This is a genomic window from Weissella muntiaci, assembly GCF_008107635.1.
In the GTDB taxonomy this organism is placed as follows: Bacteria; Bacillota; Bacilli; order Lactobacillales; family Lactobacillaceae; genus Weissella; species Weissella muntiaci.
In genome coordinates this window covers 112,166-199,240 of the sequence record NZ_SDGZ01000014.1, presented here as the reverse complement: position 1 = coordinate 199,240, position 87,075 = coordinate 112,166, and the positions used below count along the sequence as shown (strand labels likewise).

Genomic DNA, 87,075 nt, shown 5'->3' with positions numbered 1-87,075 from the left:
AGGATAGGACGTCGCGATGCATTATTCCGAATTAGCTCAGTTGGTAGAGCACCTGACTGTTAATCAGGTTGTCGCCGGTTCGAGCCCGGCATTCGGAGTTCTAAAAATGAACCACATACGCTTGTATGTGGTTTTATTTTTTGCCGACTTAGCTCAGTTGGTAGAGCATCGGTATCGTAAACCGAGGGTCGTAGGTTCGAATCCTATAGTCGGCATAGTAAAAACGTGGTAGTGACTTTAGAAGTCGCTACCACGTTTTTTAATATAGACCACTTAGATTAATTAATTGTTCCTTACCAGTTATTAAATCACCGTTTTGACGGTCTTCGATGATAATCGCATCATCAATCATATCAATGATGCTTGCTAGGGCATGATGGGCAATGATGATTTTGGTGGTAGCGCTTCTTTTGACTAAAATGTTTTTTAAATGATTAATATTAGCGACCGAGAGTCCATCAAAGGGTTCATCGAGAATTAGCAGGCTGGGCTTGTTGATAACGATACAAGCGATGCTAACAAGCTTCTTTTGGCCACCGGATAGGCTAGCAGGGGTTTGAGTTAATAGATCGGCAATCTTAAACTCAGTGGCAATTTCATTGACCAGTTGAATCACTTTTTCAGAAGGCATGATTTGATTTGGACCATATGCTAGTTCGTCATAAACGGTCGTGTTGAAGAGCATTGTGGCAGGATCTTGTAGAACTACACCAACCTCTTGATAGAAATCCTCTGGGAGCGCATCCGATGTGACTGTACGATTGTTAAATGAGATTGTACCGTGATCAGCGTTGTTGAGTAGCGCCATTAGGCGAATCAACGTTGATTTGCCGGCACCGTTTGCACCGAGCAAAGCGGTGATACCAGTATCTGGGACCTTGATATTAAAGTTAAAGGATTGCTTCGTATTGGGATAAGTATATTGAACGTGATCAAGGATTAACATGTAAAACTCCTATATAAATAAGACGATGAAACAAGCCAAGCATATGGGGAAAAGATAACGAACCTTGAAATGGCGTTTGGTGATCAGCATGTGGCGCAAACGAAGCCCGTTAGCATGAGCCTGGCTGGTTGCTTGAATTCGGCCCAAAAGAGGTCCTAGAATTAAGACGGTATCTTTAAAGGTACCTGAACTTCGTTGGATTGTTCGAATTTTTCGAACCTCAAGTAACTTTAATAGTTCAGTTGCACTCGAAGTGATCGTAATCAGTGCAATGTTAATTGTGATTACGAGTTCATCACTTAGCCCTAGCTCATGAACAATTTGTAGAACCTCAGTCAGCGGGGTGGTCAATTGGAAGAGCACCAGTAGGGCTAGATTAACCGCCAAGCGCAATAGAAAACGTTCGGCGAAAGTGATATTGAGCATAAAAAAGGCTGGAATAATAAAGATACTTCCAAGAACGAACAAGGGTAGAAAGCGTCGGATAAACATATTGATGAAACTAATGCTATGTAGGGCAATAGTGATCACAACTACTAGCGTCATGATGATCAGGAGATCAATTTGTCTTACTCCAGCAGATAGAATTATGAATGAAACGAATGCAATAAACCGCCAGGTAGCAGTTTCTACATGGCGGTTCACTTGTGTTTGTACAGCATTATTTTGGAGATCCGCTAATAATCGCGTTAGGTGGTTAGAATTCTTTTGCAGAATTGTTTGATGCCTGTTTTTTCCCAACATAATGAATGCCTCGAACGATAATAATTGCTAACAAAATGATTAACAAAGAAATGATTAGTGCGGATGAAAAGCTTTTGAGAGATCCTAGTCTATATCCGGAAAAAAGTGCATGGTATTGCAATGCGTGTTTAATACCGAGCGGGGCACCATTCTTAAAACTATCAGCAGCCCACTCGCCCCAAGCGGGTTGTGTAACAAGGGTCCCTAGTGGAGTAAGAATGGCTAAAGTGACCATTCCCAGCGCTAACGGTCTTAATGGTCGTCCTTGATCTTCAGTGATGATTAAACTCGAATAATGCATCTGAATATATTTATAGATCACAAGTGCAAAGAATGCTTCAACCCAGCCGACAACCAGGAGATGACTGCCACACATTGCCATGATACAGACAGCAAGTGAATAAGGATTATACAGAGGTTGTCCACTAGCAGTATGGAATAATATCGGTTGTAGTCCTAATTCAAGGGCAACGAAGAGGGCCGCAAGATTAATACCGATGTAAGATCCGAAAAACACACCAAGCAAGGGGTGTTTAAACCGCTGGGCAAGACGATAAATGGCATAACCGAAGAGGGGCATGATGATCGCCATGTTAATAACATTTGCACCATAAGTTAGGATCCCGCCATCACCAAAGACCAGTGCCTGAATGGCAATTGTGATTGATAAAGAGATGACGGCCTCCCACGGGCCGATTAGGATTGCTAAAATTGTTCCGCCAACGGCGTGCGCAGAAGTGCCACCGGGGATTGGGACATTGAACATCATGATTAAGAAGGCACTTGCAGCGCCAACACCAATTAAGGATAAGCGCTCAGGGTCTTTTTTAACATGGGTAATAACTTGTTTGGCTGCATAGGCCCAAACTGGTACGGCGACGGCGTACATTAATAAACATGTCTCAGGGCTGATATAGCCGTCAGGAATATGCATAACTACCTCCTACGTTTATATTGCAACGTTATCTAATAAATAGTCCATATCCTTAATGACGAAGTGATGATTCTCGATGTCAATAACACCTTGTTCCCGCAAAGATGAAAGAATTCGAGTAACGGATGAACGTGAATTTATGCCACAGAAGCCAGCGATATCTTCGTTCGTAACGGTGAAATCAATGTAAGTGCCTTTGTAATTCGGCAATCTTTTTCCGAATAGCCCAGTGAGCTCATATAGAAATGCACATACGGCACCTGATTTACCATTCATCACCATACGTTGTAAACGTACAATGTTTTCTGACAGCTTGGTACGATAGTATTCTTTGACATATGCCTGCAATTCTTCATCAGTATTGACGATTCGCCAAAAGTCGACACGGTCGATTTTATAGAATTCAGCATAATCAGACTCGATCCGGACATTGAAAGGCTCTTCAGTATACTTTGAGACCTCATCCCGTAACAAGCTGATAACATCGGGCTTCGTTATGTATGAAATGTTGAACTCACGGCCATCTTGGAGAATAATCGAATTTTTAACAATTCCGCTTTTCAAGATATAAGTGCTACTTTCCTCAAAACCGTGGTAGGTCAAATAGGTGTGGCGCTTCTTGCGCACGACGGGGGTCCCTTCATGCTCAAGGTAATTTAGTAGATATTCGATGTGATTCATAACCATCTTAGTAAAGCTCCTTTGGAATAAGTACGGCTAAATGATTACAACAATTAATGGTACTTTTTTAAAAAGCTTACCACATTCTTCTATGTTAGTAACAATTCATACTATAAAATTAACCTATTAAATCATGGCATAGTAAAAGGTATTAATTACTGGGCTCCAGAACTAGGATAAACATGAGTTTATTGCGAGGAAGGAAGCATACAATGATTGATATTGACTTACCATATGATAAAAAGACGATTACCGCTCACATTCCGGAGAAGAATTATGCCGGAAAGTTGGTATCAAAAGCGGCAACATATCAGGCTGACTTTGGTGAAAAGGAGTTAGTTGAGCATTCATTAGATCAGCCGATTGGGAGTGCCAAATTGGAAGAATTGGCTCGAGGCAAGCAGAATATTGTGATCATTTCTTCTGATCATACACGGCCAGTGCCATCACATATTATTACTCCAATTCTATTGAGGCGGTTGCGATCAGCAGCCCCTGATGCTCGAATTAGAATCTTGGTAGCGACAGGCTTTCATCGCCCTTCAACCCAAGAAGAGTTAATTAATAAATATGGACCAGAGATCGTGCAACATGAAGAAATTGTGATGCACATGTCGGAGGTTGATGCAGATATGATAGAGATCGGTACATTGCCATCAGGTGGCGCCTTGATCATCAATAAAGTTGCCGCTGAAGCAGACTTGTTAATTTCAGAGGGCTTCATTGAATCGCATTTCTTTGCTGGTTTCTCAGGTGGACGTAAGGCCGTATTACCTGGTGTTGCTTCATATCGAACAATCATGGCAAATCATTCGGGTGAGTTTATTAATGATAAACACTCACGAACGGGTAATTTACAGCACAATATGATCCACGAGGACATGGTTTACGCAGCACGTAAGGCTAAAATGGCCTTTATTTTAAATGTAGTTCTTGATGAGAATAAGCATATCATCGCCTCCTTTGCTGGTGATGTAGAAGCAGCACATAAGGAAGGCACTGATTTTGTGGCATCATTGTCTCAAGTTGCGGCAATCAAGTCTGATATCACAATTTCAACTAACGGTGGTTATCCGCTAGATCAGAACATTTACCAGGCGGTAAAGGGAATGACAGCGGCAGAGGCCTCCAACAAAGCTCAAGGTACGATTATTATGGTTGCCGGGATGCGTGATGGTCATGGTGGTGAAGGCTTCTATCACAATATTGCCGATGTAAAGAATCCGCAGGATTTCTTGGATCAAGCAATTAACACGCCACGGTTAAAAACAATTCCGGATCAATGGACTTCACAAATTCTAGCTCGAATTCTGGTTAATCATCACGTCATTATGGTTTCAGATCTTGTTGATCGACAGTTAATTACAGACATGCATATGGATTTGGCGCAGACATTAGATGAAGCGCTGGAAATGGCGTACGCCCGTGAGGGAACTGATGCCAAGGTGACGGTAATCCCTGATGGTTTAGGGGTTATCGTAGCTGAGGACTAAAGATGATGGATAAAGTAGTTGTAAGGGAAGTTTTACAGGCACTTGCGGACCAGAAACTGACGGTTAATGAAGCTGATAGTCAATTAAAGGATGCGGGGTTTGTTGATTTAGAGTTTGCAAAGGTTGATACCGACCGGGCTAAACGGACTGGTTACCCAGAGATTATCTATGGTGCAGGGAAAACTGCCAGTGAAATCATTGGAATTGTTGAATTGATGCTTGAACAAGCAACGCCGGTCTTGATAACCCGGATCGATGGGGATAAGGCCGAATTAGTTCAACACGCTTTTCCGAAATTAGTCTATCATCAACGAGCACAGATACTATCGACTGATGCGCCCACAAATTTAGTCGGAAAGATTGCAATTGTGACCGCTGGGACCTCGGACATAGCAGTAGCAGAGGAAGCCGCCGTGACCGCCCAGAATTTCGGTAATCAAGTAATTCGAATCTATGATGTGGGTGTAGCTGGAATTCATCGACTTTTGGCACGGGTTGATGAAATTCGTACAGCACAAGTGGTGATCGTTATTGCCGGCATGGAAGGCGCTTTGGCAAGTGTTGTTGGCGGGTTAGTTGATAAGCCGGTCATCGCTGTACCAACAAGTATTGGATACGGTGCGAATTTTGGAGGGGTGTCAGCGTTGTTAACGATGCTTAACTCCTGTGCATCAGGAATTACAGTCGTTAACATCGATAATGGCTTTGGTGCAGCTTACTCAGCAAGTATGATCAATCAAATGGGGGCGGTAAAGTGAAAACATTATATTTGGAACCTTTTTCAGGTATCTCAGGGGATATGTTACTAGCGGCACTATTTGATTTAGGGTTGGATCAGACTGCGTTCAAAACGGAGTTAAACAAACTTGGTCTCGACGGATATGAAATCCAAATCAATCAAGACAATAAGTCAGCGATTAACGGGCACACATTTCAGGTTAAGCTCATAGCAAAGGATCATACGATTGATAGTGGATTAACGTTTGCCGAGCATAGCACAGAACAACAACATCATCACCATCACACGCATCATCATGGCAGAAATTTCCATGAGATTGAGGCGATTATTTTGGCAAGCACTTTGTCGGACGAAGTAAAGCATGGTGCAATAGCAGCTTTTCGCGAAATTGCAAACGCCGAGTCCGCTGTGCACGGATTATCAATTGAAGAGATCCATTTTCATGAAGTCGGTGCGCTTGATTCAATAGTTGATATAGTGGGTGTCTTTATTGCACTCGAATTGATGGGAATTGAACGAGTCCTTTCAGGTGAATTAGCTGATGGAACCGGAACGATTAATGTTGCACATGGAACAATGCCAGTTCCCGTTCCTGCGGTGATGATGATGCGACAAGGTACCGATATTCCCATTAACCAACGGATGGATGTTCACACAGAGCTAATTACCCCAACTGGTTTAGCATTGGTAAAAATTCTAGTGGAACAGTTTGGTCCACAACCTAGTCAAGCGGTCTTAACGCGGGTAGGCTATGGATTTGGTAGTCGAGAAACCGGATCGTTAAATGCGCTCAGAGTCAGCCTCTTTGATTCGAAGAAGAGTGAGCGGGTTGTCCAAAAGAGTCATGATGAGATTTTAGAGCTTCACACTAACATTGATGATAGTACCGGCGAAAAGTTGGCATTTGTGATGGATAAGCTAATTGATGCAGGTGTATATGATGCCTTCTTTACGCCAATTTTTATGAAGAAACAACGTCCCGCATATGAGCTAACATTAATCTTACCGGAACAGCTAAAGGAAGTTGCAACTGAGATCTTGTTTAAGTATACGACGACGATCGGATTACGTTGGACAACAATGCACCGAACGACGATGGAACGAGCTTTTAAGGTTGTCGAAACTGAGTATGGAAAAGTACACGTAAAATTACTAACGCATGGTGCAATTAAGAAAAGTAGTTTTGAGATGAATGATTTAATCAAATTAGCATTAGCACATGATGTAACCATTGATGAAATTGAACAAGCGGCACGCTTGGAATTATTAAAATAAGGTAGGTAAGAAAAATGACTTTAGCAGAAAAGAAAGCTGTCGCAATTGACAGTATCAAGCAATATCAGCGCGTATTAGTTGCTTTTTCAGGTGGAATTGATTCAACCTTAGTTTTGAAATTAGCAATTGAAGCACTCGGGACGACAAATGTTGTGGCAGTTGTAGCAAATTCAGAATTATTTACAAATTCGGAATTTGAGAAAGCTGTTAGCTTAGGTAAGCAGTTAGATGTTGAAGTGGTAACGACTCAAATTGATTATCTTACAAATGACGAGATCAGGCATAACATGCCAGCCTCATGGTACTGGATGAAGAAGATGTTCTATCAACGGATGAATGATTTGGCTGGTGAATATCATGCAGATGCAATTTTAGATGGAATGATTATGGACGACAACAGTGACTTTCGGCCAGGCTTGAAGGCACGTGATGAAGAAGGTGCTATTTCAACGTTGCAAGTTGCTGATATGTATAAGCAGGACGTGCGCGATTTGGCTGCCCAAATGGGCTTAAGCAATTGGAATAAGGTGGCCTCTTGTTCAGTATCATCACGCTTCCCCTATAATACTGTGTTAACATTAGAAGCAATTGAGCGTGTGAAGCAGGCAGAAGCATATTTGCGCCAACAAGGATTTGCGACTGTTCGTGTGCGTGTACAAGAGATGACTGCGCGGATTGAAGTGCCAAGTGAACAATTGGCAGCATTGCTGGCAGAAGCAGCTGATATTGATCGTTACTTCCGTGAACTTGGATATCAATATGTTACATTGGATTTGATGGGCTTCAAGTCTGGTCGCATGAATGACACTTTAACGAAAGAAACTAAGTTAGCGCTCACAAAGTAAGCTACTGCGACAAAATATTATATAAATAATAAATGTGACTGTTTTCCCAACGGAAAACTAGTCGCATTTTTTTTAAGCGTTAAAATAATATAGTAGATAATCGCGTGTGATTTATCACAAAATCTACTAATTTACCAGTTATAATGAGGAATATTTGTTTTGACGGGGGATTTTTATGCAACATTTTCAATCTTTAAATTATATTTATGCAGAAAATGCTTTATTTTATGAATAAATTGTGTAAAATGGTAAGTATACTTTTTTGAAGGAATGAGAAGGCAAGCTATGGATGAATACGGGAAAAAAGGGATTGCACTACCAGCGTTAATTGCGTTGGTTGTCTCTTCAGCTATTGGTGCAGGTATTTATGACCTGCCTGCAACATTGGCAAACAATGCAACACCAGGGGTTTCATTAATTGCCTGGCTAATTACAGGGATAGGAATCTTGTTGTTAGCTTGGAATTTAAATTATTTAGTGCTGAATAAACCAGAACTAAATGGAATTGCCGATTATGCTCGCGATGGTTTTGGTGATTTTGCCGGCTTTGTTTCGGGATGGGGTTATTGGCTGTCTGGATGGCTAGGTAATATTGCTTTTGCCACGATGATGATGTCGGCAGTGGGGTATTTCATACCTTCATTTAAGTCGGGTAATAGTGTTGAAGCAATTATCTTCGCCTCCATGATTTCCTGGCTGTTGACCTGGATTGTTTCGCGCGGAATTGAAAGTGCGGCACTATTGAATTTAGTTGTTACAATTACAAAACTGATTCCAATTTTTGCATTTATTATTATGATTATTCTCGCATTTAAGGCAGATATTTTTACCGCCCATTTCTGGGGCAATGTGGTTGTAAATACGGATAGTGGTAAGATCTTCTTCAAACCAGCTACGACAGGTGGTGTTCTTAAACAAATCCAAGGGTCAATTATGGCAATGATGTGGGTCTTTGTCGGGATCGAAGGCGCTACAATGTTGGCAGATCGTGCAAAGCGTAAATCCGATGCTGGAAAGGCTACAATCATTGGTGTCCTGACTTTGTTGGTCATTTACATCATCATTTCGATTTTGCCATACGGTTACTTGAGTCAACAAGAGTTAGTACAAATGCCACATCCAGTCGTTGTCTATATTTTCAAGCAAATGCTTGGACCAATTGGCGGTGCGTTTATCTCACTTGGGTTGATGGTTTCAATCTTTGGGGCTTGGTTGTCATGGACTATGCTACCAGTTGAATCAACCTCATTGATGGCTAAGCAGAATTTGCTACCAAAGTGGTTTGGGGTGTTAAATAAATATAAGGCACCGGCGCACGCATTGTTTATTACTCAAATTTTGATGCAATTATTCCTGATTACGCTAGTGTTCACTGATCAGGCCTATAATTTTGCCTTCTCGATGAGTACGTCAGCAATTATCATTACATATACCTTCGTGGGAAGTTATATGATTAAGCTAGGGTGGCAGCAAAAGCGTCTTGCAGTATTTCTCCCAGGGCTGTTGTCGGCAGGCTTTGAGATATCAGTGCTAGTATTCGTCGGATTACGTTTCTTATGGCTGGCAACCATCATTTATGTATTAGGGTTTATTTTCTACATGGTTGCGCGGAAACATGCTGGTAAACAGGTTCGAGTGGTTGAGTGGGTCTTGATGGCTGTAATTACAGTGATTGCGGTACTTGCCTTGGTTGCTGTTACGCAAGGAAACTTGACAATCTAATAAAAATTTATGGTTCGTTTATTGTTGGTCTAATGTGGGTTTAAGCTTGCGGGCTTATATTAACTATATCGAAAAGGTAACCCAGCCTTTTCGATGAAACCCACTTACAAAAACATATACTCTAAACACAAAGGCTTTTGACTTTGTGCATAACCTACTCCTAAAATATATGACTCAGCACTATTAGTGCTAAGTAACAAAAGCGACCAGTACCCAGCTGGTCGCTTTTGTTTATGTTACAATCAAATTAAGATCACTAGGGGTGGCTAATGATAGCCTGAGACAAGCAATTGGACCCTTTGAACCTGAATAAGTTAGGACTTACGGAGGAAAGTGGTAATTTAAATTAGTATTAATTACCTAAAAAATATAATGGATTTTCATGAATACTTATTGACGCAAAGTCAGACAGAGTTAGCCTCAATTTTGCAGTTACCGTTTATTGATGGTTTGAGAAGCGGGGAATTGTCACAAATTTCTCGGGACTATTATGTAGCGCAAGACGAATATTATGTTGCTCGTTTTATGGATTTAAGTCTACAGGTTGAGCAACTGCTACCTCCTAATTTGAGGAGTTCGATTGTTGCAGATACGGATGAGAGTGATGCACATCTTGGTTTAGCTCCGAGTAATAGATTTAAGCAGATTGAGATTGCCGATCATAATCTAGCTTACTTGGCACACATTGAAGATACCGTATCGAGTAGAGATCCATTGCAAGGTTTGTTAGCGTTATTGCCATGTACAGAGTCTTATCATTTGATTGGGAAAGCGTTGCTAAATGATCATAGCTCGGAACGTTATTCAGCGTGGATGAAGTATTATGTGGCAGATGCATATCAAGCAGGTGTGCAGTGGATATGGCAGACGATCGATCAATTAGTGCCAAGTTTTAAGCAGGTTGACTCAGATGTACTAGCAAGTTACGAGGCGATTTATCAAAAATCATATGCTTTTGAATATGACTTCTGGGCACATGCCTTTCTAAAGGAATAGGAAAAGCCCAAGCCATCACTGGCTTGGGCTTTTCTTAGTGTTCTTTTTGCAATAAGTCGCGAATTTCGCGTAATGTTTCAAGTTCTTCGTTCAAGATTGGTGTCTCATCCTTAGGACTCTTTGGGAAGAGTCGGTTGATGGTTTTAACCAACAAAAATACCACAAAGGCGGTAATCAAGAAATTGATTACATCATTTAAAAATGCTCCATAGGTAAACTTGGCTCCCAATAAACTGAAATCCAGTTTGTTCAAGGCACTATTACGAACAAAAATACCAATCAAAGGATTAATCAAATTATCAACCAATGATTTAACAATTGCGGTAAAAGCGGCCCCGATAATGACACCAACAGCCAAGTCTAAGACATTGCCTCGTAAAATAAAAGCTTTAAATTCCTTAAGCATAAAACCCCCCTAAAATAATAAATACCCAGCTAAATTATAGCATAGGGGGCTAGTAAACTTTATTGATTGTAGCTGATGATTGTTAAATCTCCGTCAGCAAGTTCCATCTTGGTAACACTACCGTTATCTGGACGGACTCGAGTATCAAACTTGCCATCACCATACCGTTCGAGTAGGCTGAGAATTGTGTTACCATGGCTGATCAATAAAACATTATCGTTGTCGTGGAGCTCGGGATTATTTGCAATTAATGTGAAACCTTGCTCGACGCGTTGCCAGTATTCTGTATTATTCTCCGCATCGTGACGTGGATCAGCAGCTTTCATCAGTTCGCGAATCTTAGCTAATGAGAAATTTTCAACCAATTCTTTAAACGTGTGCATGTTATAAGGAGCGCCAACTTTCTCCCAGACTACATCCATATCATCGCCTTCGAATGATCCGTAAAATTGTTCACGAATGAAGGGGCTGGTAATTAGAGTAACTCCCTCAGCGGAATTGTTTTCTTTAAGAATGATGTTGGCAGTATCTTGTGCGCGAGTGGTGTCAGAGCTGTAGGCTGCCGAGAAATGAATGTTGGCGAGCTTTTGTCCAGTTGTAACAGCGCCTTGAATGCCTTTCTCGGTTAAAGGAGCGTTACTCCAACCCTGCAATTTATTGTAAATATTAAAATATGTCTGTCCGTGCCTTACGACGTATAAGTTAAGTTTAGTCATAATAATACTCCAATTAATGTATTTGCCTTCATTATGCACCTTCAAATAGTGATAGGCAAAAGGAACTTAGTGAAGATATTTTCAAATGTTTTTGGAAAGAATGTCACTTTTTACGGTAACAAATCATACATAGGGTGATTTGAGCAGTTAATTGCGTCTTTGCGAGTCCTTTATATCAAGATAGTATGTGTTCTTGCGGATATATGTAGTATTACAATCGACTTGCCTTAATAATGAATTAGGAAGTCAATCAGTTAAGAAAAACTTAGCCATTTCTTTTGATGAGTCAATTTTGGAGAGAAATCCAGTCGGTAGCGCTGTTTGTTAAAGGTTTGAAAAATGGAAAACGCTTACATTGTCATGAGTAACAAATGCTACGCTTAAAAGTTACGACTGATGGACTGATATACCTGTATTATTTTTAGAGTTTGGTTGCCTTTGGGCAAATTTATCATTTATATATTTAAAGGAAGCTAGGAGTTATTAATAATGCATCAGTTATTGGCAGAATTCTTGAGTACTGCGCTTATGATTATTTTCGGTGTGGGGGTTCACGCTGACACAATTTTGAATAATACTAAATATCATGGTTCAGGGCATTTGTTTGCGATTACGACATGGGGATTTGGTATTTCAATTGCTCTATTTATTTTTGGTGGCGTATCAATGAATCCTGCAATGGTTGTTGCACAAGCCATTTTAGGAAATATTGCATGGGTGAATGTTATTCCTTATTCAATTGCTGAGGTTTTGGGTGGAATGGTTGGATCAATCATTATCTACTTTATGTATGCTGATCAATTTAAGGCATCAGAAGGTGATATCGACCCAATCGTAATCCGAAACATCTTTTCAACATCGCCAGCAATCCGCAACTTGCCTCGTAATTTCTTTGTCGAGGGATTTGCGACATTCGTCTTTTTGACGGGGATCATGGCAATTGCTCGTTTTGACGCTACTCCAGGAGTTGTTCCAATTGGGGTTGGTTTGTTAGTATGGGCAATTGGTATGGGACTTGGTGGACCAACCGGTTTCGCAATGAACCTTGCACGAGACATGGGACCACGTTTGGCACACCGCGTTTTGCCAATTGCTGATAAGGCACCTTCAGATTGGAAATACGCAATCTTGGTTCCTGGAATTGCACCATTTGTGGGAGCAATTGCGGCGGCATTCTTTGCAAAATATTTCTTGGGCATTTAATAGATAAAATAGCTATCCAGTTGTATTTATACAACTGGATATTTTTATTGCCTAAAAAAACTAATGATGTTGTATACTTTGCCTAGAGGGTAAAGTTATGACAGATAAGGTGGTCTTTATTGATGAGTCGGGGAACTTAGGGCGGCAAGGACGATATTTTGTCTTAGCGGCAGTTGTCTTGAACGTTGAGGGACAAGAATCAATTCGGAGACGATTGCATCAATTATTCACGGAATTAAAATATCGACATTTGGGTCGGATGAATGATCATGGTGAGATTAAGGCCTCCAATGTTAGCATTGGCGAGCGGGCGACTTTCTTAGCTAAGGTGATTGATGAATTGGATTTTCAAATCTTTTATGTGGTAGCTGATTTAAAAGAGATTATACCCAATTTTAAAGAGCAGGCCAGTGAGCTTTATGATTTGTTGGCATTAGAATTGATGAAAATGATTGTTGATGCAGATGCAGAATTGGAAGAAATTACAATTACTTTTGATGAACGTGATAAGTCCGAAAAAATCTCGCGCCGTTTTCATGAACTGCTGGATATCCATGTCTGGGAGGAGTGGCAAAGGGAGATGGTTAAGCCAACGGTTGATTTTCAAGCTTCACATCATTCGATTTTCTTACAGTTGGCTGACTTTGTGGCGAATGCAATTTATGAGAATTATGAATTACGAGAGAAACGGGCTTTGCAATCTTTAGAAGCGCGAATTATAAATAAAACTCATTATCCTAAAAACAAAATGGAACTTTAAGGTTTATTAATTGTTCATTGAATGTGGCTTTAAGCTATCGGCGTTATATTTAACACATCGAAAGGGATAACCTTTTGATAACCCACAAGAAAGCATATATTTTCTTCTTCCTAAGTGAAATTATTACCCAGTAATTTCATGCATAACCTACTCCTAAATGAAAATATACTTCAATATTTTTCCCAAGAGATATTGAAATCGGAAAGACCAAGTTACCCAGCTTGGTCTTTTTGTTTAGTATTGGAAACAAGTGCTTGACGAATTTGAAGCAATCATAGATAATATTCAGGTAGCATTATTCCGAATTAGCTCAGTTGGTAGAGCACCTGACTGTTAATCAGGTTGTCGCCGGTTCGAGCCCGGCATTCGGAGTATTTGCCGACTTAGCTCAGTTGGTAGAGCATCGGTATCGTAAACCGAGGGTCGTAGGTTCGAATCCTATAGTCGGCATAGGGAAAAAGTCTCTGAACATTCTTTGTTCAGAGGCTTTTTATTTTTTTAGGAATGTGTGTTTTCTGAATTCTTTGTGTAATGTATATATATATTGCATACACTACAACCGCCCAAGTACGACGATTGATTATCTGTTTAACAAGATTATTCGTCGTTTTGTCCCTTGGATCTAATATATATAAAGTAATGATATTGCATTGTTTATTTCCGGCGTTAAGGGTATAATTCATCTGATTAGCAGGTCTATTTCAAGATAATTTATATTCTGAGGATGTGGAAAATAATATGGATACTGGGAAAACACATTATAAAATGTATAAAGACGGCAAGGCATGGGTATATGCAGGTTTAGCAACAACTGCAATGCTTGCCGGTCTAATGTTGGGCAATATACAACAAAGTGCTTCAGCTGACGTTGTTACAGTACCGGCAGTAGCTAGTGTATCGAGCAGTGCGACTGCTGAGCCTGTGGTAGCAAGCAGTAGTGCGGTAACAAGTAGTGTAGCGGCAACGTCAAGTTTGGCAGTAAGTAGTAGCTCGGCTAGTAGCGCAAGTGTTGCGACATCAAGTATTACGCCAAGTAGTAGCGTAGTTAGCTCGGCGGTATCTACAAGCAGCCCGGCAGTTGCAACGCCGGTGGCCGAACGAATGGCGCGAATGGCAGTTGCAACGCCAGCCGTCACATCTACAACAACGACGACGGTTGCGGATGGTGATTATGTTACCAATGCGGCTAATTATGAGGCAACTGCGAAGGCGTCATCAACGAAACAAACTAATCCAGCAGTGCCATATACGAATACCTTTACTTCGCCAGATGTAACGACTGGGCTGGCTACAACTGATGCTGTTGTAACAAACGGGTATGCGCAAGTATATACATGGGCTGGCTTAGAGGATGTATATGCTGATAACTCAATCTCATATATTGATCTGATGGGTGACTTGTCTGCACCTAGCACGGCGATGAGTAACGATTTGGGCTACCGTGGATCAAGTTTGATTGTCAATGCAAATGGTCACACCGTGAACATGGGATATTCAGCCTTTAACACGGGGGCGACTGGAACAACAATCCAAGCCGGTTCAACGAATGTGCCAGGTGTTGGTACAACAATGACAGCGACTGCATCAAATCAATATTTTGCATTGATTAACGGAACTTTCCAGCAATGGTCAACTTCGTTCCCTGATAATAATTCGGATAACAACGCCGCCAATACTTGGAGTCATGGTTTGGTTGAAGGAACGATGCGAAACTCTGGAGCCAATTGGAATTACTACATCAATAACGTAACTTTGACTGGTAATCCGGCGGTTGTGAATTCAACAAATGCAACCGATTATGCTAATCGTTTAGTAAATGCTGAAGGTTCAGCAATTGTTCTTTCCGGAACGATTAATGCGACTGATGTCCGTGAGCCTGTCGTTGGTGGAGCAATCTACATTGCCAATGGTGCAAAACTAACGTTAACTCGACCAAGTGGAATTGCGGACTATGCTGATTCGTTCTTTTATTTCGATAACTGGGATGTGAATAACGGGGCCAACGCGACGGCGGCAAATACTACGACTGGTACATATGCCAATGAAGCAGCTATTACTGGTGTTGAGCCTGTAACGGTTGGTGGTCAAACGTTAACGGCGACTCAGGCAGCTCAAAGCTTCATTGTTGGTGATGGTGCAACGGTCAATATTCAAAACGATGCAAGTAGCAATGCTTATCCAAGTGTTTATTCAGATGTTAATAATTATTACCTCGGTGATAATGTTACTTGGACGCAGACGAATACACAAAAGATCTTGGACACATCAGTTAGTATCACGAACATGGATGTGCCAGTCGGAGCAACCCGTGTTATTCAAATCGGTAAGAATCTAACATTGAGTGCTACGGGATTACAATACGCGGCATTTACTTTGGGTGGATCGAGTAATATTACCGGATCAATTGCTAACGGAGCTACGATGAATTTAACCTCGAATAATTCCCTGATTAATGTCATGGCGGGGTCCGCACTAACAATTGATGCGCCACGGGATACTGAATTTGCGCTGGTTGATACAACGAACAATCCAATCGCTGGAAATGTTGTTACTGGTAGTGGGCAACTTGTGATTACCAATGCAACGACGGCAAGCTGGAATGGTACGACCTCTAAAGCAGCTGGTGATACACCGCTAGATGTTCAACAATACAAGAATCTGACTTATAATGCTGGTGTTGTAACAATGGACGGGGTAAGTAGCGATTTGTTGGCAAATGGTGTCCGCCAGGTTGCGTTGGGATATCCTGCACCAACAATTACCGCACAACCAGTAACAATCATGGTAGGTGGTACTGTCCCAGCAGCGACGGTTTCTGATCAAAGTGCCTCGATTGATGGTGGTAGTACGACTGTCACCGGAGCGGCAGACACAGCTACTCCAGGCGTCTACGATGTAACATATACTTATAATTACACCGATATGACGACCGGAAAGCCAGCCTCGGTTGCAACCACCCAGACTGTAACAGTACTTGCTATCCCTACGATTGCGGCGCCGGCAGACGCTGCGGTAGTGGTAAATGGTGCCTACTCAGCTGGGACAGCCACAGTTGCAAATCAGATTGCTGGTGGTACAACTGCCGTTGATAGTAGTGCGGTGGACACTGCTGTTCTTGGAACCTATCCAGTGGTATACACCTATGCATATACTGATCCGGTGAGTGGACAAGTGATGACGATCAAGGCGACCCAGACAGTAACGATTTTTGCTGAACCGACCATTACGGCGCCAGCTGATGTATCGATTCCATCAAATGGCACTTATAATGCTGGTGTTGCAACGGTGGCGAATGAAGTTTCCGGTGGTACAGGCACGGTTGATAGTAGCGCAGTGAACACGGCGGTAGCCGGAACCTATCCAGTAGTCTACACCTATGCATACACCGATCCGACCAGTGGTCAGATGACAACGATTAAAGCGACCCAAACAGTAACGGTGTTTGTTGCGCCGACGATTGTTGCACCAGCAAATGTAGCAGTAGTATTGAACAGTGTCTATAATGCGGGTAGCGCCACGATCGCAAATACGATTACAGGCGGTACGACAGCCGTTGATAGTAGTGCTGTGAATATGGCCGTGGCAGGTGCATATCCAGTGGTCTATACTTACACATACGTCAATCCTGCCGATGGACAAACTAAGACAATCACAGCGACTCAAACAGTGACTGTGTTTGCCGAGCCAACAATTACGGCACCGGCAAGTATCGCAGTTGATTTAAACGGTAGTTATACAGCTGGTGTTGCGACAATCGCTAATGAGGTTGCGGGTGGTACATCAACTGTCGATAGCAGTGTCGTGAATACGGCAGTGGCGGGGACTTATCCGGTGGTTTATACCTACGCGTATATCGATCCAGCTAGCGGTCAAGCTGAAACAATTAAGGCAACTCAGCTGGTCGTTGTTGCTACACTGCCAAAGATCACAGCGCCTGCAAATATCTCGGTTACCTTGAATGGCAACTATACAACGGGTAATGCAGTCGTTACGAATGAGTCAAAGGACGGGTCGATTAAAATTGACACGAGTGCGCTAAATACGACTTTGGCAGGAACGTATCCAGTGGTTTATTCCTACACATATACTGATCCAGCCAGCGGGCAGGCAACCACGATTACAGCAACTCAATTAGTAACAGTCTTTGCGGCCCCAACGATTACGGCACCAGCGAATGTTGCTATATCATTGAATGCAAAGTACACAGCGGGTGTGGCAACGGTTGTTGATGCGGTTGCGGGTGGTACAAGTACAGTTGATAGTAGTGCAGTGAATGTCGCTGTGGCAGGTATCTATCCAGTAATTTACACATATACTTATGCCGATCCAGTAAGTGGACAAATGGCAAGTGTTACGGCGACTCAAATGGTGACGATCTTTGCAACGCCAACGATCACGGCACCAGCAAATATTACAATATCAGTTGGCGGTACGTTTAGTGACGGAACAGCTGTGATTACTAACGAAGTTGCAGGCGGAAAGTTGTCTGTTGATCGGAGTGCATTGAACACATCCTTAGCAGGGACCTATCCGGTGATTTACGCGTATACCTATACAGATCCAACTGATGGTAAGGTAATTACAATCAGTTCTGTTCAAAAGGTGACGGTTGTGGCAGCACCCGCGGAAGCTCCAAAAGTAGTTGCACCAATAATCAAGCAGAGCGTCCAAAAGGAAGCAAACATCTTGCCGGTAACTGGTTTAACTGGTAATGCCACATGGGAAGCGTTGATCGGCATCTCAGCTTCGACGGCAGCTGTTTTACTTTTCGCCGGACGTCGGAAACGTGATGAAAATAATTAAAGATCTTATAGTTTAACTATTTTAAAAGGCCCAAAGCTAAGCTTTGGGCTTTTTAGGTGCAATTATATCAATGCGCGTGTTAAAGGTGCTAAAATTAACGGATAATAACTTGCAAATATAGGTGGTATTGATGTGGTTAAACAAGGTAGTTTTGCTAGCAGTAGCCGAATAAAAAAAGTTCGAAATTTACGGCAGCATAATAGGAAATTGCCAACTAAGGTAATTTCAGGTCAACAGATGACCGAGTTTATGCAAGTTCGTTATTATCTAATGCAGGGAAATCAGCAAGTGGATGTAACGCAACAGACAATGCAACGATGGTTGTCGATTTGGTTAGAGCAGGGAGAAATCTCGACGAGTTGGAACTTTAATCAATTTAATCAAGCTACGTTGGGTGCAATTGCCAATCAAGTTCCTTGGCAGTTTTATTATTTAGTTGATCAAAATTTTGCAAGTTTCCGGAGTTTTATCAAAAAAGAGTTGCCGGCTGTTCCTTTACAAAAAAGAATTCAAGTTGTTTTTGAAGATGATGTTTGGGTTGATCAACTAGCTCAGCAACTGAGTTTGAATTGGTTTTTAAGCTCCTTTGCGGATGATCCAGAACGATTGGCTAAGATTACTGAAGAACAGATCATGGAGTTAGCGCGTGGTCTAAAAAAAGATGAGACAATTAATTGGCACAATGTACGAGTAGTTTATTCAACAATTGTATTTAAGGATACGCAGAATTTAGATGCGGAAACTGAACAATGGTTAGCTGCTTTACAGATGATTGTTATTGCATAACAAAAAAGCTCAGGATAGGGGTTAATTCGAGTGTTATCTAAAAGTTGTAGCAACTTTTAGATACATTCGAGACCGATCCTGGGCTTCTTTTTATTATATTTTTAAACCCGTGGCAGACGAGTCATGCCGTAAAGAGACTGGAACACCTTGGCTTTGTAGGGTAGCAACATGCATTTCGCCCCAACGACAGATTTCGTCTAGTAAGATACTCAGAGTTTGGCCATATTGGTCTAGCGAATATTCGACCCGCGGTGGAACTTCGTTATACGATGTGCGATTAACGATATGATCAGCCTCTAATTCACGTAATTGCTGTGTCAGCATTTTTTGACTGATTCCTGGGATTTGGCGTTTCAAATCACTTGGCCGCATGGCATGGTCGCGTAGATTACAAAGGATGATGGGCTTCCACTTGCCACCGATAACTTCCATGGTTGCTTCAACGCCAATATTATAAGCAACTTTATCACTCATACTCATTCCCCCTAATACACAAAAATTACTTTTAAGCCCCTATGATACTTTTTGGTTGGTACTGTTATAAAACATTTATTAAGCATACAGTATTACTTATAATAAGTAAAATTAAGGATGGAGGCTTCAAAATATGGAGATGGATTTGATTGACAAGACTGTTTTGGTGACGGGATCAACTAAAGGAATTGGCAAGGCGATTGCGCGTGAAATGGTCCAAGAAGGGGCGAATGTAATTATTAATGGTCGCCGTCAAATTGACGTTGATCAGACGGTTGCAGAGTTACAATCCACGGTTACTGGTGCTAAGGTGCAAGGGATTGCTGCAGATTTAGCGTCCGAAAAGGATCGTGAAAAAATCTATGCTACGATTCCGCGACTGGATATTCTGGTTAATAATATGGGGATCTTTCAGCCAATGGACTATTTTGAAATTGAAGATCAGGTTTGGAAACATTTCTTTGAGGTCAACGTTTTGGCTGGGAATAGTCTAGCAAAACATTATTTGCCTGCAATGCTCGAAAACGATTTTGGTCGAATTATTTTCATTGCGAGCGAGGAAGCATTGATGCCATCCGGTGAAATGCCACAGTACAGTATGACTAAGACGATGAATCTATCATTAGCTCAGAGCTTGTCAAAGCTAACGATTGGAACGCATGTGACGGTTAACACGGTGATGCCAGGACCGACGTTGACCGAGGGCGTTGCCGATATGTTAGTAGCGATGTATGCCGATCAAAATATGACTCAGGCTGAGCAAGAACAAGCATTTATGAAGGATCATCGGCCACTTTCGCAAATTCAACGATTTATTCGACCACTTGAAATTGGTAGGTTTGTCACATTTGTGGCAAGTCCATTGGCATCAGCGTTCTCAGGCGAGGCATTACGAATGGACGGCGGAATGATTCCGACAATCTTTTAAGATTGGTCTAGTTCGTCACTAATAAAATCATTCGTGAAAGCGTATAATTGAACTATTAAAAGATGGAGGAAAATATTATGACAGAGGCTTCGGCAGATTTTGGTGTTGTTGGTTTAGCAGTTATGGGTCGTAATTTAGCATTAAATGTTGAATCACGCGGTTACAAGGTTGCGGTTTATAATCGTTCGGCAAGTCGGACGAAAGATCTTGTTGAGACACATGCAGATAAGCAATTCGTACCGGGTTATACGGTTGAAGATTTTGTGACTAGTATTAAGAAACCTCGTCGAATCATGTTGATGGTTAAAGCAGGTGCAGGAACAGATGCCGTCATCGAAGAGTTGTTGCCATTTTTGGAAAAGGGTGACATTTTAATTGATGGTGGTAACACGTTCTATGAAGATACTGTTCGCCGTTCAAAGTATTTGGCTGATTCAGGAATCAACTTTATCGGTATGGGTGTTTCAGGTGGTGAATTAGGTGCTCTTCAAGGGCCTTCTCTGATGCCTGGTGGACAAAAGGAAGCCTACGACCTAGTAGCGCCAATCTTGACAGAGATTGCTGCAAAGGCACCAGAAGACGGTAAGCCAACAGTTACCTATGTTGGGCCAGATGGTGCTGGTCACTATGTTAAGATGGTTCACAATGGGATTGAATATGGTGATATGCAGTTGATTGCTGAATCATATGATGTTTTGAAGCGTGTCCTTGGTCTGGATTCAGATCAGTTGGCAAAGACCTTTACCGAATGGAATCAAGGTGAATTAGATTCATATTTGATCGAGATTACGTCTGACATTTTGACTCGTAAGGATGATCGTGGTTCAGATAAGCCAATTGTTGATATGATTTTGGACCGTGCTGGAAACAAAGGAACTGGTAAGTGGTCTTCACAATCAGCCTTGAATGTTGGCGCACCACAATCACTAATCACTGAGTCCGTTTATGCTCGCTACATTTCGGCAATGAAGGATGATCGGCTTGCTGCGGCTGAAGTATTGGCAGGACCAGAATATGAGTTTACTGGTGATGTTACTGCGACGGTGGAGAACATTCGTCAAGCTTTGTACTTCGGTAAGATCATGTCTTATGCTCAAGGCTTTGATCAGTTAAGAATGGCTTCTGATGAGTACGAATGGGATTTGCCATTTGGTGAGCTAGCACAGTTGTGGCGTGCGGGTGCAATTATCCGAGCACGTTTCTTGCAGCGGATTACAGATGCCTACAATGAAAAGGCCGATTTGCATAATTTGCTTTTGAATGGTTACTTTAGTGAAATCGCAATGAAGTATCAAGCAGCAGCACGTCGCGTTGTTGCTTTGGCTGTAACAGCAGGTGTTCCAATGCCATCGCTATCAGCGGCTGTTGCCTATTACGATTCATATCGTGCAGAAGTTTTGCCAGCTAACTTGGTTCAAGCTCAGCGCGATTACTTTGGTGCACATACTTATGAAAGAGTTGATGAGCCACGTGGAGAAGCCTTCCACTATTCTTGGTATGAAGAAGCATAATAGATAATAAAAAGACGTTGCTAAAATTATTTAGCAACGTCTTTTTATTATTCACGGGTTCGTTCGATTGCAACACGCATATCATCAACAACTGTTTGTGTCATCTCGCCCATTTGAACGCCGACTAATGTAAATAGACTATCCATAATCGTCATTTGTGCAATCAATGAAGACATAGACTCACTACGAATATTAACTTCCTCAGCAGCCGATGAAAGTACAACGTCGGCTGTTTTAGCTAGCTCTGAGTGAAGGTAGGCTGTGATGGCGATTATCTTCACCCCATTGTTCTTTAGCTGACGGGCAATCGTTAATGTATCATGATTTCGACCTGAATGTGAGATCACGATTGCAACATCAGCACTAGTCATGCGAACGGCTTGCATTAGTTGAACATCATAGTCCGGGTGCTGCTCGACGGAGAGGGGAGTCCTAAGCAACTTATGGTAACCGTTGTAGGCGACAAGTGCCGAGCCACCGATACCGAATAATGCAACTTTACGAGAATTGATTAACCATTTGGTTGCTAATTCAAAGTCGCTTGCCTTTAAAAGTGCTTCGGTCGCTGTTAGGGCATTTTGAGCACCGCTAAAGACCTTTTTAATAATGGCTGTTGTGTCATCGTCTTTATTAATTTCACCGAAGAAAGTGACTTCGCTGGTGTTAGAAACAACAAGACTTAACGAGAATTCACGAAAAGAAGCATAGCCGATTCGCTTTACAAAACGCGACACTGTAGCAGTCGAAAGGCCGATTGCATCTGCCATTTCTTGAATGGTATGACCGCGCGCCTCAGTTGGATGATCCAATATGTAAGCGGCAATTTTGTCATCTGACCCACTTAGTTGTTCTCGCATAGAACGGATTCGATTAAATCCAGATTGAGACATCTTCACATACTCCTTATAATTAACGTACTTACTTCTAACTATAATTATCACTGATTATCAAAATTATTGGTAGTAATTTCACGATGTAAATATTTTACAATATTAAGACTTGCAAATGAAAAAGATTTGCATTATACTTATGCATGTCTTAAAAAATGAAAAATTAAAGAAGAGGTATAACTCATGAAGTTTGCAATGATCGGCCTTGGTAAGATGGGTCTAAACTTAGTAAAGAATGCTGCTGACAACGGACACGAAGTTGTTGCTTTCGATTTGAACAAAGATTTTGTTAAGGAAGCTGGCGAGTATTCAGATAAGGTTTCAACTGCATCAGATATTGATGACATGTTGTCACAATTACCATCACCAAAGGTTGTTTGGGTTATGGTTCCAGCCGGTGCACCAACTAACTCAACAATCGATACTTTGATTTCAAAGATGGATCAAGGCGACATGATCATTGATGGTGGAAACTCAAACTTCAAGGACAACCTTGAGCAAAACAAGCGCACTACTGCCGCTGGCATCAAGTTCTTTGATGCTGGTACTTCAGGTGGATGGTCTGGTGCCCGTAACGGTGGAAACTTCATGATCGGTGGAGATGACGCTGAAGCTTGGAAGGTAATCGAGCCATTGTTTGCTTCAATCGCCCAAGAAGGTGGATACCTATACACTGGTCGTTTGGGATCAGGTCACTACTTGAAGATGGTTCACAATGGTATCGAATACGGTATGATGCAAGCTATCGGTGAAGGTTTCGAAATCTTGGAAGCTTCTGAATTTGATTACGACTTCGAAAAGGTCGCTCACCTATGGAACAACGGTTCAGTTGTTCGCTCATGGTTGATGGAATTGGCCGAAGACCAATTCTCAAAGGACCCTAAGTTGGATGACATCACTGGTCGCGTAGTTGCAACTGGTGAAGGTAAGTGGACTGTTGAGCAAGCCTTGGACTTGCAAGTACCAGCTCCTGTTATCGCTATGTCATTGATGATGCGTAACCGTTCATTGCAAGCTGATACTTTCACTGGTAAGGTTGTTTCAGCATTGCGTAATGGCTTCGGTGGTCACGCAATGGACAAGAAGTAATCAAGATATTAGAGTGTAACTTACATTGTGAAAGAGTGTTGTTACAGTTTTAATTGAATTTTGAAACCTCGTAAGGCTTTAATCAGCTTTACGAGGTTTTTTGTTACTTGAGCATTATATTTATACTTAGTTAAGGCGACCAGTCTATTTAATTGAGCTAGTTAAAAGAAATATGTTAAAGTTGCCTTGTAATTTACCGAAGTAGCGTTATACTTATTACTTATAAAAAGTTAGTCAAAAGAAAACGAGAAGGTATTTGATGATGGTTATGATGAAGGCGATTGCGCAAGATAGTTTTGGTGATGTTGATGTCTATTATGAAACGGAAGTGACCAAGCCGGTTCCAGCAGCTGACGAAGTGCTAATCAAGCAAGCAGCGGTTGCAATGGATCCTTATGATACTAAGTTCCGTGCGGGGGCCTTTGGTGTTCCAGCTAAGAAGGCAATGATCGGTGGATCAACTGTTACTGGTGTGGTTGAGGCACTTGGTGAGCAAGTAACAGATTTTGAAATTGGTGAGCGAGTAGTTGCCGTTCCGCATGCTGGGGCTTATGCAGAATATGCTGTTGTACCAGCCAAGATGGTGGGACATTTACCAGCCAAGGTAACTTTTGAAGCTGCGGCAGCGCTAGCTTTGGGTGGTCAAACTGGTTATCAGGCGGTCGTTGATGCACTTAATTTGCAAGCGGGTGAGTCGATTCTAATCCATGGTGGAGCAGGTGCTGTTGGTTATGCTGCCTTACAGACTGCGTTGTACCGTGGAGCAAGCAAAATCTATACAACGGCATTGCCAACGGATATTGACTATATTCATGAACTAAATGCAGACATTGTTGCGATTGATTTTACAAAAAGTAATTTTGCGGATGTTATTGAAGAAAGTTCTGTTGATACAGTCGTTGAGATCATCGGGGGTAAAAACGCGCTCGGCTCAATTAAGGTACTTAAAGACGGTGGTCGGATTGTCTCAACAGTGCCACTTAGTGATGAGGTTAAAGCAGCTCGTGATGCAAAGCATATTAGTGGCGACTATTATGTAATGCAATCGACAACGACAGTTTTGACCCAATTGATGGAACGCCTAGCAAGTGATGATTACAAAGTTGCGATTGCTGAGGTACTACCATTTAATTTAACGAACTTACAAAAGGGGCATACGATTGTTGAACAACAGTCGGTACGTGGTAAAGTCGTTTTAAAGTTTTAATTGAAATATAACGAGTATCATTTTATAGTGCTGGTGATTTAAGCGATTTGTCGCTTAGTAATTGGTGTTTGACTTGAATGCTCGTTTTTTATTGGGTTAACAAAGCTGATTATAGAAATCATTAATAATCCTGTTTTGTGACATTAATTCAACAAGCCCTGTGCTAAAATAGAACACAGAATAATGAGTGAGGAGTAAGTCATGGATTATCGACTTCAATTTGATGTTACAGAGACTGCTTATACGGCAAGATTAACAACCGAACAAGAGGTCGTTAAGACTTGGGACGTAAATTTAGTAACCAATAATATCACTGAAATCTTTGCTCGCTTGATTGAGGAGCTTGTGATGGTGAACAATACATTGATCACCAAACAGGACCATTTAACGTTAGCAGAGTTTAAGCTGTTCAAACGATGGCTGGCAATCGAACAACCGGGATTACCGATTGCGGGGGTACTGAATGGTGATGGTTCAGCAATGAAATATCTGGAAGCACTACGAATGAACGGAATTGGTGGTCAGTTGGAGCGCAAGGACGGGATTGACTTTGATGCTCAGACACCGCTGGTGCTGACATTGCAGTATAAGAATGATCAAGAGCGTGCTTATGCGCGGACTGTGAAATATGAAGATTTAAGTACATATTTTGCTGAGCAGTTATTGGCAAAATCAGTCATTGAACGATCATTAGCAACATGGACTGGGTTTTACAATCAGGCAACTGGACGATGGGATCGGCAAGCATTAGCGGTCACGGGTGTAGCACCCGAACAGTTGCCAGAAATCGTGGATACGCCTTTGCTAGGGCGGATAGAAGCTAATTTTGCTGGTGAGTATAACCTTGATTCGGCAATGCAGGTTAAGGTTATGACTAAGTGATTTGTGGTACAATACTCTAGATTGCTGGGGATGCAGTTAGTCAGGGAGTGGTGTCTCAGGACTGCCAATTTGGAGGGTGCGATGCCCTGCTGTCCAGCGATCGCAAATTAACTTTGTTTAATTTGCTTGGAGGAAAATGTTAGGGAGGTAGAAGCCCCTAACATGTCACATCAAGGATTGGATGGCCTTGATGTGCGGGAGATATTAGTTGGGGTGGTGCCTAACTAATGTTTATGGTGAAATGTTGATTGTGCACTTGGTGGAGTACATCAACGCTAGAGACCTACACTCATTTAGTGAGATGGGTCTTTTTTTATGTTTATGGATTATTTTCAGCAAAAATTCATGCAAAGGGCCTAGTAGACCTTTAGAATTAAAACAAATTAGAATGGAAAAACGGGGCTTGAGAATGAACAAGAAGTTGTCTTATACAGTTGGCGTTATCTCTTTGATCTTATTTTTGATCGTAGCGCTAATTGTTAAAATGAAATATATGCACGGACCAATACCAGTATTAGATTTAGCGGTTCAGAAATTCGCAGGAGATTTGCAGGGAGTAAGTTGGCTGGTTGCACTTGCATCCTTGATTGCAACTTTGTTGGGGGATGCTGGTGGGGCTGTAGTCGGTCTGATCATAATCGTTGCTTTATATTTTGTTTTCAAACAGCGAGTGGCTGCAATCTGGCTGGCATTTAACATTGTTATAGCAGTTGGTGGGAACACAGTTTTGAAGGTTTTGATTGGTCGTGTAAGACCGGAGACTTATCGATTACCTGCCTTTGCGCATGAATCGGGAATGAGTTTTGCCAGTGGACATTCAGTGTTTGCAACAATTCTATTTGGGACGTTATTCCTGATTATCGTTCAAACGGTTCGTTCTCAGTCAGCGAAAGTGATTTCTGGTATTTTGGCAGTTGGATTAATCGGATTAACAATGTTTTCAAGAGTATTAATTGGGGTCCATTATCCTAGTGACACGATTGGTGGATTACTGATTGGTATAACTGTGTTGGCATTAACCTATCCAACGTATGTAAACTATCTTCGTAGAAATTAGGCTTATAAATTGATATACGCAACCGCTTTTCAAGAGGTTGCGTTTTTTATATGTTCAACTATTTGGTTAACGTTTTTATGATGATTGTTGATTAGTTGTGGCAGAAGGAAGCGGTTTTTGGTAAACTTACTAATCGAGTGAAATAGAGCGAGGACGGATAGATGACGGAACGATTAGTTTTGAATGGTTTACAAATAATCTTGGTGATTGCGATTATTAGCATGGCAGCTTTATACTTCCATGAATTGCGCAAAGCAAAAGTGAATGCAACAAATCGTTTCGTCCCGGGATTCTTAATTGGTCTAGTAACGGATTTTGGTGATACATTGGGAATTGGGTCTTTTGCTACCACGACTGCTTTATTTAAGGTGACACATTTTTTAGATGATGATCGTAAATTACCTGGAACGATGAATGCGGCACATGCGATTCCAGTATTCGTTGAGGCGTTGTTATTCTTGACAGCAGTTAAAATTGAATTAACAACGTTAATACCGATGACATTAGCGGCGATGACTGGTGCAGCCTTAGGGACGCGGATCACGGCGAATTGGCCAGTTCGTAAGATGCAACGATGGTTAGCGATTGCGTTGGCATTGGCGGCCGTCTTTATGCTGATCAAGTTGGTCACTAACCCTGGTCAGGGTGAGTCATTAGCTGTCCATGGGCTTCATGGGTGGTGGTTGCTGCTAGGCATTTTTGTGAATTTTGGCCTAGGTATCTTGATGACAATTGGGTTGGGGAATTACACACCGGAACTGATCTTCTTCTCATTGATGGGTGTTAATCCACTGGTCGCCTTTCCCGTTATGATGATGGATGCGGCCATGATTATGATGACTTCGGCAGTGAACTTTGTTAGAACTGGTCGAGTCGAATGGCGTGGATTGCCTGCGATGATTATCGGTGGGACTGTTGGGGTAATCATTGCTGCTAAATTAGTGACCTTTGTGAATATGACTATCTTGTCATATTTCATCGTAGGGATTGCTTTGTTGACAGCGTATAACCTATTTCGTGATTCGCGTAAGGAAGAGCCAAAGTCTTTGGTGAAAAAGCTCAGTGACGGCAAATAATGCTTCTTTCAAAAAAGGCTTTCAAACTTGTAAAGCTATGGTAAACTAAAAAGTAATAAACATAGTTGTGGTTTAGTAGGTTTTTGATTGGTCAATAGAGAGTTAGCGGTTGCTGAAAGCTAGCCAAGGTCAAAAGCTGAATTACAGCCATAATGAACACTATGCGTGAATTTCGCGATAAGAAATCAATGAGTGGCAACGATTCGTTGCAATTTAGGTGGTACCGCGTTTAACAGACGCCCTAATCAGGAATGATTGGGGTGTCTTTTTATTTTATGGAGGATTAGAGCTATGACTGAAGATATTCTAAAAGAATTAACTTGGCGTGATGCGATCAACCAAGTAACAGATGCAGATGGTTTGCGTGAGCAAATGACTAAAGAACAAATTGGTGTTTATGTTGGGATTGATCCAACTGGCGATTCAATGCATATCGGACATTTGATTCCCTTTATGATCTTGAAGCGTTTCCAATTAGCAGGACAAAAGCCAGTGATTGTCGTTGGTGGTGGAACAGGTTCAATTGGTGATCCATCTGGTAAGAAATCTGAGCGAAAGTTGCTTTCGCAGACCGAAGTAGCTGCAAACGTTGAAAAGATCCGAGCACAAATGGTAAAACTATTTGGCGAAGATGGTTTCTCAATTGTTAATAATTTTGATTGGCTGGGGTCAATGGGCTTGTTGGAAGTTCTACGGGACTACGGAAAGCTATTTTCAATTAATACGATGTTAGCTAAGGATGTGGTTGCCTCACGTTTGGAAGCTGGAATCTCTTTCACGGAATTTACATACCAAATCTTACAAGCAATTGATTTCCATGAGTTGTGGAAGCGTGAGAGTGTTCGTCTGCAAGTGGGTGGTTCTGACCAGTGGGGAAACATTACTGGTGGAATTGATTTGATCCATAAATTAGAGGGATCAGAGGCACCAGCCTTTGGTTTGACGGTACCATTGTTGTTGAAGGCTGACGGAACTAAGTTTGGTAAAACTGAGGGCGGAGCTGTTTGGCTGGACCCAGCTAAAACGACCCCGTTTGAATTCTATCAATTCTGGTTGAATACGGCTGATAGTGATGTTGAAAAGATGTTGAAGTACTTCACGTTCCTTTCGCAAACAGAGATCAATGATTTGGTTGTTGATCTTGCTGAGAATGCAGCTGAGCGTAATGCACAACGTCGTTTGGCAGAAGAAGTGACGACATTTGTGCATGGCGCAGCTGCGTTGAAGACGGCAGAGATGATGACGAAAGTATTATTCGGTAATGCTGATGTATCAACTTTGACTAAGGATGAAGTAGCAATCCTGGCTGGGAACGTGCCAACATTTGGTTTGGATGGAGCTGAGCTAGGTTTGTTGGACTTAGTAGTTGCGGCTGGATTGGAAACATCTAAGACACGGGCACGTGAAGCAGTTACTAGCGGAGCAATCCGGGTTAATGGTGAGCAAATCACAGATGTAGAAGCAATGGTAAACCCGGCAGCAAAGTACGAGGGTGCTTACGTTATTGTTAAACGTGGGAAGAAGAAGTGGGCTGTTGGTGTTGTAAGATAAATAATGTTAGATCAAGGAGACCTCTTAATGAGGTGCTCCTTTTTTTTTGTACCATTAATGCTGATTTAACCGTTCCGGGGAGAGTGTAACTTGTTTCACAAAATGAAACATCGTTCAATTGTTTTGACGAGTCGACAAGGGGTCTGAAAACGCTTTCTAGTAATGGTGGATTGATATATTCTGAAAAAGTAATAATTCTTTAGGAGGAATTTATCATGACCAAGCGTGATTACGTTGATACGAATACTTATACTCAGGACGAAATTCAATATCTAATTGACTTAGCAATTAAGTTAAAGGATTCAATAAAGCACGGTTATTACCCACAGCTTTTGAAGAACAAGACTTTAGGGATGGTCTTTGAGCAGTCGTCAACCAGAACCCGTACATCGGCTGAGGCCGCAATGACCGAATTGGGAGGCCATGCGCAATATCTTGCACCAGGACAGATTCAATTAGGTGGTCATGAGACGATTGAAGATACTTCACAGGTGTTAGGTCGGATCTTGGATATTGTCGGTGCCCGTGTTGAACGGCATAAGACAGTTGCCGATGTAGCAAAGTATGCCAAGGTCCCCGTGGTTAATTTCATGAGTGATTATAATCACCCCACGCAAGAATTGGGTGACATTATCACGATGACGGAGCACTTGCCAGCTGGTAAGAAATTAAGTGATGCAAAAGTAGTCTTTGTAGGCGATGCAACTCAAGTGTGTGTCTCATTAATGTTCATAGCAACAAAGATGGGGATGGACTTTGTCCAATTTGGACCAAAAGGTTTCCAAATTCCTGAGGCAGCGCTTGAGATTGGTCGTAAAAATGCTGAACTTTCTGGTGGAAGTGTTTTGATCACCGAAGATGCTGATGAGGCAATGAAGGATGCAGACTTTGTTTATACCGACGTTTGGTATGGTCTATACGAGGCGGAACTTTCAGAAGAGGAACGGATGCATGTATTCTATCCAAAGTATCAAGTGAATGCCGAATTAATGGCTAAGGCTGCTAAGAATGCCAAATTCATGCATTGTTTGCCTGCAACTCGTAATGAAGAAGTAACGGATGAGGTAATTGACTCAGATTATTCAATTGTTTGGGATGAAGCTGAGAATCGTAAAACAGCAATGCGCGCAATTTTCGTATACCTGCTAAACCCATTAATGACTGTACCAACTGAAGCTGAAGCAACTAAATATCAGAATGATATTGAGAATATGCTTGAGAACTATGTTGATGAACGGTAAATAATCCATTGGAGGATTGAGGGACATAATCATGAAAGAGAAGAAGAAGTTTCGGCTTTTCGATGCAGTCTTGATGGCAGTTGTTGTTGTCATGGTTGTCGAATCTGTCGCGCCTGCAGCTGCAATTGGAAATTCACAGTTTTTCTGGTGGATTTTCCTCCTTATTTTATTCTTTATTCCGTATGGTTTGATATCATCAGAGTTGGGAACAACTTATGCTGGTGAAGGCGGGTTGTATGATTGGGTGAAGCAAGCATTTGGCTCTCGTTGGGGCGGTCGCCTCGCGTGGGCATACTGGGTAAATTATCCAATTTGGATGGCAAGTTTGGCAGTTTTGTTTGTTCAAGTTGGTGAGCAAATCTTAGGAATTCACCTGAGTACGCCGGTTAATGTTGGAATCCAATTACTGTTTGTCTGGGGAACTGTATTTGCGGGAAATAAGCCAGTTTCTGAGAGTAAATGGATTATGAACATTGCGGCGATTGGGAAAATTTTTATCATTTTATCGTTGGCGATTTTAGGGATTCATGTGGCAATGACGCACGGTGTTGCCAATAGTTTTGCACCAAAGAATCTGTTGCCAGCGTTTAATCTAAGTAGCCTGAGCAACCTGTCGGTAATCATCTTTAATTTCTTAGGATTTGAAGTGGTGGCGACGATGGCTGACGATATGACAGACCCAAAACGACAAATCCCTAAAGCAATCATTTATGGTGGGGGGCTGATCGTACTCTTCTATCTCCTAGCGTCATTTGGAATGAGTGTGGCAATTCCTACGAGTCAACTTTCCGCTTCAGGTGGTTTATTGGATAGCTTTATTCAGTTAGTTGGTCATATGAACTGGTTCGTTGTTTTGATCGGCGTGTTGTTCATGTATAACCTCCTTTCAGAAATGATCTCATGGGCCTTGGGAGTCAATTACGTTGCGGACTATGCGGCAAAAGATCATGCTTTGCCAAGTTTATTCGGTAAAGAAGATAAAAATGGTATGCCAATTGGTGCAGGATATTTGAATGGAATTGTTGCGACAGTTTTGGTAATTGCGGCACCATTTATTCCCAATCCAGATATTTTTTGGGCCTTCTTCTCACTGAATGTGATTGCCTTGCTAGTTTCATACACAATGATGTTTCCGGCATTTTGGAAGTTACGACGGGATGATGCGACACGTGAGCGACCATTCAAGGTGCCGGGTGGTAAGCTTATGATCAATTTAATGACATGGATTCCAGAAGTACTGTTAATCATCACGATTATTTTGACAGCTGTACCATTGAATGGTTCTAGCGACGAATTATCTAGTAAACGACCAATTTTGATAGGAACGATAATTGTCTTTGTAGTGGGTGAGTTAGTCGTAAGGATAGCTGAGCAACACAAGGGAAAGGAAATTTAATAATGAGAACTTTATATTCAACACCTAAAAAAGATGGTTATCGGATGCCCGGTGAGTTTGAGGCACACAAAGAAGTTTATATTTTGTGGCCAGAGCGAACAGATAACTGGCGAAATGGAGCTAAGCCAGCCCAAAGGGTGTTTGTCGATGTAGCAACAGTGATTAGCGAATTTGAGCATGTGATTGTGGGTGTTAGTGATGAGCAATATCAAAATGCACGTCATATGTTGCCTGACCAAGTTGAAGTAGTTGAAATTTCAAACAACGATTCATGGGTACGTGACTCTGGAGCGACTTTTGTTAAGAATGATGCTGGCGACCTTCGTGCAATTGATTGGACCTTCAACGCATGGGGTGGTCTAGTTGATGGTCTTTACTTCCCTTGGGATAAAGATGATCGAGTTGCCCAAAAGATGAGTGAACTTGAGCAAGTTGACCGTTATCGCTTAGACGATTTTATTCTTGAAGGTGGTTCAATTCATGTAGATGGCGAAGGGACTTTAATAACTACTGAAGAATGTCTTTTGTCGGCAGGACGCAACGCCCAACTGTCAAAGGAACAGATTGAGGAAGTTTTGAAGGAACATTTGAACCTTGAAAAGATTATTTGGCTAAAAAATGGAATCTATCTTGACGAGACAAATGGGCATGTCGACAATATTGCTAATTTCGTTAAGCCGGGGGTTGTTGCGCTTGCATGGACTGATGATGAGTCGGATCCGCAGTATGCAATTTCAAAAGAGAATCTAACAATTTTGGAAAACACTCGTGATGCTAAAGGACGTCAAATTCAGGTCGAAAAGATTTATCTACCTAAGCCGGTTTTGATTAGCAAGGCTGAGAGTGAGGGTGTCGATGTAATTGAAGGTACCCAACCAAGGACCGAGGGTGAGAGACTAGCGGCATCGTATGTAAACTATTACACGGCAAATGGTGGAATTGTTTATCCGACCTTTGATGATCCAATGGATACGCGTGCTGCTGAGACCTTGCAACGGCTGTATCCTGATCGAAAGATTGTTGGTGTACCGGCACGTGAAATCTTGTTAGGTGGCGGAAATATTCACTGCATTACACAACAAGTACCACGAGTTTAAGCATTTAGATTTAGGGAGCGAGACTAGTTTTAGTCGCCTCCCTTTTCGTGTTTAAATATTTGAAGCGAAGATGGGGTATTATTTATGCAACTTACAGAGATATCAGCGAATGAGCGCTTTCGACTAATTGCTGAATTTGAGCCGACCAGTGAAAGCTTTCTTGCGTGGCCGGAGCGTCGCGATAATTGGCGGGATGGCGGTAAGCCAGCGCAGGTGATGTTTCGCAAATTAGCAGAATTAATTGCACAGTATCAACCAGTGACCGTGTTAGTGTCGCGTGAACAATATCAAAATGCTTATTACCAAATTGGACAAAAAACCAAGGTAGTTGAGATGAGTTTTGATGATGTTTGGCTAAAAGATACTGGACCTTTTTACATCACTAATGGTCGGGAAATCAAGGCAGTTGACTTTAAATTTAATGCTTGGGGTGGATTGTTGGATGGATTGTATTTCCCGTGGGACCAAGATGACTTGGTTGCGCAAAAAGTTCTTGATTTGCAGGCAATCGATTATTATAAAGCTGAGTTGATCTTAGAGGGCTGTGCTATTTTAGTTGATGGTGAAGGTACAATGATTGCAACCGAAGAAGTTGTCTTATCTGAAGGGCGGAATATAAATTTAGACAAGAATAAAATTGAGAAAATCTTTGGGCACTATTTTGGAATTGAAAAGGTGATTTGGTTGCAGGATGGTTATTTCATGGATGAAACTGGGGGAGACATTGATAACATGGTGAATTTTATCGCACCAGGTGAAATCGTATTGACATGGACTGATGATCGAACTGATCCGCAATTTGAAATTAGTCAAAGAGCATATGATATTCTAAGCTCGACAACTGATGCGAAAGGACGTTCTTTCAAAATTCATAAGATGCAAATGCCAACGCCATTGTATCTGACAGATGAGGAAGCACACGGGGTCGACCCGATTAATGGACGCTTGCCAAGGAACGCAGGACGACGTTTGACGGCTACTTATGTCAACTATATAACTTTGACAGATGTGATTATCATGCCATGGTTTAATGATCCGCAGGACGCTGTTGCACAGGAAAAATTACAAAGACTTTACCCTAGTCGGCAAATTTTGACAATGCCGGTACGCGAATTTTTGAACGGAGGTGGCGGCTTACATACCCTCGTTATTAATACCCCAGATCTGCCAAAGGATAGGTAAATAACATGGATTTTTTTGAAGTTGTAAGGGATCATTTGAATTCTTTAAGCAATAATGAGCAAGATTTGCTTGATTATGTTGTAAAACACATGAATGAAATTCAAGGTATGACAATCCGTGAAGCCGCGACAGCGACCTTCACATCAACAGCGACTTTTTTGCGTTTTGTAAAGAAAATTGGCTTTTCAGGTTACAGCGAATTTGTGACTGTTATTAAATATACGGCATTGAATCAAGTGCAGGAACGTAAACCAAATTTCTCAGAGGAGCAAATTGACTATCGTGAGGCATATCTAGCCAATATTTATGAAAGTGTTCGGGTAATTCCAATTGAAAAGTTAAATCGAATCACGACAAAGCTAGCTGAACATCCAGATATTTACTTATTTGCTAAAGGAATTAGCAAACATGCCGCGGAGTATGTGAACTATATTTATAGTATGGCGGGCTTTAATGTGAATTTCCCAAGTGATTTTGATTATCGTGGATTAGCTGTTAAACAAGTTCGATCAGAATCGTTGGTCTTCATTTTGACCTATGATGGGAATGATCCAGAGTGGCTCCAGATGTTGAATGACTTTGAGTGCCAAAAGGTACAACCAATGATTGTATCAATCACAGAGTCGAATAATAATACCTTACAAAGTTTGAGTGCATTGAATTTCTATATTTTTACGGATGCGTTGAATCTAAATGCACATAATGTTTCTTCTCGAATCTCGAGTGTAGCAATTATGGAACTGTTGTTATATCAATATATTGAGAATTTTGGTAATCGTGATTTTCATTTTAAAGAACAAGTTTAGAGAAAAGTTTGACAGAATTACTAACAGGAAGTAAGATTATCAACAATCAATCGTTGAAGAGAAGAGTAATCGAATTTTGATAGTTCAGAGAGTGGCAGTAGGTGAGAGGCCATCTATCAGAATCCGATGAAGATGAGCTTGGAGATTTAACTAGGGTGAGAGCTCGAGTTACGATTAGGGACCGTTATCTTCCTCTGACTTTGTATGAAGTCAATGAGTTCTAGTCAGTGATGGCTAGATGATTTTTGGGTGGTACCGCGAATTAATCGTCCCTAGTCGAATGTATATTTGACTAGGGATTTTTTTATATCAAAGGAAAAGGTGGAGCACAAATATGACAGAACAAGTAATTAACGAAGTTACGGGACAACCACTATTGAGTCAACTATTGTTAGAATGGATACAAGGCGAACAGAGCCAAGGTTTAGCACAGGCCAATTATGCTAATGCAGCGGCAATTCTAGCTGAAAACTTGAAGGCTGTTAATTGGGCTGGCTTTTATTTTTATGATGAGAAGTTAGATGAGCTGATCTTGGGGCCATTTATCGGGAAGGCTGCGGTTGTTCGGATTAAGAATGGAACGGGAGTTGTTGGAAAAGCCTTTGAGGAGAATCAAACTGTTCGAGTAGCTGATGTGCATACTTTCTCTGGTCATATTGCCTGTGATTCTGCTTCAAACGCAGAAATTGTGGTGCCTTTGGTCGATGAAGATGGAAAGCGCTTAGGTGTCCTAGATATCGATTCAACAGCATTTAATCGTTTTAGTGAACAAGATGAAAACGATTTGAAGCATTTTGTGAAGGCATTGTTACAGTACGTATAAGAAGAGGAGCAGTCAGAATGGAAGCAACATTAAATTATGATGCAGCGGTTATTGGTGCTGGTCCAACTGGATTGGCTGCCGCAGAAGATTTAAAGGCGGCTGGTAAAAGTGTAGTTGTCATTGAAAAATATTTGTGGGGCGGAACTTGTCCAAATTATGGTTGCGATCCAAAGAAGCTGTTGCTGGCTGGTGTGGAGGCTCGTGAGAATGCCTTGGCTTTCCAAAATGATGGTTTAATAGCGGATGTTACACTCGATTGGCCAAAACTAATGGCTCGCAAGGCAAAATTTACGGATACGATGCCAGGCAGAACACTTGGGTCATTGGATACAGCACAAATTGATCACCTCTACGGACAAGCTGAGTTTTTAGATGAAGAAACGCTGTTAGTCCATGAAGAAGCAGGAAATGTAGTTGTTCGAGCAAATGATTATGTCATTGCGGTTGGTCAACGACCTGCAGACCTCCCAATTGAAGGTGGCGAGTTGACAACTGATTCGGAGCAATTCTTATCTTTGCCAGAAATGCCTAAGGATGTTGTGATTATTGGTGGTGGCTACATTGCTGTTGAATTTGCTTCGATTGCTGTTGCAACAGGCGCAAACGTTCATTTGGTAGTCCGTGGCGACGAAATTCTAAAGGATTTTGAGTCAGATTTTGCTGATGAATTAATGGAACAACTTAGTGACCGTGGCGTGCACGTTTACTTTAATACAACTGTGACAGCAGTCCGCAAAACAGATGCCGGATTGTCAGCGGAATTGAGTTTTGGTAGCACGATTCCAGCTGGACTTGTTGTACGAGCAGTTGGACGAACTCCTAATAGCGATTTGCTAGCTTTGGATAAGGCTGGGGTCGAAAGCAATCAGCATGGGATTATTGTGGATGAGCATCTTCGAACAAGTAATCCACACATTTATGCTGGTGGGGATGTTGCGAACACGCCAGTACCAAGGTTGACGACGACGGGATATTTTGAAGGACGCTATATTGCGAAGGTCCTAAACGGACACGAAGAATCAATTAAGTATCCATTGATTCCAATTACTGTTTTTGGTACACCAAAGATTGCTGAGGTTGGGGTAGCTCCAAGCGCGGCTGAAATGTTAGATTACGAAGTGCGTACATTCGATATGACAGAGTGGTTTAGCTACTATCGGGCAGCCGAAAGTAAAGTTGCTTCTAAGATTGTCTTTAATCAAGCAGGAGAGATTGTCGGAGCAGCAATGATTGGAAATCATGCCGAAGAATTGATTAATTACTTTGTTGACGCAATTGAGCGTAAAGATACCTATGAGGCAGTTCGTGAACGGTTATATTCATATCCATCCTTAGCCTCAGATTTGGAATATTTCTTCTAAGGTGATTGACATAATTTTCTAATTAAAGTATCATTTTAAAAACAATAGATCAGCTGGTTGGATGTAAGAGAAGCTATGGTTGCTGTGAATAGCGCAGGCCAGCAAGATCGAAGTACTGATAAAATTAGTCTAAATAATTAATTGAGAGGTCCGTGGGTTACCAGGGATAATCTTGGGTGGTACCGCGGATTTTTGATTCGTCCCAGCAGTGTTTATTAACGTTGCTGGGACTTTTTTATTTAATTTCGGAAAATCTCAATTAGGATTGGAGCATGGCAATGGGGTATCTAAAATAAGAATTAAAACTTCATTTGGTGGGATCAGCCGATATCGATGATCAAAATTGTGTATTGAATTGCGACGATCGATATTAGGAGAAGAATATGATAAATGAAGTAAAGACGCCAAGTTTTGGCAAGGCATTTGTGTTAGTTGTTTTATTAGCAGTTGTTTTTAGTTTTGGAATTATAGGACTGGGGCTCGATCCGATTGTGCCTTTATTGACGAGTTTGCTTGCTGTGGCGATTTTTGCAAAATTAAATCGAACTAGTTGGGCGCAAATCCAAGAACAACTTTTATCTGGAATTTCAACGGCGTTAGCGCCATTATTTTTGTTTTTGTTAATTGGAATGTTGATCGCTTTGTGGATGGCGACCAACGTTATTCCAACAATGCTATGGATTGGCTTTAGATTGGCGAATGTAACATGGTTTTTGCCAACTGCTTTGATTATTTCAGCAATGGTTGGTTCAATGATTGGATCAGCTTTTACAACCATGGCAACTGTTGGAGTTGCTTTGATGGGTGTTGGGACAGCGCTAGGCTTTAATCCAGCAATTGTTGCCGGAGCCGTACTATCTGGTGCAATTTTTGGTGACAAAAGTTCTCCATTATCAGAATCAACTAGTCTGGCCGCGTCAATTTCAGAGACAGACCTATTTGCCCATATAAAGAACCTGATGTGGACTACCTTACCAGCGTTAGGTGGGTCATTAATTATTTTTGCAATTATTGGCTTGGGGCATGATCATGGTTCAGTTGCTAATTTGCAACATTTGAGTAACCTATTGTCACCAACTTGGTGGGCGATTTTGCCAATTACCTTGTTGATTGGGATGGTTTGGGCAAAGATTCCGGCAATTCCAACACTTTTAGTTAATGTGGCAGTATCAAGTGGACTTTTCTTGACAGAGCATAGTCTACCAGCGCTAAGTGCAACGTTAATGAATGGTTTCAAGACAGATTCACACAATGCGTTATTAGTTAGTCTGTTGAATCGTGGGGGAATGATGTCCATGATGCCAACGGTAATTATTATCATGTTGGCCCTTGCGTTGGGTGGATTACTGACAGAACAAAAAATCATGCAGGCGGTAATGAAGCCGGTAATTAATCGGATTAAGACTGGCGCAGGTGTTGTTACGGGAACTTTGTTAACTGGAATTGGTGCAAACTTCATGATTGGAGAACAATTCTTAGCAACTATATTGCCAGGTCAGTTGTGGAAAAATGCTTTTGACGAGAAGAAGTTGTCGCGTTTAGCACTTGGTCGTGCATTAGAGGATTCTGGAACAGTTATTAACTACTTAGTTCCGTGGGGTGTGGCAGGAAGCTTTGCGGCGCAGACACTAGGGGTGTCAGTACGTGAGTTCGCGCCATTTGTATTCTTTGCATTGTTGTCACCAGTATTCTCATTGCTTTCTGCATGGACTGGGATTGGCTTGAAACGAGTTAAGTAAGGTTTATAGACTGATAATGTTCATTAGTGGTCGAAAAATTTTGCGGTCGCTTTTTCCAAGTAGTAGAATGAAAGTGTAACTAAAAATAAGCAAGTTGATGGACGGAGGATATGATGGTAAAACAGATTGAACTAGGAAAGACCGGATTACAGGTACCAGATATTGCGATGGGTGTGATGCGAATTGCTGATAAGTCAGCAGCCGAGGCTGATGCAGTTGTGCAAACATCCTTGGATCATGGGATTAATTTCTTTGATACAGCTGATATCTATGCGGCTGGGAAGTCGTCCACAACATTGGGTGAGAGTTTACAACGATTAAACGTTACTCGTGAGGATATCTTCCTCCAATCAAAGGGTGGAATCATCCTTGAAAAAGGTCAGATTAGTGGTGATGGACTTAAAGGACCGCGATATGACTTTTCGAAGGAACATTTGATTGCAGCAGCAGAGATTGAATTACAACGGCTAAAGACAGATTATTTAGATGTGTTCTTATTGCATCGGCCTGATACACTTATGGATCCAGAACAAGTTGCGGATGCATTTAGGGAATTAAAGGCCGCTGGTAAGGTACGCCATTTTGGTGTTTCAAACATGAACCCTTGGCAAGTAGAATTGGTTCAATCTGCTTTGGATGAGCCATTAGTGGCAAATCAACTTCAGTTTGGTGTAATGCACACCGGGATGGTTGATAGTGAATTCCACGTTAATATGTCCGACGAGCGCTCAATTGATCATGATGGTGGAATTCTAGCTTATTCACGATTGAAGAAAATGACTGTTCAAGCTTGGTCACCTTTCCAATATGGCTTCTTTGAAGGACCATTTATTGACAATCCTAAATTTGCTGCTTTGAATGATAAGTTAGCCGAACTGGCAGGCAAGTACGGCGTAAGTAAGAATGCAATTGCAGTTGCCTTTATCACTTATCACCCAGCTAAGATGCAGGTTGTATTGGGTTCAATGACTCCAAGCCGCCTATCAGAAATGATGGTTGCGGACAAGGTAACTCTAACCAATCAAGAGTGGTATGACATTTATTTCGCAGCGGGTAATGATTTGCCATAGGCTTTGATAAATTTAGCCCAAGATAGTGCATTTTAAGGGAGTGAAATATGAAAATTGGTTTTATTGGTACGGGTGTGATGGGACGCGGGATTATTAATAATCTCTTGAAGGCCGACTATGAAGTCGTTGTATATAACCGGCATATGGCTGGTGCAGAGTCGGTTATTAAAAACGGTGCAATCTGGGCGGCCACGCCAGGTGAAGTCACTGAACAAACTGATGTCACTTTTACAATGGTTGGCTATCCTAAGGACGTTGAGGATGTTTATTATGGAACGTCTGGAATTCTTGCTCATGCAAGTGAGGGGCAAATCCTGATTGATATGACGACGTCGACACCAACCTTAGCGGAACAACTGTTTGCCGAAGGTCAACAACATGGAGTGCATGTTGTTGATGCGCCAGTATCTGGTGGCGATATTGGTGCAACTAATGGGACCTTATCGGTGATGGTCGGAGCTGAGATGAATATTTATACCAAGATATTTCCGATCTTGAATGTACTGGGCGAAAAGATTAATTTGTTTGGTGGCGCCGGTAAAGGACAGCATGCTAAGATGGCCAATCAGATTATGATTGCTAGCACGATGTTGGGGATGGCTGAGAGTCTGACTTATGCTAAGACAGCAGGGTTGGATTTGCGTGATGTTATTGAGACTTTGAGTGGTGGCGGTGCGCAAAACTGGAGTTTGGCTAATCTGGCTCCGCGTATTTTGAATCGTGACTTTGAGCCAGGCTTTTATGCTAAGCATCTTTTGAAAGACCTGCGGATTGCATTGGATGAGGCGAAGAAGATGGAGTTGGAGTTACCAGCAACTGAACTGGCTGAACAAATGTATGCAAAGTTATCGGAAGAGATGGAACTTGGTAACGAAGGTACGCAGGCGATTGTTAAGCTGTGGGCACAATTCAATTAATTGTTGATAAGAATTTTGGTTGCCTGTACTAATATAGAAGACCGGCAATTCAAAAAAAGATAAAAACTCGTTATGAGAATGAATGGTGTGAAAATACCATTTGTTCTCTTTTTTTGCCTAGATTAAAGTAATCTAGTTTATGATTTCAAATAAATAGATGTAAATATCTTTGTTTACGTCGGACGTACAGTATAATTTATATTAAAGAATGATTGCAGGAGGCAAGACGATGATTTTTTTTATAAATGCAACGATGCCAAAACAAAAATCGGGAATTGAACATGCACAGTTGAAGCGGATGGCACTTTTTAATCTGTACAAAACAGATGTAAGGTTGATTTTGCGCGACTGGGATCCAGTTGCACATATAAATACTAACTTAGCTGGAGTTTCCGACAAGCAATTAATTAATATGTTTGACTACTTTCAGGGTGCAACTGAAGTGGAGGCGAAACATTTACAAGCCACCGATTTACAGTTTGGACAGCCCAATTTACAATTTCAAGAGGATGCTGAGCATAATCGGTATCTTGTAACAAATCAACTGGGCAGATTGATAGCACGGGTTAATTATGATTCGACAGATGCTCAGAGAGTTCGTTCAACTGAATTATTCGATGTGTTTAATAATTTGTATCGAGTAAATCACTATGATTCACGTGGTTTCCTATCATTGGCGCAATGGTATACACCAGACAACAAGGTTGGTACGGAAACATGGTTAACGCCGGATGGAAGAACAGTATTAGAGACTTTCAACAAACAGAATGCACGTGGCGAGTTGAAGAAGTCTGGCTGGCGTTTGACTGATCAACAAGGCAAGATTCATGTTTTTGATACGATTGACGAACTAACATTACATTTCTATGATTGTTTGAATGATGATTTTTGGTCCGCTCAATCGCCAAATATCTTTGTTTTGGATCGTGCGCATCTTGGCGATTGGGCGCTTCTTCATTTGAAAAGGCCGGCCTACACAGTCTTGCACTTACATAATTCTCAAGTTAGTGATGCTCAAGATCCGGTTAATTCAATGGTGAATAACCATTATGAATTTGGTCTTGCAAATAAAGATCAATACAATGCGATTATTTCGGCAACTCACCGCCAACAAGCAGATGTTAAACAGCGTTTTGCTCCCAAGGCAGAGTTGTTCACAATTCCAGTCGGGATTGTCGATCCGGCTTTATTGGCGGTGACGCCAATACCAGTGGCACAGCGAACTTTTGGTAAGATGGTTGTTTTCGCAAGAATTGCTTGGGAAAAGAATCTGGTTGATTTGGTGAAAGCGGTCGCGCTGGCACATAAAGAAATTCCAGCGGTGACTTTGGATATATATGGTTATGCTGATCCTAGTAATGATTATCAGGCACGACGGGCGGTTGAGGCAGTGATTGCTGAAGAACATTTAGAGAATGTGGTGACTTTAAAAGGTTATACAACTGATGTTGGCGCTGTTGAAAATGACGCGATGATGTATGGATTAACCTCAAAGATGGAGGGATTTAATCTAGCAATCTTAGAGGCAATCTCACATGGACTGATTTCATTTACCTATGATGTAAATTATGGTCCAAACGAGATTGTTCAGAATGGCGTGAATGGGGCAATTGTGCCATATGGTGACTATCAAGCACTAGCAAGTAAGATGATTGATGTTTTAAAGAATCCACAACTCGCTCAAGCTTATTCGGATGGTGCATATGCCTCTGCAGAGCGCTATTCGAGTGAAACTGTTTGGCAAGCTTGGCAGAAGCTTTTGGCGTCAGCTCAAGCAGAATGGTCGCAACGGGTAATTACGACGATACCAGCAGAATCTTAATCAAAAGGAGCGAAATAATGTATTTTTTTGTTAGTGAAAATATCTTTACCTTTAATTCAGGGACAGAGCATGCGCAAGCTAAGCGGACAAAATTATTTAATCGCTTCGATTATGGGGCAATTTATGTAACGCGAAATTACAATCGTTTTTTAGAACGTGATCGTCAAGCGATTGGGTTGGCTGCAAAAGACGTTTTAAACATGTACGATTTTTATCAAGAAATCACGGAAGAACCGCATCATGATCAAACAGTGCGGACATTGGAATCGCTACCCTTTGATGAATATCATTTAATCAGCAAAGGGGCCGATTATTCGACGATTAATCATGCTGGTCGCGAAATTGGGCGTATTGATATTATGCCTGGAACGGTGGGCTTGGTAAATGCGATTTCTTGGTATGATCTTTTTGGTAATACGACCGTACGAGAAAATTATGATTGGCGTGGTTTTAAATCTTCGATTGATTATTTTAATCCAGATGGCAGTTTAGCTGGTCAAAAATTTTTGAATCGGCAAGGAATTCCAGTGCTTGAAGTCACTCATATGGCTGTACAGGGGAAGATGTATCCGACAGTGTTCACTTTGTTGAACCATCAAGGGGCAGATTATCAATTTAGTAGTGAGGATGAGCTATTTCGTTTCTTCTTGAATGAATTGATGTTGATCAGTCCTAAGTCAACTTTGATATCTGATCGGCGTAGTTTGGACGGTGTAGTTGCGGATATTCAAAATGCTGACTCAAAGTGGGCCTATTTGCATGATGTACACACTGTTCAAGCAAACAAGGCTCTCAAAGGGAAGCTATTTGATGTATATAAAACGGCGTTAGTTGATCGTGTTGATGATTTTGACGGTATTATGGTACCTTCGCATGGACAACAAAAGGATTTATTGACACGTTTTCCAAAGTTGAATGTTCAGGTTGCCCCGGACGGATTTATTGAAAGTGATGTCCTTGAAAGCACACCAAAAACTGTGGGAGAAAGAATTCCTGGTCGAGTGGTGTTTGTTGGACGAATTTCACCTGAAAAACGTCCTGAACAGGCTATTCGTGTTTTCAGTAAAGTTGTCGCGGCCATGCCAGAGGCAACTTTGGAGTTTCATGGTTATCCGGCCAATGGAACAATTATTGCGGACTTGAAGGAACAGGCCGCTCGCGAGGGCATCCAGGACAATATTATTTTTGGTGATTATGTTACTGGAAATGATTTGAGTCAGATTTATCAACAAGCGCGGGTCTTGATTAATACATCGCGTGGTGAAGGTTATGGCTTATCGCTGATAGAAGCGCAAGGTTATGGTTTGCCAGCAGTTGTATATGATATTAACTATGGACCAGCGGAGATTATCGAAGATGGTCAGAACGGTTTCGTGCTCAAGGCGGATGCAACGAAAGAAATGGCAGATAAAATCTTGTTGTTACTCTCGGATGAGAATTTGTGGATTGATATGAGTCAAAGAGCATATCAGGCTGCAAAAGTTTATTCGGCAGAGAACATGATTAAAGTATGGGAAGATGTCTTACCATAGCATTAAGAAAAAAGTCCCGTTGAGCATTGACTCAACGGGACTTTTTTGTGATTGATTAAGGTGGTAACGGGAATCGAACCCGCGATCACGGTTTTGCAGACCGTTGCCTTACCACTTGGCTACACCACCATATATAAATACAGAACAATCAATATTATAGTGGAAAAACCGGGTTATAGCAAACACTGCAAATTAGTTGATTAAAAGGGTTGCAAAAATAGCTGAGCTCCTGTATTATAAATCTTGTTGTTGCGGTATTAAAGCAAACAATTATGGACGTTTAGCTCAGCTGGGAGAGCACCTGCCTTACAAGCAGGGGGTCACAGGTTCGATCCCTGTAACGTCCATTGGTCGCATGGTCTAGTTGGTTAGGACGCCTGCCTGTCACGCAGGAGATCACGGGTTCGAACCCCGTTGTGACCGTTTATGGCTCGGTAGCTCAGTCGGTAGAGCAATGCATTGAAGCTGCATGTGTCGGCGGTTCGATTCCGTCCCGCGCCATTGGATGATAATAGAATATCCATTCCATAGGGGTATAGTTTAACGGTAGAACGACGGTCTCCAAAACCGTTGGTGGGGGTTCGATTCCCTCTACCCCTGCTTTTTTTGATAATGGCGGTAGTGGTGAAGTGGTTAACACATCGGTTTGTGGTACCGACATGCGTGGGTTCGATTCCCATCTACCGCCCTTGAAGCTTTGCTTCGTGATTAAAATAGATATTGCCGTTGTGGCGGAATAGGCAGACGCGCTGGACTCAAAATCCAGTTCCCGCAAGGGAGTGTGGGTTCGACCCCCACCGACGGCATTGCTTCGGCAATCCTGAGACGCGAGTCTTTATCTAGATTAATCAATTGCCGTTGTGGCGGAATAGGCAGACGCGCTGGACTCAAAATCCAGTTCCCGCAAGGGAGTGTGGGTTCGACCCCCACCGACGGCATATCTGAGAACACCTGATTTATATCAGGTGTTTTTTTGTACTGACATAATTGCCGTTACGGCATTATTAATAGAATATGTAAATAATCTTCACAAACTCAGTCTCCTTTTCAGCATAAAATGCTAAAATAAGGATAATAAGACAGAGTGAGGTTAGCAATACATGCCCAGTGAGAGTAATTTGAATATTAATGATATTGCTGAACGTGCCGGTGTTAGTATTGCAACGGTATCGAGGTACATGAACGGTCATTTAGAGAAAATGTCGCAAAAAACAGCCGAGAATATCCAAAAAATCATCAATGAAACCGGCTATGTACCAAATGCGTCGGCGGTACAATTGATGACCCGACAAAGTCACCTAGTTGCAGTGATGGCGGCTAATGTAGATGATTATTTTTCGACGGAATTTTTTAAGGGAGCTTCTTCAATCCTTGAAGCAAATCAATTTACTGGAGTGCTTTTTGATACCGATTCAGACGAGGCACGCGAACTATCTTTATTAGCGCGGATTGGCCATCAGAATTTTGATGGTCTGATTATTCAGCCGTTGACCAATGATGCCGATAAATTACGAGGCGCATTAAAAGCAAATTTGCCGATTGTTGTAATTGATCGCGAGTTTGAAACGGATGTTTTTGATAGTGTGGTAACCGATAATCAACAGGCGATCGAACGCGTTGGTAAGGCATATCGTGAGGCTGGCTTTAAGCAAGCGGTGGTGATAACTGAGCCGATTAGTGGGATTTCAACCCGTGAGGAACGTTGGCAGGGTGTGCAGAATATCTTCCCGGATGCAGAAATGATCAATGTAACCGCGCATACAATGAATAGCGAAAAGGTCTATGAGACGTTACGTGAGAAATTAGCAAACGGGCAAAAGACTTTAGTCGTGGTGTTTAAGGAACGGATATTGTTATCGTTATTGCCAACATTAATTCGTCATGGTGAGTTAATCGAGCAGATTGCATTAACCGGTTTTGCAGATACTGCCTTAGCAAAGGTAATTGATCCAAAGATGAAGTTGATTCAACAGGATCCATTTTTGATGGGAGCGACTGCAGCAGAGTTGCTATTAAAACAGATATTGAAGCAGGGGCAAGATGGAGCACCTGAGAAAATAGTTATCGCAGCAAAGTATAGATAAGATTAGGGGGCGGGTTTAATAACCAGTCTCCTTTTTCGTAATAATAGAATATTCAGGATGTTTTATCTGATTTGGAAAGTGAGCTAAGGCATACAGGGATGTCCTAATTAGCAATGTAAGTGTTTACAAACAAAAAAGGGCGTGTTAAAGTAATCTACGGATCGTGTTAAGCGCTTACCCAAGAAAAATGATATACTAAATAAGTATTCAGATGTGCAGGCATCTTTTATTTTTCGTCTTTGGTTAAGCGCTTACCCAAAAAACATTAATCATTTAGGGGTAGGAAAATGCAAAAGTTATTTATCAATACTTGGGTGTTTGAAGCTGAAATAAAATCTGGTGTTACGCAAGCCGAACTTGTGAAGCGTGTTGCTGAACTAGGGGCAGACGGAATTGAAGTTCGTCGTGAGTATTTCAAGGATTTGACCAATGAGCTTCCGGCAGTTCACGAAGCAGCCCAGAAAGACCATTTGGCAGTTGCTTTAAGTGTTCCAGATGAACTCTTTGTTGCTGGTAAGTTAAATACTCAATTAGCGAATTACCTAGTAGAGGGTCGCCAGTTAGGTGCTAGCAAGTTAAAGTTCAATCTTGGCGATTTTGCAAATTATCAAGGTGATTTGGCAAACGATTTTAGCTTCTGGCCAAGCAATATTGCCTTGAACATTGAGAATGATCAAACCGAGGTTAGTGGTCATCTGGAGCCAATCGCAAACTTTCTTAAAATTGCAAAGGAAGCTGGCGTCAAAATCGGTTATGTCTACGATTTAGGCAACTGGGCTTATACCAAGGGTGACGCTGAATTAGCGGCGACTGAATTGGCACCTTACGCAGACTACTTGCATTTTAAAAATGTAGCGAAGGCTGCAGACGGTAGTCTAACAGTGACGACTGACTTGTCAACTGGAGTCTTTGATTGGCGAAAGTTGTACGCGTTGCTTCCAGCGACAGCTGATGTCGCCTTGGAATTCCCAATGCCAGACGATGCGACCGTTAAGACGCAGGTTGATCAGATGCACGTTGCAATGAAAGAACGTCAGTAGAGGCTGAGAAAATGAATACGATAATTGCGATTTTACTATTATTAACTTTTGTAGGTTTCATTTATTATATCTTCAAGGGTGGCAACTTAATGGTGGGCTTCTTCATCATGGCTGTCCTTTGGTCGATTATTGGTTTGGTGCCATTCAACGATTTCATCCAAAAGGTAATCGCTGCACCAGCATTGAATTATGCGCCAACGATTATGTATATTGCTTTTGGTTCATGGTTTGGACGCGTCTTAGTTGACTCTGGGATCGCTCCAGCTATTTCACAAAAAACAGCCAAGGCTGGTAAAAAGAATGCCATGCTGGCAGCAATCCTAGTTGTATTGGTAACAGCATTAATCTTTGTTTCTGCTTATGGTGTCGGCTCAGTAATTGCAATCGGAGTAATCTTGTTGCCAATTCTATTATCAATTGGATTGCCACGGAAAGTTGCGTTAACAACTTTCATTCTTTCAATCGGTGCTCCGATGTATCTGAATGTGGTCTTATTCAACCAAATTAAGGCGTTCTTCCCATCAGCAGTTTATGGTGGCAAGTACATCACCTTTGGACTTGCAGCAATGACCGTTCAATTGTTGGCAGTGGTCGTCTATCTATTCTTGCATCGAAAGGAATTCGATGCTTCAAAGGCTGCTGAGAATTTGCAGATTGTTGGTGCAACTGAAAAAAACGAAGAGGTCGGTAAGATTAATGTTTTAGCTTATTTCGTACCGATTGTGCCTGTATTTATGAACATGGTCTTTCATTGGGATGCAATTCCCGCGTTGATCTTGGCAACGTTACTAGGAATGTTGTTGACCGGTCGAATGAAGCGCGGAAATGGCTTCATAAAGTTCTTGAATGACACAATTCAAAAGTCCATTTCTGATATTGCTGGATTGATCATGTTCTTGATGGCATTGACGATGTTTGCAGGCGCTGCCCAAATCAACGCCGCTCGCTTCCAAAGCTTGCTGACAAGTGTGATTCCACATAATATCTGGGTTTTGGCATTGGTTTTGGGAATCGCGGCGCCTTTGGCACTGTTCCGTGGACCTTTGCACGTTTGGGGTGCCGGTGCTGCAACAGCAGCCGTTCTAGCAGGTGCCCATGTTTTTCCAGACGCAATCTTACTACCTTTGATGTACGTACCAAGTTTGATGGCCGTCTCAACTGATTTAACACAATCATGGAATGTTTGGGCATTGAACTACATGAAGGTTGACGGTAAAACTTTGCTGAAGCAAGGTGTGCCGGTAATGTGGATTGTATCAATTATTAACGTAATTCTAGCTGTATTAATTATAATGTAAGAACAATGAGGGAAGACAACATGAGTGAATTTTTGACGATTGGTGAACCAGTTGTAACTTTTATGTCAACAGACGCAGATGCTAGTCTAGTTGATACAATCAACTATTTCAAGCTATTGGGAGGAGCCGAGCTAAATGTAGCAATCGGTGTGCAACGCTTGGGCCATGCAACGCAATATGCGAGTCGTTTGGGCGTTGATCCATTGGGTGGCTATGCAAAAAAGGTTATTGCAGAGCACGGTGTCGGCACAAATTACGTTTCAGAGGATGAAACGTTCTGGACCGGATTCCAATTGAAGCAGCAGGTTACCAATGGTGACCCGGCTACCTTCAATTATCGTCGTGGTTCAGCTGCCTCGCACTTGTCATCGAATGTGATTGATCAGATTGATCTCACAGATGTAAAGATTGCCCATATGTCTGGTATTTTCCCAGCTCTATCAGAAACGACCAACGAGGCCTTTCAACATTTGCTTGACCGGCTGGTGGCCGCTGAAAAGTTAATTACCTTTGATCCAAATTTGCGTCCAGCCCTTTGGGGGGACGATGCAAAGATGATTAAAAATATTAATCATTTTGCACAGTATGCAGATATTGTTCTACCAGGGATTGGTGAAGGCAAAATCTTAATGGGGAGTGAAGATCCTAAAGAAATTGCTGATTTCTATCTTCAAGGTGACCGAACACAAGTTGTAATTGTTAAACTTGGCCCTGATGGCGCTTATGTACAAACCAAGTTGGGTGAGAGTTACACGGTTCGCGGATTCAAGGTTGATCATGTTGTGGATACAGTTGGGGCCGGCGATGGTTTTGCTTTGGGTGTAATCACTGCATTGCTTGAAAATAAGTCTATGCAGGCAGCGGTCCTACGCGGAAACGCTGTGGGAGCAATGCAAGTCCAGACACCGGGGGATAATGATGGTTACCCAACACCAGCTGAATTGAATGCATTTTATGAAAAAGAAGGAGTTAGTGAAGCAGAATGAAATTACAAGTAGCAATTGATCGAGTAAGTTTAGCAGCCGCAATTGATTTGGCAACCTCTTTAGACGGAATTGCCGATGTGATTGAATTGGGGACATCTTTGGTTAAAGACTACGGTTTGATTGCCTTGCAGGACATCAAGGCAACCTTGCAAAAGTCTGCTCTGTTGATGGATGTGAAGACAATCGACGAGGGTGTTTATGAATTTGAAAAGGGTTATGAGGCCAACGCTGATATTTTGACCGTAATGGGTGCATCCGATTTGGCAACCTTAAAAGCTGTTTATGAAGTTGCTCAAAAAGCACATAAGCAGGTGCTAATCGACTTGTTGAATATGGATGAGGCAGACATTGAGCCACTATTAATCTTTGAAGATGCCATTTTTGGATTACATCACTCACACGACAGTGCAAATGCTTTTGATGCTGCTGGTTCAGTTAAACACTTCCATGAAGTCTTTCCAAGTATCCAACACATTGCAGTTGCTGGTGGGATTGATCTTGAACAGGTGCAAAAATTATCTGCTGATGGGATCGCGGAAGTTGCAATTGTTGGTGGAAAGATTGCTGGTGCTGATGATCCAGTAGCAGCAGGTAAGCAATTTAAGGGGGCATTATAAACATGGCGTTGATTGATGAAGTTTTAACAGAAATTAGTACGGTGATGCACCAGGTTGATGAAAAGCAACTAGCACAGGCTGAGGCAGTGATTACAAAAGACCGTCGGATCTTTGTGCTGGGTGCTGGACGTTCAGGATTGATGGTTAAAGGTTTTGCAATGCGCCTCATGCACATTGGCTACACGGTCTTTGTCATTGGTGAGACGATTACGCCATCAATTATGCCAGGCGATGTTTTGGTAGCAGTATCTGGCTCAGGCACGACTGGCTCAGTAGTCGAACCAGCACAGCGCGCCGCAGAAAATGGGGTTGATGTAATTGGTGTTACAAGTAATGCCAATTCACCATTAGCCCAACTTGGAGTGGCGACAATTATTGTTCCAGGAGCTACCAAAGCCGGTGATGGTGTAGCTTCAATTCAATTATTGAGTACGCTCTTTGATCAAAGTGTGCATGTGACCTTGGATGTATTAACACTAATGATTAGCCGACGCGATCATGTTTCGAATGATACTGCCAAAGCAACTCATTCAAATATGGAGTAATAACTTATAAATAGCGTAAGGTGGTAAACAGCCACTTTACGCTTTTTTAGTATGAAATTTGCGGGATTGGCTATATAATAAGACCAAATAAATTGAGGACTGAAGTAATCATATGGAAAAGCGAGTAGCGTTAGTGACGGGAGCATCATCAGGGATTGGTAAGGCAACGGCGATAGCGTTGAATCAGGCAGGATACGTTGTTAATGGCGTTGCCAGAAGAGTTGCTTTAATGGACGATTTGGAAGAACTTGGGATCAAAACATTGGCGATGGACGTTACCGATGAGAAGGTAATGAAAACTCAGGTTGAAAAGATCTTGGCAACTGAAGGTCGTATTGATGTTTTAGTTAATAATGCGGGCTACGGATCATATGGAGCGGTCGAAGATGTAAGCATTGCGGAAGCTCGTCGCCAGTTTGAAGTAAATATCTTTGGTTTGGCACGTTTGACGCAGTTAGTTTTGCCGTCGATGCGTGAACATCAGTTTGGAAAAATCGTTAATATATCATCGATGGGTGGTCGGATGTGGACTCCGTATGGTGCATGGTATCACGCCAGTAAATTTGCGCTGGAAGGCTTTTCGAATTCGATGCGGATTGAGGTCGCACCTTTTGGAATTGATGTAATTTTAATTGAACCAGGAGCAATTAAGACACAATGGGGTTTGATCGCGGCAGATAACTTTGAAGAAGCATCAAGCCATGGGGCCTATGCAACAGCCGCTAAAACAAAGGCGGCCAATTTACGGAACTTATATCAGAATGGCAAATTAACGGCGCCGGAGGTAATTGCTAATAAAATTGTTAAGGCGGTTACGGTTCGCCGGCCAAGGACGCATTATTTGGTTGGCTATGGTGCAAAGCCCGCAGTGGCATTTAAGAATATTTTTGGCGATCGACTATTTGATTGGCTAATTCAGAAAATTATGTAAGTGAGCAAAAATTTGAAGAAGTTAAAGAAGTTAAAGAAGTTAATATTGTTATTAATGGTAATTACTAGTTTTGTTCAACCACTGACGATTTATGCTGCAAGTAAAACGCCGGCACAGAAATTAGATGAACAGTTGGAACAGGCGAAGAAGGTTGAACTGGTACAAAAGTTCTTCCGCCTCTCAACATCTTATGACATTAAGATTGATGGGAAAGTGGTTGGTACGTTGACTGGCGATTTCTGGCATCCCTTTGGCGATTCGCTAAAGATTGAAAGCTCTGATGGCACAGTCATCTATTCGGAGCAACAATCACGTCGAATGCTGTCATTATCGATTGCACGCGGGGGTGTTTTCTATAATCAGGCCGGTGAATTTGATGGGGCATTACGTGAGAATGTTTGGGCGTTATTCTGGCATCAGTATCAGTTTTTGGACAAGTCGGGGACGGTGATTGCCGCATCAAGGCGGAATCCTTGGCAGTTATTCTCAACCGGTTATCAGGTGAAAGATACCCAAGGAGTCAAGCTGTATCGAGCAACTACAGAGCGCTGGCATTTGACTAAACAAATCAAGATTGAACGATTAGGCGATGATGACAAAGTTTCAATGAAGCAAATGTTGATTGTAACCGCAATTGAAGAAGCGATTGCAGAGAGCAAAGCTAAAGATAAATAACACGGAAGCTACTGGATTTTAATATTCCGTAGCTTTTTATTTAGTTTGGTGTTGACAAAACTAAATAACGGTTCATAATATATTTTGTTAGTAAATACAAAACAAAACTAAATAAAAAGATTGAGGTAAAACAAATGTCAGAACAAACAAATTCATTAGTTCAACTGTTTTCGAAGTTCTTGCGTAATCCAAAGGTATTGATGGCTTTGCATAGTGAAATGCGAAATGAGCGCTTACGGAGTCGCCAAGGTCGTAATGGGGCGCAAGGATTATTGGTTCAACTGTGGAAAAACGATGGACTAACTAACACTGAAATTTCAGAATTGTTGGATATCAAGCCATCAAGCGTAACGAACCAGGTTAAGAACTTGGAAGCACGTGATCTTGTTAAGCGGGTTGCTGATGAAAATGATAAGCGCGTCAGTCGGGTGTTCCTAACTGATGCAGGTCGTGCGCTGGAAGATGCGCGAACTGAAGAGCACGATGAAGCATCAGAGCAGATCTTCGGTGCGTTGGACGAGGAAGAACGTGCGGCTTTGGCTGAGATTATGCAAAAATTAATTGCTGAAAATCAAGGTGACGATGATTTCGATTTCTTCGATGAGGAGAACATTCGTAAATTTGGCCCAATGGGTTCAGAACACCATCGTTTTGGTAACAAGCATCAAATGGACCACGATATGCGTCGTGAGATGCAACGGATGGGAAATGAAATGCGCCGTGAAATGTGGCGCAATAATGGCTGGGACTTTGGGAAGTGGTCAGCCGACGATAAAAAGGAAACTAAGTAAGAGGAACTCAGGTCATGGAACGGAAGCAAGCATTTAGTCAACCAAAGCGTAGCAAATTGTCATTCGCAAGTTTTTTCAGGTTAATTGGACTTACGAGACCTAAGTACAGTTTGTTTGTAATTGGGTTGGGCGCAGGGATTGGTGGTACGATCTTGCAATTGATCGTACCCAAGATGATTCGACCATTGATTGATGGTTTTAGTAAAGGAATCAACTATGGCGTTTTAGGTAAAGTTGTCGGTGTTTATATTGTTGCCATGTTGTTGGGAGCAATTGGAGCGGCTATTCTAGGCTTCTTCGGTGAAAACGTTGTTAAAAATCTCCGTGAGAAGATTTGGGATAAGTTAGTTCATTTGCGAGTAAAGTACTTCGACAAGGTTAAAGTTGGTGAGATTAACAGTCGACTAATTAATGATACTTCGCAGGTAAAGGATTTCTTGGCTAAAACAGTACCACAGACTCTTTCGAGCTTGCTACTGTTACTAGGATCAATCGTAATGATGTGGCGGATGGATTGGCATATGACTGTTGCAATGGTCACGGTTGTACCAATCGCGGCAATTCTAATTACGCCTTTGGCAATTTTTGGCAGCAAGATTGCGCGTGCCCGCCAAGATTCACTAGCCGATTTTTCAGGTAGTGCTAGTGAAGTGCTCTCAGAAATTCGTTTAGTTAAGTCATCAAACGGCGAACAACAGGCCACTCGTGCAGCAGGATTCAGTATTCAAAAGTTGTATCGGATTGGATTGAAGGAAGCAATCTTTGATGGATCCATGCAACCAGTTATGATGCTTTTGATGATGTCGACAATCTTCGGCTTGTTGGCATATGGGATTCACCGAGTTGCAGTTGGCGCAATGGCAATTGGGACGTTAATGAGTTTCTTGATGTACTTAATGAACCTGATTGGAGCAGTTCCAGTGTTAGGGATGTTCTTTACCGATTTGTCGAAGGCGGCTGGTTCAACGGAGCGCTTGAATGAGCTACTAGTTGAAGATCAAGAACGTTTGACTGTTGGACAAACAATTGATGTTGAGGGGGCAACCCTTGCCGCTAAGCATGTGAATTTTGGTTACGATACTGGTGAGCAAATCTTGCATGATGTCAGCTTTGAAGCTAAGCCAAATACAATTGTTGCCTTTGCTGGACCTTCCGGTGGTGGTAAGTCGACAATTTTCAGCTTGTTAGAGCGTTTTTATCAACCAACCAGTGGTGAGATTATGATCGGTGATAACTCAATCGAATCAGTTTCACTCGAAAATTGGCGTTCACAAATTGGTTTTGTTTCGCAAGATTCGGCAATCATGGCGGGAACGATTCGCGACAATCTGACTTATGGTCTTGAAGGTGCATATAGTGATGATCAACTATGGCATGTGTTGGAGTTGGCGTTCGCGCGTAACTTCGTTGAGCAGATGCCGGAGCAGCTTAATACTCAAGTCGGCGAACGCGGGGTTAAAATCTCTGGTGGACAACGTCAGAGAATTGCGATTGCACGTGCCTTCTTGCGTGATCCTAAGATTTTAATGCTGGATGAAGCTACAGCGAGTCTTGATTCAGAAAGTGAATCAATGGTTCAAAAGGCTTTGGATACATTGATGCAGGGACGGACAACGTTGGTGATCGCTCATCGGCTATCAACGATCGTCGATGCAGACAAAATTTACTTTATTGAACACGGTGCAGTAACCGGAGCCGGTAAGCATAGTGAATTAGTTGCTAACCATCCGTTGTATGCACAATATGTTTCCGAACAGTTAACGGTTGGAAATTAATCGGCAGAATGTAAATTGATTAGCGATTGTGCTAGTCAATTTTTGTTTATTATATGATCACTTGGACGGTAATAAATACTTGCCAGTTAATCCAGATGTGATACACTAGTTTAAGTGATTTAAACGATTCAAAGAAAAATTAATACAGACTTCCTATCCAGAGTTCAGGGAGGGACTAGACCCGACGATCTGACACCAGCTTACCCCAAGTTTATGCTTGGGACGATGTGGTACTTTCTAGTAGATAGGCATATTAGGCGAAACCAATATGTCACCAGGGATGGAGATGTGTTGGTTTTTGTTTGTTTCTTACACAATAATATTATTTCGGGAGTACAAATTTATTATGGTAGAGAAGCGCTTATTTACATCAGAGTCAGTGTCTGAGGGGCACCCTGACAAAGTTTCAGATCAAATTTCTGATGCAATCTTAGATGCAATCCTAGCAACTGATCCTAATGCGCATACAGCAATCGAGACGTCTGTAACCACTGGATATGTAAATGTCTTTGGTGAGATTTCAACAACTGCTTATGTGAACATGGATCAAATTATTCGTAAGACATTAGCACGGATTGGTTATGATGATCCAGAAGCTGGCTTCCTGGCTTCCGATGTACACGTTGGTTTGACGATTGATGAACAATCACCCGATATTGCACAAGGTGTTAATTCAGCTATTGAACAACGTGAAGATGGTGGTGTTGATCCACTTGACGAAATTGGTGCTGGTGACCAAGGTTTGATGTTCGGTTTTGCTACTAATGAAACTGATGAATACCTACCTTTGTCAGTCGTCTTGTCACACAAGTTGGTTAAGAAGCAAGCTGATGTTCGCCGTTCAGGAGAACTTAGCTATTTGCTACCAGATGCCAAGGCACAGGTAACGGTTGAACTAGATGAGCATGATGTTCCAGTTCGAATTGATGCAGTTGTCTTGTCAACGCAACACCGCGATAATGTAACGCTTGAACAACTTCGTAAGGATGTTCGTGAGCACATCTTGGCACCAGTGCTTCCTGCCGAAATGGTTGATGCTGATACTAAGTATTACATTAACCCAACTGGTCGTTTTGTAATTGGTGGACCAAAGGGTGATGCCGGAATGACTGGTCGTAAGATTATTGTCGATACTTATGGTGGTTATGCGCGTCATGGTGGTGGTGCTTTCTCTGGAAAGGATGCCACTAAGGTCGACCGTTCAGCTGCCTATGCTACTCGTCACATCGCGAAGAACATTGTGGCGGCTGGTTTGGCTGATAAGGCTGAAATTCAAGTTGCCTATGCTATTGGTGTGGCACATCCAGTTTCTGTTAACGTGAATACTTTTGGTACTGGTAAGGTTTCAGAAGATAAGTTGACTGAGGCAGTGCGTGATTTGTTTGAATTGCGTCCGGCTGGAATCATCGAAGACTTGGATTTGCAAAAGCCACGTTATGAAGCAACGGCCGCTTACGGTCACTTCGGTCGTCCTGAGTTGGACTTGCCATGGGAACGTCTGGATAAGGTTGATGCTTTGAAGGCATATTTTAATTTGTAATTTATGAGGGAGACACGAAGTTAACTTCGTGTCTTTTTTTGTTTAAAGTTGGATTTAGGTTGGTAATGAAGAATGCATTGCTAAAGATTATTCAAAAATTTTTTAACGATCAAATGCAAATACTTTTGAAAGAATTTTTAAATGGTTTGAAATCGGTAGAAAGTATTTTATTATTGTGGCAAACTCTTTTGTGAAGGTTGTTAAGTTTGCAGAGAACATAATGAATATAACCAAGATTTTGAGGATATTATGGACCGCACAAAAGAGTGGGGATTATACAATTTTGAGAGTTTTCAAGAAAGGAAACTAGAATGATAAATCGAGAAGTAAGAAGGGGTAATGGTTTTGCTGTTATCAAGGAGAACAACAAGTTAACTATGATGTGGCCGGTGGGACCATTTGGTGATAATGCAAAGTTTAGAATTGATGAAGAGTTGGAGAAAAAGGCATTCAGTTCTCTTGATGACGCTGAAGAGGTTATGCATTACTTAATGAATGGTAGAAAATGGATTGATAAGAGATCGCAAGCGGATAACGATAAGAGATTTCTTGAAAAATTTTCAAAATTGGAATTGAATAATGATGATTGAAGAATTAAAGGGTAAATTGTTTGTTTATGGCAGAAAGATAAATTTAAACGATGGAAATGCTTTATATCCGCATATTAGCTTGGATGGAAACATTTTGCCTGAGCGTAATAATGTAGTTTTTGAAAATGGAGTACTGAAATATATTTTCAGTGAACGCGGGATAATTACATTAATGTTCGAGTCTGATAATTTGGACGACTTTTTATTTCAAATATTCAAAGATATTACTTTTGAAATGGCGTTAACTTTTGAAGTTAGTAATAGAGTTGAAAATCAAGATTTTAGAAGAGTATTATTCAGTAAACAGTTGGAAATATTGAACATAATTGATGAGACATATAAAGAGCGAGCAGCGCAAGAAATTAAAGACATCCTGAAGGTATCGCCATTTAATGATTACTAAATGGCGCAAAGTGGAAAACTTTAAAATATATGGGAGACACGAAGTTAACATCGTGTTTTTTATGCTTTAGGAGAATTTTTCTTAAACTTGATATTTGAAAAAATACTAGATTAAGCTTTTAAAAGCAAAAGGTGATTAGAAATTGAGTTTATATAGGCAAAATAAAAAGTTGTCATAAATCTCAGCAATACCGGAAATCTTATTATAAGAAGCGAGGAACAAAAAACAGGAAACAATTTTCTGATCAGATGGTGCAAGTAAGGTTATTCTGCTTGCTGGCGACCTAGCAAATACGTGGAAGATCGATGATACAATATTATTTGAGGTTGTGAGATTAACGACCGGGAAAGGAGGTGAGCTCCTTTGAATTGCTTTGTCTATGTATTGCAACAGCTTCAAGCCGTATTATGGTCTATTCTAGGAGCATTAATAGTAATCTTGTTGCAAAAGTACTTTAATTCTCGTAATTAGTGTGTACATGTGCCTCGTCTGGCAGGACGGGGCTTTTTTGTATAAAAAAAGTTCGTTGCTGGCAGGCAACGAACTCGAAAGAATGTGAACTCCACATTGTTTTATCTATGTACGTTCATTGTAGCATATATAAGGCTTCATAGTTATAAATGTCGTCCTCTTATCAAGAGATTACAAAAGTCGTTGCCAAAAAAACGGAAGAGATTGATAGATATTTATTGAGCTATGTCCTTGGTTGAATCAAGCAAGTTCCTTTACACGTGGAATGACGAAATACCTCACCATGGTTTGTTTTAAAGGTGGCTGTTATTTCTACATCGCGGACCCATGTAATTATCCAACCTCAGCAAAAGCAAACTTATGAAGAACCAATGAAGAAACTATCACAATTTTGTTTCAGAATTTTGCATATTTGGGAAAAAAAAGAAAATGAATTTAAGCGTCCTTTAAGCTATACTTATTTGCAGTAAAGGTTGTGGATAAACGAATTAAGTGTGTAGGGGGTGAATAATAGGGGGATTTTCAAAATAGGCAAGCATTAAGCTAAGTAGGGGAATTTCATAATGCTCAGCGAGCTTTTGTATATTAGATGACGCGATAGACATAGGTTATGTAAATCGCAGCTTATTTTATAAAACAAGCCGGGGGCAGAATTGGTTGGTATCTTTTATTACTGAGATACATATTATTGGGAGATATTATGGTTAAGAAGAATATAACGTTGATGGCATCAACGGCGGTTGCGCTTTTGGCTTTGTCACAAGGAACTGCTTTTGCAGCAACTACACCAGTTGATTACAATTCAAACGCTACACTAACATTGGAAGCAAGTACGGATCCAACAAAGCCAGTTGATCCAACAGACCCAGATCCAACAGATCCAGTTACGCCGGTTGATCCAACGGATCCAACGAAGCCAATTACACCAGGTACAGATGGTCCATTATCAATCGACTATGCCTCATCATTGGATTTCGGAACGCAAAAGATTGTATCTAGTGATCAAACTTATACTGCGGCACCACAAGAGTATAAGACGGCAAGTGGTGTAACAACTTATGGTCCAAACTACGTGCAAGTTACTGATAATACTGGTAGCGACCAAGGCTGGTCATTGAACGTAACCCAAGTTGGGCAGATGAGTGATGGATCAAGTCCTTTGAATGGAGCAAGTTTGTCATTTACAAACGGGAATGTTTTGACAACTGCGAGTTCTGATGCAGGAATTCCTGACACACAAGGTTCATTGACGTTGACACCAGGAGTTACTGCTAAGGTGACAACTGCTGAAGCAAACAAGGGTCAGGGAACTTGGGTTACACGTTACGGTAGTGCTTCTGGTACTGACAAGGCAACTGTAGCGGCGGCAGATAGTGGTAAGGCAATCTCACTATTTGTACCAGGTGCAGCTACCAAGCGTGCAGCCGTTTATACATCAGTGCTTAAGTGGAACCTTTCACAAACACCAAGCGCAAACACCGCAATTAAATAAGAATAATTTTCTGGGGAGAATATGAATATGAAAAAGGTATTGGGATTAACGCTTGCGACAGCCTTAACCGCTTCAGTACTAGGTAGTGTATCTGCAATGGCCGCTACGGTTAATAGCTATACTTCAAATGGACAAATTGGGTTCATTGCATCAACTGACCCAACTGATCCTAAGGATCCATTGAATCCGACCGATCCTGTTGACCCAATTGATCCAACTGATCCAACAAAGCCGGTAACCCCTGGTACAAATGGACCTTTGTCACTTGATTTTGCTTCATCACTCGACTTTGGTGTTCAAAAGATTACCACTGCGGACGAGACCTACCAAGCGGCTTCACAACAGTATGCACATGCTGATGGTTCAAAGTCATTTGGACCTGATTATGCACAGATTACTGATAACCGGGGAACTTTCCAAGGTTGGACATTATCAGTTGCACAACAAGGTGATTTCAAGACAACTTCAGGGGCCGTTTTGAACGGAGCCCAAGTTACCTTGGGAAATGATAACCACGTGACGGCTTCGGTCTTGGATGGTTCAGTTTCTAACGTTGATACTGCAACTTTGAATCCAGACGGTTCAAGCGTCAATGTTATGTCAGGAGCTGCGGCTAGTGCAGGAAGCACTAATGGTACTTCTGGAACCCACTTGTTGGACTTTGGAACAGCCGCATCATTGAAGAATGATCAAGTTAGTTGGAAGGCCGACAACACAACTGTTGCACGACCATCAACTGACAGCGATGTTACCTTGGCTGTGCCTGGTACAACAGCAAAGATGGCTGATACTTATACGACAACTTTCTTGTGGACCCTTGGTGACACACCAACAGCTGTCAAATAAGCGCTAAATATTTAAATACTCCGGTGAACGATGAGCGTTCTACCAGAGTGTACATAGAAGACAGAATATGGTTTTGATTTATTGCGGGGGAGAGCTATTTATGATGTTAATTACTAAAAAGAATCGAATCAGCTTAACGGGACTTCTGATTCTGGGGGCTAGCCTAGTTACCCAGGTGGTAATGGGGTTATCAGTTAATAACTCAAACATTGTTTCCGCGCAAGCAACGCAAAATGTACCAATGTCTTCATTGAACATGCCAAGTTTGCAAACGAAAGGCATTGTTGACGCACGGAATGATTTTGGAAGCAATGCCAGTGTTAGTAGTGCGGGGTTGACGTCTACACAGAAGGGACAAATTGTAGTTCTTGAAAATGGTAAACCTGTATCTGGGGGGAGCTTTACATCTTCCTCAGCAAATGTGAAGGCAGCCTTATATAAAATATATAGCGATGCTCGATCTGCCACCAGCGCAATCGATTTCACATTATATTTTGGTGCTAATGTACAAGTTCCAGGATCAGCGGAAGGAAATGATTTTACGGGAACCGCCTCGGCAACCAATATTACTTTCGCTGCATTAGGAACACAGAGTAATGTTAAGAGTTTGACGATGGTCAGCTCGCAAACTGATCCGTTGAATACACCAGCGACGGATGCACGAACAGTTACCTTTACGAACACTTTATATTTGGGTGTGCCAACAAGGTTTAGAAATATCAACTGGGGTAATGGAGTAAATCCGGAAACCGGTGCAGCCCCCGCAGGACAGTTCAATTTGTTCGCACAAGGTCAACCAATCTGGATGGATAATGGTGCTGTTGAAGTAGCTGGTGGGAATAATACTTATCAGATCATGGGTGGTTACCAAGGCAGTGTTGCATCGAATGCATCTACAAATGTTTACATTGGATCGACCACCAATGACGCAAATGTGAATACTTTGATTATGGGTGGTAGCGAGTCAGGCTCAATTGGAGATACACACGTGACGGTCAACGCACCTAATTCAACGGGTAAGATCAGTTATTTAGAAGGTGGTTCGCTTGGAATTAGTTCACCGGCAACGGTTAATGGTAGTACCAACCTACATCTGATTAATTATGGTGGCACAGTTGATTCTGTCCTAGGTGCAGGTGGGTCTGCTGGAACCGTTAATGTGAGTGGCGATGTGAATACACTCTTGTCATCGTCATCGAATACGAAGTACACCACAATTTTTGGTGGGGCTAACCATACTGCGAACATCACAGGATCAACGTATACGACCTTAACGGGAAACGGTAGTTGGACATCAAATAATGGTAACTTCATTGGTGGATCACGTTATGGAAATGCAAACAATATTTATAACAAGGTCGACACATCTGCCTTTACCAGCGGTTCTGCTAATTTTACGGGGGCGCAAGGAATCAATTTGACGACGCAGACATACTTAGTCAGCGGAGTCGTTAGCGGTAATATCGTGAATGATATTAAAGCTGGTAGTGCAAATGCTGGAAGTTTCAACGCCGTTTATGGTGGTATGGGCTGGTCAAATACATCTGCCGTAAATGGGTCGGCGATTGATAGTATCTTTGCCAGCACTGGCAACCTGATTGCTAGCCAAGATCAGGCTAATCAGTATGCGGCTAAGGGGATGAATGACCAAGGAATTGCCAGCGCTAGTCAAGGGCAACTCGCAGTCCTTGGAAACATTTCAACCATTGAACGGAGTGGTGTTGTTTCAATGCCAGGTGCCGGCGTGATAACCCCAGATACTGTCGGAGCTGGTCTATCAGGTTATGTCAAAGGTGACACGACAGTTCAAGTCGGCGATGGTAGTGGTACACCAGTTACAGCAGGAAATGTTTACGGTGGCGGTGGACAAGATACGCAAATTAATCAAGATTACTTCTGGCATACCGGTAAATCGGCGGTGATCGTCAACAACGGCACAACAGTTGATAACGTTTTTGGCGGTAATTTGAGTGGCTTCCAGCAAGGTGATTCTGCTGTGTACATGAATGGTGGTACAGCAAATTACGTTTATGGTGGTGGAAATCATGATGTTGTTCATGATGGCAACAATGAGGTGACCATGAATGGTGGCACAATCGCCAAACAATTAGTTGCCGCAGGTAAGACTACTAAGGCAAGCATTGGTGGCGATGCGCAAGTATTGATGCTTGGTGGAAATCTCGTAGGTTCAGTATATGGATTCAAGGGTGGCGATGGTAACTGGTTCAAGGGTTCAACAACAGTTGATATCAGCGGAGGTAAAGTTACTGGTGGTAGCAATGTTGAGATTATTGGTGGTGCCGGTGGTGGACATATCAACGGCGATACAACTCTAAACTTAGCTTTCAATAATACGATGGATCCATTGGCTACTGGAACAACAATTGCGGGTAACGGCTCAAAGAATAACACAACTAGTGCCGGTATGGGATCCAACCAAGCTGGGACGATTAGCGTGAACGTATCAGATACTAGCAATGTTGATCACATGAATGGGAATGATCTTAATGGTGATATTGCTTCCTCTGGAACCAGTTCAAGAGGAAATGTCAATGTTAATGTTAATGCGACAAATAATACAATCGGCAACATTACACCAGCAACTGAAAGTTTACTGAAGTCACAAGCAGTCCAAACTAGTACGGCAATTGATATTGCAAATGCTAAGAGTGTTAATACAATTAATGGCGCTGGCTCAAATGACGATATTTCAAATGCAGTGAATGTTGGTAGCAATCATCTGAAAATTGATTTTGGCGATAATGCTGTGACCCAGGTAGGTTCGATCAAGAACTTCACGGATCTAACGGTTGGAACAAAGGCGAACTTAACGATTACAAACAAATTGGTGAATGGTAATGGTGCAACCGCGGCCAATCATGGTAGTCAGTATAATAAGCTCGGTAATTTGAGTTTAGGTAGTGATAGTACACTGCAATTGGCAAATACAAGCACGATCGCATCTGTTGCACAGCTTGCTTTGCAGGGTGGCAATGTAACCTTGATGATGCCATATATGCAAACCGAGGGGATGTTTAATTTATCGGACATTCAGTTTAATAATAATGCAGTATTGAATTGGCAAGGTACAACTGATATTCCACATCCAGCGGCAAACACTTATGTAGGACAAAAGTTTGGCAAAGCGCTTGGCTATCCAATTTTGACCTTTACAGGTGACTTGGCCGCCAGTGGAATGGCTAAGTTAAACCAAAATAATGTGGTTGCCACGGATGCTAAAACGCAGGTGGCTTACAATACAGATCATGGTAATAACGTAGATAACAGTAAGGGACAGGCAATTGCGTATATCAGCGAGGGAAATCTAAGTATTACGACACCAACTAAGATCGATTTTGGTAAACAATCAATTCTTGGTCGGCCGTTAGTTGCATATCCAACGTATGATCAGCCAGTTACAGTGTCTGATACACGAACTAAGGCAACAGAAGGTTCATGGACTTTGAAAGTCGCAACACTAAACCCAATGGTAAGCGGATCAAATTCACTTGCAGATTACATGAAGTATCGCGACGGCAGTCAAACTTATGCTGTGTCTTCAGCGGCGGTGCTTGTGCATGAGGAAGATTCTGGACAAAATGGACAATTTGAATTAAGTAAGAATTGGGATTCTACTAATAAACAAGGCTTGTATCTGGATATTCCCGTCTCAAAACAAATTGCGGGTAATTACGATACAAATAATGCTCTCGTATGGACGCTTGGTGCAACACCTTCAAGTACGGTAGTTAATTAATCATAGGTCAGGAATTGCTTTTTGGAATGAGAATGGTTTTGGGGGAGACAGAATGCAAGTCAAACTTGTTAGAAGATTGTTAGTAACGGTATGGATGGTTTTTATCCTCGGAGCAGGGTATGTAAGTGCTGATAATGTAGCGACTTATGATACGAATGGACAGGTTGGCTTTGTTGGCAAGTATCCTGACAAAAATTCGGAGTCAGCTGATAATAACAATAATAGCCCGTTTTATAATGGTGCCAATCAGCAGAATGGTAAGAAAGTGTTGCCCGATACTGGTGATATAAATATGAGGAAGTATTTGTTCTTGCCAATGACCATGTTGGCTTTGGGGCTTGGTCTAATGGCATTTAGGTCGCAAACACCTAGAAAAATAACGAAGAGGGTAAAATAACTTGCAAAAATTATTAAAGATGCTTGTGACGGCGATGTTTGTGCTGACGCTGGGTTCATTAAGTAGCCTGAGTGTGTCTGCAAATCAATTAACCTTTTCGGTTGAGCCAACATTACCGGATAATCAGGTGAATAATAAAGATGGTTTCTTTAATATCGCTCTGGCGCCAGGTCAAAGTGAAGATCTTCATTTGAAGTATTCTAACGACAGTGGTAAAACAGTGACTGTTACAACAAAGGTAGCTAGTGCGACCACCAATATTAATGGGGTGGTCGAATATGGTCCTAAGGCCGGTAAAGCAGATAAGTCACTGAAATATAATTTAAAAGATTTCGTTGACGTACCTGAAGAGGTCGTTGTGAAGTCAGGCGAGAGTAAGGATGTTGTCGTTCATGTAACAATGCCTGACAGCGCCTTTCCAGGGATTATTGCTGGTGGGTTGACGTTCTCTGATAAGGCAGCTGATACCGCAAATCAAAAGACAAGTGCAAAAACCACGGCCATTAAAAATATCTATGGTTTTCAATTGGGTCTGTTGATGCGGCAAAATACGGATCAAAGCAATGTCTTCACGCAGAAGATTGTTGAAGAAGATGGTTTGAAGTTACATCAGGTTGTCGCTGGACAAGTGAATTATCGTAATGTTATTAACGCATCTTTGCAAAATCCATTGCCAGTTTATATTAATCAAATGGCCATACACGCACGCGTTTATGATGCTAAGGGCAAGAAGCTTTTATATGAGTCAAAGAATGCAGACTTGCAGATGGCACCGAATACTAACTTTAAGTATCCGATTGCGCTTGGAAACGGTAAACGTATTAAGCCGGGCAAGTATCGTCTTAAAATGACTGTGTATGCGGATAAAGATGATCAGAAAAAATATTACACAAAAGAATTTAATAATAAGCGGGTTGGGTATCAGTATCGTTGGAAATTCGATCGTGAATTTACCGTTAGTGGTAAAGATGCAACTGATTTGAACAAGCGAGACGTGACGATCCAGCGAATTGATTGGATTAGTATCATTATTATTCTGGCAATCTTATTTGCATTGCTGGCCTTGGCTTTGTGGTTCATTCTTTGGAAGCGTCGCAAGGATAATGATGAAGTTACGATCGAGGAAGAGGTTTTGAACCAGGCAGGTGATCGAATCTTGATTCAACGTAAGACGACAATGAAAGAATATAAGAAATTGGTTAAGCAAGGGAATAATGTACGGTTGGTTACCGATAAATAACATTAGCTGAGCTTTGGTTGTGTAGCTTGAAGATTAAGAATTTGCAATAAATTAACTCGTATAAATCGTGGCTATAGTATCATAATTTATACGAGTTTTTTTATGGAAATCCGGGCTAGCTTGTTGATTGAACAACTCGTCCAAAAATAGTTATGGAATGGGTGTGGGGCGAAGTTATGTACAAAAGAATTCGTGGGAAAATATTTTTATCAGTTGGGACGTTTATCTTTTTAAGTGGGTATATGGATGCTGTTAGGGCTGATTCGATTATATATAATCCTTTAAATCCGCATGAGCAAGTGACCCCGGTTGATGAGCAATCAACCCCTGAAGAACCCGCACAGGCACCAGCGCCAGCTAGTTCAGAGGATACTCCAGCGCCTAAGGAGAAGCCTAAGCCAAAGGCTGACCAGAAGCAACTAGAGCATAAGAAGCGAAAAAAACATGATCAGCGTTCGCTTTTCGAGCGGAGTGTGCTTGAGGTGCCTATGCCACATTCGTTTGATCTTGATGGTGATGGCGGGTATGGTTACGAGCAAACAGCTACTGGGATTAGGATGCGGGTGTTAAGTGGCGTATTTATGATTCGAAGTTAAGATAGAAAAAATGAAGATTTGTTGCTACACGATAAATAAAGGCGGTTACCAATATTGGTAACCGCCTTTATTTATGCACGATTCTTTTTAATGTAGATAATTAGATTGCCAAGGTTTTCCCAGTCTAGAGATGTTGGCGGCGCAGTCCATTGAATATTTTTAGTGTTCGTTGTCTGCTGGGGCCATAAGTCAGAGAGGTAGATATCTGTATCGGATTGCAATTCGGAATTGACTCTCAAATTTAATGCCTTAAAATTCTCAACTTCTGTTGTAATGAATTTGTTGTAGGCTGGACCATTGGAGAAATCAATGGTGATGTTAACGGGCCGTGCAAGCTTCGTTAAATTCATGTGCGCTAGTAACAAAAAGAAGATATCAACCGCTAAATTTTCACGGTAAGCATTAAAATACTCAATCCTGTTGGGAAAATGTTTTGCAAAAATCGTGATGAAATCCCGTGCCAGATCCATATAGGCAGCAAAATTCTCATCAATATAAGGAATATGGCTGTTCTTTAAGAGATTGCTTACTGGGAAATTATATTGTGTAACCTGAAAGAAATGAGCAATAAATGTTTGCTCGCTTCGTTCAGTTAGGTAGAGTTCTCGAAGATTATCTTTTGAGATATTAAAGAATTTCTGCAAAGATTTGCTGAAATCAATCAATAAATCATGAGCACCCTTATTTGAATAATCTAGGTCAGTATAAATTAATTCAGCATACAAGAAGTTCAAAATCCCCTTTGCTTCAAAGCGAAGCAAGTCCAAATTAAGTGCATTGAACCTTGCCAGTAAGACTTTGGCGACCTGGTCAACAGTATCTGTTGGCCACGCGATATCAGGGGTGGTCTCTTCAGTTGAATGATAAGGTAGGTTATGTAATAGATAATGCGCTTGTCGAATGCGGTTTAGTGTCACCGCAAGAAAATGCGTCATTTTTAGACGCTCGGCATAGGACAGATGAATATCAATGATGTTTTCAATTTGATCAATTAAGGTGAAAATCACGGTTTTAGTTGGTTGATCAAGAGCTTCTAAATGATCTCCTTGATAGTTAAAGTAGCTTTTGTATAGGAAACCTCGAATGAAGAGCTCGTCTCCCGTCAAAGTGAGTTTAGGTGATAATTTCAAATTTATTTTAGCTAAGTAATCCACTAGCTTATTTCTCAAACGTGAGAAAGTTGGCTTTGACATTAGGAATTGATCAATAAATTCAGTTTGCGTGAGTGAGCGTTCTAAGAAGAGCTGATCAACAAATGGTCGTAATTGAGCACGGCGTCCGTAGTGATATTTTAGAAGTGCAACAACGGACAACGGTGATAGACGCTTGTAGTAAATGTTCTTTTTGTCAGCTTTGATTGAGAAAAAGGTAGTCGGAATATCAAATTGTTGTAAATCAGTGTGTAAATCATTGATGTATTTTTTTACAAAATATTTTGAGATATTAAGTTGATCAAGAATCTCCTGAAATGAAATGGTTCCTTCTGAATTTTCAAGAAAATCTAGTAATATAAGTTTTTGATAGTCATCATTATCTAGTAAGAATAGCATTTTATAAATTCCTTATACTAAAAAATTGCAGTAAAAATTAACCTATATAAATTTTAGCCTTAATCATAGAATAAAGCCAATGGATATAATCAATTTTAAATAAAAGTTATAAGCAATAAATATTCATATACCTGATTACTATCTAGGCGTCTGCATTTATTTTGTAAAATAACTGTTAAAATGAATATGGAAATAATCAGAAATTTATTAAATAAGCATCAAACTAAGTGGTGGCGTGGGTCGCAGTGGGTTTTGGGTATTTTGATAAAGGAGACAAATTTATTGACACTTTATGTTGATTTTAGGACTCCAAATTAGGAGATATTAGGCCGATTGGGAAAGTAAACTAGCAGAAGCAAGATATTAAAGCAAAACCGTTGACATTCCGTCTACTTGGTCTTACTATATACCTATACTACTAGTTGATACAGAGTAGAAGAGAATGGAGAATATTATGCAAGGGATCACGGAGATGCTTAAAGGAGTTCTTGAAGGAATAATTCTAGAAATTATAAACCGACATGAAACCTATGGTTATGAAATAACGCAGACTCTGCAACAATCAGGATTTGAAGATATTGTCGAAGGAACCGTTTATACGATTTTATTGCGACTGGAGAAGAAGGAATTGGTAAGTGTGATTAAGCGTAAGTCAGAAGTGGGACCAATGCGCAAATTCTATTCTTTGAATCAGGCCGGTCAAGTAGAACTAGCCGACTTTTGGCAACGTTGGAACTTTATAGCTCAACAGATGAATCAGTTGAAAGAGGTGAAGTAGGATGGTACGAGGATTTATTGATCGCGTGGTTGGTTTAGAAGAAAAACGGGTTTGGCATGAGCTCGAACGACGGGCAAAGCAACTACCTGATAATTATTATCAAGATTACAAGGTCATGCAAAAATACTTGTTTGTGACGGGGCCAGCAGACTGGAATAGTCAGAAATTTATTTTCACTAATTTATTAGATTTGTTGAAGGAACTAGCCAGCGAGGGACGTAAAGTCACAGATATGACCGGTTCTGATGTAGCGGCATTTTTAGATGAGTTGGTGATTGATCTAGGATCTAAAAGTTGGCAAGGGCAATATCGGGATAAATTGAATCGTAAAATTAAGTAGGAGGAATGAAGATGGGATTGTTTGAGAAAATTAATGGCCAGTTGAATGAGAAAAAAGAATACAAGGAAATGATGAAGCGCGCAGAAGCCTTGCCTAAAGACTATTTTCATGCATTCAAGGCAATCCAATCATATGTATTCACGATTGGTACAGTAAATTGGCATCTATTTGATGAGATTATTGATATCTTAGAAATCGGTGCGACCGAGGATAAGCCGGTCAAAGAGATTGTTGGCGAAGATGTTGCAAAGTTTGTTGACGACTTGGTTGGCGACGATCGCTATGACTGGCAAGCGAAGTATCGAAAGAATTTGAATGATTACTTTGAGAATCGTTGAGAATTATAGCTTCACTTAGTTATAAAGCATGAATCTTTGGATTATGAGATTACGATTAAGACGATTTAGGTTACACTACTGTGATCAATAATATTCGACTATGATAAAGGATTGATAATAGTCGATTAGTAGGGCTTTATCATTTCTAAAAACATAATTGATTCGAACATGCGTGAGAAAAATTTGATTGTGGCTACATTGCCTTACAGGCAGATGCAGCCTTTTTTTATTAATTAAAAGAAGCCTGTCTGAAATGTTTAAGCTGGCGAACCAGATATGCTAAAACGTTATAATGATATGTAAATGTGTAAAATGAACTTATGATGATAAAATGCTTGCATTTTATTTTTGTCGTGGTAATATTAATTTATGGTCAATGATTGCTCAGTAGTTCAGTGGTAGAGCGCCGCACTGTTAATGCGAATGTCGTAGGTTCGAATCCTACCTGGGCAGTAAGAATAAAAATCACCAAGTCAACGTAAAAGTTGGTTTGGTGATTTTTTAATTTTCACGTCACTTATTAAAAGAAAGTATTATAATGAACTTGTGAGAAAGCTTAGGAGGCGATCGAAATGGATGAACAAGTTAAAGTGGCTGTGATCAACGACTTGATTGCAAGTGAGTTGGATGGAGAAGTTGTTACAGATGTGACGGAACTAGAGAAATTATCTAATGATGCATATTCAACCATTCAAGCGGTTGAATTGCCAATTACGGCGGTTTTTGCAGAGACGGTTGATGACGTGCAAAAGGTTCTGGCAGTTGCGCGACATCACCACGTACATATTGTTACGAAGGGGGCGTCAACTTCGGTTGTTTCTGGTTCTCGTGGTCGGCAAACAGAGATTATCTTGGACTTGGCTCGTATGAATTCGATCATCGAATTGAATCCGATTGATCAAATTGCGATTGTTCAACCGGGGGTAATCAACAACCAGCTTGATCGGGAGGCCCGTAAACATAATTTGTTTTATGCGCCAGACCCTGGTTCAAAGAAGATTTCTTCAATTGGCGGCAATATTTCAACGAACGCCGGCGGCATGTCGTCCGTTCGTTATGGTGTAACCCGGGATCAGGTTTTAGGATTGAAGGTCGTACTTGCCGATGGACGTTTGATTGAGTTAGGCGGTCGAACATTGAAACAGGCTTTCCCTTATGATTTGACGCATCTTTTTGTGGGTTCTGAGGGTACGTTGGGCGTAGTTGTTGAAATTACGGTTAAACTTCTACCAATTCCGCTAGGACAGCCAATGGTTGGGATTGCGTTCTTCACGAATTTAACTGAAATGATGAGAGCAGTTTCGGCCTTACGAATTTCGGGAGTTTATCCAACGATGTTGGAAGCTCTGGATGGCCGGACTGTTAGTGCGTTGGATCGATTCGAGGGGACTAATTATGCAACCGATAATCGAGCGATGTTGATTTTTAAATTAGATTTCTCTTCACCTACAATCATGCAAAAGGTCCGTGAGATATTAGTAGAAAATAAGGCAGATAACATTGATATTTCTGATGATCCGACACGTTCGGCTGCTTTGATGAAATTACGCGACGATATGCTACCAGCAATTTTCGCCGGAAAGAATCATGTTATGGAGGACATGGCTTTGCCATTATCCAAGATGGCGGAGATGATGGACTTTGTAAGTGAAGTTGCTGAGCAATACCACTTGGATATTTATGTTGCTGGTCATGCTGGCGATGGAAATGTTCATCCAAGTTTTGTTTGGGATAAAGAGGCTCAAATGCCAAGTACAGTTGCGACCGCAGTAGGAGCTTTGTTTAATAAAGCACTTGAGCTCGGTGGGACGATCTCAGGTGAACATGCAGTTGGTACGCAAAAGAGCAGTTGGAATAATGCTGAGCTGGGCGATACAGTTGATTACTTGCAACATCAAATTAAAGCTTTGTTAGATCCAATGAATATTTTGAACCCTGGTCGTAAAATTGATTAAGTTTCAGAATTTAATCTGGGAAATGAAGCTAGCGCCTTGAGGACTCATTTTATGGTAGGATAGTACAGTGAAAATATTCTTGAATTAAACTAATATAATGAGATTGGTCGACTTGTCGCGACCTAGCTGATAAGGAGATCAACACGGTGAAAAGAATTGAAATGCCGGTGAAGTTACATCAACAGTTCGTTGGGACTGTCCAAGAAGTTCGCTATTCAGGCCAAGGCGTGATTGATCTGAATGGCTATGAAATCCGCCTACCAAATGCGTTTGAGGGCGAGAAGGTACGCTATGAGATTACGCAAGTGAATCGCTATTTTAGTCGTGGACATGTACTTGAACGATTAGAAGCTTCAGCTGATCGGATTGAATCCGACCATGGCTATCTGTTAGAAGTGGGGATTGCTCCATATATCAACATGAAGTATGCGGCACAGCTGGCTTTAAAGAATAAACAAATCAAGCGGTTGTACGCTGCTACTGGGATTGATGTAGCAGTTGCACCAACGGTTGGAATGGCAGAACCAAGCCATTATCGTAATAAGACGGTGGTTCCTTTGCAATATATTGAAGGGCAGTTACTGACAGGGTTTATCCGGCGCCGCACTCGTGGCGAGATTGTGCCCTTAAATGACTACTATGTGAACGACCCAATTATCGATCAGACAATTGGTCAAGTACGAGAGGCGTTAGCGAAACATCAAGTTAATGTCTACATGGATGACGATGACCAAGGCGAATTCCGTTATATTATGGTGCGCCGCGGTTATTACAGTGGCGAAATTATGGTGGTCCTAGTGACTGAGACGCCTGAGTTTACCGATGAAGAAAACGTTGTAGCCGAAATTGTTAAAGCGGTTCCGGGGCTTAAAAGTGTGGTCTTAAACTATAATCCTCGCAAATTACATGCCCAATTGTCAGGGTCTAACCGTACATTGTGGGGGCAAGATTCAATTCGTGATAGTTTGTTGGGCGTTGAGTTTAGCATTGGTCCCAACTCCTTTTACCAAGTAAATCCGCAAACAACAGAAGTCCTGTATGAACTAGCGGCGCAAAAGGCTGAATTGAAGGATACTGATTTGGTGATTGATGCATATTCGGGAATTGGAACGATTGGATTAACAGTTGCTAATCGAGTTAAGCAAGTTCTTGGTGTTGAAATTGTTGAGCGCGCCGTGATCGATGCTCAGGCAAATAAAGAATTAAACCAAATTGAAAACGCCGAGTTTGAAGTTGGCGATGCACCAGCAAAGATGCGCGAATGGGCCCAAGCGGGCATGAAACCAGATGTAATTTTCGTTGATCCGCCACGCAAGGGACTAACGGAAGAGTTGATGGATGCGGTTATTACAATGCACCCAGGCCGGTTTGTTTATGTTTCATGTAATCCGGAAAGTGCAGCACGTGATGCGCATTATTTGATTGAACATGGTTTTCACATTAAGGGTGATATTTTGCCAATTGATCAATTTCCGCAAACGTCGCATGTAGAGTCAATTGCCGTTTTTGAACCAAATAATTAAAAAAAGAACCATCTTTTACGTTAAAGATGGTTCTTTTTTATAGTCGCTGCATAATCAAAGTTGTCTCTTGACTTTGGAGTGATTGATAGATTTGAGCATCATAGCTATCGGCTGGTAGTTGAGATGCTAAGTCCTTTAGCTCGATCAAAGCGGCTGGTTGATAACTGATGACAACTAGTAGACCATTTTTCTTCAAAGCAAGTAAGGCGGTACGCATTGTATTTGTTAAGGCTTCAAAGTCGGTATCGGCATCGGTTTGCGCCATGATAATGCCAACAGGTTCAGTTGGGTTTAAATACATTGGAATTGCGCTGAAATCACGATGGATAAATTCAACGCGAGCATTAAGCCCGCTTAAGAATAATGAAGTTGCCGCTGAGTCGATTTCATCCTTTTCGGCCGAGAAGCCGATTACGTGGCCTTCGTCGCCGACGCGAGCAGCTAGAAAACGGGTGATATCGCCCGCCTTAACACTAGCATCAATCGCTAGGTCGCCAGGCTGTAGATAATCACCGATGATCATCTGGACTAGATCTTGTGGACTACGCATGTTCGAAAACCTCCCGGGTACGATACTTAAAAATAAATTCTTTAGACATGATTAATAGGAATCCGCTTAGCCCCATTCCGCCGATGACATCACTAAGAAAATGTACGCCAAGATAAACGCGACTGATTGGGATGATGACAATTAGCGTGGCAAAGAAGAGCATTAGCATCAGGCGGATTGGACGTTTTTCCATGTAATAGTGCAATAAGATGATGATTGATCCATAGAGTAATATGGCATTCATGGAGTGGCCAGAAGGAAAGGAGAAACCACGTACAGGGACAAGCTGAATTATATCAGGGCGTGCTCGTGCGAAGAAATCTTTTAATAACGCCATGGCGCCCAGGCCAAAACAACCAACGTTAATCACGATAAAGGCGGTTACGTCATATTTCTTGATAATAATTGAGATAACGGTGGTTACAATCATGACAAGTGCAGTCCATTTTGGATTACCTGCGCGTGTAGCATTATAAAAGAACCAGGTCGCTTCTGGATTGTGATGTTGATAAAGTAGGTGGTAGCCAAGCTCGTCGATAAAATTAATAAATGGCAATCGGAGGAGAATTCCAATTGCTAAAATGATGAAAACAAAGAGTCCAGTTAAAGCAAGTCCTAACTGAAAATAATCAAATTTCCGCATATTTTACGTCCTGCGTTCCCAAAAGATAAACTTTATTAATTGTAGCATAAAAGAGCTGATATCACGGGAAAACTAGGGTTAGGATTGCTTGAAAGTAAGGGCTATTTTTGATAGCATTAAGGAATTAAAGTGAGGTAACGAAGTATGGCTTATCAACACAAAGCAGTTGAGAAAAAGTGGCAACATTTTTGGGATGAAAATCAAAGTTTTAAGACATTATCTGATACAAGCAAAGAAAAATTCTTTGTAATGGATATGTTCCCCTTTCCATCAGCGCAGGGGCTACATGTGGGACATCCAGAGGGATATACAGCGACAGACATCGTTGCGCGCATGAAGCGGATGCAAGGATTTAATGTGCTTCATCCAATGGGCTTTGATGCTTTTGGTCTGCCAACTGAGGAATACGCAATTAAAACAAGCTCTGATCCTCGCGAAGTGACGAGTTCGAATGTTAAGAATTTCCGTCGCCAAATGAAGACATTGGGATTATCATATGACTGGTCGCGTGAAGTGAATACGACTGATCCAAAGTATTATAAGTGGACGCAATGGATCTTTGAGCAACTTTATAAGCGTGGTTTGGCCTACGAAGATGAAATTATGGTTAACTGGGCTCCCGATTACAACGGTGGCGTTGTGGTTGCAAATGAGGAAATCGTTGATGGTAAGACTGAACGTGGTGGATTCCCTGTTTATCGGGTACCAATGCGTCAATGGGCTTTGAAAATTACGGCTTATGCAGATCGCTTGCTCGATGATCTAGATGATCTCGATTGGCCGGATGCAATTAAAGAACAACAACGAAACTGGATTGGTCGCTCAATTGGGGCATCGGTTAGTTTCAAGGTTAAGGGGCAAGATGCACAGGTAGAAGTGTTCACGACGCGTGCAGATACATTGTTTGGAACGACTTATTTGGTATTGTCACCTGAGCATGAGTTAGTTGAACAGATTGTAAGTGCCGATCAAAAGCAAGCGATTGCTGACTTCAAAGAAGCAATTGCTTCAAAGTCTGATTTGGAACGGACTGATCTGAATAAAGATAAGTCTGGTATTTTCACTGGTGCCTATGCAGTCAATCCAATCAATGGTGAAGAATTACCAATCTGGGTTGGTGATTATGTATTGGCTTCATATGGTACTGGTGCCGTTATGGCAGTACCAGCACATGACAGTCGTGATTACGACTTTGCCAAGAAGTATGATCTACCAATGCGGGCGGTGATTGAAGGTAGCGACATCTCAGAGGCAGCCTACACGGCCGATGGGAACCATATTAATTCTGGCTTCCTTGATGGCTTGGATAAAGAGGAGGCGATTGCAAAGGTAATTGCCTGGCTTGAAGAAGCTGGTGTGGGTCATAAGCAGGTTAATTATCGACTACGTGACTGGATTTTCTCACGTCAACGCTATTGGGGTGAGCCAATTCCTGTAATTCATTGGGAAGACGGCACTAAGTCCCTTGTACCAGAGGACGAGTTACCATTGCGTTTGCCACATGTTGATAACATCATGCCTTCGGGAACGGGAGAGTCTCCATTAGTTAATATTGATGAATGGGTTAACGTGGTTGATGAAAACGGTCGTAAGGGAAAACGCGAAACTAATACCATGCCACAATGGGCTGGATCATCATGGTACTACTTGCGTTACATGGATCCGCATAATGAGCAGGCGGTTGTGAGCCCAGAAGCTGAAGCTTACTGGAAGAACGTTGACCTATATGTGGGTGGTGCTGAACATGCAGTGCTACACTTGTTGTATGCGCGGTTCTGGCATAAAGTCTTGTACGACCTAGGTGTTGTGCATACCAAAGAACCATTCCAAAAGCTAGCGAACCAAGGAATGATTTTGGGCGAAAATCATGAGAAGATGTCAAAGTCGAAGGGGAACGTTGTTAATCCTGATGACATTGTCAACGAATATGGGGCAGATACATTACGTCTTTACGAAATGTTTATGGGTCCTTTGGAACAATCAATTGCTTGGTCAGTTGAGGGATTGTCTGGCTCACGACGTTGGCTTGATCGCGTTTGGCGTGGCTTTGTTGATGAAGAAGGCAAGTTACGCGATCATATTACAACCATCAATGATGGCAGTTTGAGCAAGGTTTATAACGAAACGGTGAAAAAGGTTACTGATGATTATGAGAACTTGCGCTTTAATACTGCAATTTCACAAATGATGATCTTTATCAACGATATGTATAAGGCCGAGGCGATTCCGGTTGAATATATGGAGGGCTTTATCAAGTTGCTAAATCCAGTCGCACCGCATTTAACAGAGGAATTGTGGAGTCTTTTGCATAAAGACGAAATGCTTGCGTATGCGCAATGGCCAACCTTTGATGAGGCGGCGTTGGTTGATGATGAATTGGAAATCATTTTGCAGGTTAATGGTAAGCTACGCGGTAAGATGAAAGTCGCCGCTGGTATTAGTCGCGAAGAGATGACTAAGTTGGCCTTGGAAAACGAAGCCATTGTTAACCAATTAGCGGGTGGTACACCTAAAAAGGTAATTGCGGTTCCAGAGAAACTGGTTAATGTAGTCCTATAAGTTTAGAAAAAAGAAGTGAGATTGCTGAAAGCAATCTCGCTTTTTTATGTTGGGATACTTTTCAAATACTAAAAAATAGTAATCTCACTAATCCAAGTCTTGCAGTTTCTAAGTAGATAATAGATAATTACAAGATATGAATATCGGCGCTATAGTTCAACAGGATAGAACAAGGACCTCCTAAGTCTTAGATCACAGTTCGAGTCTGTGTAGCGTCATTTTAGGTTATGTTTAGCAAAGGAGAGCGGAAAATGGCAGACGATCAACATCAACCGCAATCAGATCAAAAACCTTTTCGACAGGATTTAACATATCAAGAGTTACGTGCGCTACTTGATGGGGCAACTCTCGATGAGGTTTTGGGCGTGAAAACAGATGCAACGGTTGATCAAGCAATGCAAGATACGCCAGACGCACCGCAATCAGACGCTGACTCAGCAATTGAGGTGGTTGAAGTACCAGATCCGTTCGTAAAGACAAGGTCGGATTTACTTAGCGCTAGTCATAATGATGAACAGGCGGCTAAGCCATTAAATACAACCAGGTCAGCATCTAATTTGGAAGAACAAGCACAGTTGATGGCAGAAGCATCGCTTGCGACTTATGCGCCTGATGAAATCAGTGTTGAGCGGACAGCGGTCGAAGAACGGAATGAACGGCGCCAGCTTGAAAAGCAACAGTCAGCAAGTAGCCGAATGTTACGTGGCTCGCTATGGATGACCATCGGTGGAATTGCCTCGAGAATTTTGGGAGCGTTATATATTATTCCATGGGTTGCCATGATTGGGGCGACTTACTCAACGAGTGCTAATTCGCTCTATGCACAGGGCTACCAAATTTATAGTGTCTTTTTGATTATTGCAACGGCAGGGCTACCAAATGTTTTGTCCAGGCTGGTCGCAGAATATCATGAAAAGAATCAGTTACGGATGGTGCGTAAGGTTTATCATTCATCATTATGGCTTGGAGCAGGACTTGGGATTGTTGTGGCGGGGCTGTTATATATTTTGGCGCCGCTACTTTCACAAGGGCATGCTAATGTTGTACCCGTCTTACATGCTTTGGCGGCGGCCGTGCTGATTATTCCAATTCTATCCATGTTACGTGGGTACGTGCAGGGATTTGAATTCATGGGAATTTCAGCGCTGTCACAGTTTATTGAACAGCTGGTACGCGTTATCTATATGTTAGGGATGACTTATTGGATTATGATCGCTGGTCATGGAGATTGGGTTGATGCAACGGTTCAGTCAACGTTGGGTGCCTTCTGGGGTGCGTTAGCTGGAATTCTAGTTTTGTTGATTGGAATTGTTATTCGCAAACGAACGTTTGCGATTGATCCAGTTGAAGTTGATGATACGGTCGCACCAAGTGCGGCTTTGCTTGGACGCATGGCTCGACAATCGTTGCCGATTGTTTTGGCGGGTTCGGCGATTTCGCTAGTGCAGGTTATTGACCAGTACACGTTCTTCCACATTATGCGGGCATTTAGTTCGTTTAGTTACGGAGCGATTGATAATATGTTCGCTCAGTTTTCTTTCAATTCAAATAAGCTCGTTATGTTAGTAGTTTCGTTGGCGGTGGCGATGTCTGAAACGGCATTGCCAATGCTGGCGCGAGCACGAACAACTGGCGATAAAAATGTTGTTGCTGAGCAAATTGGTTATGCCTTGAAGCTATTAGCCTTTGTAATGCTTCCAGCAACACTTGGTTTAGCAGCGGTAGCTCGACCTATGTATATTCTGTTCTATGGTGCAAGTGATTTGAATAACGGTGTTTTGATTCTACAATATGCCGCTTATACAGCGATTGCCTTAGGAATGTATATGGTGGTGTTGGCGATTTTGCAAGGTGTTGGTGATCTTCGCTATACGATACGCCTGTTGGGAATAATTGTGATTGTTAAATTAATTTTGCAAACGCCTTTGACGATTTGGCTAGCCGGAATTGGACCGCTAATGGCGACAATTATCGCCTTTGCGGTTGGACTAGTCTTCGCAATACGGCGATTGAATCAACGCTATCCGATTTCTTGGCAAGATCTCAGTTATCCATTGATGACGATGTTGACTTGGAGTGTGGCCTTATACTTGGTCGTTTGGCCAGTTGTTAGCACTTTGGAGAATTTTGTATCAGATACAAGTCGCTCTGCCCATTTTGTAATTGTAGTAGTCGGTGGGTTATTGGGGACGGTGATCTACGGCTTAGCGACATTGCGAACAACTTTGGGTCGGGAAATGTTTGGTGTAAGGGCCGATGCACTTGCACAACGGCTGCATATTAAATAAACGAGCTTAATGGTCGGATGAAGTATTAATTATTGATACTTTGTCCGTTTTTTTAACAACTAAAAAACGGGATAAGGATTTGGCAGGTAACTGATCGACTGAACACAGTTATTTTTGGTTTATGATAAAATGGCACTAGCTGAATTAATACAGGGGCAGATATATAATATGACGGATTATAAATTTTTAGAATTAGATGCACAGACCTTTGATGAATTTGCGTTGACCCAGCCAGCGGGCAACTTTACGTTAACTAGTGATTATGCACAAATGTTGGCAAAGCGAAATTGGGATGTCCAGATGATGGGGCTCTATGAGAATGGACAAGTAGTTGCGGCGGCGCTAGTTACAACTTTACCGGTGCGTTTTGGAAAGCTAATGCAGTTGGATGGCGGACCATTGCTTGATTTTACCAACCATGCAATCGTGACTGCGTTTTTCAATGAGTTGAAGAAATATGCTCAGGCAAAGGGTGCGTTATATGTATCTGTTATGCCGAATAATGTTTGGGAAACTTACAACGTTGACGGAACTCTGCAGGAAGACTATGAGTCGGAGCAGCAGTTGCTAGCACAACTGACTGAGTTGGGGTATCAACATCAACCAGTTGCAAAGGGTTGGTCAACATCATCAGCACCAATTTGGCAGTTTGCCAAAGACTTACAGATGATCAATCAAGCTGAGAATCCGCTAACTGAATTGCAAAAAAGTTACGAGAAAGATGGTAAGTACTATCTAAAGAAGACCGTTCAATTTGGTATTACGCTCAGGCGTTTGGGACATGATGATTTGCCAGCCTTTAAGCAGTTAACGCAGCACACGGCAGACCGTTTGAATTATGAAGACAAGAGTTTAGATTTTTATGAACGTCTGATGGATAGTTTTGGCGATCATGCACATTTCTACTTTGTGGAAATGGATTTCGCTGCCTTTATCAATGGTCAAGTTAAAAAACGTGATGAATTGGCACAACGCATTGAGCAACTGGCGCAGCGCCTTGAAAACAATCCCAATAATAAAAAAGCGGCGAATCAGAAACGCGAATTTACTGATCAAATGCAACAGCATGTTAAGCGGATTGCCGAAGTTGAGTTGATCCAGGCCAAAGCAGAAGCTAATAAGGTTATTGTCGCTGGTGCAGTTTTCTTGGAAACTCCGAATGAGTTAACTTATCTCTACTCGGGAACCTATGACGAATACAAACAGTACTACGGACCTTATGCCTTGCAAAATCACATGATGGAGCTTGCAGTTAAGCATCGGATTCCACGCTATAACTTTTATGGGATTTCTGGAATCTTTGACGGTAGTGATGGAGTTCTGAACTTTAAAGCTGGCTTTGGTGGCGTCGTTGAAAAGAAGTATGGACAATTTATCCTGCCAACTAGTCCGCTAAAGTACTCCTTATACAAAGGTATCAAACGTTTACTTGGACGATAAAAAAGCTTCTCACTCGATTGCAAAATGGGACCAAGCACTATTGGTAAAAGCCTGTATATCAATGAAAGCTATGATATAAAAGGGTTTGAAAGGGTTTTTAAAAGCCCACGAAAGCCAACATAAAACTTAGATAAACTACGGAAAAGGGCACATTTAGGCACATTTTTAAATTATAGGCACATAAATGGCACATGAATTAACCTAATATACTGATAGTTTTCTCTTCCTCTTGTTCTTTTAATTGGTTGAGCAAATGTGCGTATACTCTCATGGTTAAAGACACATCGGCATGCCCAAGCCGTTGTGATACATAAGAAATATCAACTCCGTGGGTCAATAAAAAGCTCGCATGACTGTGCCGGAGTCCGTGAATAGAGATTGAGTTTTTAAAACCCAATTGTTCCGATATACGGTGAAGTTTTTTGTTTAGGTAAGTCGGATCGCTAGTATCACCAAATAAGTGATTGCCATCGATTGACGAAACGTAATCATTGTAGTTTTTAAAAAATACATCAGGCATTTTGATTTTCCTGATAGATGTTTTAGTTTTAGGCGTGGTAATTTGTCCTGAGCGCTGTTTTGTTTTATTGATTGAAATAGTCCTTTTCTCTGTATTAAAATCACTTGCAGTCAATGCTAGAGCTTCTCCTACACGCATGCCTGATAATGCGACTAAATATATTAAGAAGGTTGATTTCGTATTTAAGTAATGCTTGTTGCTAGTTAGGTGAGCAATTAGACTATTAAATTCATCAGCTTCCAAAAACTTCTCGGCAGATGGTTTAGAATCATTTCCAATTAACCGAATTTTGTAAGTTGGATCTACATCTATAATTCCATCATGAAACGCTTGTTGAATGACAGACTTTATAATGAGGTGATGTACCTTCACTGTTGACTTGGCCTTGCCAGTGGAATGCTCATTTATGAAGTTCTGATAGATATTTCTCGTAAGCTCTGATAATGCTAGATTACTAAAGTAGATGGGTACCACATTGTCTCTAACATGTTCCCAGTTAGCTATGGTTGATTCTTTCAGGCCTGATTTTAAGTGTATTTCTGCATACTCATTGAAGTAATCAATAAAGGTCATGTCTTTTTGTTTTGAGGCGTTGTTTGATTTTGATACTTGCTGAGTAGCAAGCCATACATTCGCCTCTGTTTTAGTGGTGAATACTTTAACCTTTCGATGGCGTTTACCGTCAAATCCCTTATAGTTAAAGTCGGCTCGCCATTTTCCGTTAGGTTGTTTACTAATCGCCATAAGTTAAACCTAATCCTTTCTGATAAATATTGAGTAGTTTAAAGACATACTCAGGTCTGATATACTAATAAACAGAATCGAGTTTGTCTTTAGATGTTCAAGATTCAAAGCTCTATATCCACATCCTTATGCTGCCAGGCGAGGGGATGTGGATCTTTTATTCTGTAGGTGGACCTGGTTGGATAACTGCGTTGGACGGCGTAGGAGTAGAGCTGCTGGTACTTGTCCAAATTATTTCATTTCGATAATTGATCGTCTTATTATCATCAGTATTTTGTTGTGTAGAATTTGTTTTTGAATTATTTTGAGCTTGTGAAACTTGTCCGGCCTGTGAAACCGGAGTTGTAGATCCTGCATTATTTACCGCAGATTGTTCTTGACTTTCAGACTTCGATTTAGCCTCTTCTGAACTCTTTTTTGACGAAGCTTTTTTAGAAGCTTTAACAGATGAATCATATTTACGCTGTGATTCACTTATAGATGACTCGTGTTGTTTAATAGACGATTCCTTAGCTGCTGCTACTTTTGATTGATGCACAGAATTAACTGTCAAAGCAATCGCAGCAATCGCAACTACAGCAATTGCTCCGATTATTGCATATAATTTCTTTGTCATTCTCCAAGACTCCTAATTTATATAATAATGTTTCACTTGTGTACGTTGAAAGACAGTTTTTCCGGTCCAAAGTACATCTTTTGTGTTATCGCTGTTTAGTTTATAAACGGTTGTCATACCATCTGAACTGGTGTCCAGACGCGTTAGTGTACCTTCTTCGGTAGCCCAAGAATACATAGTACCTTCATCAACCTGTGCAGAAGGGTATACATTATCTTTCTCTTGTAATTCATCAACTGACTTACGACCGAATGTTTTTGCATAACTCTTTAAAGTTTCTTTTGCCTCTTTTTCAGAAGATGCTGAACCTGATACGGAAGTATTTTCAACAGGATGTGTGACCATGAGTACGATTCCCAATGACGTCAAAATGATCATGGTAATTCCGAATAAATGAGACTGAAAAGAGCCCTTAACGAAAAATTTGCCGGTTCTTATTTTTACAACAAATAGCAAAATAAAATATAAGGCTGTGAATATTCCGCCCACCACAGTCAGTGTAGTACCCAAAACATGCATTAAAATACTCCTAAGCTTTTAACGTGGATCATACTTGTTATTTGCACGTATTAGTGATGCAGGACTTATGTAATTAAACAGATTTTATTTTTTGTATAATAAATCACATATAGTCTGAAAATAAAAGCCCCGATGGTGGGGTGAAGCCGTCTTTTATATAGTGAGCAGAAACAAGTTCATGTAGCTGCTTAATCGTAATGTTGAAGTGCTCTGCAATAGCATAATCATCCAACTCAGGATTATTAGCGTTGTAATCTACCACTTCATTAATAGAGACAAGGTCGTAACTAGTTTCTATGTTAGTTTGATATTCATTTTTTTCTGAGTAGGCGACATCACCGCGAGTGTAATGGGTTAGTTCATGCAGAATAGAGGCATAGACAGTGGGTTCATTAAGGTCAGCATTGTAATAAACGTAAAAATAGTTTTTATAAGCTCTGTGCGTACCTTGAAAACCATCAGGACAATTATGTAGCTCAATGAAAATAACTTCTGGAAATCTTGAAAAAAGATTATCAATTCTAGTCATAACTAATCCGCCTATTTGTTTAAATCATCTTCAACTCGTTTGATGAAGTCAGAAGTTATGAAATCTAGATAGCTATCTAATTGTTCAAGTTGTTTTTCATTTAAACCAGCGGTTTCTATTTTGTTCAATACTTTTACTTCGGCAGGATTAACTTTAATCCTGTCTTTTTTTATTGGTGTAGCTTCATCCGTATTGCCTAGTAGGTAGTCAACAGAGACGTTCAAAATATCTGCTACCTTTTGTAGTGTTTCGGTTTGAGGATTTCTATCTCTCCAATTATAAATTGTCTGAGGACCAATTCCTGCTCTCAGTGACAGATCCTTAATTGTCATGGACCTTGATTTAGCGGTGTTTTTAATTCGTTCAACTACATTCATTTTTATACCTCAAAAAGAAATTTAAAATAAATGCACTCAAAAGAGTTGACTAAGCACTCCATTGAGTTTATTATAATAAATGTTCAAAGTTATTAAACAAAGTACAAAAACACAAATCCTACAAATTATAAGCGACCAGCGATGAATTGTAGTGCATGATTGGCGTTTTTTAACGTTTATTTATGTGTGTATTATAGAACTCAATTGAGTGCTTTGTCAACTCAGTTTATAAACTTAGTACAAATAAAAGAGGAGGTAGAAAGTTATGGCAGATAAGGATGATTGGGTTGAAGAGCTCGGAAAAGCACATATCAAGCAACAAGGCGTTGCGGATTTTCTCGGTATTAGCAAAAGTCAAATGACAACTTTGGTAAATAAGATGATTATTGCCGAAGGCAAGGGTGCTACAGCTCTTGACATGAAACGATGGCAGACTGCTCTTGACTATGTTGAACTAAAGCAAGCTGAAGTATTGAAGAAAAAGAAATTACAGGAGGTCTAAAATGAATAGCTTACAGATTTTTAATTTTCAACAGAATACAATTCGTACGGTATTAATTGATGGCGAATTATATTTTGTGGGTAAGGACGTTGTAGAAAGTATTGGCTATGCAAACACTACTGATGCACTTCGAGTTCATGTTAAAGAGAAATATAAGAGGGGGTCGCGAATCACGACCCCCTCTGGAAAACAAGAAATGGTAGTAATTTCACAGTCTGGTGTATTCCAGTTACTAGGTGAAAGTCATTTACCATTAGCGGACAAATTTCAAGATTGGTTATATGAAGAAGTTCTACCATCTATCAATAAACATGGCGCTTACCTTACAGACGCTAAGGTGGAGGAAGTTTTGTCTGACCCAGATACCATCATCAGACTAGCCACTCAAGTAAAGCAAGAACGAGCTGAGAAGCTGATCTTATCTCAACAAGTTGCTGAAAGTCGTCCGAAAGCTGATTACTACGACAAGATTATGAAATCGAAGTCTTTGGTTACAATCAGTCAAATCGCCGAGGATTATGGTTGGTCAGCTCAAAAGATGAACGCAAAGCTTTATGAATTGAGGGTTCAACATAAGGTCGGCGGTCAATGGCTACTTTATTCAAAGCATAAGAATCACGGCTACACGTTTAGCGAAACACAGGATATTTCACAACGTGTAGGACAGGACAAAGTTGTCATGAATACAAAGTGGACCCAAAAGGGACGTGTATTCATTTATAACCTACTAAAAAACGAAGGCATCTTACCCAGTATTGAACGGGAAACCGAGGCAGCTATTTTATGAAGATTGTTATTGGTGTAATTCTGCTCAGCCTATTTCTTCTTTATAAGAATAAGACTGATAAAGAAATTCAGACCTGGAAAGATGCAGCAAGTCATAATCACGATGGATATAGCAAAGCAGTCGCAATTTCAAAGGAAACATTTCAACTATTGGAGGATAAAAAGATCCCATATTTGGCAATGTTAGAGAGTTTAGATGTTGAAATTGATGAGGACGGCAATGTTGATCCAGATTCGTTAATCGTTGTTGCTCAGCGATTGGGCCACAATCCTAATCGACCATTTAATTCAGATAGTTATTGGTACAAAAAATTACTTGAAATGTATTTCACGCAAGGAGGTTAGATGATGTCTAAGAAAATGTCAGAAATAAAAGATCGTGGTTTACCCCTTATGAATCTTAACGAGGTGGCGGTTTGTGCATTTGGTAAAAGTGTTCGAGCTTTCAATCTCAGAATTAGGTACTCGGATAAATTCATGCGTGAAGTACCAAATGTTAGCTTAAGTAGTCGACCTGAATATAAGCGATCTGATGTAGAACGTTTTTTTAAGTTATCAAATTGGAAGGATTAGGTGAGTACATGTTGGATTTAGCAAAATATTTTATTGAGTTAGTTCCATTAGTAGCAGTTGCGACAGCTTGGTATTTGAATGCTAAGCAGAAGATCAACGCACAATATGATGCTGATGTAGCAAAAGCAGAACAAGAATACAAAAAAAGCGTACTTATGGCTGCAACCACAAGTACGCAGGGTAAATAAATTTTGTCTCAAATTTACCCTTTTAGTTTAGCACGGAGGGTAGATAAATGTACAACATTGTAGAAATTGATACAGGCGAAATTCTAGGGTCAATTATCACTAAGAACCCTGTAATCAAGATTATTGCTAAACGCTTAAACGCTGTACTGCGTAAGAAGCGGGTATATGGATAGGAGAGGTTAGAGGAATGGACACAGATAAACGTCTAATTAGAGATTTGCGCCTAGAATACGGCGAAGTATCAGTCAATATTATGTCCGCTAAGTTTGCATTAGCAACCTTGTCATTTAAAACGGAAGAAGACAAAGAATTGTTAAGAAGTCAGCTTACATCTATGGAAAACTATGCCAGTTACTTATTAAAGAGGGCTGGAAAACTAGCAGATCGTGCCAATTCAGAGGAACAATGAGTATGCCTGAAAATCTAGAAGAGTACGACGTTTTTACTTTATCAGACGGTACAGAAGTACAACAGGATGATGAAGTTGTCGAACTGAATGATAGTTACATTCTAATTAACGATCTGAATGCAGCTGCTATCAGATTCATCACTGATAACGGCGGAGCACGTTACATGGTCGACAAGTATGGCGGGTTAAATCCTGCATAGGAGATACAAAAATGGAACAAGGTTTAAAAATCGTAACAGAGTATGGTGAGTTTATTCAACCAAGTATGTTGACACCCGAATCGATTCAGAAATTGAGTGATGAGCAACTTGAAGCAGTCACGGAATACATTCGGTTGTTTGCTTCCTATAAGGCAAAGCTGGAAACAGAACTCAAACAACGCATTAACAATGGAAGTAGTTTCGAACATGCTACTACAACAACCTCAACGTCACTCAAAACCGGTGATCTACCTAGCACAGCTAAAGCCGAGTTCTTGAAAGATTGGGGTTGGGATGCTTTCGAATTAAAGACGCCTACCAAGCTTAAGAAGCGTTTTGGCAGTGATATCGAGAAGGATATCGAAAAAGTTGGT

The 87,075-nt window shown here is 41.3% G+C and carries 82 protein-coding genes, 14 tRNA genes, 1 riboswitch and 1 other annotated feature (1 of these 98 running past the window's edge); of the genes, 79 read left to right on the top strand and 17 right to left on the bottom strand.

The genetic code is table 11. The features are described from left to right. Positions 1 to 25 precede the first annotated feature (25 nt). Both ESZ50_RS06190 and ESZ50_RS06185 read left to right on the top strand, forming a co-directional pair. Positions 26 to 98: transfer RNA gene (locus ESZ50_RS06190), tRNA-Asn, on the top strand. A 44-nt stretch (positions 99 to 142) separates the two neighbouring features. Then, positions 143 to 215: transfer RNA gene (locus ESZ50_RS06185), tRNA-Thr, on the top strand. A 44-nt stretch (positions 216 to 259) separates the two neighbouring features. Here ESZ50_RS06185 and ESZ50_RS06180 read toward each other — a convergent pair. The 4 genes from ESZ50_RS06180 to ESZ50_RS06165 are packed head-to-tail and all read right to left on the bottom strand — an operon-like array spanning position 260 to position 3,311. Next, the gene (locus tag ESZ50_RS06180; protein WP_148622704.1) at positions 260 to 946 is read right to left on the bottom strand and encodes an energy-coupling factor ABC transporter ATP-binding protein; all 687 of its coding nucleotides are present in this window, start codon (positions 944 to 946) and stop codon (positions 260 to 262) included. 9 nt (positions 947 to 955) lie between these two features. Continuing rightward, a complete protein-coding gene (locus tag ESZ50_RS06175) occupies positions 956 to 1,690 on the bottom strand; it encodes an energy-coupling factor transporter transmembrane component T family protein (protein ID WP_148622703.1) in 735 nt (244 codons plus the stop codon). Beyond that, a complete protein-coding gene (cbiM, locus tag ESZ50_RS06170) occupies positions 1,644 to 2,624 on the bottom strand; it encodes a cobalt transporter CbiM (RefSeq protein WP_148622702.1) in 981 nt (326 codons plus the stop codon). The genes ESZ50_RS06175 and cbiM overlap by 47 nt, the downstream gene beginning before the upstream one ends. A 15-nt stretch (positions 2,625 to 2,639) precedes the next feature. Continuing rightward, entirely contained in the window at positions 2,640 to 3,311 is a 672-nt protein-coding gene (locus ESZ50_RS06165) for a Crp/Fnr family transcriptional regulator (protein ID WP_148622701.1), read from the bottom strand. 206 nt (positions 3,312 to 3,517) lie between these two features. On the opposite strand from ESZ50_RS06165, the gene larA reads away from it, so the two are divergent. The 6 genes from larA to ESZ50_RS06135 all read left to right on the top strand — a co-directional run bounded on the left by larA (position 3,518) and on the right by ESZ50_RS06135 (position 10,375). Next, positions 3,518 to 4,798 (top strand): nickel-dependent lactate racemase, encoded by a 1,281-nt coding sequence (larA, locus tag ESZ50_RS06160; protein ID WP_148622716.1) that lies wholly within the window; start codon positions 3,518 to 3,520, stop codon positions 4,796 to 4,798. Positions 4,799 to 4,803: 5 nt separating this feature from the next. Beyond that, the gene (larB, locus tag ESZ50_RS06155; RefSeq protein ID WP_148622715.1) at positions 4,804 to 5,556 is read left to right on the top strand and encodes a nickel pincer cofactor biosynthesis protein LarB; all 753 of its coding nucleotides are present in this window, start codon (positions 4,804 to 4,806) and stop codon (positions 5,554 to 5,556) included. Beyond that, positions 5,553 to 6,812 carry a nickel pincer cofactor biosynthesis protein LarC gene (larC, locus tag ESZ50_RS06150; protein WP_148622700.1) on the top strand — a complete coding sequence of 420 codons (1,260 nt, stop codon included), beginning with the start codon at positions 5,553 to 5,555 and terminating at the stop codon, positions 6,810 to 6,812. The genes larB and larC overlap by 4 nt, the downstream gene beginning before the upstream one ends. A gap of 14 nt (positions 6,813 to 6,826) precedes the next feature. Further along, positions 6,827 to 7,657: an ATP-dependent sacrificial sulfur transferase LarE gene (larE, locus tag ESZ50_RS06145; RefSeq protein ID WP_148622699.1), complete on the top strand. Its 831-nt coding sequence runs from the start codon at positions 6,827 to 6,829 to the stop codon at positions 7,655 to 7,657. A 285-nt stretch (positions 7,658 to 7,942) separates the two neighbouring features. After that, positions 7,943 to 9,379 (top strand): basic amino acid/polyamine antiporter, encoded by a 1,437-nt coding sequence (locus tag ESZ50_RS06140; protein WP_148622698.1) that lies wholly within the window; start codon positions 7,943 to 7,945, stop codon positions 9,377 to 9,379. A gap of 248 nt (positions 9,380 to 9,627) precedes the next feature. Continuing rightward, positions 9,628 to 9,728: riboswitch (TPP riboswitch) on the top strand. Positions 9,729 to 9,751: 23 nt separating this feature from the next. Further along, positions 9,752 to 10,375, top strand: a complete 624-nt coding sequence (locus ESZ50_RS06135) for a TenA family protein (protein WP_148622697.1) — start codon at positions 9,752 to 9,754, stop codon at positions 10,373 to 10,375. A gap of 34 nt (positions 10,376 to 10,409) precedes the next feature. Here ESZ50_RS06135 and mscL read toward each other — a convergent pair whose 3' ends face one another. Beyond that, positions 10,410 to 10,781: a large-conductance mechanosensitive channel protein MscL gene (gene mscL / locus ESZ50_RS06130; protein ID WP_148622696.1), complete on the bottom strand. Its 372-nt coding sequence runs from the start codon at positions 10,779 to 10,781 to the stop codon at positions 10,410 to 10,412. 59 nt (positions 10,782 to 10,840) lie between these two features. After that, complete coding sequence (locus tag ESZ50_RS06125) at positions 10,841 to 11,497, bottom strand: histidine phosphatase family protein (protein WP_148622695.1); 657 nt, start codon at positions 11,495 to 11,497, stop codon at positions 10,841 to 10,843. A 486-nt stretch (positions 11,498 to 11,983) separates the two neighbouring features. Here ESZ50_RS06125 and larD point away from each other — a divergent pair, with 486 nt between their 5' ends. The 6 genes from larD to ESZ50_RS06095 all read left to right on the top strand — a co-directional run bounded on the left by larD (position 11,984) and on the right by ESZ50_RS06095 (position 19,049). Beyond that, positions 11,984 to 12,700 carry a D/L-lactic acid transporter LarD gene (gene larD, locus ESZ50_RS06120; protein WP_148622694.1) on the top strand — a complete coding sequence of 239 codons (717 nt, stop codon included), beginning with the start codon at positions 11,984 to 11,986 and terminating at the stop codon, positions 12,698 to 12,700. Positions 12,701 to 12,797: 97 nt separating this feature from the next. Beyond that, a complete protein-coding gene (locus ESZ50_RS06115) occupies positions 12,798 to 13,460 on the top strand; it encodes a DUF3800 domain-containing protein (protein ID WP_148622693.1) in 663 nt (220 codons plus the stop codon). A gap of 299 nt (positions 13,461 to 13,759) precedes the next feature. Then, positions 13,760 to 13,832, top strand: a tRNA-Asn gene (locus tag ESZ50_RS06110). Positions 13,833 to 13,837: 5 nt separating this feature from the next. Then, a tRNA-Thr gene (locus ESZ50_RS06105) sits at positions 13,838 to 13,910 on the top strand. A gap of 288 nt (positions 13,911 to 14,198) precedes the next feature. Further along, positions 14,199 to 18,263, top strand: coding sequence for a KxYKxGKxW signal peptide domain-containing protein (locus ESZ50_RS06100; RefSeq protein ID WP_148622692.1), 4,065 nt, complete (start codon positions 14,199 to 14,201; stop codon positions 18,261 to 18,263). A gap of 132 nt (positions 18,264 to 18,395) precedes the next feature. Beyond that, complete coding sequence (locus tag ESZ50_RS06095; protein WP_148622691.1) at positions 18,396 to 19,049, top strand: hypothetical protein; 654 nt, start codon at positions 18,396 to 18,398, stop codon at positions 19,047 to 19,049. A 93-nt stretch (positions 19,050 to 19,142) separates the two neighbouring features. Here ESZ50_RS06095 and ESZ50_RS06090 read toward each other — a convergent pair whose 3' ends face one another. Beyond that, on the bottom strand, positions 19,143 to 19,523 hold the full coding sequence (locus tag ESZ50_RS06090) for a winged helix-turn-helix transcriptional regulator (RefSeq protein WP_148622690.1): 381 nt from the start codon (positions 19,521 to 19,523) through the stop codon (positions 19,143 to 19,145). Positions 19,524 to 19,656: 133 nt separating this feature from the next. Between ESZ50_RS06090 and ESZ50_RS06085 the strand changes: the two genes are divergently transcribed. Continuing rightward, positions 19,657 to 20,451: an SDR family NAD(P)-dependent oxidoreductase gene (locus tag ESZ50_RS06085; RefSeq protein WP_148622689.1), complete on the top strand. Its 795-nt coding sequence runs from the start codon at positions 19,657 to 19,659 to the stop codon at positions 20,449 to 20,451. Between the two features lie 77 nt (positions 20,452 to 20,528). Then, on the top strand, positions 20,529 to 21,962 hold the full coding sequence (gene gndA / locus ESZ50_RS06080) for an NADP-dependent phosphogluconate dehydrogenase (protein ID WP_148622688.1): 1,434 nt from the start codon (positions 20,529 to 20,531) through the stop codon (positions 21,960 to 21,962). Positions 21,963 to 22,009: 47 nt separating this feature from the next. On the opposite strand, the gene ESZ50_RS06075 is transcribed toward gndA, so the two are convergent. Next, positions 22,010 to 22,852: a MurR/RpiR family transcriptional regulator gene (locus ESZ50_RS06075; protein WP_148622687.1), complete on the bottom strand. Its 843-nt coding sequence runs from the start codon at positions 22,850 to 22,852 to the stop codon at positions 22,010 to 22,012. Between the two features lie 183 nt (positions 22,853 to 23,035). Here ESZ50_RS06075 and gnd point away from each other — a divergent pair, with 183 nt between their 5' ends. The 18 genes from gnd (at position 23,036) to ESZ50_RS05985 (ending at position 44,700) form a co-directional block, all read left to right on the top strand. Beyond that, positions 23,036 to 23,941 (top strand): phosphogluconate dehydrogenase (NAD(+)-dependent, decarboxylating), encoded by a 906-nt coding sequence (gene gnd, locus ESZ50_RS06070; protein WP_148622686.1) that lies wholly within the window; start codon positions 23,036 to 23,038, stop codon positions 23,939 to 23,941. A gap of 259 nt (positions 23,942 to 24,200) precedes the next feature. Next, positions 24,201 to 25,148, top strand: a complete 948-nt coding sequence (locus ESZ50_RS06065) for an NADP-dependent oxidoreductase (RefSeq protein ID WP_246111521.1) — start codon at positions 24,201 to 24,203, stop codon at positions 25,146 to 25,148. A 201-nt stretch (positions 25,149 to 25,349) separates the two neighbouring features. After that, on the top strand, positions 25,350 to 26,030 hold the full coding sequence (locus ESZ50_RS06060) for an FGGY family carbohydrate kinase (protein ID WP_148622685.1): 681 nt from the start codon (positions 25,350 to 25,352) through the stop codon (positions 26,028 to 26,030). Between the two features lie 409 nt (positions 26,031 to 26,439). Then, positions 26,440 to 27,087 carry a phosphatase PAP2 family protein gene (locus ESZ50_RS06055; protein ID WP_148622684.1) on the top strand — a complete coding sequence of 216 codons (648 nt, stop codon included), beginning with the start codon at positions 26,440 to 26,442 and terminating at the stop codon, positions 27,085 to 27,087. Between the two features lie 161 nt (positions 27,088 to 27,248). Beyond that, complete coding sequence (locus ESZ50_RS06050; protein ID WP_148622683.1) at positions 27,249 to 28,163, top strand: sulfite exporter TauE/SafE family protein; 915 nt, start codon at positions 27,249 to 27,251, stop codon at positions 28,161 to 28,163. Between the two features lie 56 nt (positions 28,164 to 28,219). Next, positions 28,220 to 28,410: a binding site (T-box leader), on the top strand. Between the two features lie 44 nt (positions 28,411 to 28,454). Beyond that, the gene (gene tyrS / locus ESZ50_RS06045; protein ID WP_148622682.1) at positions 28,455 to 29,714 is read left to right on the top strand and encodes a tyrosine--tRNA ligase; all 1,260 of its coding nucleotides are present in this window, start codon (positions 28,455 to 28,457) and stop codon (positions 29,712 to 29,714) included. Between the two features lie 215 nt (positions 29,715 to 29,929). Beyond that, positions 29,930 to 30,955 carry a putrescine carbamoyltransferase gene (gene ptcA, locus ESZ50_RS06040; RefSeq protein WP_148622681.1) on the top strand — a complete coding sequence of 342 codons (1,026 nt, stop codon included), beginning with the start codon at positions 29,930 to 29,932 and terminating at the stop codon, positions 30,953 to 30,955. 31 nt (positions 30,956 to 30,986) lie between these two features. Further along, positions 30,987 to 32,351 carry an APC family permease gene (locus ESZ50_RS06035; RefSeq protein WP_425473112.1) on the top strand — a complete coding sequence of 455 codons (1,365 nt, stop codon included), beginning with the start codon at positions 30,987 to 30,989 and terminating at the stop codon, positions 32,349 to 32,351. A 2-nt stretch (positions 32,352 to 32,353) separates the two neighbouring features. Further along, a complete protein-coding gene (aguA, locus tag ESZ50_RS06030; RefSeq protein ID WP_148622680.1) occupies positions 32,354 to 33,448 on the top strand; it encodes an agmatine deiminase in 1,095 nt (364 codons plus the stop codon). Between the two features lie 84 nt (positions 33,449 to 33,532). Further along, positions 33,533 to 34,630 carry an agmatine deiminase gene (gene aguA / locus ESZ50_RS06025; RefSeq protein WP_148622679.1) on the top strand — a complete coding sequence of 366 codons (1,098 nt, stop codon included), beginning with the start codon at positions 33,533 to 33,535 and terminating at the stop codon, positions 34,628 to 34,630. A 5-nt stretch (positions 34,631 to 34,635) separates the two neighbouring features. Beyond that, on the top strand, positions 34,636 to 35,436 hold the full coding sequence (locus ESZ50_RS06020) for a MurR/RpiR family transcriptional regulator (RefSeq protein ID WP_148622678.1): 801 nt from the start codon (positions 34,636 to 34,638) through the stop codon (positions 35,434 to 35,436). 334 nt (positions 35,437 to 35,770) lie between these two features. Further along, positions 35,771 to 36,259, top strand: a complete 489-nt coding sequence (locus ESZ50_RS06015; protein WP_148622677.1) for a GAF domain-containing protein — start codon at positions 35,771 to 35,773, stop codon at positions 36,257 to 36,259. A 17-nt stretch (positions 36,260 to 36,276) separates the two neighbouring features. After that, the gene (locus ESZ50_RS06010) at positions 36,277 to 37,620 is read left to right on the top strand and encodes a dihydrolipoyl dehydrogenase family protein (RefSeq protein ID WP_148622676.1); all 1,344 of its coding nucleotides are present in this window, start codon (positions 36,277 to 36,279) and stop codon (positions 37,618 to 37,620) included. A 383-nt stretch (positions 37,621 to 38,003) separates the two neighbouring features. Continuing rightward, positions 38,004 to 39,359 (top strand): Na+/H+ antiporter NhaC family protein, encoded by a 1,356-nt coding sequence (locus tag ESZ50_RS06005; RefSeq protein ID WP_148622675.1) that lies wholly within the window; start codon positions 38,004 to 38,006, stop codon positions 39,357 to 39,359. 110 nt (positions 39,360 to 39,469) lie between these two features. Continuing rightward, positions 39,470 to 40,429, top strand: a complete 960-nt coding sequence (locus ESZ50_RS06000) for an aldo/keto reductase (RefSeq protein WP_222860795.1) — start codon at positions 39,470 to 39,472, stop codon at positions 40,427 to 40,429. A 47-nt stretch (positions 40,430 to 40,476) separates the two neighbouring features. Continuing rightward, the gene (locus tag ESZ50_RS05995; protein WP_148622674.1) at positions 40,477 to 41,346 is read left to right on the top strand and encodes an NAD(P)-dependent oxidoreductase; all 870 of its coding nucleotides are present in this window, start codon (positions 40,477 to 40,479) and stop codon (positions 41,344 to 41,346) included. 229 nt (positions 41,347 to 41,575) lie between these two features. Further along, positions 41,576 to 43,168 (top strand): glycosyltransferase family 4 protein, encoded by a 1,593-nt coding sequence (locus tag ESZ50_RS05990; protein WP_148622673.1) that lies wholly within the window; start codon positions 41,576 to 41,578, stop codon positions 43,166 to 43,168. Between the two features lie 17 nt (positions 43,169 to 43,185). Beyond that, positions 43,186 to 44,700 (top strand): glycosyltransferase, encoded by a 1,515-nt coding sequence (locus tag ESZ50_RS05985; RefSeq protein ID WP_148622672.1) that lies wholly within the window; start codon positions 43,186 to 43,188, stop codon positions 44,698 to 44,700. Positions 44,701 to 44,758: 58 nt separating this feature from the next. Here ESZ50_RS05985 and ESZ50_RS05980 read toward each other — a convergent pair. Next, positions 44,759 to 44,829, bottom strand: a tRNA-Cys gene (locus ESZ50_RS05980). A gap of 145 nt (positions 44,830 to 44,974) precedes the next feature. Between ESZ50_RS05980 and ESZ50_RS05975 the strand changes: the two genes are divergently transcribed. The 26 genes from ESZ50_RS05975 to ESZ50_RS05850 all read left to right on the top strand — a co-directional run bounded on the left by ESZ50_RS05975 (position 44,975) and on the right by ESZ50_RS05850 (position 66,774). Next, positions 44,975 to 45,047: transfer RNA gene (locus ESZ50_RS05975), tRNA-Val, on the top strand. Positions 45,048 to 45,049: 2 nt separating this feature from the next. Next, positions 45,050 to 45,123 (top strand) — tRNA-Asp (locus tag ESZ50_RS05970). Positions 45,124 to 45,128: 5 nt separating this feature from the next. After that, positions 45,129 to 45,201: transfer RNA gene (locus ESZ50_RS05965), tRNA-Phe, on the top strand. A gap of 28 nt (positions 45,202 to 45,229) precedes the next feature. Further along, positions 45,230 to 45,300 (top strand) — tRNA-Trp (locus ESZ50_RS05960). Positions 45,301 to 45,315: 15 nt separating this feature from the next. Continuing rightward, a tRNA-His gene (locus ESZ50_RS05955) sits at positions 45,316 to 45,388 on the top strand. Between the two features lie 34 nt (positions 45,389 to 45,422). Beyond that, a tRNA-Leu gene (locus tag ESZ50_RS05950) sits at positions 45,423 to 45,506 on the top strand. A gap of 48 nt (positions 45,507 to 45,554) precedes the next feature. Further along, positions 45,555 to 45,638: transfer RNA gene (locus ESZ50_RS05945), tRNA-Leu, on the top strand. A 162-nt stretch (positions 45,639 to 45,800) separates the two neighbouring features. Next, a complete protein-coding gene (locus tag ESZ50_RS05940; protein ID WP_148622671.1) occupies positions 45,801 to 46,784 on the top strand; it encodes a LacI family DNA-binding transcriptional regulator in 984 nt (327 codons plus the stop codon). Between the two features lie 287 nt (positions 46,785 to 47,071). Next, positions 47,072 to 47,824: a sugar phosphate isomerase/epimerase family protein gene (locus ESZ50_RS05935; RefSeq protein ID WP_148622670.1), complete on the top strand. Its 753-nt coding sequence runs from the start codon at positions 47,072 to 47,074 to the stop codon at positions 47,822 to 47,824. A gap of 11 nt (positions 47,825 to 47,835) precedes the next feature. Next, complete coding sequence (locus tag ESZ50_RS05930) at positions 47,836 to 49,122, top strand: gluconate:proton symporter (protein ID WP_148622669.1); 1,287 nt, start codon at positions 47,836 to 47,838, stop codon at positions 49,120 to 49,122. A 20-nt stretch (positions 49,123 to 49,142) separates the two neighbouring features. Next, positions 49,143 to 50,108: a sugar kinase gene (locus tag ESZ50_RS05925; protein ID WP_148622668.1), complete on the top strand. Its 966-nt coding sequence runs from the start codon at positions 49,143 to 49,145 to the stop codon at positions 50,106 to 50,108. Next, positions 50,105 to 50,725 (top strand): orotidine 5'-phosphate decarboxylase / HUMPS family protein, encoded by a 621-nt coding sequence (locus ESZ50_RS05920; RefSeq protein ID WP_148622667.1) that lies wholly within the window; start codon positions 50,105 to 50,107, stop codon positions 50,723 to 50,725. The genes ESZ50_RS05925 and ESZ50_RS05920 overlap by 4 nt, the downstream gene beginning before the upstream one ends. Positions 50,726 to 50,727: 2 nt before the next feature. Next, positions 50,728 to 51,270, top strand: a complete 543-nt coding sequence (gene hxlB, locus ESZ50_RS05915) for a 6-phospho-3-hexuloisomerase (protein ID WP_148622666.1) — start codon at positions 50,728 to 50,730, stop codon at positions 51,268 to 51,270. A 112-nt stretch (positions 51,271 to 51,382) separates the two neighbouring features. After that, on the top strand, positions 51,383 to 52,201 hold the full coding sequence (locus ESZ50_RS05910) for an oxidoreductase (RefSeq protein WP_148622665.1): 819 nt from the start codon (positions 51,383 to 51,385) through the stop codon (positions 52,199 to 52,201). A 12-nt stretch (positions 52,202 to 52,213) separates the two neighbouring features. Next, positions 52,214 to 52,876, top strand: a complete 663-nt coding sequence (locus ESZ50_RS05905; RefSeq protein WP_222860794.1) for a hypothetical protein — start codon at positions 52,214 to 52,216, stop codon at positions 52,874 to 52,876. Between the two features lie 134 nt (positions 52,877 to 53,010). Continuing rightward, complete coding sequence (locus tag ESZ50_RS05900; RefSeq protein WP_148622663.1) at positions 53,011 to 53,667, top strand: MarR family winged helix-turn-helix transcriptional regulator; 657 nt, start codon at positions 53,011 to 53,013, stop codon at positions 53,665 to 53,667. Positions 53,668 to 53,681: 14 nt separating this feature from the next. Then, a complete protein-coding gene (locus tag ESZ50_RS05895; RefSeq protein WP_148622662.1) occupies positions 53,682 to 55,442 on the top strand; it encodes an ABC transporter ATP-binding protein in 1,761 nt (586 codons plus the stop codon). A 346-nt stretch (positions 55,443 to 55,788) separates the two neighbouring features. Continuing rightward, positions 55,789 to 56,982, top strand: coding sequence for a methionine adenosyltransferase (metK, locus tag ESZ50_RS05890; RefSeq protein WP_148622661.1), 1,194 nt, complete (start codon positions 55,789 to 55,791; stop codon positions 56,980 to 56,982). A 311-nt stretch (positions 56,983 to 57,293) separates the two neighbouring features. After that, positions 57,294 to 57,572 carry a hypothetical protein gene (locus tag ESZ50_RS05885; protein ID WP_148622660.1) on the top strand — a complete coding sequence of 93 codons (279 nt, stop codon included), beginning with the start codon at positions 57,294 to 57,296 and terminating at the stop codon, positions 57,570 to 57,572. Further along, the gene (locus ESZ50_RS05880) at positions 57,562 to 57,975 is read left to right on the top strand and encodes an Imm63 family immunity protein (protein WP_148622659.1); all 414 of its coding nucleotides are present in this window, start codon (positions 57,562 to 57,564) and stop codon (positions 57,973 to 57,975) included. The genes ESZ50_RS05885 and ESZ50_RS05880 overlap by 11 nt, the downstream gene beginning before the upstream one ends. 1,171 nt (positions 57,976 to 59,146) lie before the next feature. Beyond that, positions 59,147 to 59,938 (top strand): WxL domain-containing protein, encoded by a 792-nt coding sequence (locus ESZ50_RS05875; RefSeq protein ID WP_148622658.1) that lies wholly within the window; start codon positions 59,147 to 59,149, stop codon positions 59,936 to 59,938. 27 nt (positions 59,939 to 59,965) lie between these two features. Further along, positions 59,966 to 60,784 (top strand): WxL domain-containing protein, encoded by an 819-nt coding sequence (locus tag ESZ50_RS05870; RefSeq protein WP_148622657.1) that lies wholly within the window; start codon positions 59,966 to 59,968, stop codon positions 60,782 to 60,784. 100 nt (positions 60,785 to 60,884) lie between these two features. Beyond that, a complete protein-coding gene (locus ESZ50_RS05865; protein WP_148622656.1) occupies positions 60,885 to 64,541 on the top strand; it encodes a beta strand repeat-containing protein in 3,657 nt (1,218 codons plus the stop codon). Positions 64,542 to 64,593: 52 nt separating this feature from the next. Beyond that, positions 64,594 to 64,938 (top strand): LPXTG cell wall anchor domain-containing protein, encoded by a 345-nt coding sequence (locus ESZ50_RS05860; protein ID WP_148622655.1) that lies wholly within the window; start codon positions 64,594 to 64,596, stop codon positions 64,936 to 64,938. Between the two features lies 1 nt (position 64,939). Beyond that, complete coding sequence (locus ESZ50_RS05855; RefSeq protein ID WP_148622654.1) at positions 64,940 to 66,178, top strand: WxLIP family cell surface protein; 1,239 nt, start codon at positions 64,940 to 64,942, stop codon at positions 66,176 to 66,178. Between the two features lie 176 nt (positions 66,179 to 66,354). Then, on the top strand, positions 66,355 to 66,774 hold the full coding sequence (locus tag ESZ50_RS05850) for a hypothetical protein (RefSeq protein WP_148622653.1): 420 nt from the start codon (positions 66,355 to 66,357) through the stop codon (positions 66,772 to 66,774). Between the two features lie 71 nt (positions 66,775 to 66,845). On the opposite strand, the gene ESZ50_RS05845 is transcribed toward ESZ50_RS05850, so the two are convergent. Continuing rightward, positions 66,846 to 68,324, bottom strand: a complete 1,479-nt coding sequence (locus ESZ50_RS05845) for a helix-turn-helix domain-containing protein (RefSeq protein WP_148622652.1) — start codon at positions 68,322 to 68,324, stop codon at positions 66,846 to 66,848. 454 nt (positions 68,325 to 68,778) lie between these two features. Between ESZ50_RS05845 and ESZ50_RS05840 the strand changes: the two genes are divergently transcribed. The 6 genes from ESZ50_RS05840 to rlmD all read left to right on the top strand — a co-directional run bounded on the left by ESZ50_RS05840 (position 68,779) and on the right by rlmD (position 73,258). Then, a complete protein-coding gene (locus ESZ50_RS05840) occupies positions 68,779 to 69,102 on the top strand; it encodes a PadR family transcriptional regulator (protein ID WP_148622711.1) in 324 nt (107 codons plus the stop codon). 1 nt (position 69,103) lies between these two features. Next, on the top strand, positions 69,104 to 69,442 hold the full coding sequence (locus ESZ50_RS05835) for a DUF1048 domain-containing protein (RefSeq protein WP_148622651.1): 339 nt from the start codon (positions 69,104 to 69,106) through the stop codon (positions 69,440 to 69,442). Positions 69,443 to 69,453: 11 nt separating this feature from the next. Next, complete coding sequence (locus tag ESZ50_RS05830) at positions 69,454 to 69,780, top strand: DUF1048 domain-containing protein (protein ID WP_148622650.1); 327 nt, start codon at positions 69,454 to 69,456, stop codon at positions 69,778 to 69,780. Between the two features lie 381 nt (positions 69,781 to 70,161). Further along, positions 70,162 to 70,233 (top strand) — tRNA-Asn (locus ESZ50_RS05825). Positions 70,234 to 70,352: 119 nt separating this feature from the next. Next, positions 70,353 to 71,735 carry an FAD-binding oxidoreductase gene (locus ESZ50_RS05820; protein ID WP_148622649.1) on the top strand — a complete coding sequence of 461 codons (1,383 nt, stop codon included), beginning with the start codon at positions 70,353 to 70,355 and terminating at the stop codon, positions 71,733 to 71,735. A 146-nt stretch (positions 71,736 to 71,881) separates the two neighbouring features. Beyond that, entirely contained in the window at positions 71,882 to 73,258 is a 1,377-nt protein-coding gene (gene rlmD, locus ESZ50_RS05815) for a 23S rRNA (uracil(1939)-C(5))-methyltransferase RlmD (RefSeq protein ID WP_246111520.1), read from the top strand. A 37-nt stretch (positions 73,259 to 73,295) separates the two neighbouring features. Here rlmD and ESZ50_RS05810 read toward each other — a convergent pair whose 3' ends face one another. Together ESZ50_RS05810 and ESZ50_RS05805 are read right to left on the bottom strand one after the other, a co-directional pair. Further along, positions 73,296 to 73,808 (bottom strand): methyltransferase domain-containing protein, encoded by a 513-nt coding sequence (locus ESZ50_RS05810; RefSeq protein WP_148622648.1) that lies wholly within the window; start codon positions 73,806 to 73,808, stop codon positions 73,296 to 73,298. After that, complete coding sequence (locus tag ESZ50_RS05805; RefSeq protein WP_148622647.1) at positions 73,801 to 74,451, bottom strand: phosphatase PAP2 family protein; 651 nt, start codon at positions 74,449 to 74,451, stop codon at positions 73,801 to 73,803. The genes ESZ50_RS05810 and ESZ50_RS05805 overlap by 8 nt, the downstream gene beginning before the upstream one ends. 144 nt (positions 74,452 to 74,595) lie before the next feature. Here ESZ50_RS05805 and leuS point away from each other — a divergent pair, with 144 nt between their 5' ends. From leuS to ESZ50_RS05785, 4 genes are all read left to right on the top strand, one after another. Next, on the top strand, positions 74,596 to 77,010 hold the full coding sequence (leuS, locus tag ESZ50_RS05800) for a leucine--tRNA ligase (RefSeq protein ID WP_148622646.1): 2,415 nt from the start codon (positions 74,596 to 74,598) through the stop codon (positions 77,008 to 77,010). A gap of 145 nt (positions 77,011 to 77,155) precedes the next feature. After that, positions 77,156 to 77,228: transfer RNA gene (locus ESZ50_RS05795), tRNA-Arg, on the top strand. A gap of 33 nt (positions 77,229 to 77,261) precedes the next feature. Continuing rightward, positions 77,262 to 79,298: a putative polysaccharide biosynthesis protein gene (locus ESZ50_RS05790; protein ID WP_148622645.1), complete on the top strand. Its 2,037-nt coding sequence runs from the start codon at positions 77,262 to 77,264 to the stop codon at positions 79,296 to 79,298. Positions 79,299 to 79,466: 168 nt separating this feature from the next. Next, complete coding sequence (locus tag ESZ50_RS05785; RefSeq protein ID WP_187387566.1) at positions 79,467 to 80,738, top strand: aminoacyltransferase; 1,272 nt, start codon at positions 79,467 to 79,469, stop codon at positions 80,736 to 80,738. A 196-nt stretch (positions 80,739 to 80,934) separates the two neighbouring features. Here ESZ50_RS05785 and ESZ50_RS05780 read toward each other — a convergent pair whose 3' ends face one another. The 5 genes from ESZ50_RS05780 to ESZ50_RS05760 all read right to left on the bottom strand — a co-directional run bounded on the left by ESZ50_RS05780 (position 80,935) and on the right by ESZ50_RS05760 (position 84,043). Further along, positions 80,935 to 82,002: a tyrosine-type recombinase/integrase gene (locus tag ESZ50_RS05780; RefSeq protein WP_148622643.1), complete on the bottom strand. Its 1,068-nt coding sequence runs from the start codon at positions 82,000 to 82,002 to the stop codon at positions 80,935 to 80,937. A gap of 157 nt (positions 82,003 to 82,159) precedes the next feature. Then, on the bottom strand, positions 82,160 to 82,618 hold the full coding sequence (locus ESZ50_RS05775) for a hypothetical protein (protein ID WP_148622642.1): 459 nt from the start codon (positions 82,616 to 82,618) through the stop codon (positions 82,160 to 82,162). A 12-nt stretch (positions 82,619 to 82,630) separates the two neighbouring features. Next, positions 82,631 to 83,137, bottom strand: a complete 507-nt coding sequence (locus ESZ50_RS05770; protein ID WP_148622641.1) for a hypothetical protein — start codon at positions 83,135 to 83,137, stop codon at positions 82,631 to 82,633. 103 nt (positions 83,138 to 83,240) lie between these two features. Further along, positions 83,241 to 83,666 carry a hypothetical protein gene (locus ESZ50_RS05765; protein ID WP_148622640.1) on the bottom strand — a complete coding sequence of 142 codons (426 nt, stop codon included), beginning with the start codon at positions 83,664 to 83,666 and terminating at the stop codon, positions 83,241 to 83,243. A gap of 11 nt (positions 83,667 to 83,677) precedes the next feature. Next, positions 83,678 to 84,043 carry a helix-turn-helix domain-containing protein gene (locus ESZ50_RS05760; RefSeq protein ID WP_148622639.1) on the bottom strand — a complete coding sequence of 122 codons (366 nt, stop codon included), beginning with the start codon at positions 84,041 to 84,043 and terminating at the stop codon, positions 83,678 to 83,680. Positions 84,044 to 84,308: 265 nt separating this feature from the next. Between ESZ50_RS05760 and ESZ50_RS05755 the strand changes: the two genes are divergently transcribed. The 9 genes in view from ESZ50_RS05755 to ESZ50_RS05720 are tightly spaced (at most 47 nt apart) and all read left to right on the top strand, a layout consistent with a single transcriptional unit that may run on beyond the window. Next, positions 84,309 to 84,545 carry a hypothetical protein gene (locus ESZ50_RS05755; protein WP_148622638.1) on the top strand — a complete coding sequence of 79 codons (237 nt, stop codon included), beginning with the start codon at positions 84,309 to 84,311 and terminating at the stop codon, positions 84,543 to 84,545. Position 84,546: 1 nt separating this feature from the next. Then, positions 84,547 to 85,332, top strand: coding sequence for a phage antirepressor (locus ESZ50_RS05750; protein ID WP_148622637.1), 786 nt, complete (start codon positions 84,547 to 84,549; stop codon positions 85,330 to 85,332). Then, positions 85,329 to 85,676 carry a hypothetical protein gene (locus tag ESZ50_RS05745; RefSeq protein ID WP_148622636.1) on the top strand — a complete coding sequence of 116 codons (348 nt, stop codon included), beginning with the start codon at positions 85,329 to 85,331 and terminating at the stop codon, positions 85,674 to 85,676. The genes ESZ50_RS05750 and ESZ50_RS05745 overlap by 4 nt, the downstream gene beginning before the upstream one ends. Then, a complete protein-coding gene (locus ESZ50_RS05740; RefSeq protein WP_148622635.1) occupies positions 85,677 to 85,904 on the top strand; it encodes a hypothetical protein in 228 nt (75 codons plus the stop codon). It begins immediately after the preceding gene. Positions 85,905 to 85,912: 8 nt separating this feature from the next. After that, complete coding sequence (locus ESZ50_RS05735) at positions 85,913 to 86,092, top strand: hypothetical protein (RefSeq protein ID WP_148622634.1); 180 nt, start codon at positions 85,913 to 85,915, stop codon at positions 86,090 to 86,092. Between the two features lie 47 nt (positions 86,093 to 86,139). Beyond that, the gene (locus ESZ50_RS11920) at positions 86,140 to 86,265 is read left to right on the top strand and encodes a hypothetical protein (protein WP_281282881.1); all 126 of its coding nucleotides are present in this window, start codon (positions 86,140 to 86,142) and stop codon (positions 86,263 to 86,265) included. A 14-nt stretch (positions 86,266 to 86,279) separates the two neighbouring features. Beyond that, complete coding sequence (locus ESZ50_RS05730) at positions 86,280 to 86,501, top strand: crAss001_48 related protein (protein ID WP_148622633.1); 222 nt, start codon at positions 86,280 to 86,282, stop codon at positions 86,499 to 86,501. Between the two features lie 2 nt (positions 86,502 to 86,503). Further along, positions 86,504 to 86,701 carry a hypothetical protein gene (locus ESZ50_RS05725; protein WP_148622632.1) on the top strand — a complete coding sequence of 66 codons (198 nt, stop codon included), beginning with the start codon at positions 86,504 to 86,506 and terminating at the stop codon, positions 86,699 to 86,701. 11 nt (positions 86,702 to 86,712) lie between these two features. After that, positions 86,713 to 87,075, top strand: the 5' portion of a protein-coding gene (locus ESZ50_RS05720; protein WP_148622631.1) for a hypothetical protein. Its footprint extends 36 nt past the window's final position; 363 of the gene's 399 nt are visible here — the first part of the coding sequence; it begins with the start codon at positions 86,713 to 86,715; its stop codon lies beyond the right edge, outside the window.

Excerpts from the sequence above, each read along its gene's own strand:
- ESZ50_RS06140 (WP_148622698.1), top strand. The coding sequence starts at position 7,943 with ATGGATGAATACGGGAAAAAAGGGATTGCACTACCAGCGTTAATTGCG.
- ESZ50_RS05805 (WP_148622647.1), bottom strand. The coding sequence starts at position 74,451 with ATGCGGAAATTTGATTATTTTCAGTTAGGACTTGCTTTAACTGGACTC.
- hxlB (WP_148622666.1), top strand. The coding sequence starts at position 50,728 with ATGGCGTTGATTGATGAAGTTTTAACAGAAATTAGTACGGTGATGCAC.
- ESZ50_RS05845 (WP_148622652.1), bottom strand. The coding sequence starts at position 68,324 with ATGCTATTCTTACTAGATAATGATGACTATCAAAAACTTATATTACTA.
- ESZ50_RS06115 (WP_148622693.1), top strand. The coding sequence starts at position 12,798 with ATGACAGATAAGGTGGTCTTTATTGATGAGTCGGGGAACTTAGGGCGG.
- cbiM (WP_148622702.1), bottom strand. The coding sequence starts at position 2,624 with ATGCATATTCCTGACGGCTATATCAGCCCTGAGACATGTTTATTAATG.
- ESZ50_RS05775 (WP_148622642.1), bottom strand. The coding sequence starts at position 82,618 with ATGACAAAGAAATTATATGCAATAATCGGAGCAATTGCTGTAGTTGCG.
- ESZ50_RS06015 (WP_148622677.1), top strand. The coding sequence starts at position 35,771 with ATGACAGAACAAGTAATTAACGAAGTTACGGGACAACCACTATTGAGT.
- ESZ50_RS06005 (WP_148622675.1), top strand. The coding sequence starts at position 38,004 with ATGATAAATGAAGTAAAGACGCCAAGTTTTGGCAAGGCATTTGTGTTA.
- ESZ50_RS05940 (WP_148622671.1), top strand. The coding sequence starts at position 45,801 with ATGCCCAGTGAGAGTAATTTGAATATTAATGATATTGCTGAACGTGCC.
- gndA (WP_148622688.1), top strand. The coding sequence starts at position 20,529 with ATGACAGAGGCTTCGGCAGATTTTGGTGTTGTTGGTTTAGCAGTTATG.
- ESZ50_RS05860 (WP_148622655.1), top strand. The coding sequence starts at position 64,594 with ATGCAAGTCAAACTTGTTAGAAGATTGTTAGTAACGGTATGGATGGTT.
- ptcA (WP_148622681.1), top strand. The coding sequence starts at position 29,930 with ATGACCAAGCGTGATTACGTTGATACGAATACTTATACTCAGGACGAA.
- aguA (WP_148622679.1), top strand. The coding sequence starts at position 33,533 with ATGCAACTTACAGAGATATCAGCGAATGAGCGCTTTCGACTAATTGCT.
- ESZ50_RS06055 (WP_148622684.1), top strand. The coding sequence starts at position 26,440 with ATGAACAAGAAGTTGTCTTATACAGTTGGCGTTATCTCTTTGATCTTA.
- ESZ50_RS06180 (WP_148622704.1), bottom strand. The coding sequence starts at position 946 with ATGTTAATCCTTGATCACGTTCAATATACTTATCCCAATACGAAGCAA.
- ESZ50_RS06035 (WP_425473112.1), top strand. The coding sequence starts at position 30,987 with ATGAAAGAGAAGAAGAAGTTTCGGCTTTTCGATGCAGTCTTGATGGCA.
- ESZ50_RS05745 (WP_148622636.1), top strand. The coding sequence starts at position 85,329 with ATGAAGATTGTTATTGGTGTAATTCTGCTCAGCCTATTTCTTCTTTAT.
- ESZ50_RS05880 (WP_148622659.1), top strand. The coding sequence starts at position 57,562 with ATGATGATTGAAGAATTAAAGGGTAAATTGTTTGTTTATGGCAGAAAG.
- mscL (WP_148622696.1), bottom strand. The coding sequence starts at position 10,781 with ATGCTTAAGGAATTTAAAGCTTTTATTTTACGAGGCAATGTCTTAGAC.
- ESZ50_RS05785 (WP_187387566.1), top strand. The coding sequence starts at position 79,467 with ATGACGGATTATAAATTTTTAGAATTAGATGCACAGACCTTTGATGAA.
- ESZ50_RS06085 (WP_148622689.1), top strand. The coding sequence starts at position 19,657 with ATGGAGATGGATTTGATTGACAAGACTGTTTTGGTGACGGGATCAACT.
- larA (WP_148622716.1), top strand. The coding sequence starts at position 3,518 with ATGATTGATATTGACTTACCATATGATAAAAAGACGATTACCGCTCAC.
- ESZ50_RS05865 (WP_148622656.1), top strand. The coding sequence starts at position 60,885 with ATGATGTTAATTACTAAAAAGAATCGAATCAGCTTAACGGGACTTCTG.
- ESZ50_RS06165 (WP_148622701.1), bottom strand. The coding sequence starts at position 3,311 with ATGGTTATGAATCACATCGAATATCTACTAAATTACCTTGAGCATGAA.
- ESZ50_RS05935 (WP_148622670.1), top strand. The coding sequence starts at position 47,072 with ATGCAAAAGTTATTTATCAATACTTGGGTGTTTGAAGCTGAAATAAAA.
- tyrS (WP_148622682.1), top strand. The coding sequence starts at position 28,455 with ATGACTGAAGATATTCTAAAAGAATTAACTTGGCGTGATGCGATCAAC.
- ESZ50_RS05730 (WP_148622633.1), top strand. The coding sequence starts at position 86,280 with ATGGACACAGATAAACGTCTAATTAGAGATTTGCGCCTAGAATACGGC.
- ESZ50_RS05875 (WP_148622658.1), top strand. The coding sequence starts at position 59,147 with ATGGTTAAGAAGAATATAACGTTGATGGCATCAACGGCGGTTGCGCTT.
- ESZ50_RS06010 (WP_148622676.1), top strand. The coding sequence starts at position 36,277 with ATGGAAGCAACATTAAATTATGATGCAGCGGTTATTGGTGCTGGTCCA.
- ESZ50_RS05760 (WP_148622639.1), bottom strand. The coding sequence starts at position 84,043 with ATGAATGTAGTTGAACGAATTAAAAACACCGCTAAATCAAGGTCCATG.
- ESZ50_RS05735 (WP_148622634.1), top strand. The coding sequence starts at position 85,913 with ATGTTGGATTTAGCAAAATATTTTATTGAGTTAGTTCCATTAGTAGCA.
- ESZ50_RS05790 (WP_148622645.1), top strand. The coding sequence starts at position 77,262 with ATGGCAGACGATCAACATCAACCGCAATCAGATCAAAAACCTTTTCGA.
- aguA (WP_148622680.1), top strand. The coding sequence starts at position 32,354 with ATGAGAACTTTATATTCAACACCTAAAAAAGATGGTTATCGGATGCCC.
- ESZ50_RS05810 (WP_148622648.1), bottom strand. The coding sequence starts at position 73,808 with ATGCGTAGTCCACAAGATCTAGTCCAGATGATCATCGGTGATTATCTA.
- ESZ50_RS05985 (WP_148622672.1), top strand. The coding sequence starts at position 43,186 with ATGTATTTTTTTGTTAGTGAAAATATCTTTACCTTTAATTCAGGGACA.
- ESZ50_RS05830 (WP_148622650.1), top strand. The coding sequence starts at position 69,454 with ATGGGATTGTTTGAGAAAATTAATGGCCAGTTGAATGAGAAAAAAGAA.
- larE (WP_148622699.1), top strand. The coding sequence starts at position 6,827 with ATGACTTTAGCAGAAAAGAAAGCTGTCGCAATTGACAGTATCAAGCAA.
- ESZ50_RS05870 (WP_148622657.1), top strand. The coding sequence starts at position 59,966 with ATGAAAAAGGTATTGGGATTAACGCTTGCGACAGCCTTAACCGCTTCA.
- ESZ50_RS05725 (WP_148622632.1), top strand. The coding sequence starts at position 86,504 with ATGCCTGAAAATCTAGAAGAGTACGACGTTTTTACTTTATCAGACGGT.
- ESZ50_RS05930 (WP_148622669.1), top strand. The coding sequence starts at position 47,836 with ATGAATACGATAATTGCGATTTTACTATTATTAACTTTTGTAGGTTTC.
- ESZ50_RS05765 (WP_148622640.1), bottom strand. The coding sequence starts at position 83,666 with ATGACTAGAATTGATAATCTTTTTTCAAGATTTCCAGAAGTTATTTTC.
- ESZ50_RS05770 (WP_148622641.1), bottom strand. The coding sequence starts at position 83,137 with ATGCATGTTTTGGGTACTACACTGACTGTGGTGGGCGGAATATTCACA.
- ESZ50_RS05925 (WP_148622668.1), top strand. The coding sequence starts at position 49,143 with ATGAGTGAATTTTTGACGATTGGTGAACCAGTTGTAACTTTTATGTCA.
- ESZ50_RS06020 (WP_148622678.1), top strand. The coding sequence starts at position 34,636 with ATGGATTTTTTTGAAGTTGTAAGGGATCATTTGAATTCTTTAAGCAAT.
- ESZ50_RS06050 (WP_148622683.1), top strand. The coding sequence starts at position 27,249 with ATGACGGAACGATTAGTTTTGAATGGTTTACAAATAATCTTGGTGATT.
- ESZ50_RS06125 (WP_148622695.1), bottom strand. The coding sequence starts at position 11,497 with ATGACTAAACTTAACTTATACGTCGTAAGGCACGGACAGACATATTTT.
- ESZ50_RS05780 (WP_148622643.1), bottom strand. The coding sequence starts at position 82,002 with ATGGCGATTAGTAAACAACCTAACGGAAAATGGCGAGCCGACTTTAAC.
- ESZ50_RS05995 (WP_148622674.1), top strand. The coding sequence starts at position 40,477 with ATGAAAATTGGTTTTATTGGTACGGGTGTGATGGGACGCGGGATTATT.
- ESZ50_RS11920 (WP_281282881.1), top strand. The coding sequence starts at position 86,140 with ATGTACAACATTGTAGAAATTGATACAGGCGAAATTCTAGGGTCAATT.
- ESZ50_RS06000 (WP_222860795.1), top strand. The coding sequence starts at position 39,470 with ATGATGGTAAAACAGATTGAACTAGGAAAGACCGGATTACAGGTACCA.
- ESZ50_RS06090 (WP_148622690.1), bottom strand. The coding sequence starts at position 19,523 with ATGAGTGATAAAGTTGCTTATAATATTGGCGTTGAAGCAACCATGGAA.
- ESZ50_RS05840 (WP_148622711.1), top strand. The coding sequence starts at position 68,779 with ATGCAAGGGATCACGGAGATGCTTAAAGGAGTTCTTGAAGGAATAATT.
- ESZ50_RS06175 (WP_148622703.1), bottom strand. The coding sequence starts at position 1,690 with ATGTTGGGAAAAAACAGGCATCAAACAATTCTGCAAAAGAATTCTAAC.
- ESZ50_RS05900 (WP_148622663.1), top strand. The coding sequence starts at position 53,011 with ATGTCAGAACAAACAAATTCATTAGTTCAACTGTTTTCGAAGTTCTTG.
- larB (WP_148622715.1), top strand. The coding sequence starts at position 4,804 with ATGGATAAAGTAGTTGTAAGGGAAGTTTTACAGGCACTTGCGGACCAG.
- ESZ50_RS06060 (WP_148622685.1), top strand. The coding sequence starts at position 25,350 with ATGGATTATCGACTTCAATTTGATGTTACAGAGACTGCTTATACGGCA.
- metK (WP_148622661.1), top strand. The coding sequence starts at position 55,789 with ATGGTAGAGAAGCGCTTATTTACATCAGAGTCAGTGTCTGAGGGGCAC.
- ESZ50_RS05750 (WP_148622637.1), top strand. The coding sequence starts at position 84,547 with ATGAATAGCTTACAGATTTTTAATTTTCAACAGAATACAATTCGTACG.
- ESZ50_RS06075 (WP_148622687.1), bottom strand. The coding sequence starts at position 22,852 with ATGTCTCAATCTGGATTTAATCGAATCCGTTCTATGCGAGAACAACTA.
- ESZ50_RS06065 (WP_246111521.1), top strand. The coding sequence starts at position 24,201 with ATGATGGTTATGATGAAGGCGATTGCGCAAGATAGTTTTGGTGATGTT.
- ESZ50_RS06100 (WP_148622692.1), top strand. The coding sequence starts at position 14,199 with ATGGATACTGGGAAAACACATTATAAAATGTATAAAGACGGCAAGGCA.
- ESZ50_RS05740 (WP_148622635.1), top strand. The coding sequence starts at position 85,677 with ATGATGTCTAAGAAAATGTCAGAAATAAAAGATCGTGGTTTACCCCTT.
- leuS (WP_148622646.1), top strand. The coding sequence starts at position 74,596 with ATGGCTTATCAACACAAAGCAGTTGAGAAAAAGTGGCAACATTTTTGG.
- ESZ50_RS05835 (WP_148622651.1), top strand. The coding sequence starts at position 69,104 with ATGGTACGAGGATTTATTGATCGCGTGGTTGGTTTAGAAGAAAAACGG.
- ESZ50_RS05885 (WP_148622660.1), top strand. The coding sequence starts at position 57,294 with ATGATAAATCGAGAAGTAAGAAGGGGTAATGGTTTTGCTGTTATCAAG.
- ESZ50_RS05895 (WP_148622662.1), top strand. The coding sequence starts at position 53,682 with ATGGAACGGAAGCAAGCATTTAGTCAACCAAAGCGTAGCAAATTGTCA.
- ESZ50_RS05910 (WP_148622665.1), top strand. The coding sequence starts at position 51,383 with ATGGAAAAGCGAGTAGCGTTAGTGACGGGAGCATCATCAGGGATTGGT.
- ESZ50_RS05850 (WP_148622653.1), top strand. The coding sequence starts at position 66,355 with ATGTACAAAAGAATTCGTGGGAAAATATTTTTATCAGTTGGGACGTTT.
- gnd (WP_148622686.1), top strand. The coding sequence starts at position 23,036 with ATGAAGTTTGCAATGATCGGCCTTGGTAAGATGGGTCTAAACTTAGTA.
- ESZ50_RS05990 (WP_148622673.1), top strand. The coding sequence starts at position 41,576 with ATGATTTTTTTTATAAATGCAACGATGCCAAAACAAAAATCGGGAATT.
- ESZ50_RS06135 (WP_148622697.1), top strand. The coding sequence starts at position 9,752 with ATGGATTTTCATGAATACTTATTGACGCAAAGTCAGACAGAGTTAGCC.
- ESZ50_RS05920 (WP_148622667.1), top strand. The coding sequence starts at position 50,105 with ATGAAATTACAAGTAGCAATTGATCGAGTAAGTTTAGCAGCCGCAATT.
- ESZ50_RS05820 (WP_148622649.1), top strand. The coding sequence starts at position 70,353 with ATGGATGAACAAGTTAAAGTGGCTGTGATCAACGACTTGATTGCAAGT.
- ESZ50_RS05755 (WP_148622638.1), top strand. The coding sequence starts at position 84,309 with ATGGCAGATAAGGATGATTGGGTTGAAGAGCTCGGAAAAGCACATATC.